A 112765-nucleotide genomic window follows, 5' to 3' on the forward strand; every position below is an offset into this window, starting at 1 on the left:
TCGCCGAGACCGCCGAGAGGCGTCACGCGAAGCGTGCCGGGTTCGAGGGTGGGCGGTTCGTACACGGTGGTGGGCATTGATCGCCTTCCTTAGAGCGGATGCCGCGGCATCCGCCTCACTGCCGGGTGATGTGCGCCCGGCGCGCTGTTGTCATCTCGTCGTGCCCGAGACCTTCGGCAGCGCGCCGCCGGCTGCGGCGTTGCGGTCCGGGCGGAAGTTGGAGAAGTCGACACCGGGAACCTCGCGCACGAGGGCGAGTTCGTCTTCGATGGCAGCGGCCTCCCATTCCTCGGGGCCGACCAGGGGCAGGCGCACGCGCGGGCTGGTGATGCGGCCGAGGCCGTGCAGGATGTACTTCGCCGACACCGTGCCCGGCACGTGCGTCATGACGGCGCGCACGAGCGGCTCGAGCTTCTTGTGCGCCGCGGTCGCGCGCGCGAGGTCTCCCGCGTTGACCGCGTCGACGATCTCGCGGTAGGGCTTTGCGGCGATGTTCGCGGTGACCCCGATGAGTCCCGTCGCGCCGATCGACAGATGCGGCAGCACGTTCGCGTCGTCGCCCGAGAAGTACATCAGGTCGGTCTGGTTGAGCACGCGGCTGACCTCGCTGAAGTCGCCCTTGGCGTCTTTCACCGCGAGGATGTTGGGGTGCTTGGCCAGGCGCAGGATCGTCTCGTACTTGATGGGCACGCCCGTGCGGCCGGGGATGTCGTAGAGGATGACCGGCAGATCGGTCGCGTCGGCGACGAGCCGGAAGTGCGTGAGGATTCCTGCCTGCGTCGGCTTGTTGTAGTACGGCGTCACGATCATGATCGCGTCGGCGCCGGCCTTCTGGCTCGCCTTGTAGAGCTCGATCGCGTGCGCGGTCTCGTTCGAGCCGCCGCCGGTGACGATCTTGGCGCGTCCCGCCGACACGTCTTTGCCGACCTCGACCAGCCGGATCTTCTCGGCGTCGGTGAGGGTCGAGGTCTCGCCGGTGGTGCCGGTCACCACGATGCCGTCGGCTCCGCCTCGGATCACGTCGTCGATGTGCTTCTCGACGGCGGGCCAGTCGACTTCGCCGTCGGCCGTCATCGGAGTGACGAGCGCGACGAGCACCTGACCGAAGGGGTTGCCCGTGTGCGTCATGTCTTTCAGGTTATCGGTTCGGGAGGGCCACGGACTCCGCCGTCAGCGTCCGCGCCGGGCGATGCGCGTGGCAAGGCCCGGAAGAAGTCGCGCGGCGGCGACCATGACCTCGTAGCGCAGGCTCGGGATCGACACCGCCCTGCCCCGCGCGCAGTCGCGCAGCGCCTGCCCGACGACCGTGGACGCGTCGAGCCACATGAAGGAGGGCACCCCCTCCTGGCCGGGCGGCAGGCCGAGCCGCGCGTGGAAGTTGGTGTGGGTGAAGCCCGGACACACGGCGGTGACCACGACACCGCGAGAACGATAGGCGCCGTTCGCCCAGCGGCTGAAGCTGACCACCCATGACTTCACCGCGCCGTACGTCGAGCGCGGGATGAACGCCGCGACCGAGGCGACGTTGACGATGCGGCCGTGCCCGCGCGCGAGCATTCCCTCCAGTGCCGCGTGGCTGAGCCGCATGGGCGCCTCGACGTGGACCGCGAGATGGCGCGCCTCGTCCTGGATGTCGTTGCGTTCGAAAGCCAGCGGCAGGCCGAAGCCCGCGTTGTTCACGAGCACCTCGACCGGCCGGTCGGGGTCGACGAGACGGTCGACGACCTTCGAGACGTGGCGCGGCTTCGCGAGGTCCGCGACGAGCACCTCGCAGTCCACGCGGTACACGGCGCCCAGCCGCGCCGCGAGCGCGTCGAGCGCCTCGCGGTCTCGTGCCACGAGCACGAGGTCGGCGCCGCGCGCGGCGAGCTGCCTGGCGAACTCCTCGCCGATGCCGGAGCTCGCCCCGGTGATGAGCGCTGTCGTCATCGTGGTGCGTGCGGGGTCACGGCGCGACGCGCCCGTTGGCGTTGAAGGCGGCGTGGGTGAGCGGCATGAGCCCCTTCCAGACCGACTCCATCTTCTCGGCGCACATCTCGATCTCGCGCTGCGGGAACGACGGGAAGTGCGTCCCCTCGACCTTCGTGCGCAGCGACAGGAAGTTCATCAGCGCACGCGCGTTCATCGTGACGTACATCGAGGAGTAGATGTTGAGCGGCAGTACGATGCGAGCCACCTCGCGCGCGACGCCCGCGGCGAGCATGCGCTGATACGCGGCGAAGGCGAAGGCCGAGGCATCCCTCGTCGCGACATCGACGAGCGCCGTCTGCTCGGGCGATCCCGGCAGGAACTCGTAGGCGCCGGGCTTGCCGACCTGCACGAGGTTGCGTTCGGGCGCCGGCACGTAGAAGACCGGGCGCAGCTCGCGGTAGCGCCCGGACTCCTCGTTGTACGAGGCGATGCGGTGCCGCATGAACTCGCGGAACACGAAGATCGGCGCCTGCACGTAGAACGTCATCGAGTTGTGCTCGAAGGGCGAGCCGTGCCGGTCGCGCATGAGGTAGTTGATGAGTCCGCGGTCGCGGGCGGATGCCTCGGTGCCGGCCGCGGCTGCGTCGAGGGTCTGCTCCCCCATCGTCGACACGCGGGCGGCGAACAGGACGTCGGAGTCCGCGGCGCTGGAGCGCACGATCTCGACGGTCACGTCGCTGCGGAACTCGATCTCGGGCTCGGGAATGGCGTCGGAGTCGGTCACGAGTGCCACGATAGCGGCGCCCGCCGACACGCGCGCGCCGTTCGAGCCGCGCTCGCGGCGTGTCACAGTTCGTCACGGCGGCGCCCTCCCAGCTTCGTGCGGTTAGCCTGGGACGCTGTGGATCTCGTCAGCGCTTTCATCGGCCTCATCGTCCTGCTCGCGGCGACGGTGGGCTTCGGCGTGTTCCTGCGCTGGCGGCAGAGCCGCCCGCAGCGCCACGTGGCCCACGAGATCGTCGAGCCGCACCGGCTCGGGGCCGACACGCTCGGCGCGTCGGCCACCCTGCTGCAGTTCAGCACCGAGATGTGCGCCCGCTGCCCGGGCGTGCACCGCATGCTCTCGTCGGTCGCCGACGCGCACGAGGGCGTGCGTCACCTCGACGTCGACCTGACCCATCGTCCCGACATCGCCAAGCACTTCCACGTGCTGCAGACGCCGACGACGCTGGTCCTCGACCGCAACGGCGCCGTGCAGACCCGCTTCGGCGGCGCCCCCAACCGCGAAGTGCTCGAACTCGAGCTCGCCCGCCTGGCAGGAGTAGCCGCTGATGTCTGACCGTTCCCCCGCATCGCCGCCCCGCGGCGGCATCGACCCCCGCGGGCCCCGCTTCGTCGCGGGCATCACGTCCGTGCTCCTCCTGATCGATGTCTTCCTCGGACTCACGGGGCTGTCGACGGCGCGGGTGTCGGACATCGATCCCGGCTTCGTGATCGGCGGCCCCTGGCTGATCACGCTCGCGACGCCCCTTGAGCGCTTCCTCGACCCGGCGTTCCTGCTGCTGCTGGTCATCGCGCTCCTGTTCGTGTGGAGTGTGGTCTCGCCGCGCACCGCTCCGTGGGGCGTGCTGTATCGCACGCTCGTGCAGCCGCGCCTGAAGCCGCCGACCGAGCTCGAAGACCCGCGCCCGCCGCGCTTCGCGCAGGGCGTCGGCCTCTTCGTCACGACGATCGGCCTCGTGCTGCATCTGGCGGGCGTCCCGTGGGGGCTCACCGTCGCCGCCGCGCTGGCGTTCGTCGCCGCTTTCCTCAACGCCGCGTTCGGGCTGTGCCTGGGCTGCCAGCTCTACCTGCTGCTGCAGCGTGTCGGTCTGGTGGGGCGCGAGCGCCCGCAGACGGCCTGACGAGGCATCCTCCTCGCACATTCCTCCGCGCGAAGGAATGTCAAGCCGTCGCGCGAGGTCGGCACCGATCGTTAGGCTGAGCGCATCGGCGTCCGAGTCACGGAGGCCGACGACAAGGAGGTTCCGATGACCGTCACGAGCGAAGCCAGCACAGCCTGGAAGGGAAGCCTCGTCGATGGCTCGGGAGCCGTCACGCTGGTGACGTCGGGCACCGGCACATTCGACGTCAACTGGAAGGCGCGCAGCGAGGGGTCGGGATCGGTCACCACGCCCGAAGAGCTCATCGCCGCCGCCCACTCGTCGTGTTTCAGCATGGCACTGTCGCACGAGCTCACCCAGAACGGCACGCCTCCCGAGTCGATCGACACCACCGCGTCGGTCACGTTCAAGCCGGGCACCGGCATCACCGGCAGCCACCTCAACGTCAACGCGGTCGTGCCGGGCATCGAGCCCGAGGACTTCGAGCGCATCGCGCAGGCGGCCAAGGCCGGATGCCCCGTCTCGCAGGCGCTCGCGGGCATCGAGATCACCCTTGAGGCGACGCTTGCCTGAACCCCGAGTGCCCCGGCGCGTCGTCATCGGCGGCGCGTCGGGACTGATCGGGCGGGCGCTGACAGACAGCCTGCGCGCCGACGGTGTGGCCGTCACCGAACTCGTGCGACGACCGCCCGAGCATGACGACGAGGTCGAGTGGCTCACGAGCGACACCCCCCTCGACCCCGAGGTGCTCGCCGGGGCCGACGCCGTGGTCGGGTTGAACGGCGCGAGCATCGGGCACTTCCCGTGGACGCCGGCGTACAAGCACACCCTGCTGTGGTCGCGGATCACGCCGACCCAGGCGCTCGCGCGCGCGGTGCGCGAGCAGGGGAAGGATGCTCCCGCCTTCGTCTCCGCCTCGGCGGTCGGCTACTACGGGTCGGCGCCGGGCGAACGCCTGACCGAGGCCGCGCCGCGGGGCGAGTCGTTCCTCGCCGACCTGTGCGGAGAGTGGGAGGGGGCCGCGTTCAGCGCGGGTCCGCACGCGCGTGTCGCGGTGCTGCGCACCGCGCCGGTCGTGCACGCCGAGGGCGTGCTCAAGCCCCTCATGCTCCTGACGCGGCTGGGGGCGAGCGGGCCGATCGGCCGGGGCACGCAGGCATGGCCGTGGATCTCCCTCCACGACCAGGTGCGCGCGATCCGCCACGTTCTGGCTGCCGACCTCGCCGGACCGGTGAACCTCGCAGGCCCGACGCGCGCCACCGCGAACGACCTCGGCTTCGCGCTCGCCGTGCGCATGAACCGGCCGTTCCTGCTGCGGGCTCCGGAGTGGGGCATCCGTCTCGTGCTCGGCAAGGACGCGACCGAGGCGATCCTCACGGCCGACATGCACGTCGTGCCCGAAGCGCTCGAGGAATCCGGGTTCGCGTTCGGTCACCGCACCGTCGAAGACGCCGTCGCAGCCGCCGTTCCCGCGGCCGGCTGACCGGGCGCCGAACGAGGGAATCTCGCGAGACGAGGACATCCTGACGCTCCGCGCCCTCGTTTCGAGAGATCGCCTCGTCTCACGACACGGTCAGCGCCCGTGCGCACCCTTGCGGCCTGACTTCTCCAGCGCGATCGCCCGACGGATCGCCGAGCGTGCGCGGCGCCGGTCGCCGGCGCCGTCATACGCGAGGCCGAGGCGATACCACGCAGCCCAGTCGTCGGGGTGCTCCTCGACGTCGGCGCGGTAGGCCGGGAACAGCGCGTCGCCGTCGGCACGCACGACGCTGCCGCTGGGGCGCACCGCGACCGACTCGGTGGGAAGGCCGCCTTCCTGCTCGAGGCGGCGGCCCAGCTGCTCGGCGCGGACGCCGAACCACAGCTCGCGCCCGAGCGCCCACACCGCGATGAGGGGCAGCACGATGAGCGCCACGCCCATCGCGACGCCGATCGGTTCGCCGCTGGCCACGAGCAGCACGGCGCGCTGGCCGACGAGCACGATGTACAGGGCCAGCGCCACCGCCATCACGACGACGCCGATGCGAGCGCTCATGCGCTGGTCGTGCGCGCGACCTGACCCGCCGCAGCCTCTTCGTCGGCGCCCGGGGCGTCGGCGGCCGGGGCGTCGGCGGCACCGGGGATCCGAAGGCCGAGGTCGATGAAGCTGTCGAGCCCGACCGTCACGCCGCGCGCGTCCCGCGCGGCGTGCAGGGCGATGCGGATGCCGGGGGCGTAGGCCAGCGCCGAGTCGACGGTGTCGTGGGTGATGGTCACCGACTCCCCCGGGCCCGACAAGATGACGTCCTGCTTCGCGACCACCCCGGGCCGGCGGAGCGAATGGACCGGCACGCTCGCGACCTGCTGCCCCCGCGCGCGCTGGTCGACGAAGGGCGACTCGACCGGACCGACCGTGGCCCGCGCGGCGGCGATCACCTCGGCGGTGCGCACGGCGGTGCCGCTCGGCGAGTCGATCTTGGTCTCACGGTGCGCCTCGATGATCTCGACCGACGGGAAGAACGGCGCCGCTGCGGCCGAGAGCGCCGTGGCGAGCACGGACCCGAGCGAGAAGTTCGGCACGAAGACGGCACCCGTGCCGGCCGCGGTCACGAGCGGCCGCACGAGCGCGATGCGCTCGGCGGACCAGCCGGACGTGCCCACGAGGATGTTCACCCCGCGCTCGACGGCTGAGCGCACGACATCGATCGACACCGCCGGGGTCGTGGCGTCCACGACGAGGTCGGCGGTGTCGAGTTCTGCCAGGTCGGAGCCCGACGACAGCACGGCGGAGACCTCGAACCCGTCCTCGGCATCGACGACCGCCCTGATGATGCGACCGAGCTTGCCGGTTCCGCCAACGATTGCCACGCGCGTCGTCATGAGACAAGCCTAGCCGCGGGCGCATCCGCCTCCGGGCGCCCGACCTAGGATCGAGGGATGGTGCAGATCCAGGCGACTCGCCCCGACGCGCCCGACGCGCACGCGCTGCTGCGGGACTACTTCGCGCTGCGCGCATCGATCTTCCCGGGCGGCGGCTACCGCACGGTGTTCCCCGACCCCGAGGCGTTCGAGGCACCCGCGGGCGTGTTCGTCGTGGTGCGCGACGACGACGGCACGGCGGTCGGATGCGGCGGCATCCGTCACCTTCCAGACGGCCCGGCGGGCGTTCGCTACGAGGTCAAGCACGTCTACCTCGCCGAGTCGACGCGCGGCCGCGGGTGGGGCCGGCTGCTGCTGGATGACCTGGAGCGCCGGGCCCGCGAGCTCGGCGCGGCAGAACTCGTGCTCGACACGCACCACACCCTCGAGGCCGCCGGCGGCCTGTACGCTTCGAGCGGCTACCGCTCCGTAGAGCCCTACAACGACAACCCCAACGCGACGCGCTGGTACGCGAAGAGTCTCACGGAGCGATGAGCGACGACCGCACCAGCGCGACGCGTCACCTGTACGACACCGTCGCCGGAACCTACGCCGAGGTCCTCCCGGACACGCGCGCCGAAGCGCCCCTCGATCTCGGCATCCTCGATCAGTTCATCGCGTCCCTGCCGGATTCCGATCTTCCCGTGCTCGACGCCGGATGCGGCACGGGAAGGATGCTCCGTCACCTGCTCGCGCGCGGCGTGTCCAGCCTCATCGGGGTCGACCTCTCGTCCGAGATGATCTCCTACGCCAGGGCGAGCACCCCCGGGGTCGCGATCGAGATCGCCGACCTGCGCGCGCTCCCTTTCGCGAATGCCTCGGTGCGGGCGATCCTCTGCTGGTACGCGATCATCCACAGCCCGCTCAGCGATGTCGCCATCATCGTGCGCGAAGCTGCTCGCGTCCTCGCGCCAGGCGGCCCGATCGTCCTCGGATTCCAGGCGGGCGTGGGCGAGCGCGTGGTCGAGGGAGCCTACGGACACGACGTGCCGCTGCGGGGCGTTCTGCACCAGACGGAGGCGATCGCTCAGCTCCTGGTGGAGGCCGGATTCGACGTGACCGCGACCGTCGACCGCGCGCCGATCGGAACAGAACGCAGCGCGCAGGGTTTCGTGCTGGCCCGTCGCCGCTGACGCGCGTCGCGCTGGCCAACGGAATCGCTGAGCGGAACCGCCGGTGTGCGCCAGGTCAGGCCGGATAGGACTCGGGCAATCCCGTGCGCAGCTCGACAGGCAGGTGCGCGAGGTCGTTGTGCGACACGAGGGTCCACGGACGGCCCTGCCGCTGGGCGATGATCGTCAGCCCGCAGTGTGCCTGGTTCAGCGTCATCCATCGCCAGTCGGGCGCCTGCAGCACCTCGCGCACGAACCACGCGATGACGAAGTTGTGGGTGATGAGCAGTTCATGCACCTCGCCGCGCTTGCGCACGAGGAACTCGCTGACCGCGTCGGACATCTGGGCGCTGCCGGCCTCGATCTCAGCCTCTGTGATCCCGCCGAAGAACGGCTCGAACGCGCCCGGGGTCTCGGGCGTCAGGCCGGTCGGCACGCAGTCGAACAGCAGGGCCGACGGCTGCGGGTCGACCGACGGCATGCGATCGGCGACCGCACGCGCGGTCTGCGCCGCGCGCTCGAGCGGCGAATGCCACACCGCGTCGAAATGCACGCCGGACAGCCGGTCGGCCAAGAGGGAGGCCTGCCTTCGGCCGCGCGGCGACAGGCGCCCGTCGGTCAGGCCGTGCTCGGCATCCTGATGCTCACCGTGACGCACCAGATAGATGTAGTGCGTCACGCCTGCTCACTTCTTCGGGAGGTTCTCGCGCTGGGGGGCACCAGTCCACCCTACGTCACCGCTCCGACACGACCGACCCGGTCGCCGCGTCGGCGCAGCCGCCCCCGCGCGCCCTACTCGGCCGCGCGCGCGATGTCGGCCAGGTGCGCGCGGCTCAGCCGCACGCCCACGCCCTGCATGAGCTCTTCGACGTGCTGCAGGGCGAACGCATTGACGATCGGAGCGGTCACCAGGCGCTGCGCCAGCAGCCACGCGACGGCGACCGCCGCGTCGGGCACCCCGAGCTCGGAGCCGACGCCGTCGAGCGCGCGCAGGGTGCGACTGCCGCGGCGGTTGAGGTTCGCCGCGAGCTGCGCCCCGCGGAACGAGAGCGCGCCGCGCGTGCGCGTGCGGTGGCGCCCCGCGAGAAACCCGTGCTCCAGCGCGTGCGAGGGCGTCACGGCGACCCCCTGGGCCCCTGCGACCAGGCGCAGGTCGGGATCGAACTCATGCCGGCGCAGCACGTTGAACGGCACGTCGAGCACCATGATGCGCGGGAACCCGGCCGAGGCGAAGATGCGCGCCTCGACGAGCTGCGCCGCGGTGTAGCCGATCGCGCCGATGGCGCGGGCCTTGCCCGTCTCGACGAGCCACTCGGCGGTGGCGAGCGTGTCTTCGAGCGCGGTCGCCGAGTCGGCGGTCGCGTCGAGATACAGCACGTCGATGCGGTCGGTGCGCAGGCGCGTGAGGGATGACTCGACCGCGCGCACCAGGTTGACCGGGCCGAGCCCGGGGTGGTCGGGGTTGCCGCCGACGCGCACGCAGAGCACGACGTCGTCGCGCACCCCGCGCGAGTGCAGCCACTGGCCGATGATGTGCTCGCTGCGCCCGCCGGCGAAGCTGTCGGCGGTGTGCACGGCGTTGCCGCCGCGTTCGACGAACTCGTCGAGGATCGCGTGGCTGGATTCGAGGTCGACGTTCCAGCCGAACTCCGCCCCGCCCAGGATGAGCGGAAAGATCTCGGTCCCGGTCTCGCCGAAGCGCACACGCACGGATGCGCCGACGCCGGGGCCCTGCACGGGGATGGGGGTCGACGGATGCGGCGCGAGCGCGCGGGCCGGGGCATCCGTCACCGGAGTCGGAAGTCTCGACTCGACATCGAAATAAGCCATGTGCCACCCCCTCACGAAGTCCCCGGAGGAACTCTTCGTGATCGCGGAACCCGCGCGCCCCCCGGCACGTAACTAGAGATTAGGCCAGCCCGCGGAATGCTCCGTCCACTGAGGCGACACAACGGTAAACATTCCATAACGCTTCCGTCACGGAACGGCGTGGGGCGCCTCGGGTGTCCCCCGTTCGGCGGACATCCGCGCAGAAGGGCGGATGCCCGCCGCTCCGCGAGGGGGCGACGGGCATCCGATCGTTCGAGCGATCCGCCGGATCGAGTGCCGCCGTAGGCGGCGTATCGAGATCCGCCGGATCGAGTGCCGCCGTAGGCGGCGTATCGAGATCCGCCGGATCGAGTGCCGCCGTAGGCGGCGTATCGAGATCCGCCGGATCGAGTGCCGCCGTAGGCGGCGTATCGAGATCAGCCCTCGGCGGGAGCCTCGGGGCCCTCGCTGGCGGCGGCGCGGCCCTCCTGGTCGGCTGCCTCTTCGAGCACCGGCTCGAGCGACAGCTTGCCGCGGTCGTCGATCTTGGTGATCTTGACCAGCAGCTTCTGACCGACCGAGAGGACGTCCTCGACGTTCTCGACGCGCTTGCCGCCGGCGAGCTTACGGACCTCGCTGACGTGAAGCAGGCCGTCCTTGCCGGGAAGCAGCGAGATGAACGCGCCGAAGGTCGCGATCTTGACGACCGTGCCCAGGAACTGCTCGCCGACCTCGGGGTTGGTGGGGTTGGCGATCGCATTCACCTGAGCGCGCGCGGCCTCGGCCGACGGGCCGTCGACGGCGCCGATGTAGACGGTGCCGTCCTCTTCGATAGAGATGTCGGCGCCGGTCTCGTCCTGGATCGCGTTGATCGTCTTGCCCTTGGGGCCGATCAGCTCGCCGATCTTGTCGACCGGGATCTGCACGCTGATCACGCGCGGAGCGGTCGGCGCCATCTCGTCCGGACCGTCGATCGCGGCGCTCAGCACGTTCAGGATCGTGATGCGAGCGTCGTGGGCCTGCTGCAGCGCGGCCGAGAGCACCGACGACGGGATGCCGTCGAGCTTCGTGTCGAGCTGGATCGCGGTGACGAACTCGCTCGTTCCGGCGACCTTGAAGTCCATGTCGCCGAGGGCGTCTTCAGCGCCGAGGATGTCGGTCAGCGCGGCGTAGCGCGTCTGGCCGTCGACCTCGTCGGACACAAGACCCATCGCGATGCCGGCGACGGGAGCGCGCAGCGGCACGCCCGCGTTCAGCAGCGACAGGGTCGAGGCGCACACCGAACCCATCGACGTCGAGCCGTTGGAGCCGAGAGCCTCGGACACCTGGCGGATCGCGTACGGGAACTCCTCACGGGCCGGCAGCACCGGCACGAGCGCGCGCTCGGCGAGGAAGCCGTGGCCGATCTCGCGGCGCTTGGGGCTGCCCACACGACCCGTCTCACCCGTCGAATACGGCGGGAAGTTGTAGTGGTGCATGTAGCGCTTGTGCGTGACGGGCGACAGCGAGTCGATCTGCTGCTCCATCTTGAGCATGTTGAGCGTGGTGACACCCAGGATCTGGGTCTCGCCGCGCTGGAAGATCGCCGAGCCGTGGACGCGCGGGATGACCTGTACCTCGGCGTCGAGCGGACGGATGTCGGCCAGGCCGCGGCCGTCGATGCGGACGCCCTCGGCGAGGATGCGACCGCGAACGATCTTCTTCGTCACCGACTTGTACGCGGCCGAGAACTCGCTCGCGGCCACCTGCGGCAGCTCGCCCGCCTCGATCGCGGCGGTCAGCTCGCCCTTGACGCGGTCCTTGACGGCGTCGTCGGCGTTCTGACGGTCGACCTTGTCAGCGATCTGGTAGACCCCGACCAGCTCGTCGTAGGAGCGCCCGGCGACGAAGTCGTAGGTCTCCTGCGAGTAGGGCAGGAAGACCGGGAACTCCTTGATCTCTTTGGCGGCCGTGTTCGCGACGACGTTCTGCGCCGCGACGAGCTCCTTGATGAAGGGCTTGGCGGCCTCGAGACCCTGCGCGACGACCTCTTCGGAGGGCTTCGTGGCGCCGCCCTTGATGAGGTTCCACGAGTGCTCGGTGGCCTCGGCCTCGACCATCATGATCGCGACCTCGCCGTCGGGCAGAACGCGCCCGGCGACCGTCAGGTCGAACACGGCCTCTTCGAGCACCTTCGTGTTGGGGAAGACGACCCACTGGTCGGCGTGCTCGCCGTGGCCCGGCACGAGCGCGAGCCGGACGCCCGCGATCGGACCCGAGAACGGCAGGCCGGAGATCTGCGTCGAGAGGGATGCCGCGTTGATCGCGAGCGCGTCGTAGAACTCGCCAGGCGCGATCGAGAGCACCGTGACGACGATCTGGACCTCGTTGCGCAGGCCCTCGACGAACGAGGGGCGCAGCGGACGGTCGATGAGACGGCAGACGAGGATCGCCTCGGTCGAGGGGCGGCCCTCGCGGCGGAAGAACGAGCCGGGGATCTTGCCGGCGGCGTACGAGCGCTCCTCGACGTCGACGGTCAGCGGGAAGAAGTCGAAGCCCTCGCGAGGCTGCTTGCTGGCGCTGGTGGCCGACAGGAGCATCGTCTCCTCGTCGAGGTAGGCCGCCACCGCTCCCTGCGCCTGCTGGGCGAGGCGTCCGGTCTCGAACCGGACGGTGCGGGTGCCGAAGCGGCCGTTGTCGAGAACGGCTTCGGCAAACGTGATTTCAGGACCTTCCAAGAGGTCTCTCCTTCTTTGTTTCAACTCGCGCGGCCGTATGCCGCGCGAGTGCGTGCGAAGGAGCAGGAACAGGCAGATCTCGACGCGCGGCAACCACCGCGGAACCGTCTGCGCTGGCCACCAGTAGAAGATCACGATCCGGAGGTCGAGTGCCGCCGCAGGCGACGCTCGGAGATCGGGTGCCGCCGCAGGCGACACCCGGAGGTCGAGTGCCGCCGCGGGCGGTGTATCGAGACCAGGATCGGAATCCACCACAGGGGACCAGCTCCTGCCGGCCTGCTCCGTGAACTCGTGTTGAGTTGGATGGATGCCACGAAGGCAACCTCACCGATCCTATCAGTGCGCCCTTCTTCCGCAGTCATCGGCGGTTTTCGCAACCGGGGCCGCCGGTCGCGCAGGTGGCGGGTCGCGTGGCGCACGCCTAGGGTGGGCGTATGAGCACCGACGAGAAGCCGGCCGGCGCGGCATCCGAAGACATGAAGCGCAAGTTCAAGGAAGCTCTCGACAAGAAGAACTCCCAGCATCGCGACGGCGAGTCGCACCAGAACGCCGACTCGGCGATCCATGGCACGCACGGCGCGATGACCAAGCGGGAATTCCGTCGCAAGAGCGGGTGACCCGAGGAGCGCGCGATGGTGTTCGATCCGACGTTCCACGAGATCTTCGAGCAGGTGGAAGGCGATGAGTGACGTGAGCGACTTCCGCGAGCCCATCCCCGATGACGAGCGCGAGGTGCCGATCGACGACGAGGACGAACTCGAGCTCCCGCCGCCGACGATCGACCCGCGCGAGTCCGTCGAGGTGGAGATCGACGACCTCGAGGTCGAGGAGCGCGAGGCTGCGATCGAGGCCGGAGAGATCGACGCGGACCGCTGAGCCGCCGCTCGCCCCGGTCTAGGAGCGCCCGACCGGCGCCCGCGTGCCGCCGCGGCCGATCACGACGTAGCCGTCGTGCTTGGGCGGCAGGCCGTCACCCGCGGTGCGGCCGCGCAGGCGCCGCCACACCCACGGCAGCGCGTCGCGGCGCAGCCACGAGCCGGTGACCACCTCGTCGTCGTCGGCGTGGAGGGCGGCATCCAGTCCCCCGAGCGTCTCGGCGTCGGGGACGCCCAGCGCGTCCGCGGCGCGATAGGCGAGGAACCGGTGCCCGCGCGAGCGCAGGTGCACCTTGTCGTGCGCCCACATGCCGGGGTCGCCGATCGCCGGAAGCGCCTCGACGTCGAACAGGATCGCGCCGGTCTCGCGCGCGATGCGGCGCAGCTCCGACGCGAACTGCGCGAACCGCCGCGCGAACAGGCGCACCACCCGGCGCCGCGGCAGGAACGGCGTCACCAGCAGCACGTCGATGCCGTGCGCGCGAAGCTCCCGCACGCTGCGCTCCAGCTCCGCGGCCAGGGCGATCGGCCGCGCACCCCACCCGACGAGGTCGTTGGCGCCGATCAGCACCGACACCAGGTCCGGGCGCAGCGCCAGCGCGACGGGGACCTGCTCGCCGACGAGATGGCCGACCTTGCGGCTGCGCACCGCGAGGTTCGCGTACCGCAGCGGTTCGCGGCCCTCGCGCGAGAGCGCGATCAGCTCGGCGAGCCGGTCCGCCCAGCCGCGGTAGAGGCCGGGCGCCATGCGCGACACGTCGCACAGGCCTTCGGTCAGCGAGTCCCCGAGGGCGACGTAGCGCGACCAGCGCGGGGCGGCAGGCGACGGCGCGGGCGGGGCGGAGGGCCGGGTGGCGGCGCGGGCGAGCAGCGCGTCGTCGATGGGGCGCAGCATCCGCGCCTCTTCGTAGTGCCCGACCAGCCGCCGGCCCACGGCGTCCCAGGTGCGCTCGCGCACCGAGTCGCGGGCGGCCTCGGCGAAGGCGCGGCGCTTGCCGTCGTCGCCGAGCAGGTCGGCGACTCGCCCGCGCAGATCGGCGAGGTCGCCCGGGCGGTAGAGCCAGCCGTCGATGCTCGAGCGCACGAGGTCGACGGGACCGCCCACGCCGGTCGCCACGACCGGCACGCCGCTGGCGAGGGCCTCTTGGATGGTCTGGCCGAACGTCTCGCTCTCGCCGGGGTGCACGAACACGTCGAAGCTCGCCAGCGCCGCAGCCAGAGCCGTGCCGGCGAGGTGGCCGGTGAACACCGCGTGCGGGAGGGCGCGCTCGAGCGCCTGGCGTTCGGGCCCGTCGCCGACGACCACCAACTGCGCGCCGGGAAGGTCCGTGATCACGCGCAGGTCGTCGACCTGCTTCTCGGGCGCGAGCCTTCCCACGTAGCCGACGATCGCCCGGCCGGCAGCGACCCGCGCGCGCCAATCGTCGTCGCGGCGGCCGGGGCTGAACAGCTCCGCGTCCACTCCGCGCCCCCACGTGCGGAGTCGGTCGACGCCGAGCCGCTCGAGCTGGCCCATCGAGGCGGACGAGGGCACGAGGGTCATCGTCGCGCGGCGGTGCAGGCGCGCGACATGGGCCGACACGGCGGCGCTCGCCCGCGGCATCCCGTACCGGTCGGCATACGCGATGAGGTCGGTCTGGTACACCGCTACGGCCGGCAGCTTCAGCACGTCGGCGGCCGCCAGCCCCTGCCACCCGAGCACGAACGGCGATGCGAGGTGCACGACGTCGGGCGCGAACTCGGCCAGGATCGCGGTGAGTCGTGCGGCACGCGCGAACACGACACGCACGTCCGGATACGCCGGCAGCGGCACCGAGCGCAGCAGCTCGGCGCGGCCGGCGAAGGGCCGGTCGGCCGGCAGCTCGCCGGCGCGCGGGGCGATCACGAGCGTCTCGTGGCCCTCTCGCGCGAGGTGGGCCAGGACATGGAGGACCGACCCCGTCACACCGTTCATGTGCGGGAGGAAGGACTCTGCCAGCACTGCGACTCTCACGCCTCCAGGGTGACAAGGGCGCGGGGGCCGGATGCCGCGAAACGGCCGCCGTCGACGAGAGTTCACCGTGTTCACGCCCCCGCGTCACCGGAGCGTCCAGCTCCCTGCCGCTCGTTCGCGCGCCGTTCACCCGGCACTGGTACCCACGGAGGCGTGGTCGAGGATGCGCTCAGCGAGCTTGCCGCCAGCCCGTGGGCGCTGCCGCTGCTGTTCGCGCTCGTGCTCGGCGACGCGTTCCTGGTCGTCGTGCCGGGCGAGGCCGCGGTGACGGCGTTGGCCGCGCTCGCCGTGGCGGAGGCGACGCCTCCGCTTGTGGCGGTGATCGTGGTCGCCGCGGTGGCGGCCGCGTGCGGGGACGCCTGCTGCTACCTCATCGGGCGCGTGGTGGGCCTCGAGCGCTGGAGGTGGATGCGCGGCCCGCGCGTGCGGCGTGCGCTCGAGTGGGCTCGCGCGCGCCTGGACCGCCGGGCGGCCGCGGTGCTGTTCACGGCGCGGTTCATCCCCTTCGCGCGGCTCGCGGTGAACCTTTCGGCGGGCGCGGCGCGCATCCCGGCGCCGCGCTATCTCGCGATCGCGACGCTCGCCGCGCTCGGGTGGGCGGTGTACCAGGCGCTCATCGGGGCGGTGGTCGCGGCGATCCTGCCGGGCGGGTCGTTGGCGGCGGTGCTCGTGTCGATCGTGGTCGCCGTCGGGCTGGGGCTGGGGCTGGACGCGCTCATCGGGCGAGGCCGCAAGCAGATTCGGGAGGGATGATCTGTCGCCGGACGCGGCATCAGTGTTACCTTGTAGCTCTACGTACCTAGAACAACAAGGTATTCGGAGGCGCCGTGAAGATCGGCAAAGACCTGGTCGCGGCCGTGGCGACGCCGCTCGTGCTGGGAATCCTCGCCGAGGGCGAGTCCTACGGCTACGCGATCCTGCAGCGCGTGAGCGAGCTGTCCGACGGCGAGCTCGAATGGAGCGACGGCATGCTGTACCCGCTGCTGCACCGCCTCGAGCGCCTCGGCTACGTCGAGGCGGCGTGGGGCGCCTCTCCCACCGGGCGGGCGCGCAAGCATTACCGGCTGAGCGCCGAGGGGCGCGCGGCCTTCGGCGAGCAGCGGCGGCAGTGGCAGGTCGTCAGCGGCGCGCTGCGACGCGTGTGGGACGACCGCGGCGGCGCCCCCGACCTCGCCTGGCAGGGCGCGTGACGATGAGCGACACCGACCCCACCGAGTCACGCGTCGCCCAGTGGCGCGCGTACGTCGCGCAGCGCGACACCATCGCACGCGACGTCGACGAACTCGAAGGGCACCTGCGCGACCAGCTCGAGGGACTGACCGCGTCCGGACTCTCGCCCGACGAGGCCTTCCTCATCGCCGTCAAGCGCCTGGGCGCGCTCGACGACCTGGCGCGCGAGTTCGCCCGCGAGCACTCCGAGCGGCTGTGGAAGCAGCTGGTGGCTCCGGATGCCGCCGCCGCGGCATCCCGCACGCGAGGCTTCTGGCTCGCGCTCGGCCTCGCCTTCGCCGCGGCGGCCGCCGTGCGCCTGGCGATGTCGCCGGCGCTTCAGGACGGCCAGTTCGCGTCCGTCAACGTGAGCGTGCTGGTGCTGCCCTTCCTCGCGGCGTACTTCCTCGTGCGTCGGCGCGCGAAGCTCTCGACCGTGCTGATCGTCGCGGTGCCGTTCGTCGCCGTCGCGGCCGTGCTCAACCTCTACCCCTTCGAGGCGGGGGGCATGACGCAGCCGCTCGCGGCGGTGCATGCGATCGTGGCGCTGTGGCTCGTGTCGGGCATCGCCTACCTCGACGGCGACTGGCGCCGCGCCCATGCACGCATGGACTTCGTGCGCTTCTCGGGCGAGTGGTTCGTGTACTACGTGCTGATCGCCCTCGGCGGCGGCCTGCTCGCCGCCGTCACGGTGGGCGTGTTCGGTGCGATCGGCATCGACGCGCTGCCGTTCATCAGCGAGTGGCTGCTGCCGTGCGGCGCCGCCGGGGCCGTCGTCATCGCGGCGTGGCTCGTCGAGACGAAGCAGAGCGTGATCGAGAACATCGCCCCCGTGCTGACCAGGGTGTTCACGCCGCTGTTCACGGCGCTGCTGCTCGCGCTCATCGCCGCGTTCGCGCTGCAGGGCGTGCTGGCAAGCGACGCCGGCTCGATCGTCGTGTTCGGCGCGCGAGACCTGCTCATCGTGTTCGATGTCGTGGTCGTGGTCGTGCTCGCGCTGCTGCTGTACTCGCTGTCGGCGCGCGATCCCGCCGCCCGCCCGTCGTGGTTCGAATGGCTGCAGCTCGTGATGCTCGCCAGCGCGCTCGCCGTCGACGTGCTGGTGCTCGTGTCGATGATCGGGCGGATCGCCGAGTACGGCGCCAGCGCGAACAAGCTGGCCTCGCTCGGGCTGAACCTCATCCTGCTGGTGAACCTCGCCGGCGCCGCGTGGCTGCAGACCCGCTTCGTGCTCGGCCGCACCGCGTTCGGCCGGCTGGAGCGGTGGCAGACCGCGTTCCTTCCGGCGTACCTGGGGTGGGCGGGGGTCGTGGTGGTCGTGTTCCCGCTCGTGTTCGCATACGCGTAGCAGTCGCGCGGGGGCCTGACCCGGCCGCTGCGGCTGCGCCACGATGGAGGAATGAGCGTCCCCGAACCGGCCCCCGCCGGATACGACCCCGCGTTCCTGGCGCTCGATGTCGCGCTCCCCCGGCCGACGACCTCGGACCGCGCGCACGAGCTGCCCTACCCGCGCTTCACCGTCGTCCTCGACCCCGCGCGGCGCCTTGCGCGCGTCACCGGCGTGAACATCGACGGCGCGGCCCTGCGCGATCTCTCCCGCGCCGGCGAGTGGCACCTCGACGACCGCATCTCGGACGATGACCAGGCAGGCCCTGCGGTGTACGCCCGCAACGACCTCGACCGCGGGCACCTCGTGCGCCGGCGCGACCCCGGCTGGGGCACCGTGCGCGAAGCGCGCGAGGCGATGGCCGCGACCTTTGCCTACCCCAACGCCGCGCCGCAGGCGAGCGCCTTCAACCAGTCGAAGGAGCTGTGGCTGGGTCTCGAGGACCACGTGCTCGGATACGCGGATGCCACGGCCCAGCGCGTCTCGGTCTTCACCGCGCCCGTGCTGCAGGCCGACGACCCGCCGTACCGGGGCATCCTGATCCCGCGCCGGTTCTGGAAGGTGGCTGCGTGGGCCGAAGCCACGGACGCCGGGGCGCGGCTGCGCGCGGCCGGGTTCGTGCTCGACCAGTCGGAGCTCGTCGACGTCAGCGAGGGAGCCTTCGCGCTCGCGCCGCTCGGCGGGTTCCGCACGTTCCAGGTGCCCGTGGGCGACGTCGAGGCGCTCGCCGAGGTCGACCTCGGCCCGCTCGTCGAGGCGGACGTGCTGCCGGATGCGACGCTGCGCGGAGAGGCCGCATGGCGGCCCCTCCGCACGCCGGACGACATCGTGCTGGGCTGACCGCACGCGACTGCTGCAGTCATGCGCGAGTGCTGCGCATCGATGTGGCGCACCTGCACAGAACGGGCGCAGTCGCGTGCGGCTGCCGCCTACTCCCCCGCGAGCCCGCCGAGCAGGTGACCGAAGGAGCGGCCCTCGCCGAGGTAGCTGGCGGGGTCGAACGGGTCGGTCGCGGCCTGGGCATCCCGCCGCGCGATCGCGCCGGCGAATTCGCGCGCCGCCTTCTCGATGCGCTCCGAGAGCGAGGCGACCTGGTCGCCCGAGCCGCCCCAGTCGGCCGACGCCGCGAAGACGCCGGTCGAGACCGGCTCGGCGTGCAGGTAGGCGAACAGCGGCCGGATCGCGTAGTCGATCGCGAGCGAGTGCCGGGCGGTGCCGGCGTTCGCGCCGATCAGGACGGGCTTACCGGTGAGGGCGTCGGGGTCGAGGATGTCGATGAACGACTTGAACAGCCCCGAGTAGCTCGTCGAGAAGATCGGCGTGACGGCGATCACCGCATCGGCCGAGACGACGGCGTTCACCATCGACTCGAGCGCGGGCGGCGCGAACCCGGTGAGCAGATTGTTCGTGATGTCGTGCGCGTAGTCGCGCAGCTCGAACACGTCGACCTCGACCTGGATGTCGCGCTCGGCCAGCTGCGCCGCCGTCGCGGCGGTCAGGCGGTCGGCGAGCATGCGGGTCGACGACGGGTTCGACAGGCCCGCCGAGACGACGGCGATGCGTCGTGCTCCGCGCGCCCCCTGATCGGAAAAGACGGTCATCTCAGGCGTCCTTCCTGGTCGCGGCGGTGCCGAAGGCCGCTCCGGCGGCCGCGACCTGCCGCGTCGCACCGGCGTCCTGGTACGGCGAGCCCGCGGTGAGGTTGTCGCCGCGGTTGGAGCCCGGCACCGCCTGGCGCGGCTCGGCGTCGCCGTAGGCGGCGGTCACGAGGTTCGCGTGGGTGGGGGCATCCGGAACGATCTCGGCGCGACCCTGCTGCAGCTCCTTGCGAAGCACCGGCACGACCTCGCCGCCCAGGATGTCGAGCTGCTCGAGCACGGTCTTGAGGGGCAGGCCCGCGTGGTCCATCAGGAACAGCTGGCGCTGGTAGTCGCCGAAGGTCTCGCGCATGGCGGCGTAGCGGTCGATCACCTGCTGCGGCGAGCCGACGGTGAGCGGGGTCATCTCGCTGAAGTCCTCGAGCGACGGGCCGTGGCCGTATACGGGGGCGTTGTCGAAGTACGGGCGGAAGGCCTTGACGGCATCCTGCGACTTGGCGGCCATGAACACCTGACCGCCCAGGCCCACGATCGCCTGCTCGGGCGTACCGTGGCCGTAGTGCGCGAAGCGCTGGCGGTACAGCTGGATGAGCCGCTGGTAGTGCTCCTTCGGCCAGAAGATGTTGTTCGCGAAGAAGCCGTCGCCGTAGTACGCGGCCTGCTCGGCGATCTCGGGCGTGCGGATCGACCCGTGCCACACGAACGGCGGCACGCCGTCGAGCGGGCGCGGGGTCGCGGTGAAGCCCTGCAGCGGGGTGCGGAACTGGCCCTCCCAGTCCACGACGTCCTCACGCCACAGGCGGTGCAGCAGGTTGTAGGCCTCGAGGGTGATGGGCAGCCCCTGGCGGATGTCCTTGCCGAACCACGGGTACACGGGGCCGGTGTTGCCGCGGCCGAGCATGAGGTCCATGCGGCCGCCCGACACGTGCTGCAGCATCGCGTAGTCTTCGGCGATCTTCACCGGGTCGTTCGTGGTGATGAGGGTCGTGGCGGTCGAGACGATGAGTCGCTCGGTCTGGCCTGCGATGTACGCGAGGGTCGTCGTGGGCGACGACGACCAGAACGGCGGGTTGTGGTGCTCGCCGAGGGCGAACACGTCGAGTCCGACCTCCTCGGCGTGCTTGGCGATCGTGACGGTCGCCTTGATGCGCTCGGCCTCGCTCGGGGTTTTGCCCGTCGTGGGGTCCTCGGTGATGTCGCTCACCGTGAAGATGCCGAACTGCATGCCCGGCCAGTTTGTGGTGTCGCTCACGATCGCTTCTCGCTTTCCGGATGCTGTGGCATCCGCTTCTATGCAAGTGAATGTATCTCGTGGAACGCGTACGCGCCCAGGATATTCCCGCATCGCTGCGGAGCGCGGGATCCGGGGCCGGGTCTACCGCGCGGAGGCGAACAGCGCGAGCATGTCGCGCACGAGCTGGTGCGGGGTCGTCTCGCACGGAGCGTGGCCGGTGGGATAGACCGCGACCCGCGCCCCGATGCGCTCGGCGTACTGCTGGTGCTGGGCGAGCGGCCACAGGTCGCTCTCGCCCACCGCGATGAGCTTCGGGATCGGTGCGGCGGCGACGGCGTCGACGAAATCGGGCGTGGCCATCATGAGAGCCACGACGTCGTCGATGCACGCGCGGGGGGTGGTCGCCATGCGCTCGCGCACGAACGCGATGCGCTGCGGGGGCGTGCGGTTGAGGTTGTAGCGGATGCCCCACAGGATGAGCCCCGCCGCGCGGCTGGGCGGCATGTCCGAGATCGGGCCTATGTGCTTGACCCCGCGAAACACCTGCCCGGCGGCGGGCGGCGCGGCCATCAGCGTCAGCGACGCGAACAGCTCGGGACGCTCGGCGAGCGCGAGCTCGGCGACGAGCCCCGCGAAGCTGTAGCCGAGCACGTGCGCGGGCACGTCGCCGTCCTCGAGGATCGCGATCAGGTCGGCGACGAACAGGGGGTAGTCGTAGTGCTCCCGCGGGGGATCGAGGTTCTGCGGGCCGGCGCCCACCGACTCGTAGTGCCCGGCGAGATCGTAGGACTCGACCCGGCACCCCGCCTCGGCGAACAGCGGGAACAGCCGGACGAAGTCCTCCTTCGACCCGGCGACCCCTGAGACGAGCACGACGCGCGGCGCGCGCGGGGCACCGAGCCGCACGCGGGCCAGTCCCCCGCTCGGTGCGGCGAACACGTCCCGCATCGTGCCCGGCGGAAAGACATGCCAGTCGATGTCTCGGATCTCCTGGTCCAGGCGCAGCGCCTCATCGATCGTGGTCATCGCAGGGCGACACTACCGCGCGGGAAGGCCCTCGAGCTCATCCGCACGCGGTGCGTACTCCACGCGGGCACCGTCGCCGTCGAAGACCTGCACCGGCCGGCGCGCGGACCAGCGCTCCCACCCGGGGTCGCCGTCGACGACGAACGACACCCAGGACCGGTGCATCACGTCGGCGAGCGCCTGCGGCGCATCGGCGCCGCCCATCGCGATCGCGTCCGGCGTGCCGAGCGCGTCGAAGACGAAACCGAGCTCCATCCCGTGCGCGGCGCCGAGCCCCTCGACGGGGCTGCGCCACCCGAACTCGTAGACGTAGGTGGGAGCATCCGCATCGGCGCGACTGTCCGCGAACCGCTGCGCGGGGCCGCGCAGCAGCATGTCGCCCACGATCTCGCCCAGCGTCTCGCCTGCCAGCGCATCCGGCCGGCGCCGCCGGTGCGCGCGGACCACCTTCGCCGGCACGCGGGCTGCCACGCGCGCGATCGACAGCGTCCAGCGACGCACGCGCGCGAGCGCCCCGGTCGGAACGAGCCACAGACGGTATTCCTCGGTCGTCGTGCCGATGAGGACCGGGATGCCGCGACCCGCGCCGGCCACGAGCGCGTCGAGCGGACTCACCGGAACCGCGTCGCCGCCGATCGCCAGGGCCACCGACGGGCCTCCGCCGAGCGGGCTGCCGCCCGCGGCGATCTCGGTCTGCTCGGCGACGAGGTCGGCCGGCGCCACGGCGCTGAAGCCTGCGCGCGTGGCGGGGATGCCCCGGCGCGACGCGATGAGGCGCGACATCCGCCCCGCCTTCTTCGGGTCCTGGGCGACCAGCGGCCCGCTCTGCAGGATCGCACGATCCAACAGCTCGGACGCCTGCGGAAGAGCAAGGAGCGCGGCGAGCGTGTTCGCCCCCGCGGAGTGACCCATCACGGTGACGCGCGCCGGGTCGCCGCCGAACGCGGCGATCTCGCGCCGCACCCAGCGCAGCGCCTCCTGCTGATCGAGCACGCCGAGGTTGTGCGGCACGTCGTCGAGCACGGCGAACCCCTCCTGGCCAAGGCGGTACTGGATCGACACGTACACGATCCCGTGCCGCGCGAAGGCGGTGCCGTCGTAGGCCGGGAGGGCTGCCGCGCCCCGCGTCAGCGCTCCCCCGTGCACGAAGACCAGCACCGGGAGCGCCGCGCCCGCGGAGCGGTCGGCGGGAGTCCACACGTTGACGGTGAGGATGTCGTCGCCGGGCACCGCAACGGTCGGGAGGAACCTCTCGAGGCCTCCGCGGTACGGCGACTGCGGCGCGGTCGGGCCGTACGCGGTGCCGTCGCGCTCCCCGTCCCACGATGCGGGCGGGGCCGGCGGCGCGAACCGACGCTCGCCCACGGGCGGCGCGGCGTACGGGATGCCGAGGAACCGGTCGATGCCGGCGGCGCTCGTGCCGCGCACGGCGCCGGTCGTGACGGACACCACGGGGAAAGCTGCCACTGCGGTCTCCTTCGAACGCGAAAGGCCCGCGGGGCGGGCATCGGGTGACCCCAGGATAGGGTGCCGCATCGTGTTGCTAGTCTCTTTCGATGGTGTCGGTGCGGACGTGGCTTGTCGTCGATGCGGTTCTCGACAACGTGATCTCGACGCAGCTCCAGTCCGGCGGAGGCGACGACGTCGTAAGACGAGCGCAGGCGCTCCGTGAACGCGGCTGGGACCTGGCTGCTGTGCACCCGCTGAGGGGTCAGGGCCCCGTCGGCTGGCCGCCGCTCGACGCTGTGTTCGGCATCGAGCTGGATGATGCGGACCTGGCGTTCGTGGGCGATCGGGTTGACGCTGCCGCCGTCGTGACCGGGCAGATCCTGGCGTCCGATCGACTTCCTCCGACGGTCCGGGCCGAGCAGGAGCAGAGTCTGACGGACCTCGAACGAGCCCGGACTGAGCTCTCGCACTCGCCGGAATCCTCTTCCTGACCGTTGCCCGCACCGTGAAGCACCACGGCCGATCTCTCGCCATGCGGCCCGGATGCGCACGTTCGGCTCGGCCGTGAGCGGGGCGCAGGCCGTGGCCCGTCGGTAACGTGGAACCCGCAATGACCGATCCATCGAGCGCGGCGGCGGCCGCGGCATCCGTCCCTCCCGGTGCTCTCGCGACCGGTTCGACGGCCCTGCCCCGCTCGAAGCGGCGCGTGCCGTTCTGGGACAACGCGCGGTTCGCGTGCATCGTGTTGGTCGTGCTCGGGCACGCGACGCAACGCCTCACGTACGACTCAGACCTCGCTCGGGCGCTGTACGTCGTGGTGTACGCGTTCCATATGCCGGCGTTCGCGATCATCTCGGGGTACTTCTCACGGTCGGAGTCGCCGACGCGCCGCCAGATGGGGCGCGTGATCACCGACATCATCGTGCCGTACGTGATCTTCGAGACGCTGTGGACCCTGACGAAGTGGCTCGTCGAGGGCCAGGCCGACCCCAACCCCACCGAGCCGTCGTGGACGCTGTGGTTCCTGCTCGCCCTCGGGATCTTCCGGCTCGTGCTGCCCTACCTCGCGCTGCTGCGCTGGCCGCTGGTGTGGACGGTCGTCGTCTCGATCGGCGCCGGCTACCTGCCGAACCTCGACTCGACGTTCTCGCTGGCGCGCACGCTGGGGCTGCTGCCGTTCTTCACGCTCGGCTGGTGGCTGCGCGAGCACGATGTCGTGGCGCGCCTGCGCCTGCTCGACCGGCGGCCGTGGTGGGTGTTCGCAGCCGCGCTCGGCGCGTTGGCCGCCGCCGGATGGGCCGCGTGGTTCTTCGTCGACGAAGGGCGCGAGATGCACCTCGGGTCGTGGCTGTTCTACGACGACAACTACTCCGACCTCGGCGGCACCGAGTGGTGGGCGGGCGGGGTGCGCCTGGCGCTGATGGCGGTGGCGATCGTGCTGGCGACCGCATTCTTCGTGCTCGTGCCGCGCCGCAACCGGTGGTGGACGCACTTCGGCCAGTACACGATGTACGTCTATCTGCTGCACTCTTTCGTGCTGTACCCGTTCCGCGAGTCCGGCGTCCTGCGAGATGCCGAGCCGACCTGGATCTGGCTGCCGGCGGTGATCGTCGCCTCAGTGCTGATCGCGCTCGGGCTCGCGACCAGGCCGGTGCGGTGGCTCTTGCGCCCGCTGGTCGAGCCCCGGCCGTCGTGGCTGTTCGCCGATCGCAGCCTCGCGCGCCGCGAGGGGTATCGCAGCGACCCGACCGGATCGCGGCGGCCGCGCGAAAACCCGCCCGCGCCGCGGCGGGCCGATCCACGGCAGAACGGCTGAGCTGCCGAACGGCGCTATCGCGGCGGCCGGGGCGAGGGGAACTGCGTGCGCAGGAACGCGTCGAACGCGCGATCGGGCAGCACCTTGCGCAGCCCCAGCGTGAGCCCCGCGGATGCCGCGACACGATAGCGCGTGCGCGGGCGGCCGGCCTCGATGGCGCGGCGCACCGCGTTCGCGACCTCCTGCGGCGAGCAGGCGAGGCGGCCCATCGGGCCGTCCTCCCACGTGAGGGTGACATCGGCGATGCGCTGGTTGTAGTCGGCCCAGACCGGGTCTGCCTCGGACGCGTCGCGTTTGGCGGCCGCCGCATGGCCGAGCTTCGTGCGCACCATCCCGGGCTGCATGAGCGAGATGCCGATGCCGAACGGGCGCTGCTCGTACCGGACGGCATCGGTGATCGCCTCGAGCGCGTGCTTCGAGGCCGCGTAGATCGCGAAGCCGGGCATCGCCCACCGGCCGTTCATCGAACCGACGTTCACGATCCTCCCCCACCGCTGGGCGCGCATGCCGGGAAGCACGAGCTGCGTCATGCGGATCGAGCCGAACAGGTTGGTCTCGAAGAGCGCTCGCATGCGCTCGAGCGGCACGGTCTCGACGGCCCCGAGCTCCTGAATGCCCGCGTTGTTCACGAGCACGCCCACCGCGCCCTGCTCGGCCGCCACCGTCTCGACCGCGGCGGTGGCGGATGCCTCGTCTGTCACGTCGAGCTGCAGCAGACGGCATCCGCTCTGCTCCAGGTCGGCGATCGACGCGAGCCGGCGGGCCGTGGCGTAGACGGTCATGCCACGCGCGGCGAGGGTCGACGCGATCTCGCGTCCGATCCCCGTCGAGCATCCGGTGACGAGCACAGCGCGCGAGACGGCCCCCATGAGACACGTTTAGCGTGTCGCGGGCGGCCAGCGCAATGGGCGATGACGGATGCCGCCGCCCCCGCCTGTCATCGCGGGGTTCACGCGAACAGCGTCGCCCCCACGAACGACCCCGGCTGCGCTCCGGGCGGGACCGCCCACACTCCCGAGCCGACGTGCCGGATGTACTCGTTCATCGCGTCGGTCGACAGCGCCCGCTGCACCCGGACGAACTGGTCGGGCGAGCGCTGGTACGACAGGAAGAACAGGCCCGCGTCCAGCCTGCCGAGCTCGTTGTTGCCGTCGACGAAGTTGTAGCCGCGCCGGAGCATCCGGGTGCCGTCGTTGCGCTCGGGGTGGGCCAGGTGCACGTGGCTCGTCACGGGGATGAGGGGCCGACCCGCCGCATCCGTCGCATCGAAGTCCGGCTCGGTGAACTCGTCGCCGCCCGACAGCGGCGCCCCCGCGCCCTTGTCGCGGCCGACGATGGCGTTCTGCTCCGAAAGGCGCACGCGGTCCCACGTCTCGATGAGCATCGCGATCTTGCGGGCGACCAGGTACGAGCCGCCCGCCATCCAGGCAGGCTCGTCGGATGCCACGACCCACACGTGCTCGTCGAGCGCCGCGGTGTCGGTGGCGAGGATGTTCGCCGTGCCGTCCTTGAAGCCGAACAGGTTCCGCGGGGTCGACTGCGCCGCGGTCGTGCGGGACGTGCGCCCGAAGCCGAGCTGCGACCAGCGGATGCGCGCGCGGCCGAACGCGATGCGGCTGAGATTGCGGATCGCGTGCACGGCGACCTGCGGGTCGTCGGCGCACGCCTGGATGAACAGATCGCCGCCGGATGCCGCAGGGTCCAGGGCGTCGCCGAGAAACGCGGGCAGGCGCTTCAGGCCCGCGGGGCGGCGCGCGGCGATGCCGTAGCGGTCGACGCCGTCCGACTCGAACAGCGTCGGACCGAACCCGAACGTGATGGTGAGGCCGCTCGCGGCGAGCCCCAGCGCCTCGCCCGTGTCGTCGGGCGGCGCCTCGGGCGCGCCGCCGACGGCGCCCGTCGCGCTCACGTCGAGGCCCTGCGTGATGCGCGACGCCGCGTACGACCAGTCCTGCAGGAGCGAGACGAGGTCGTCGCGGTCGGTGCGGGCCATCATGTCGAACGCGGCGAAGTGCAGGTGATCCTGCACGGGGGTGGTGATCCCCGCCTGGTGGGCGCCGAAGAAGTCGTAGACGGCTGCCGTGGCATCCGTCGCCTGCGCCCGCCCGATCGCGACTCCGGAAGCCGCGCCCGCACCCGCACCCACCGCGAGGCCCGCTGCGCCCGCGCCGATGGCGAGGCCGAGCAGGCCCCGGCGGCTGAGGCCGGGTGCCTCAGCCGCGGAGCCTGCGTGCGGATCGTGCGGGGTGTGCGTCATTACTCCAGAATGGTCGAAGTCAGCTGCGAGAGCGGCTCGGCGAGGGCGTTGATGAGGTCGGTCAGTTCACGCTTGTCGGCGTCGGTGAGCTGCGAGTAGTTCACGAAGCCCGACGACAGCGAGCCGAACTCCGACAGCGCCGCCTCGAGGTCGGCGTAGCCGGCGTCGATCTCGTCCACGAGCGCCGCGCCGTCGTCGCCGGTCGAGGACGCGAAGTCGCGCACGATCTCGAACGCGTTCTTGGAGCCCTCGACGTTGGCCTGGAAGTCCCACAGGTCGGTGCCTGACCACCAGTCCTCCTCACCGGTGATCTTGCCGGTGGCGACCTCGTCGAGCAGGCCGATCGCTCCGTTCGAGATGCCGGCGATGCCCTGCTCCTCGAGCGCGGTCTGGAACTCGTCCGAGTGCACGTAGTCGTTCAGCTCGGCGATGTCCGACACGAGCTGGTCTCCGAACGCGGCCCGCTCGGCGGGTGTCGACGGCGCCCAGTCCTGCCATGCGGGGGTCTCGCCGTCGGCGTTCAGCGCGTCCTGCGCGGGCGCCCAGAGGTCTTTCTCGATGCGGTGGAAGCCGGTCCAGTCCAGGCCCTCGGCGACCGCGTCGACCTCGCGGTAGTCGATGCGCGGGTCGAGGTCGCCGAGCGACTCGGCGACCGGCTCGATGCGCTCGTAGTAGGCGCGCACCTGCGGGAACTGCTCGCGCGCGGCCTCGTCCTGGCCGGACTCGTACGCCGCGACGAACTCGTCGGCGGCGGGAACGAGCTGCTCCACCTGGTCCTTCACGAACGCGGCGTACAGGTTGACGGCCTGCTGCTTCTGCTCGGCGTCCTCGCCGTCGATCGCGACGGCCTCGCCGGTGACCGCGAAGGCCGTCCGGCCGACGCCCTCGCCGATCATGCCCGGCTTGCACAGCGTGAAGTAGTCGCCGGGCTGCGCGACGACGGTGAGAGTGCGGGAGGCCCCGGGCGCGATGTTCTCGACCTCGCCGACGATCCGCAGCCCGTCGGAGGCGAGCAGGTAGAACTCGGTGACCTGTGCGCCCTCGTTCTTGACCTCGAACGCGAGGGTGCCGCTGGTGGCGGTCGCCGCCGACACGTCGCACGCCCCGTCGGTCGAGGTGACGGTGAGCGAGTCCGAGGCTGCGACGTCGCTCTTTGCGACGCAGCCCGAAAGTGCCAGTGCGGCCACGGATGCCGCGGCGAGAGCGCCCAGGGCGCGGTATGCGTTCACGATGCTCCTTGCTGTGGGATCGCGTCGGCGGACGCCGGCGCGGAGGATTCCTGAGGGATGGCCGATGCGCGCGGCCCGCCTGCGAGCTGCCCGCGCACGAAGAACGCGCCGACCACGACGACGTAGACGCTCCACGCGACGACTTGGAGCCACGACATCTGCGGCATGAAGCCGACCGTCGCCTGCAGCACTGCCGCGAGCGGTCCGCCCGGGGGCACCGACGCGCTCACGTCGAACGCCCACCCGAACGGGAAGGCGGCCCAGCCCACCGCGACGGCGCCGGTCACCGGATCGAGCGGCGCTGCCGCCGTGAACGGCCCCGGGAGGGCGGCGGCCTCCTGCAGGTCGTGGAACGCGTAGGCGAGCACGCCCGCCGCGACGATGATGAGGAAGGCTCCCGTCCACGCGAAGAACACCCGCAGGTTCAGCCGCAGCATGCCGCGGGCGAGCAGCCACCCGAGCACGATCGCCGCCATGATTCCGAGGAGCGCGCCCAGCAGCGCCGAAGGGGCGTCGCCGAAGGACTGCACCATCGACCACAGCAGCAGCGTCGTCTCGATGCCCTCGCGCGCCACCGAGACGAACCCGATGACGACGACGGCCCACAGCCCTCCCCGCGCCAGCGCGCGGGCGAGGTCGTGCTCGAGCGTGGCCTTGAGCGTGCGCGCGGTGCGCTGCATCCAGAAGATCATCCACGTCACCATCGCGACGGCGACGAGCGACAGCGTGCCGCCGATCAGCTCCTGTGCCTGGAACGTGAGCGTGTATGCGCCGAACGTGAGCACCGCGCCGATCGCGATCGCCAGCGCGGCCGCAAGGCCGACGCCGACCCACAGCCGCGGCAGCACGTCGCGGCGGCCGATGCGCGAGAGATAGGCCACGAGGATGCCGACGACGAGCGCGGCTTCGAGGCCCTCACGAAGGCCGATGAGGAAGGTTGCGAGCACTGGCGGGATTTCTGCGAAGGAAGCCTCGGCTGAGGCGAGCTAAGGTAAGGCGAACCTCACCTCCCCACAGGCTACCTGGGCGCGCCCGCGTCCTCAAATCGTGTGCCGGGTAACGGGGAGCAACAAAGATGACGGATGCCGCGGCATCCGCCTACCCTCGCCCCATGAGCGACCTCAACCTTCCGATCCTCGATCTCTCGCAGCTCGACGAGGGCCGCGAGGCCGCCGCGCGCTTCCGTGACGACCTGCGCGCCGCGACCCACGACGTCGGCTTCTTCTACCTCACCGGCACGGGCGTCACCGCCGAGCTCGAGGCGCGCCTGCACGGCGCGGCGCGCGACTTCTTCGCCCTCCCCGAGGCCGACAAGCTCGCGATCGAGAACGTCAACAGCCCGCACTTCCGCGGGTACACGCGGGTGGGCGGCGAGCGCACGCAGGGCAAGGTCGACTGGCGCGAGCAGATCGACATCGGGCCCGAGCGCGAGGCTGTCGATGATCCGGATGCCCCGGACTTCGCGCGCCTGATCGGCCCGAACCTGTGGCCCGAGGCCCAGCCCGAGCTGCGCGAGGTCGTGTCGGAGTGGCACGACCACCTCTCGGGCGTCGCCCGCAAGCTGCTGCGCGCGTGGGCGTTGTCGCTCGGTGCGCCCGAGAACTACTTCGACGAGCACTTCGGTGAGCCCTCGACGCTCATCAAGATCGTGCGCTACCCCGGCAAGGACGACCCGACACCGCAGCAGGGTGTAGGCGCCCACAAGGACTCGGGCGTGCTGACGCTGCTGTGGATCGAGCCCGGCAAGGGCGGACTGCAGGTGCAGCGCGACGGCCGGTGGGTGGATGCCCCGCCCGTGCCGGGCGCCTTCGTCGTCAACATCGGCGAACTGCTCGAGTACGCGACGCAGGGCTACCTCATCGCGACGAACCACCGCGTCATCTCGCCGCGCTACCCCGACGACCGCATCTCGGTGCCGTTCTTCTTCAACCCCGCCCTCGACAAGCGCCTGCCGCTCATCGAGCTTCCCGCCGAACTCGCCGCCGAGGCGCGCGGCGTCACGAAGGATCCCACGAACCCCATCCACGCGCTCTACGGCCAGAACGCCCTCAAGTCGCGTCTGCGCGCCCACCCCGACGTCGCCGAGCGCTGGCACGCCGACCTCGTGGCGGCGCGGGCCGAGGCGGCCGGATCGAGTGGTGGCGAGGCCGTGGTGTCGAGATCATCCGCCTGACCGGCCGCGGGAACGACGAAGGCCTCCCCACACCGTGGGGAGGCCTTCTCAAGAATGTTTCGCGCGATTGAACGCTGGTCGTTATCGACGCAGTCCGAGACGCTCGATCAGCTTGCGGTAACGCTCGATGTCGATGTCCTGGAGGTAGCCGAGCAGACGACGGCGCTGACCGACGAGCAGGAACAGCCCACGACGCGAGTGGTGGTCGTGCTTGTGCTCCTTGAGGTGCTCGGTGAGGTCCTTGATGCGCTGCGTCAGCATTGCGACCTGCACCTCGGGGGATCCGGTGTCACCGGGGTGCGTCGCGTACTCTTCGATGATCGCCTTCTTGACGTCTGCATCCAGTGCCATAGGTGATCCCCTTTCTCGTCGTTGCGCGGTGCCCGACGCCTGATGCGTGAGCTCTCTTTCTCCGCGGCCGATCTAACGGCAACCTGAAGAGTCTACCAGCGTCCCAGGCGACGACGGAATCACGCGGGCCGGGACTCCCAGTGGGCGGGCCCGGCCCCGGCCGCCCCACCCTCCCCCGGCGGTAGCCTCGGTCGGGTGAGATACACCGTGCGGGTCAAGCCCGGCAGCTCGAAGGGGCCGCTGGTCGAATCATCAGCCGACGGTCTCACCGTGTACGTGCGCGAGCGCGCCGTCGACGGCGCGGCCAACCAGGGCGTCGTGCGGGCGCTCGCCGCCCACTTCGGGGTCGCCCCGCGCGACGTCGCGATCATTTCGGGCCACGGCTCGCGCGTCAAGCGCGTCGAGGTGGACGAGTGAGCCGCGCGCGGCGCATGCCGCGCCTGCGCCGCGACCATTTCATCGACCTGCGCCCGCTCACCACGAGTCCCGCGTTCGCGCGGCTGTGGGTGGGCTCGACGCTCTCCGGCCTCGGCGGCCAGCTCACGATCGTCGCGGTCATGCTGCACGTCTACGAGCTGACGCACGACACGTTCGCCGTCTCGATGGTCGCCGTGACGGGCCTGGTGCCGATGGTCATCGCGGGCCTGTACGGCGGCATGCTGGCGGACGCGTTCGATCGGCGCAAGGTCGCGCTGATCTCGGCATCGGTCACCTTCGCCTCGACGCTGCTGCTCGCCGTCCTCGCGTGGGGGCAGCTCGAGACCGTGGCGTGGCTGTACGTGCTCAGCGTCGTCAACTCGGCGGCGAACTCGATCGTGATGGCCACGCGGCAGGCCATCACTCCGCGGCTGCTGTCGCGCGAGCTGCTGCCGGCGGCCGCCGCGCTGCAGGGCATCACCGTCGGCATCATGGTGATGGCCGGCCCCGCTCTGGCGGGCGTGCTCGTCGCGGTCGCCGGCTACGCATGGACCTACACGATCGACGTCGTGCTGATGCTGTCGCTGTTCCTGGGGCTCTGGACGCTGCCGAGCATCCGGCCCGAGGGCGAGATCGTCAGACCCGGCCTCGAGTCGCTCAAAGACGGCTGGCGGTTCCTGCGCGGGGCGAGCAACATCCGGCTGCAGTACATCCTCGACATCATCGCGATGACGTTCGGCAATCCGCTGGCGCTGTTCCCCGCGATCGGCGCGGTGCTCCTCGGCGGCGGACCGGTGACGACCGGCGTACTGACGGCGGCGGTCGCCGCGGGCGCGTTCGTGTCGAGCCTGTTCTCGGGCCCGATCGGGCGCGTCCGGCGCCAGGGCGTCGGCATCGAGCGCTCGATCCAGGTCTACGGCGCGGCGATCGTGCTGTTCGGGCTCGTGCTCGGCGCCGCCGCGCTCGGCTGGTTCGCGCCGGGAGTCGTCGATGCGGGGCATCCGAACGTCACCCTCATCGTGCTCGCGTGCGCCGCGCTCGCGATCTCGGGCGCCGCCGACAACGTGAGCGCCATCTACCGGTCGACCATGATGCAGGCCGCCGTGCACGACTCGGTGCGCGGGCGCCTGCAGGGCATCTTCACCGTCGTCGTCGCCGGAGGCCCGCGCATCGGCGCGCTCTACGCGGGCGCGCTCGCGTCGATCACGACGCTGTGGTTCCCGCCGCTTCTGGGCGGCTTCGTGATCGTGGGGCTCGTGGGCCTGCTCGTGCGCCGCAGCCCGCGCTTCCGCGAGTACGACGCGCAGCACCCGGTGCCGTGATCCGGCCGTAGCCGCACGGCCGACGTTCGGCGGATTTCGGCCGTCGTACTCCCCGACGGGCGAGAGCGTCGGATGCCGCGACTAGAGTCGGCGGGTGCCTGAAGCCCCCTCCACCCCGCGTGTCGCACTCCCCGCGCCCGCGCCGCGCGTCGCCTCGAACACCGCGATCGCCGTGCAGTTCACGCTCGCGGGCGTCGTGTGGGGGTCGAGCTTCCTCTTCATGAAGGTGGCGCTGACCGGTCTGGCGCCGGCGCAGGTGGTGTGGTCCCGGCTCGTGCTCGGCGCGCTCGCGCTCGGTCTGTTCGTCGCGATCCGCCGCGAGGCCCTCCCCCGCAGCCTGCGCGTGTGGGGTCATATGACGGTGCTCGCAGTGACCTTCTGCGTCGTGCCGTTCCTGCTGTTCTCGTGGGCGCAGCAGTACGTCACCAGCGGCCTGGCCAGCATCTACAACGCCACCACCCCGATCATGACCGCCATCATGGCCGCGCTCGTGCTCCGCGTCGAGAAGCTCGGGCTCGGCCAGATCGCGGGCATCGCGCTCGGCATCGTCGGGGTCGTCGTGATCATCGCGCCGTGGCAGGGCCTCGACCTGTCGCAGAGCCTGGTCGCACAGTTCGCGATCCTCGGCGCGACCGCCTGCTACGGCTTCAGCCTCGCCTACATGCGGCGGTTCGTGTCCGACACCGGCATGAGCGCGGTGATGTTCTCGTTCCTCAACATCGGCATCGCGGCGGCGATCATGCTGGTCGCCTCGCCCGCGCTGATCCTCACTCCGGTCGAGCTCGACCCGTGGATCGTGGCGTCGGTCGTGCTCCTGGGCTGCCTCGGCACCGGCGTCGCGTACATCTGGAACCAGAACGTCGTGCGCGCGTGGGGTCCGACGCGGGCCTCGACCATCACCTACCTCACGCCCGTCGTGGGCGTCGCGCTGGGCATCCTGATCCTCGGTGAGCACCTCACGTGGAACGAGCCGGTCGGCGCGCTCGTGGTGTTCCTCGGGATCCTGCTCGCGCAGAATCGCCTGCGGCGGCAGCGCGGCTGAAGCGGCGAAGAGCGGATGCCTCGGCCCCCGTGATCGGGTGGCCGAGGCATCCGCTCTTGTCGTGTCGCGCGATCAGTCCTGCTGGAGCGCGCCCTGCAGGTCGAGCGTGATCGTGACGTCCTTGCCGACCAGCACGCCGCCGGTCTCGAGCGCGGCGTTCCAGGTGAGGCCGAAGTCCTCGCGGTCGATGACGGTCTTCGCCGTCGCGCCCGCCTTGTAGTTGCCCCACGGGTCGGTGCCGAAGCCGCCGAACTCGACCTCGAACGTGGCGGGCTTGGTGATGCCCTTGATGGTGAGGTCACCGTCGACGAGGAAGTCCCCACCCTCGACGCGCACGCCCTTCGAGACGAAGTCGAGCGTCGGGTAGGTCTCGACGTCGAAGAAGTCCGCCGAGCGCAGGTGGTTGTCGCGGCCCTCGTCGTTGGTGTCGATCGAGGTGACGTCGACGGATGCCTCGACCTTCGCCTCGAGCGGGTTCTCGGGTGCGATGATCGTGGCGCTCTTGAGGCCGAAGCCGCCGCGCACCTTCGAGATCATCATGTGGCGGACGCTGAACGAGACCTCGCTGTGCGAGGGGTCCAGCACCCAGGTGCCGGCCTTGTACCCGGGAACGTCGATCGTGGTGTCGGTCATAGAGTGCTCCTTCGAAACGGTCGTCGCTCGTGCGACAAGCTCTCTTGCCTCAACGACCAGGCGGGGCAGATCTATTCCTGTGAATGCAGAAAAGGCGACGGCGCCTCACGGAAACCGCGACTTCATCGAGACCTCAGGCTCGATCGTCATCGGCTCGCCCGCAGGGGATTCCGGCAACCGCGCAACAGAAGGGGTGACGGATGCCGCGGCATCCGTCACCCCTTCTGAGGAGCGTCGCGTCAGCCGACGTCGACGAGGTCGATCACGAAGATGAGCGTCTTGCCGCCGAGGAAGTGCCCGCCGGCGGGGCCGTAGGCCAGGTGCGGCGGGATGACGAGCTCGCGGCGGCCGCCGGCCTTCATGCCCGGGATGCCGTCCTGCCAGCCCTGGATGAGGCCGCGGAGCGGAAACTGGATGCTCTCGCCGCGGTTCCACGACGAGTCGAACTCCTCGCCGGTGTCGTACTCGACGCCCACGTAGTGAACGGTGACGGTGTCACCGGGCCCTGCCTCGGCGCCCTCTCCGACGATGATGTCGCGGACCACGAGCTCTTCGGGCGCAGGGCCCTCTGGAGCATCGATGTCAGGCTTGGTGCGGTCGTCTGTCATGGTTCCATCCAACCCGAGTGGCGTGCGCGGGTCAACGCGGGGGCCGCACGAGGCCGGCCCGCCCGCAATCCTCCTATGAGTGGGAGACGGGTTGACAGCGGCTGGCGCCGTTGGGCACTCTGAAGTCAGATCAACTCAGCGCTCGGAAGACACGCAGGCATCGCCGCGGCTCCGAGCGCTGAGTCTTGAACGGCCGCGCTGCCGTTCACATCGCGAACAGCGCGGCACGGGCGGCCACTGTCCGTTCGAGCAGCGCACGCTCGTCTTCGGCGGCGTTCGGGTCGCGGCCGCTGATCGCGCGCTGGCGGGCGGCGGCGAGCGCCGTCGCATCGGCGATGAAGCCGCGCATGATGGGCCGCCGGTCGCCGCGCAGCGTCGCCGCCCACTCGAGCGCCTGCTTGCGCCCCCGGCCGGTCGCGAGCATGTCGACCTCCTGCACGGTGAACCATCCTGCGGCGGCGTACTCCCCCAGACGCGAGCGCGTGAGCCGCGCCTCCTCGCGGCGCAGGGCGATGATGCCCACGATGAACAGCACGAACAGCGGCACCTGCGCCGTGAAGTACAGCGCGAAGAAATCGAAGAAGACCGCCGAGCCGTTCCAGAACCCGTGCAGCACGATCGCGCCCGCCAGGCCGACAAGCCACAGTCCGATCGCGCGTGCGGTCGAGTACCCGAGGCGCGCGGCGAAGCCGAGCGCGAAGCCGGTCACGCTCGTGAACATCACGTGGGCGAAGGGCGACAGGATGCCGCGCAGAAAGAACGTCGTCGAAACGTCCAGCACGCCTCCCTCGATGAGGCTGACTGCGAAGTACTGGATGTTCTCGGTGAAGGCGAACCCCGCCCCGACGAGAGCGCCGTAGACGACCCCGTCGACCGGCCCGTCGAACGCGCGCCGAGCGCTCGCGAAGATGATGAGGACGCCGAGGCCCTTGCCGATCTCTTCGACGACCGGCGCTTGGATCACCGCGGTGAACGCCTCGGCGGCCGCCGAGTCGATCGCGCCGAGCACGGTCGACAGCGCGAGGTCCACGCCGAGCGCGATCGCGACCGCCGCGATCGCACCCCACGCGATCGCGAACACCACGAGGCCGACCGGCTCAGGCTCCCAGCGGTCGACGAGGCGGACGGCGAAGAACACCCCCACGAGCGGCACGAGCGCAAGGACCATGCCGATGATCGACGCCGCGGGGCCGATCGCGTTCAAGAAGTACGCGACCAGGCCGATGAGCACGAGCACCAGGACGCCCGAGATCCAGATCGGGGCGTTGCGTCCCTTGCGTGCGGCGGTGATCGGCACCGCGACGGGCGCCGCGACGGCGGCGGGGATCGCCGCCCCGAGCGCCACATGGGGCTGCGCGAGCGGCGACGGGAAATCAGGCGGTGTCAGCGACGGGCGAGGGCTGGTCGACATGCGCACAGCCTAAAGCCCCGGTGGAACGGGTCCCGCACAACAGGACGATGACGCGCATCCGGCCGTCCCGGTGCGATGGCCCCCGCGTAGGCTGGAACGATGCGCTTCGCCCACGTCCACCGGCCCGAGACCGGCTCCGCGCGGCTGGCCGTCATCGACGACGGCGCCGCCATCATCGTCGAAGACCTCTTCGACGATGCGCCCCGCTACCTCGAGGAGCTCATCGCGGGCGGCGACGAACTGCTCGATCGGGTGCGCGCGGCGTCCGCGACGGGCGGGCCGAGGCATCCGCTCGCCGATCTCTCGTTCGCGTCGGCGCTGCTCACCCCGCCGGTGATCCTCGCCATCGGCCTCAACTACGCCGCGCACTCGGGCGAGCTCGGGCTCAAGACCGACTCGACCCCGACGGTGTTCGTGCTGTGGCCGAACTCGCTGGCCGGTCACGAGGGCACCACGACCTGGCCGCGATCGCTCAGCGAGTCGATCGACTGGGAGGCCGAGCTCGGCGTCATCATCGGACGCCCGGCGAAGGATGTCTCACCTGAGGAGGCTCTCTCGCACGTGTGGGGCTACACCGTCGTCAACGACATCACCGCACGCGACATCCAGTACTCCGAGGCGCAGTGGTCGCGGTGCAAGTCCTTCGACGGGTTCACCCCGACCGGCCCGTTCGTGGTCACCGCCGACGAGATCCCCGACCCGCAGAGCCTGCACATCTGGACGATGGTCGACGGTCACACCATGCAGGACGCCACGACCGCGCAGATGGTGCGTCCTGTCGCGACACTCGTCTCGCATCTGTCGCGCTCGTCCACCCTGCTGCCCGGCACGCTCATCTCGACCGGCAGTCCCGGCGGCGCAGGCTACTCGCGCGACCCGCAGATCTTCCTGCGCGACCGCTCCACGGTCACGGTCGGCATCGACGGCATCGGCGAGCTCACGACGCACTGCCGCATCATGGACTGACAGATCGAGCGGGCCCGCTTTCGCGAGCCCGCTCGATCCATGACGGATGCCGCGATCAGGGGCAGCCCGAGAGGGTGACGGTCGTGCCGCCGATGTCGTGCACGCCGTTGCCGTATTCGCCGCACAGCCGCAGGAACTCGGTCGTGGCCGCCGGGATGACCACCGCGAACAGGATGATCAGCACGACGATCGCCACGACGATCGCGAGCGCGCTGATGATGATCGCGGCGATCGCCCAGCCGTTCTTGGCGCCGGCCTTGCGGCTCTGGACGAGTGCGACGATGCCGAGGATCAGCGGGACGATCGCGAGCCCGCTCAGCACGATCGACAGGACGAACGCGACGATGCCGAGCGTGCGGCCCGGGACGGGCGCGTTCGCCGGGGGGCCGACAGGCGCCGGCGGCGCGGCCGCGTACGGCGGAGGCGAGGTCGGGGCGCCGTCCTGCGGCGCGGCCGCGTAGGCGGGAGCCGGCGGGGCGGGAGCCGCGGCGGGCGGCTCGTACGCGGGGGTGGCAGGCTGGGCGGCGGGCGGCTCGTACGCAGGCGGTGTGGCCTGCGGCGGCGAGGCCGGGGGCTGCGCGTCGGCGGGATTCTGCGGGTCGGACATGGCTGCCTCTTTCAGCTCAGTGGTGTTCGAACGCTATCGGCACCGGCCGCTTCACGGCAATTTCACCCCGTCACACGACGTCGAGGTCGGCGGGGAGGTCTTGCGCTCCCGTTCCCGTCATGACGGGGATCGCCGCCGTGATCGCCTCGAGCCCCGACAGGCGTGCCGGCGAGAGCTGCTTGGCGACGTCTTCGCGCGACATCAGGCCCGCCTCGACCACGAGGTCGGCGACGTTGCGTCCGGTGAGCAGTGCGGTCTTGGCCAGCGCCGCGGCGGCCGCGTAGCCGATGAAGGGCGTCAGCGCCGTGACGACGCCGACCGATGCCCCCACCATCGCCCCGAGACGCTCGTGGTTCGCGGTGATCCCCTCGACGCAGTTGACCCGCAGCGTGTGCATGCCACGGCGCATCCACGTGATCGACTGGAAGATCGAGTGGGCGATCACAGGCTCGAAGGCGTTGAGCTGCAGCTGCCCGCCCTCCACGGCCATCGTCACGGTCAGGTCGGCGCCGGCGACGGCGAAGGCGACCTGATTGACCACCTCGGGGATGACCGGGTTGACCTTGCCCGGCATGATGCTCGAGCCCGCCTGCCGCGGCGGCAGGTTGATCTCGCCGAGCCCGGCCTGCGGGCCGGACGACAGCAGGCGCAGGTCGTTGCAGATCTTCGACAGCTTGATCGCGTTGCGCTTGAGCGACGCCGAGAACGACATGAACGCGCCGGTGTCGCTCGTGGACTCGACGAGGTCGGTCGCCGTCTCGAGGTCGAGCCCCGAGATCTCGCGCAGGTGGCGCAGCACCGCCGGCGCGTAGCCGGGGTGTGTCGTGATGCCCGTGCCGATCGCGGTCGCGCCCATGTTGATCTCGCACAGCAGGTAGGCGTTCTCCTTCAGCCTGCTGTAGTCCTCGCCGAGGGTCGTGGCGAACCCGTGGAACTCCTGGCCGAGCGTCATCGGCACGGCATCCTGCAGCTGCGTGCGGCCGACCTTGAGCACGTCGTGGAACTCGACCGACTTCGCGAGGAACGCCTGCCGCAGCAGATCGAGCTCCTCCAGCAGCGTCAGCAGGTCCAGCCCCAGGCCGACCTTGATCGCCGTCGGATAGACGTCGTTGGTCGACTGGCTGCGGTTGGTGTCGTCGATCGGCGACAGGAACGCGTAGTCGCCCTTCTCGCGACCGGCCAGCTCCAGCGCGATGTTGGTGATCACCTCGTTCGCGTTCATGTTCGTCGAGGTGCCTGCGCCGCCCTGGATGACGCCGACGACGAACTGGTCGTGGAACCGCCCCTCGATCACGAGCTGCGCCGCGCGATCGATCAGATCGGCCTTGTCGGGGTCGAGCACGCCGATGTCGCGGTTCGCGCGCGCCGAGGCCTGCTTGACCATCGCGAGCGCGTTCACCAGGTCGCGGTACACCGAGATGGGCCGGTGCGAGATCGCGAAGTTCTCCAGCGCACGCGCGGTGTGGATGCCCCAATACGCGTCGTTCGGGATCTGCAGCGACCCCAGGGAGTCGGTCTCGGTGCGGGTGCGGGTCGCCTCGTCCAGTGACATCGTGGGGTTCCTCGTGGGTCGTTCACAGCATTGGGATGCCCCCCACGCTACTCGGGCGCGGGACGGCGGCCCGCTATCCCACGCGTATAAGCCGCGGTTCCGGCTGTACTCAGCGGCGATGCCGGTCGGCGCGGTTGTGGCGTGGCTGCGGCGCGCCTCAGCGTTTTCGCGAGAAGGCCTCGAGGCGCTCCTCGGGCGTGAGCGGCGACATCCGCTCGACCCACTCCGCTGAGAAGAAGTCGCCCGTGGGCGCGTCGACCACCGGCACCACGGAGTGGGTGATCGTGTCGTCGTACACGTGCACGAGGTGGAACGACTGACCGGCGTCCATGCCGTTCACCGCGACGGCGGGGCGCGCGAGGTTCATCGTGTAGCAGGTGGCGGCCGCGACGCTCACCGGCACCCCCGCGAACGTGCCGCTCGTCGAGTAGTGCAGGTGCCCGGCGAGGATCGCGCGCACATCCGACCCGGCCACGATCTCGGCCAGGCGCCCCTGGTCGCGCAGCTCCAGGATGTCGAACAGCGGGATGTGGCTCGGCAGCGGCGGGTGGTGCAGGGCGAGGATCGTGCCCAGCGGCGCGGGTTCGGCCAGCACCTCGCGCAGCCACGTCAGCTGCCCGTCGTCGAGGTCGCCGTGGTGCCACCCGGGCACGCTCGAGTCGAGGGCGACGAGGCGCAGCCCGCCGAGGTCCCACACGCCCGTGACCGCCTCTTCGGTCGGCTCGAGGCCGAGCAGGTCGCGGCGCAGCGCCGGCCGCTCGTCGTGGTTGCCGGCCACCCACACGATCGGCGCGCCGAGGCGCTGCGCGACCGGCTCGACCGCTGCGGCGAGCGCGCGATACGCCTCGGGCTCACCGAGGTCGGTGAGGTCGCCGGTGAACACGATGGCGTCGGGGCGGATGCCGAGGCCCTCGACCTCCCGCAGGGTGCGCGAGAGGTTCGCAGCGGTGTCGTACCGGCCGCCGAGCGGCGGGTTCCCCGCGAGCAGGTGCGTGTCGCTGACGTGGACGATCGTGCGACATGCGGGCGGGTATTGGCCGAAGCGCACGGATGCCGCGGGCACAGAGGTCATGCGTCCAGGCTACGGCGCGACGACGGGCCGTCGCACTCTTCTAGCGGACGATGATCAGCAGCAGCCCGCCGAGCACGGCGAGCCCGCACAGCACGAACGACACGTACGCGCCGACGCGCGCAAGCAGCTTCTGCCCGTCGCTGAGCGGACTCTTCTTCGCGGCCTTGGCCGCGGCCTTCGCCGCGCGCTGAGCCTCCTTCGCCGAGATCACCGTGATCGCGTCGGTGAACTCGGCGGGGGTGACCACGGGCACCCGCCCCGCACGCACGAGAAGTCGCAGTCCGGTCGCGTACAGCCCGACCACGAGGATGGCCCCCGCGAGCGCGACGACGAACACCTGCACGAAGGCCAGCCAGTCGATGGTGACGTTCACTTCGTGCCCTTCTTCTCGCGGCGGGCCGCCGCATCCGCCGCCTGCTTCGCCTGCGCGCGCATGACCGCCCGCTGCCGGCGCGTGGGCGGCGGGTTGCGCTTGACCTTCACGGCGGCGCCGGAGTCGGCGACCTCGCTGATCGCGTTGGACGCGTCGACGTGGTCGCGGCGCGAGCGCACGAACACCGCCACGATGATCGCCACGGCGAGCACGGCGTCGATGAGGATTCCCCAGCCGCCCAGCCACACGATGATCAGGGCCGCGAGGGCGCCGACGGCGCCGGCGGCAGGGAGGGTGAGCAGCCATCCGACCGCGATGCGGCCGACGGTGCGCCATCGGACGCTCGAGCCGCGCCGCCCGAGCCCCGAGCCGATCACCGAGCCGGAGGCGACCTGGGTGGTCGACAGCGCGAAGCCGAAGGCGCTGGACGCGAGGATCGTGGCGGCCGTCGACGTCTCGGCCGAGAAGCCCTGCGCGGGCTTGACCTCGGTCAGCCCCCTGCCGAGCGTGCGGATGATCCGCCAGCCGCCCATGTAGGTGCCCAGGGCGATCGTGATGGCGCACGCGAAGATGACCCACATCTGCGGGTCGGCGTTCGCGGGGTCCTGCCATCCGGCCATGATCAGCGCGAGAGTGATGACGCCCATCGTCTTCTGGGCGTCGTTCGTGCCGTGTGCGAGAGCCACCAGCGACGACGTGAAGATCTGGCCGTACCGGAAGCCCGAGCGTCCGTCGGGCCTGTTGTCGTAGCGGCGGGTCACGGCGTACGCGAGCTTCGTCGCGGCGAACGCGATCAGCCCGGCGGTGAACGGCGCGATGAGAGCCGGCAGCACCACTTTGCTCAGCACCATGCCGAAGTCGATCGCCGCGACGCTGGCGCCGACGATCGTCGCGCCGATGAGTCCGCCGAACAGGGCGTGGGACGAGCTCGAGGGCAGGCCGAGCAGCCACGTGAGCATGTTCCAGGTGATCGCGCCGATGAGCCCCGCGAAGATGATCGGGAGCATCGTGGTCGCCGCGATCGAGTCCTCCTGGATGATCCCGTGCGAGATGGTCTTCGACACCTCGGTCGACAGGAACGCGCCGACGAGGTTCAGCCCGGCCGCCAGCATGACGGCGACCTTCGGCTTGAGCGCCCCCGTCGCGATGGGTGTCGCCATGGCGTTGGCGGTGTCGTGAAAGCCGTTCGTGAAGTCGAAGAACAGCGCCAGTCCGATGACGAGCGCGACAAGAAGGACTGCGGTCTCCACCGTTCGCTTTCCAGGTAAGGGGTGTGCTGTGCCGACGTGATCGGCGTGACGAACGAAGAGTTCACCGTGGGTTCATTAACCGGCAACCGGCCCGACAGAATCTTTTCACCGGCGTGTCACCATTTCAACTCGAAGCGCGTCATCGAGGCACCGTCCCGGACGACAGTCAGCGGATCCACAGGCAGGGAGGTTCCCGCGTCGCGGGCGGATGCCTCCGCTAGCGTGGGACCGTGACCGCCAACGATCCGCCCGCACCGCCCCTCGCCCCCGTCGCGCAACGCCGTCCGACCGTCCGCAGCTTCCACGGAGACGACGTCGAGGACCCGTACGAGTGGCTCCGCGCGAAGGACGATCCCGAGGTCATCGCCCACCTCGAGGCCGAGAACGCCTACACGAAGTCCCGCACCGCCCACCTCGAGGCGCTGCGCGACCGCATCTTCGACGAGATCAAGGGTCGCACGCTCGAAACCGACCTGTCGGTGCCGGCCCGCCGTGGGCAGTGGTGGTACTACGGCCGCACGATCGAGGGCAAGCAGTACGGCATCCAGTGCCGCGCCCCGCTCGCCTCGCCCGACGACTGGACCCCGCCCTCGCTCTCGCCCGACACCGAGGTGCCCGGCGAACAGGTGCTGCTCGACGGAAACCTCGAGGCCGAGGGCCACGACTTCTTCTCGCTCGGCAGCTTCGAGGTCACCAACGACGGCACGAAGATGCTCTACGGCGTCGACGTCACCGGCGACGAGCGGTACACGATCCGCGTGCGCGACCTCGTGACCGCAGAGCAGCTGCCCGACGTGATCGAGGGCACGTTCGCCGGGGCGACCTTCTCGCCCGACGGGCGCTTCATCGTCTATACGACCGTCGACGACGCGTGGCGCCCCGACACGGTGTGGCTGCACGAACTCGGCACGCCCGTCGAGACCGACGCGAAGCTGTTCCACGAGCCCGACGAGCGGTACTGGGTCGGGGCCGGCTTCACCCGCAGCGACCGCTACCTCGTGATCGGGCTGGGCTCGTCCATCACCAGCGAGGAGTGGCTCGTGGATGCCGACGACCTCCGCAGCGAGCCGCGCGTGGTGTGGCCGCGGGTCGAAGGCGTCGAGTACGACTCCGAGCACGCCGTGGTGGACGGCCAGGACGTGCTGTACGTGCTCCACAACGACGGGGCCCTGGACTTCGAGCTCGTGCGGGTCGCGGCATCCGACCCGTCGGGCCCTCGCGAGGTGGTCATTGCCCACCGTGCCGGGGAGCGCCTGCTCGGCGCCTCGACGTTCCGGGACTGGGGCGTGGTCGCATACCGCCGCGACGGCATCGCACGGATCGCGCTGCTGGACTACGCCACCCACGCCGTGCGCGAGATCGGCTTCGACGAGCCGCTGTACTCGGTCGGCACCGGCGGGAACCCGGAGTGGGCGCCGCCGCTGCTGCGCCTGGGCTACGGCTCGTTCGTGACGCCCGGCACGGTGTTGGACTACGAGATCGCGACCGGTGAGCTGCACCTGCGCAAGCGCCAGCCGGTGCTGGGCGGCTACGAGCCCTCGGACTACGCGCAGGCGCGCGTGTGGGCCACCGCCGCGGACGGCACGCAGGTGCCGATCTCGCTCGTGTGGAATCGGTCGTTCGGCGACGCCGGCGAGTCGCCGAGGCCGCTGCACCTGTACGGGTACGGCTCGTACGAGCACTCGATCGAGCCGGCGTTCTCGGTCCCGCGCCTGTCCGAGCTCGACCGCGGCGTGATCTTCGCGGTCGCGCACGTGCGCGGCGGCGGAGAGATGGGCCGCCGGTGGTACGAGGACGGCAAGCTCCTGGCCAAGCGCAACACCTTCACCGACTTCGTGGACTGCGCCCGTCACCTCGTCGAGGCCGAGTACACGACGCCGTCGCAGCTGGTGGCCGAGGGCGGCTCGGCCGGGGGCCTGTTGATGGGCGCGGTGGCCAACCTCGCGCCGGAGCTGTTCGCCGGCATCGTCGCCGACGTGCCGTTCGTCGATGCGCTCACGACGATCCTCGACCCGTCGCTGCCGCTCACCGTCATCGAGTGGGACGAGTGGGGCGACCCCCTGCACGACCCGATCGTCTACGGCTACATGAAGTCGTACACGCCGTACGAGAACGTGCGACCGGATGCCTCGTACCCGCGCATCCTCGCCGTCACCTCGCTCAACGACACCCGTGTGCTGTACGTCGAGCCCGCCAAATGGGTCGCGCGCCTGCGCGAGCACGGCGTCGACGCACTGCTGAAGTGCGAGATGGTCGCCGGCCACGGCGGCGTCAGCGGCCGCTACAACGCGTGGCGGGAGCGCGCGTTCGAGCTGGCCTGGCTGCTCGACGTGCTCGGCGCCGCCGACGGCGCGTGAGCGGGAGCATCCGCGCACCCCTGAGCCTCGATCGGTAAGCCCTTCAGCGGCCCGGAGGAGTCGGCGTGGCTGAGGCGCCCTGACGGGGGCGGGCGCGTCAGCCGAAGAGCGCCGAGGCCTCGTCGTAGCGGTAGAGCGGGACGGTGTTGAGCTCGCCGAGCGCCTCTTCGAACGAGACGCGCACGATGTCGGTGCCCTTGAGCGACACCATCTGACCCCACGCGCCCTCGACGATCGCGTCGGCGGCGGCCAGGCCGAGGCGCGTTGCGAGCACCCGGTCGAAGGCCGACGGCGATCCGCCGCGCTGGATGTGGCCGAGCACGGTCGCGCGGGTCTCGATGCCGGTGATGCGCTCGATCTCGGGCGCGAGCACCTCGCCGATGCCCCCCAGCCGCGGACGGTTGAAGGCGTCGAGCCCCTTGTCGCTATACGCCTCGTCCATGCCGGTGAGGGTGAAGCCCTCAGAGACGACGACCAGCGGCGCACGGCCGCGGTCGTGGGCCTTCGACACGAGCGCGGTGATCGCGTCGATCGACATCGGCACCTCGGGGATGCAGATGGCGTGCGCGCCGGCCGCCATTCCGGCGTGCAGCGCGATCCAGCCGACGTGGCGACCCATCACCTCGGCCACCATGCAGCGCTGGTGCGAGTCGCCCGTCGTGCGCAGGCGGTCCATCGCGTCGGTGGCGATGTTGACCGCGGTGTCGAAGCCGAAGGAGTAGTCGGTGGCGCGCAGGTCGTTGTCGATCGTCTTCGGCACGCCGAGCACGTTGATGCCGTCGTTGGCGAGGCGATTGGCGGCGGCGAGCGTGCCCTCGCCTCCGATCGCGATGATGCCGTCGATGCGGTGGCCGTAGAGGGTCTTGGCGATGTTCTCGGCGCCGCCGCGCGGACCCTCGTACGGATTCGTGCGCGAGGTGCCGAGAATCGTGCCGCCGACCTTCGACAGACCCTTCACCTCGTGGCGCGTGAGCGGGAAGAAATCCCCGTCGACCACGCCGCGCCAGCCGTCGCGGATGCCGACGAACTCGAGATCGTACGTGGTCGTGCCCTTGAGCACGACTCCGCGGATGACCGCGTTGAGCCCCGGGCAGTCGCCGCCGCTTGTGAGAATGCCGATCTTCATGCTGGTGTCCTCGCTGTCGAAGGTGACTTCGGCGACATCGCCAGTCCGACACTAGCGCCGCAGACACTGCCCCTGCCACACGGCGCGGGACACGCGCGCACGCGGCTGCTACTCGGCCCCGAGCGCCTGGCGGAGCAGGTGCATGAGCGCCGACAGCTGCACCGAGTCGCTCGACTGCGGATCGACCGCGACGCCGTCCAGAGCGCGCTGCGCGAGCCCCTGCTTGGAGTCGATGAGCTCGGCGATCTTGGTGTCGATCGTGTGCGCGGCGATGATCCGCCATGCCGTCACGGGCTCGTCCTGGCCGATGCGGTGTACGCGGTCGATCGCCTGCGTCTGCTCGGCGGCCGTCCACGACAGCTCAGCGAGCACGACGTTCGACGACGCCTGCATGTTCACCCCGACGCCAGCCGCGGTGAGCGAGCATACGGCGATGCCCACCTCGGGGTCGTTGTTGAACGCGTCGATCGCCTGCTGGCGGGCGGGCGTCGACTGGTCGCCGCGCAGCGACACGGTGCGAAGCCCCGCGGCGGCGAAGTGCGCCTCGGCCTGGTCCATGACGTCGATGTGCTTGGCGAAGAAGACGACCTTGCCCACCGAGCGCTGCAGCTGCACGGCGTAGTCGGCGGCGAGCTGCGCCTTGGCCTGGCCGATCTTGCGCACCATCGTGAACACGTTCTCGGCGCCGGTGCCGGCCGCCTTCGACTCGTCGAGCTCGTTCTGCGCGACCATGCGGACCACATCGTCGTCCACCTCGCCCGGCGCGAGCACGCGATGCGCGCGCGCTTCGACGATGCGGCGGTACCGCGCCGCGAGACGCTCACCGAGCTCGCGCTCGGCCTGGCGGATCGAGCGGCCGAACTCGTCGTCGAGTTCGACGGGAAGATCGGCGATGAGCTTGTCGGGAAGGTCGGCTGCGACATCCGTCTTCAGGCGCCGCACGATCCCCATCGAGATGACCGCTTCGCGCGCCTCGGGGTAGAACGCCTTGTCGGCGGGGGTGAGCCCGGTCGCGTCGAGCTTCTCCATCAGCTCGCCGGCCGGCTTCTCGCCGCTCGGCATCGTCCAGCCGAGGAACCGCCAGATCGCGTCGAAGTCCTCCACGTCGTTGATGAGCGGAGTGCCCGTGAGCGCGAGCAGCAGGGGGTCGCGAACCTGCTCGCGGATGCGGGCGGCAAGAGCCAGCACGTTCTGCGAGCGCTGCGAGGTGAGGTTCTTGATGAAGTGCGCCTCGTCGACGACCATGCCTTTGAGGCCGAGGGTCGACAGCCACGACAGGTGGCGGTCGAGGATCTCGTAGTTGACGATGAACACGTCGGCGAATGCGTCGATGTTCTCGCCGTCGCCGTGGATCACGGTCGCGCGGCGCTGCGGCGTCCACCGCTCGACCTCGCGCGCCCAGTTCATCTTCACGACGTTGGGCACGACCACCAGCAGCGGGTAGGCCTCGGCGACCGATGCCGCCAGCACCGACTCCGCGGTCTTGCCCAGACCCGGCTCGTCGGCGAGCAGGAACGTGCGGTGCCCGTGGCGGACGGCCTCGAGGAAGCGCGACTGGTGCGGCATGACCTCGAGCCCCTTGGGCGAGAGGCGGTCGAACTCGGGGACCGCGGGCAGGTCCATCGACGCCGACCTGCCGCCCGCTCCCGTCTCGAACGCCTTGTACAGCGGGCCCATGAGCTCCCAGCCGTCCAGGCGCCGGCGCGGCGTCTGCTTCGGCACGCGCAGGGCGAGGTCGGGCGCCAGGAACGGGTTCGCCTCGCGGCGCGACTCGACCTGCGGCGGAACCACCTGGCGCTCGGCGAGGGCCGTCGGCACGACGGGGGTCGCGACCTGGACGGTGTCGGTGATGACGAGCTCTTCATCGGGCAGCTCGGCGCCTGACTCGAGCAGCCAGTCGCGACGCATGCGCCGGGCCACGGGCGATGCCGCCTGGTCGGCCTCGAGCAGCTGGATGAGCGAGGTGTCGCGGGCGGCGGTCTTGGCGAGGATCGTGGCGACGCCGTCGAGGCGCTTGAGCAGCTCGGCGCGCGCGGCATCCGTCACGCTCGTGTCGGCCTTCACCCGCGCGCGCTCCTCGCGGACCAGGAACGCGATGACCTGGAACTTCACGCGGTTGGTGGGCCCGAGCTTGCCGCGCTGGGCCTTGGCCTCGACCTCGCGCACCTTGCGGGCGAGGATCGGAATGATCGGCGCTTCGTCGTCGCGGCGGGCGGACGAGGACCGGCGGCGTCGAGAAGACGCGGTCTGGGCGGGTGCCGTGGTCGGCATGCTCCTCCTGAGCGTAGGTGCCCGGGATGGCCGGGCTGACCGTGAAGATCGGTCACTGCTGCGTTCCCCCGCGGTCGGCGGGCGCCGTCGCGGACGCGGGACCAGATGCCTCGACCGCCGGCCACAGGCACTCGCTTCAGCGAGCTGTGGCGTCGACGTGCGGGTCTCCGCCACCATTCTAGCGGAATCGCCCCGTCTTGCGCTTCAGCCCCACATCGTCGCGACGACGTCTTCGGTGTAGCCGTCCGGCGCGAAGTTGATCGTGCGCGTCGAGACCCACACGCCCTCGCGCAGCACCTGCGTCTCGGTCTGGACGACTTCGACGTCGTCGAGGCTGATCGAGCGCTGCTCGATGCGGCACACGGTTGCGCCGAGCTCGGCGGCGCATCCGAACGCCGCGTTGCGGAAGCCCGACTCGAGTGCCGCCGTCTGGTCGGCGCTCACCGCCGTCACGTTCGTGGCCAGTCCGATGCCGCCCGGCTGGCCCCACGTGCATCGCAGCGTCGGGATGCCGGACTCGAGGATCTCGAGTGCATCCACGTTCTGCGTCGAGAGCATCGTGACCCCCGGGTCGTTCAACGGCGGATTCTCGGCCTGGAGCGATGAGAGCATCGACGCCGAATAGATCTGCTCGCACTCGGTCGGCAGCACGAACCCGGCCACGGGCTCATCCGTGGCGGCGGGCGTCGCCGCCGGCGTCGCCGGCGGCGGGGGGGCCGTGGTCGGAGAGGCCGACCGGATCGGATCGGGTTCTGGCTCGGGCTGACACGACGCCAGCGCGAGTGCGCCGGTCGCCGCGATCGCGACGACCGCGACGCGAAACAGTGTCGTGCGGGGATTCCTTGATGCCACGAGCGCTCCCGAGGGTAGGTGCCCCGAGACTACCCGTGACCGGCCGCCGCCTGCTGCCACTGCCGCAGCGTGCCGGGATCGTCGGTGACGATGCCGTCGACGCCGAGCGCCGTCACGGCATCCCACTGGGAGTCCTTGTTGAGCGTGTAGACGACGACGCGCATGCCGGCCGCGTGCAGTTCGTCGACAACGTCCGGCCGGTCGAGCACGGCACGCCGGTCGACGACGATGCCGCGGGCGCCGGCCTCGCCGACGGCCCGCACGACGTCGTCCGGCAGCCGCTTCAGGATGATGAGGCTCGGGATGACCTCCGACGCGGCCTGCGCGAGGGCGAGGCTGCGCGCGTCGAAGCTCGCCAGCACCACGCGTTGCCCGAGGCCGCGCGCGTCGATCTCTGCGACGACGGATGCCGCGGCCGGGGCATCCCATTCCCCCTTGAGCTCGACGACCGCGCGGTGACCGGACGCGTCGAGCAGGTCGAGGAACTCGACCAGGGTGGGAATCCGCGTGCCCGCGAAGCGGGAGTCGAACCACGCGCCCGCGTCGAGAGCGCGCACCTCGGCGAGGGTGAGGTCTGCGATGCGGCCGTGACCGTCGGTGGTGCGGTCGACGGTCGCGTCGTGCAGCAGCACGGGCACGCGGTCAGCGGTGAGGGCGACGTCGACCTCGACGTAGTCGTACCCCGCGGCGAGCGCGGCCGAGATCGCGGGAAGGGTGTTCTCGGGCGCCGTCGCTCCCCCGCCGCGGTGGCTGGCGATGAATGCCGCGCCGCCGGGTGCGCGCGACTGGCCGAGCAGCTCTGCGGAGCTGACGTGCGCGGGGGTCGCGCCGAGGAAGGCGACCACCAGGCTCAGGGCTGCCAGCACGCACATCACGATCAGTGCGGGCAGTCCGTCGCGCGCGGGAGTCTGGGCGGTTGTCGGGTCGTCGGGCATCGGGCGCGTCCTTCGGGTGCTGCACTGCGTCACCATCGACGCGTGCAGACACTATAGCCCGATCGTTACCGTTTTGTTATCGCAAGTTCAGGTCGTTCGGATTCCACGCCCTGGACGCGCCCGGCGGCCCCCGCCCGCGACCCGGGGAAGTAGGGTGGCGCCATGGCCGGGCCCCGGACGATGACGCGCGATCAGCGCCTCGTGCTGTGGATCGCGGTGCTCGCGTCGTTCGTGTCGTTCCTCGACGGCACGGTCGTGACCGTCGCGCTCCCTGCGATCCAGCGCGAGCTGGGCGGCGGGCTCACGACGCAGCAGTGGATCGTCGACGCGTACCTCGTGACGCTGGGCGCGCTCATCCTCGTCGCCGGCTCGCTCAGCGACGTGTTCGGCCGCATCCGCGTGATCCTTGCCGGACTGATCGGCTTCGGCGTCACGTCGGTCGCGATCGCGATCGCACCCACCGCGGAGTTGCTCATCGTCGCGCGCGCACTCCAGGGCGTCGCGGGCGCGCTTCTCGTGCCGAGCTCGCTCGCGCTCATCACCGCGACGTTCCGCGGCCCTGCGCAAAGTCGCGCGATCGGCATCTGGACCGCGGCCACCACCTCGGCGATGGTCGCCGGACCGGTCCTCGGCGGACTCTCGGTCGACTTCCTGTCGTGGCGGCTGGTGTTCCTCATCAACGTCGTGCCGATCGGCGTCACGCTGTGGCTGCTCGCGATCCTCAAGCATCACGACGTGCGACCAGAGGCAGCGACCGTCGACTGGCTCGGGGCGATGCTGTGCACGGTCGGGCTGGGCGGGATCGTCTTCGCGCTCATCGAGCAGCCCAACCTCGGATGGGCATCGCCGGTGATCTGGGCGCCGATGAGCATCGGCATCCTGTCGTTCGCAGGGTTCCTCGTGCGGCAGGCGGTCGCACGCGACCCGATGATGCCGCTCGGGCTGTTCCGCGTGCGCAACTTCTGGACGGGCAACCTCGCCACGGCGTTCATCTACGGTGCGCTCGCGCTCAACGGCTTCGTGGTGGGGGTGTATCTGCAGCAGGGGGCGGGCCTGCCGGCGACCCTCGCGGGTCTGGCGACGCTGCCGATCACGGTGCTCATGATCATCTTCAGCTCACGCGTCGGCACGCTCGCGGGACGCTGGGGACCCCGCCTGTTCATGACCCTCGGGCCGCTCCTGATGGCCGTGGGGGCGGTGCTGCTGCTCACCGTGTCGCCCGACTTCTCGTACTGGACGCAGGTGCTGCCGAGCGTCATCGTGTTCGGACTCGGCCTCACCCTCACCGTCGCTCCGCTCACCTCGGCGATCCTCGGCGCGATCGACCCCGCGCACTCGGGCATCGCATCGGCGATCAACAACGCCGTCTCGCGCGTCGCGGGACTCATCGTCATCGCGATGCTCGCCGCGATCGTGGGCGGGTCGCTCGACCTCGACGGCTTCCACCGCGCCGCGATCGTCACGGCCGCGATGCTGGCCACGGGCGGGCTCGTCTCGTACGCCGGCATCCGCAATCCTCCGAAACAGCCGACGGATGCCGCCGGGTCGCCCGAGGCTGCGACGCCCGGCGCGGTCGGCTCGAGCGACCGCACCGATTCAGCCGGCGGCTGACCGCACGGCCAGGACCGCGTCCCACAGGGTGTCGGCCACCTCGCGCTTGGACCCCTGCGGCTCGGCGACCACCTCGCCGCGCGCATCGATGACAGTCAGCGCGTTGGCTTCGCTCTCGAAGCCCTTCGCCCAGCCGACTTCGTTGACCGCCAGCAGATCGACGCCTTTGCGCGCGCGCTTGCGGCGACCGCGCTCGACGAGTTCGTCGCGGCCCTGGGCGGTCTCGGCGGCGAAGCCCACGATCGTGTGACCGGGCTGCCCGCGCGCCACGAGACCGGCGAGCACGTCCTCGGTCTGCACCAGCTCCAGAGTGAGCCCGCCGTCGCCGCCCTCCTTGGAGAGCTTGCGCTCGGCGACCTCGGCGACTCGGTAGTCGGCGACGGCGGCGGCCATGACGATGACGTCCGCTTCGGCTGCCTCGCCGTACACCGCGTCGGCGAGCTCTGCCGCAGTCCCGACGCGCACGATGCGAACCCCCCGATGAGCGCAGGCTTCGGCCAGCACGGCCCCATCCACGTGGGCCGCCACCAGCACCACGTCGGCCCCGCGATCGGCCGCCGCGAGCGCCACCGCGATCCCCTGCCTGCCGCTGGAGCGGTTGCCGATGAACCGCACCGGATCGATCGGCTCGCGGGTTCCTCCGGCGCTCACCAGCACTCGCAGTCCCGCGAGGTCGCCGGGCGCGGGCTCGACCACCGCGAGCGCCGCGGCGTGGATCGCGTCGGGCTCCGACATGCGTCCCGGGCCGCTGTCGCCACCGGTGAGCGGGCCGTCGTCCGGGCCGACGACGCGCACGCCGCGCGCCCGCAGCACGTCCATGTTGTGCTGCGTCGCGGGGTGCCGCCACATCTCGGTGTGCATGGCCGGGGCCACGACGACCGGCGCCGTGGTGGCAAGTAGGGTGGTACCGAGAAGATCGCCCGCGAGCCCGGCGGCCATCTTCGCCAGCGTGTTCGCCGTGGCGGGCGCGACGACGACGAGATCGGCCTTCTGACCCAGGGCGACGTGCCGCACCTTCGCGACGTCGTCGTGCACCGAGGTCGTCACGGGGTTGCGACTGATCGCCTCCCACGTGGGCAGGCCCACGAACCGCAGCGCGTCCTCGGTGGGCACCACATGCACGTCATGACCGTCCTGCACGAACAGCCGGACGAGCTGCACCGCCTTGTAGGCGGCGATCCCGCCCGAGACACCCACGACAACGAACATCCCCCGATCCTCCCACGGACCGACCCGCGCGAAGAGAGCCCCCATGTGCACCGTCATCCTCCACGTTCCCGAGGCCCCCGGCGCCCCGGTGCAGGTGCTCGCGATCCGCGACGAGGACCCGCACCGCACGTGGCTGCCGCTCGGGCGGTCGTGGCCCGACACGCATCCCGATGTCGTGGGCGTGCGCGACGCGCGAGCGGGCGGAGCGTGGCTCGCCGCCGACGAAGCGACCCGACGGCTCGCGGTGCTGCTCAACCGCGCCGACGTGACCACGCGCCCGCAGTCCGAGATCCTCTCGCGTGGCGGGGTCGTACTCGACTCGGCCGAGGGCACCTCGCCGGCCGCAGACCCGCGCACCCACGGATTCAACCTCGTCGAGGTGACCCCGATGTCCGCGCGCGTCATCACGTGGGACGGCGAGGCCCTGCGCACCACCGACCTCGGCCCCGGCACGCACATGATCGCGCACGACGACGTCGACGATCCGCGCACCGCGCGCATCGCGCGCTGGCTCCCCGAGTTCCAGGCCGTGCCGCTGCCGGCAGGGGGCCAATGGTGGATGCCGTGGCTCGAGGTGCTCGCGCGGTCGACGTCGCTGGCCGCCGACGACGACCGCACGATCATCCGCGACAACCGTCCGTTCGGCTACCCGACGCTGTCGCTGCTGGTGTGCGCGGCATCCGTCTCACCCGGCGGAGTCGACCTGCACTACGCAGAACTCGACGAACCCGGAGTGTGGAACCCGCTCACGCTGGCCTGACCCGGCGCGCCGGCTACTCGGTGATCCGCCGAAAATCGGGCACTGCCGCGCGAGAGTCTGGCACCTCGGCGGATCCCCGAAGACCGGCATCCGCGTCAGGCCATCGACTTGGGATGCCACACGGTCTTCGTCTCGGTGAACTGCGTGATGCGCGCCAGGCTCGGGGCCGCGGCATCCGGGCCCTCTTCAGGAGACGTGACGCGCGTGAGCGTCTGCGCCGCCGCGATCTGCAGGTCCACCCACTCGAGGTCGCCCGCGCCGGTGAGGTCGAGCCCGTGCACGTCGGGGTGGGATGCCAGCCACGGCGCGATCTCGGCGGGCGAGCCGGTCAGCACGTTGACGACCCCGCCGGGCACATCGCTGGTCGCGAGCACCTCGGCGAGCGAGATCGCCGACAGCGGGAAGCGCTGGGATGCCACGACCACGACCGTGTTGCCCGCCACCAGCGCGGGCGCCACGGTCGAGACGAGTCCGAGCAGCGCCGAGTCCTGCGGGGCGACGACGCCGACGACACCCGTGGGCTCGGGCACCGAGATGTTGAAGTACGGCCCCGCCACCGGATTGCCGTTGCCGGCGACCTGGCCGAACTTGTCGCACCACCCGGCGTACCAGACCCAGCGGTCGATCGCCTCGTCGACCTCGGCGCCGGCCACGGCCGCCGAGACTCCGGTCTGCTGCACGATCTCGTCGACGAACTGGGCGCGGCGCCCCTCGAGGATCTCCGCGACGCGGTAGAGCACCTGGCCGCGGTTGTAGGCGGTCGCGCCGGACCACGGCTTCACCGCGGCGAGGGCCGCCTCGACGGCATCCCTGGCGTCCTTGCGCGAGGCGAGCGCGGCGTTGGCGAGAAAGTCCCCGCGAGCCGACACCACCTCGTAGGTGCGGCCGGACTCGCTGCGCGGGAACTTTCCGCCCAGATACAGCTTGTAGGTCTTCGGCACGGTCAGGCGCTTGCTCACGCTGCCCCCTTCAGGTACGCGGCGAGGCCATGGCGCCCGCCCTCACGGCCGTAGCCGGACTCTTTGTAGCCGCCGAACGGCGAGGCCGGGTCGAACCGGTTGAACGTGTTCGCCCACACGACGCCCGCGCGCAGCCGGTCGGCGACCGCGAGGATGCGCGAGCCCTTCTCGGTCCAGATGCCGGCCGACAGCCCGTACGGGGTGTTGTTCGCCTTCGCGATCGCCTCGTCGGGCGTGCGGAAGGTCAGCACCGAGAGCACCGGGCCGAAGATCTCGTCGCGGGCGATCCGATGCGAGGACTGCACGTTCGTGAAGATCGTGGGCGCGAACCAGAACCCCTTGTCGGGGATGACGCAGTCCGCCGTCCAGCGCTCGGCTCCCTCTTCGTCGCCGATGCGGCTGAGCTCGCGCACGCGGTTCAGCTGCTCGAGCGAGTTGATCGCCCCGATGTCGGTGTTCTTGTCGAGCGGGTCGCCGAGGCGCAGCGTCGACAGACGCGCCTTCAGCCGCTCGACGACCTCGTCGTGGATCGACTCCTGCACGACCAGGCGGCTGCCCGCGCAGCACACCTGACCCTGGTTGAAGAAGATCCCGGTGACGATGCCGTCGATGGCCTGCTCGATCGGGGCATCCTCGAAGATGATGTTCGCGGCTTTGCCGCCGAGCTCGAGCGTCACCTTCTTGCCGGTGCCGGCGACCGTGCGCGCGATCTCGCGTCCGACGGCCGTCGAGCCGGTGAAGGCCACCTTGTCGACACCCGGATGCCGCACCACGGCCGCTCCGGTCGCGCCGGCGCCGGTCACGATGTTGACGACACCCGGCGGGAGGTCCGCCTGCTGCAGGATCTCGGCGAACAGAAGAGCGGTGAGCGGCGTGGTCTCGGCGGGCTTGAGCACGACGGTGTTGCCCGCCGCGAGCGCCGGGGCGATCTTCCACGCGAGCATGAGCAGCGGGAAGTTCCACGGGATCACCTGCCCCGCGACGCCGAGTGCGCGCGGGTTCGGACCGAGGCCGGCGTAGTCCAGCTTGTCGGCCCAGCCGGCGTAGTAGAAGAACCACGCGGCCACCAGCGGGATGTCCACGTCGCGGCTCTCTTTGATGGGCTTGCCGTTGTCGAGACTCTCGGCTACGGCCAGTTCGCGCGCGCGCTCCTGCACGAGCCGGGCGATGCGGAAGAGGTACTTGCCGCGGTCGCGCCCGCTCAGCTTCGACCACGTCTTGTCGAACGCGCGACGCGCGGCGACGACCGCGGCATCCACGTCCTCATCGCTGGCGGTCGAGACGGTCGCCAGGTGCGACTCGTCGGCGGGCGAGATCGTCTCGAACGTGCCGCCCGTTCCGGCACGGAACTCGCCGTCGATGAACAGCCCGTACTCGGGCTTGAGCGAGAGGATCGCGCGCGACTCGGGGGCCGGTGCGTACTCGAGAAAACTCATGTGTGTCGTCCCTGGTCAGTCGATCGTCACGTAGTCGGAGCCGGTGTAGTGCCCAGAGCTGAGCTTCTGGCGCTGGCGCAGCACGTCGTTGAGCAGGCTCGACGCGCCGAAGCGGAACAGGTGCGGCTGCAGCCACTCCTCGCCGGCGATCTCGGCGACCGTCACGAGGTACTTGATCGCGTCCTTCGCGGTGCGGATGCCGCCGGCGGGCTTCACGCCGATCTTCTCGCCGGTCGAGCGATGCCAGTCGCGCACCACCTCGAGCATGAGCAGCGTCGTCGGCAGGGTCGCCGCCGGCTGCACCTTGCCGGTCGACGTCTTGATGAAGTCGCCGCCGGCGAGGATCGCCAGCCACGAGGCGCGCTTGATGTTGTCGTACGTCTTGAGCTCCCCCGTCTCGAGGATCACCTTCAGCGACGCGAACGAGCCGTCCTGGCGGCGGCAGGCCTGCTTGACCTGCGCGATCTGGTCGAACACCACGCCGTAGCGCCCCGAGAGGAACGCGCCGCGGTCGATCACCATGTCGATCTCGTCGGCGCCCGCGGCGACCGCTTCGGCGGTATCGGCGAGCTTGATCGCCAGCGACGCGCGTCCGCTGGGGAATGCGGTGGCCACCGCCGCCACCGATACCCCGCCGTCGTCAGGGTCGCCGTGCGCGCCGCCGAGCGCCTCGACCGCGTAGGGCACCATGTCGCCGTACACGCACACGGCCGCCACGCGCGGGCACGTCGGGTCCGAGGCATCCGGATTCAGGGCCTTCGCGACGAGCGAGCGCACCTTGCCCGGCGTGTCGGCGCCCTCGAGGGTCGTGAGGTCGATCAGTCCGATGACCCTGTCGAGAGCCCATGCCTTCGACGTGGTCTTGATCGACCGCGTGCCGAGGTCGGCCGCCCGCTGCTCGAGCCCCACGGCGTCCACGCCGGGAAGCCCGTGCAGGTAGCGGCGCAGCGTCGTGTCGTCGGGCTCGCCGCCCAGCAGTTCGACGGCGCGCTCCGGCAGCGTCTGGAGTTCGGTGCGACTCATGGTCTCCTGTTCCTTCCGACGGGGGTGCCGTCAGGGTCTGGCCCGTGCGCCCGACTGCCCGCCCGCATGCCGCACGAGCACCAGGACGCCGATCCCGACGACGAGCGCGAAGGCGATCGTCAGCGCGGTGAACGCGAACCAGTTCTCGTCGAGCAGGAGGACGATGCCCGCCGCGATCACCGCGATCGCGGCGGCGGCGATCTTCGAGCCGAACTTCAATCCTACTCCGGGGCTGAGCTGCCCCGCCTGCGAGTCACCCCGCGCGAGGATCAGATCTGCGAACGCGTCCAGCGTCGCCAGCAGCGATGCGGAGTAGGCCACGGCGCATCCCAGTGCGCCCCAGAGGTTGACGCTCGGCTGCGGCGCTGCCGCGGCGAGCACGATGTCGACGAGGTTCACGACCCTGATCGTAGGGTGCCGCGCCGCGCCGGTCTACGCGTCGGCAGCGGTGCGCGGCGACTCGTCGGCGAGGGCGCTCTCGGGTATCGCCGGCGGCAGCACGGGTGCGACGAGCTCGTCGACCGTCATGCCGCGGCGATCCGCTTCGGCGACCAGGCGCGCGGCGAGCTCGCGCGGCATCCGTCTCGCGTCCGCTCCCCGTGCGTCGGGCAGCAGCAGCGACAGCACAGGGACCACGATCGCGCCCAGGGCCGCGAGGATCGCGATCACGCCGAACGTGCGCCAGAACGCCTCGCCGTCGATCGTCTCGGACCACCAGATGAGGTACACGAGCATGCTGAGCGTGGCCGCGATGAGCGCGATCGTGACGCTGAGGCCCACCCGCACCGTGGGTCGGCGACGATCGGCCAGCAGCAGCAGGAGAGACGCGAGCGAGAAGGCGGCCGATGCCGTCACCGCGGTCCACATCCCACGGCTGAAGGCGTCCCACCAGTCACCGTACCCGCCGCGGTACCAGATCAGCCAGATCACGAGCAGCGCGGCGATCACCGAGACCACGGCGCCCACGAATCCGAAGACCTGCAGGCGGCGTCCGACCAGCGCGACACAGCACAGCACAGCGACGCTGAAGGCGCCGACGACGGCCGTGGTCGCCAGCACGCGGGCGGCGATCTCATCGAGCGGCGCGCCGAGGAGCACGGCTATGCCGCCGAGGGCGGCCAGGCCGAACGAGGCGATGATGACGCCGACGATCACCCGGCGCGCGATCGATACGACGGGGGTGCTCACGCCAACGAGTCTCGCACACGCTCGACATCGTCGGCCATCTTGCGCACGAGCGCCTCGACACCGTCGAACGCGACCATTCCGCGAATGCGGCGGGCGAACTGCACCTCGACGCGGTGACCGTACAGGTCGAGGTCGGTCTCGTCGAGCACGTAGGCCTCGACCTGCCGCACGGGCACATCGTCGAAGGTCGGGTTGGTGCCCACACTGATCGCCGCCGGGAAGCGGATGCCGGGCCGGAGTCCGTCGGCGGAGTCCTCATCGACGAGCCACCCGGCGTACACGCCGTCGGCCGGCACGAACCCCTCGAGATCGCTGCTGAGGTTCGCCGTCGGGAAGCCCAGCTCGCGACCGCGCTTGGCGCCGTGGACGACCTCGCCCCACACCGCCGGGGCCCGCCCGAGCAGCTTCGCAGCCGCCGCGACGCCGCCCTCGGCGAGAAGCTCGCGGATCCACGTCGACGAGACGCGGCGGCCGCCCTCGATCGCACGGACATCGTCGACCACGTCGACTGAGAACCCGAGCTCGCCGCCGAGCTCGCGCAGCACGTCGGGGGTGCCTGCTCCCCCGCTGCCGAAGCGGAAGTCGTCGCCCACGAGCACGGTGCGCGCGCCGAGCGCGCCGACGAGAATGCGCTCGACGAACTCGCGCGGCGAGAGGTCGGCCAGCTCGCGGTCGAAGGTGAGCATCAGGGTCGCGTCCACGCCGGTCTCGGCGAGCAGGCGCACCTTCTGCGTCGCGCCGATGAGGTCTGGCGGGCACACCTCGGGCCGCAGCAGCGAGAGCGGGTTGCGGTCGAAGGTCACGGCGACCACGCGCGCGTCGCCGGTCGCGGCATCCACCCGCGCCCTCTCGATCACGGCCCGGTGGCCGGCGTGCACACCGTCGAACTTGCCGATGGCCACCACCGACGGCCCGAAGCCGCCGGGCACCTCGTCGGGGCCGCGGAAGACGATCATGAGGCGGTGAGGTCGGCGTGGGCGACGGAAGCCTGCGCCCCCGGCCTGTGCGTGATGAGCCACCACAGGCCGAAGAACGGCAGCACGAGCGGCACGAACAGGTAGCCCATGCCGAACCAAGACCACACCGTGGGGTGGGCGAACAGCTCGGGCACGACGAAGCTCAGGGTGCCGATGACGAGCACGCCCGCGAGCTCGAAGCAGATCGCCACCCACGCGACGATGTACCACGCGCGCGAGCGCGAGAAGATCAGCGCGAGCGTGGCGAGGATGTAGACCACGGCGGACAGCGCCGACAGCGTGTACGCGAGCGGGGCCTCGTCGAACCTCTCGACGATCTGCACGAACGAGCGACCGGTCGCGGCGAGCGCCATGATCGCGTACACGATCACGAGGACCCGGCCGATGCCGGTCATGCGGGGGCGGGTGGGCGACGACATGACCTGTCAATCCTAGGCCTGGTCGACCGCGGCGCCGACCGCGGGCCGGGATGCGCGTTCTGAGGGGACCGGGGATTCTGAGGGCGAATTCGCGTCCATCCCCCTCACCACATCGGATCCCCTCAGAATCCGCGGGCCCTCACGCCACCTGGATCGTCCAGATCGCGTGCATGCGCCACACCATGACGGCCACCGCCAGTGCGGCGATCCCCATGATGACCGTGCTCCAGCGGCTGCGCTCCACCAGCGCCCACCCGACCCCCGCGATCGGTAGCAGCGCCGCCGACACGAGGTACACCCAGAACTCCAGCGCACTGCCGGTCGGCGGGTTGCCCGCGAGGGGCGCGACGATCGCGATCACGATCTGAGCGATCAGCAGCACCTCGATCAGCGCCAGCGCGCCGACGGTGAGGTCGCTGGGGCGGCGGCCGGCCAGTCCCAGCACCACGCACAGCACTCCGGCGGCGCACGCGAGCACCACCTGCACGATCGTGAACCACAGAATCACGCGGATGCCTCCTCGGGCATGTTCATGGCGCTCTTGACGTCGGCTCCCCGGCGCTCGACGATGCCCACGAGCCTCCCGTCGGGGTCGATCGCGGCGGTCGGGCTCGCCTCCAGGCGGGTCGCGGCGCCGGTCAGCCGCTTGCCGTGGCGCAGGTCCGTCGCCTCCTGGGCCGTGACATCGAAGCGACCGAGCACGGCGGTCGCGGCGGCGGCCGGGTGAAGCGGCGCCGCCTCGGCGATCGACTCGAGGGCCGCGGCATCCGTCACCGCGAACGGGCCGATGCGTGTGCGCCGCAGCGCCGTCAGGTGCCCGCCGACCCCGAGCGCCGCACCCAGGTCGCGCGCGAGAGCGCGGATGTAGGTGCCGCTCGAGCAGTCGACCACCACGTCGAGGTCGACCACGCCCGTGCCGTCGCCGGTCGCGGCGCGGCGCTCGGCAAGCACCTCGAACCGTGAGACCTCGACCTCGCGGGCCTTCAGCTGCACGTCCTGGCCCGCGCGCGCGAGGTCGTACGCGCGTCGGCCGCCGACCTTGATGGCCGACACGGTGCTCGGCACCTGCGAGATGCGGCCGGTGAGCGGGGCGATCGCCGCGGTGATCCCGGAGGTCGTGAGGTGCGAGGCATCCGTCACCCGCGTGATCTCGCCGTCGGCGTCGTCGCTGTCGGTTGCGGCGCCCAGGCGGATCGTCGCCTCGTACGTCTTGTCGAGTCCGACGATGAAGGTCAGCAGCCGCGTGGCGCCCTCGACGCCGAGGATCAGCAGGCCCGTGGCCATGGGGTCGAGCGTGCCGGCGTGGCCGATCTTGCGCGTGCCGAGCGCACGGCGCGCGCGGGCGACCACGTCGTGGCTCGTGATGCCGCCGGGCTTGTCGACGAGCAGGATCCCGGGCCGCGCCATCAGCAGAAGTCCGCGAACACGCGGCGCGGGTGCTCGAGATCGGTGTTGTCGACGATGGCGGATGCCTCGACCCGAGGGTCCGCGTCGCGAAGGTACAGCTGCTGACCCTCGTAGTACCGCGCGTTCGAGGGTGCGTGCGGGTCGGGATCGCAGCCCCGCGCGGCCATGCGGGCGTAGGCGACGTCCCACGGGACGTCGAGCCAGAGCGACCAGTTCCACAGGCCCCGCAGCTCTGGTCGGTGCAGGAAGACGCCGTCCACGACGAGCACCGCATCGCGCGGTGCCGTCACCCACTCCGACGGTGCGGGCGCGTCGCGCTGCACATCGAACGCGGAGAGCTGGAAGCCCGTCGACGCGCCCGTCTGCGCGCGGAACGGGTCGATGAGCACCCGGCGGAACGTCGCATAGTCGAACGAGTCGCGATAGAAACCCTCGGGGCTCGTGCGCCCGCGCGCGTAGCGCTCGGCGCGAGGCCGGTGGAAGTCGTCGATCGACGCATGGAAGGCCGCCGTGCCGTCATCGGCGAACACCTGCGCGAGTCCCTCGGCGAAGGTCGTCTTGCCCGCGCCGTCCAGTCCGTCCACCGCGACGATGACGCGTCCGGCGCGATTGTGCTGCCGGACTTCGTCGCGCAGCTGCCTCCAGACGGCGGTGACGGGGGTGATCGGCAGGCGCATGCTCCCAGCCTACGGTGGCCGCGGGCCGCAGCATCCGTGGAGTCCGTCATGAGGAGATCCGGGATGCTGAGGAGGGCATCGGCACCTCGCTCCTCAGATTCCCGGATGCCCTCATTTCGCAAGGTGCAATCCCTGGGCGACAGCGCGCATGATCAGGTCCTGCACCTCGTGCCATCGGTCCACGACTTGGGCGTAGCCCACCCGCACCACGTGGTAGCCCATCAGCGCGAGCGCGGCATCGTGCCGGTTGTCCTCGTCCCGCTGCGCGCCGACATGGGTGCCTCCGTCGATCTGAAGCACCAGTCGCGCGCCGATCAGGAAGTCGACGCGATGCCCGTCGATCCACACCTGGGGCACGATCGGCAGCCGCATCCACTTCAGCCGTGGCGCGACGAACGACTCGAGCCCGGAGTCCGACCACGGCGTCGCCGCCGCGCATACCGCTCGCGCCGCGGGACCGAGCCGAAGCCGCCGCATCGCCTCATGGCTGACGAGCCGCTTGCGCATGGCAGACTCCCACACCGCGAGCGCCTGTTCGTGCGGACGGCAGCCGGCGATGAGCACGAGGACGTTCTCGATCGGGTCGAACAGAGCATCAGGATGCCTCGGCACGGCCGGCACCGACCAGTGGACGTGCTCGCGCGTCGTGCGCACACCGCCCGCGTGCGCGGGAGCCGCGACGTGCGTGACGCCGTCGTCGAGCACCCAGAGTCCGAGGCGGCGGGCCTGAGAGACGCAGGTGACCACCACGCCGGCCCGTGCCGCGTCGGTGAGGAGCGGGTCGGCGCCCGGATGGGCGACCCATCCCTTGCGCACGCGCACGAGCGCGCCCTCCGCCACCGCCCGCGCGATGTGGTGGTCCGAGAATCCGTCCGCGCGCAATGCGCGCGTGCGATGGACGCCGACGCCCGCGCGCACCCGTGCCTGCAACCGAGCAACCGAGTCCATCCGGCCATGCTCGAGCACGGCATCCGCTCTTGCTGCCCGTCCACGGACATCTGTGGATGGCCGGCACCGACGCTGACCTGGGGAGGAGCCGTCCGCGCGGACCGATCCGAGGAGATCCGGCGTTCCGAGGAGGGATCGGCACGAATCCCTCCTCGGTTCGCCGAAAACCCTCGGTTCCCGCGTCCCCGCCTAGGCTGAAGCGCATGCCCGCCCTCGATGCGCTCATCGCGTGGTACCGCGACAACGCGCGCGACCTGCCGTGGCGACGGCCCGGGTTCGGCGCGTGGGGCGTGCTGGTGAGCGAGTTCATGCTGCAGCAGACCCCCGTGAACCGGGTGATCCCGCATCTGCAGACCTGGCTGGAGCGCTGGCCGACTCCGTCGGCGCTGGCGGCGGATGCCCCGGCCGACGCCGTGCGACAGTGGGCGAACCTCGGGTACCCGCGGCGCGCGCTGTGGCTGCACCGCGCGGCGGTGCAGATCCGCGACCGGCACGACGGATCAGTCCCGCGCGAGGTGGAGGCGCTGCTTGCCCTCACCGGGATCGGGGACTACACCGCGCGGGCCGTGGCCGTCTTCGCCTACGGCGACCGGCATCCCGTGGTCGACACCAACACGCGGCGCGTGATCGCCCGCGCGATCGAGGGCAGATCGCAGCCCGGGCCGCCGAGTCGCCGCGACCTCGAAGCGATGTCGGCGCTCCTGCCGGACGGCGCCGCCGAGGCCGCGATCGTCAACGCCGCCGCCATGGAACTCGGCGCGACCGTCTGCACGGCGCGGACCCCGCGCTGCGGGGAATGCCCCATCGCGCACACGTGCGCGTGGCGGCTGGCGGACTACCCCGACACCGGCGACCGGCGGCGCCGGCAGGCGCGTTACGAGGGCAGCGACCGGCAGGCGCGGGGTGCGGTGCTCAGGGCGCTGCGGGATGCCCCGACCCACGAGGTGCCGCAGGACCGCGTGATCCCGCACTGGCCGGACGCGCGCCAGCGCGATCGCGCAATCGACTCGCTCATCGCGGACGGCCTGGCCGAGGCCTGGGCAGGGATGCTTCGGCTCCCGACGTGAGGCGGGATTCCCGCGCTATGGGAATTCAGCGCCCGTCGAAGTGCGATCGGCGTACCTTCACGACCATGAAAAGCCTCGTCGTCTACGAATCGATGTTCGGCAACACCCACGACATCGCCGAAGCGATCGCGATCGGCCTCGCCGACACCGGGGACGTCGACATCCTCGACGTCTCCAACGCTCCGACAGACCTCGCCGGAGTGGACCTGCTCGTCGTCGGCGGGCCGACCCACGCGTTCTCGATGTCGCGCGAGAACTCGCGTTCCGAGGCCGTGAGCAAGGGCGCGACGGATGCCTCGACCACCGGCATCCGCGAATGGCTCGACGCCCTCCCGGCGCAGGGCCCGCACCCGCCCTTGGCGACGTTCGACACGCACGCGAAGCAGCGGTGGATCCCCGGCTCGGCGGCGAAGGCCGCCGCAAAGGAGGCGAAGCATCACGGTCTGCGCGCGGTCGCGAGCGAGAGCTTCTACGTCGAGGGGACCGAGGGTCCGCTCGCCGAGGGAGAACTCGAGCGCGCCACCGCGTGGGGTCGCTCGCTCACCGAGGCCTGACGGCCCCGGATCGGCGCCCTACTCGGCGTCTTCGAGTTCCCGCGGCTTGACGTACGGGTCCTCATCGCCGGCGTAGGACGCACCCTCGGCGATGCCGGAGACCCTCGCGTCGCGCTCGCGCGCCTCGCGCAGGAGGTCCTCGATGTGCCCGGCGTTCTCGGGGATCGCGTCGGGGATGAACTCGAGCGTGGGCGTCAGCCGCACGCCGAGCTTGCGCCCGACGTCGCTGCGCAGCATGCCGGTCGCGGCGCGCAGCGCCTCGCCGGAGTCACGCCGCTCCTGCTCGGTCCCGAGCACGGTGTAGAACACCGAGGCGTGCTGCAGGTCTCCCGTCACACGCACGTCGGTGATCGTGACGAATCCGAGGCGCGGGTCGCGCAGGCCCTTCTCGAGTCGCTCTGCAATGAGCACACGGATGCGGTCGGCCAGTCGTGCCTGACGTTCGTTCGACATTTCTCTTCTCTACCCTCTGCCTAGGTGCGGGGGTTCCGGCCGCGGATGTCTCGATGCGAGCATCGGGGTGCCCGCGAAGGGCTCCGCTCTGCCAACAGCGAGACATCCACGACCGGAGCCGACCTCAGCCCCTGGGCTTCTCCACCATCTCGGTGGTCTCGATCTCGTCGCCCACCTGGATGTCGTTGTACTTGCCGAGGCCGATACCGCACTCGAAGTCCGTGCGGACCTCGGTGACGTCGTCCTTGAAACGGCGCAGCGACTCGATCGCCAGGCCGTCGGCGATGACCACGCCGTCGCGGATGACGCGCGCCTTGGCGTTGCGCGTGATCGTGCCCGAGCGGACGATGACACCGGCGATGTTGCCGAACTTCGAGGAGCGGAACACCTCGCGGATCTCGGCCACTCCCGACCGGACCTCTTCGTACTCCGGCTTGAGCAGGCCCTTGAGCGACTGCTCGACGTCGTCGATCGCGTTGTAGATGACCGAGTAGAACCGCACGTCCACACCCTCGCGGGAGGCGCGCTCGCGCGCCTTCGTGTCGGGGCGGACGTTGAAGCCGATGACGATGGCGTTGTCGATCGTCGCCAGGTTGATGTCGGACTCGGTGATCGCACCCACACCGCGGTGGATGATGCGCAGCTGGACCGAATCGTCGACCTCGATCTTCAGCAGCGACTCCTCGAGCGCCTCGACAGCACCCGACACGTCGCCCTTGATGATGAGGTTGAGCGATTCGACCTTGCCCTCTTCGAGAGCGCGCGTGAAGTCCTCGAGCGAGATGCGCTTGCGGGCCTTCGCGAGCTGGGCGTTGCGCTCGGCCGCTTCGCGCTTCTCGGCGATCTGGCGGGCCGTGCGGTCCTCTTCGGTCACGATGAACGTGTCGCCCGCGCGGGGCACGGAGTTCAGACCCTGCACCTGGACCGGACGCGACGGGTATGCCTCGTCGACCGCATCGCCGTTCTCGTCGATCATGGCGCGGACGCGCCCGTAGGCCGTTCCCGCGACGATCGCGTCGCCGACGCGGAGGGTTCCGGACTGGATCAGCACCGTGGCGACCGAGCCGCGACCCTTGTCGAGCTTCGCCTCGATCGCGACGCCGCGGGCGTCCTTGTTCGGGTTGGCCGTGAGGTCCAGGCCCGCGTCGGCGGTGAGCAGCACCGCGTCGAGGAGCTCCTGGATGCCGGTGTTCTGGCGTGCCGAGACATCCACGAACATCACGTCGCCGCCGTACTCCTCGGCGACCAGTCCGTATTCGGTGAGCTGCTGGCGCACCTTCGCCGGGTTCGCCTCGGGCTTGTCGACCTTGTTGACCGCCACCACGATCGGCACGTTCGCCGCCTGGGCGTGGTTGAGGGCCTCGACCGTCTGCGGCATGATGCCGTCGTCCGCGGCGACCACGAGGATCGCGATGTCGGTGACCTGCGCACCACGGGCACGCATAGCGGTGAACGCCTCGTGACCGGGGGTGTCGATGAAGGTGATGGCGCGCTCGATGCCCTCGTGCTCGGTCCACACCTGGTACGCACCGATGTGCTGCGTGATGCCGCCGGCCTCGCCCGCGACCACGTTGGTCTGACGGATGGCGTCGAGAAGTCGCGTCTTTCCGTGGTCGACGTGACCCATGACGGTCACCACCGGAGGCCGGATCTCGAGGTCTTCCTCGCTCTCGGCCTCGAGCTCGGCCTCGAGGTCGAGACCGAAGCCCTCGAGGAGCTCCTTGTCTTCGTCCTCGGGCGAGACCATCTGGATCTTGTAGCCGAGCTCGGCGCCGAGGACCTCGAACGTGGCCTCGTCCAGCGACTCGGTCGCAGTGGCCATCTCGCCCAGGTTGAACAGGATGGTCACGAGCGTGCCGGGCTGCACGGTGTAGCCGCGCAGCGCCTCGAGCTTGTCGGCGAAGTCGGCGATGGAGGCACCGCGACGCAGGCGGATGATCTCGCCGTTGCCCTTCGAGACGTTGACGCCGCCGACGACCGGCGCCGACCGCATCTCGAACTCCTGCCGCTTCGCCCGACGCGACTTGCGCTGCTTGGACTTGCCGCCGCCCTTTCCGAAGGCACCCGCGGTGCCACCGCCGGGACCGCGACCACGACCGCCGGGGCCACCGCCGCCGGGACGGGCTGCGAAGCCGCCCGCGGGCGCTCCGGGGCCCCCGGGACGCTGGAAACCGCCGCCGCCGGGACGACCGGGGCCGCCCGCGCGCTGCTGGAACGGCGCGCCGGGACGACCGCCGCCAGGACGACCTGCGCCACCGGGGCGCGGGGCGCCCGGACGCGGGGCGCCGGGACGCGGCGCCTGCGGACGCGGGATGTTGCCGGGCGACGGCCGCTGACCCATGCCCTGCGCCGACGCGAACGGGTTGTTGCCAGGACGCGGTCCGGACGGGCGCTGGCCCATGCCCTGCGCCGACGCGAACGGGTTGTTGCCAGGACGCGGCGTGCCGCCCGGACGCGGGGGCTGCGGGGTGGGGCCGCCGGGCTTGGCGGCGCCGGGGGCGTCCGGGGCGGCGGGCGCCGGGGACTTCGCCTCGGCGGCCGGAGCCGCGGGCGCAGCCGGCGCGGGCGCCGGGGCGGCCTTGGGCGCGGACGGGGCTGCCTTGGGCGCTGCCGGACCGGGCTTGGCCGCGGGGGCGCCCGGCTTCGCCGGAGCCGCGGGGGTGGCTGCCGGGCGCGCGGGACCGGGGCGACCGGCGGGTCGCGCGGATGCCGCGGGGGCAGCGGCCTCAGCCGGCTTGGCGCCGCTGTCGGCCTCGAGCGCCGCGCGCAGCTTGCGCGCCACGGGAGGTTCGATGGTGGACGAGGGGCTCTTGACGAACTCGCCGAGCTCTTTCAGCTTCGCGAGGGCGACTTTGCTGTCGACGCCGAGCTCGGAAGCGATCTCGTGCACACGGGGTTTGGCGTTTGCCACAATTCTCCTGTCTGGGGCCCACCCGGACAGGGCAGACCACTAGTCGCGGACGGGTCTCATTTCGAGCCGTTCACTTTGTTTCCATAGCCGTTCAGCCGTTTCTCGATGGTCTGCGTGTCAAGCGGGCCTGACACACGCAATGCCCGAACGAACGCGCGGCGCCGGATCGCGGCATCCACGCATTCCTGCGCCTCATGCACCCACGCACCCCGGCCCGGCAAGACCGCACGCTCGTCGGGGACAAGGACGGAATCTATGGAAACAACCCTGAGCAGGGCCGTTCGAGGGGCACGTGCGCGGCAGCCGACGCACGTTCGTACGGCAATCATTCTATACCCCGGCGCTGAGCAGTGCTCGCGCGTCAGGCATCCTCCAGGATGCTGTCCGGCTGGATGTCGATCTTGGCGCCGGTGAGCTTGGCCGCCAGGCGCGCGTTCTGCCCCTCTTTGCCGATCGCGAGCGAGAGCTGGTAGTCGGGCACGAGGGCGCGCACGGCCTTCGCGGACGGGTCGAGCACGAAGCTCGAGGTCACCTTCGCCGGCGACAGCGCGTTGGCGACGAACTTCGCCAACTCGGGGTCGTAGTCGACGATGTCGATCTTCTCGCCGCCGAGCTCTTCGGTGACCGCGCGCACGCGGCGGCCGAGCTCGCCGATGCAGGCGCCCTTGGCGTTGATGGACGGGTCGTTGGCCTTCACCGCGATCTTCGAGCGGTGACCGGCCTCGCGAGCCAGCGACACGATCTCGACCAGGCCGTTGGCGATCTCGGGCACCTCGAGCGCGAACAGCTTGCGCACGAGCCCGGGGTGGGTGCGCGAGACGGTGATCTGCGGGCCCTTCGTGCCCTTCGCGACGCTCGTGACGTACACGCGCAGGCGCGCGCCGTGCGCGTAGTCCTCGCCGGGGACCTGCTCCTCGGGGGGCAGGATCGCCTCGACCGAGCCGAGATCGACGTGCACCATGCGAGGGTTGGGACCTTGCTGCACGATGCCGGCGACGATGTCGCCCTCCTTGCCGCGGAACTCGCCCAGCACCGCGTCGTCGGCGATGTCGCGCAGACGCTGGCTGATGACCTGCTTCGCGGCGAACGCGGCGATGCGGCCGAAGTCGTCGGGGGTCGTCTCCTCCTCGCCGATCACGGCGCCCTCTTCATCGAGCACGGGGACGAAGATCGCGACGTGGCCCGTCTTGCGATCCAGCTCCGCGCGCGCGCCGTCAGGCAGTTCGCCCGACGGCGAGGTGTGCTTGGCGTACGCGGTCAGGATCGCCTGCTCGATGATGCGCACGAGCTCATCGAAGGGGATCTCCTTCTCGCGCTCGATCGTCCTCAGCAGTGCAAGATCGATGTCCACAGATGACCTCCCTATTCAGCTCTCGCCGCGCCTCCACGCGCACGGCATCCAGACAACGTTACCCGATGCGCCGCCCCCGAGTGCTGGGAGGATGCCGCGACGCACGCCGGCCGCCCGTCGAGCCTTCCCGGCCGTCCGACGAGGACCCTCCTGAACACCACCACCGGCGTGTCGCTCGCCGGCGGCGGGCTGGGCGTGCGGCTCGGAGCGGAACTGCTCCGAGCCGCACGCGAGGTCAGGGGCGCAGGCGCGCGACCGCTTCGGCGGCGGGAACGACCTCGCGCTCACCCGTGCGGCGATCCCACAGCTCGACCTGGCCGTCGGCGGCGCCGCGGCCCACGATGAGGATCTTCGGGACTCCGACAAGCTCGGCGTCACCGAACTTCACGCCCGGCGAGACCTTCGGCCGGTCGTCGTAGAGCACGTCCAGGCCCGCGGCCTCGAGGTCTGCCGACACAGACTCGGCGAGGTCGAAGGCGACCGCGTCCTTGCCCGTGGCCACCACGTGCACGTCGAACGGCGCGACCGCCGACGGCCAGACGAGCCCCTTGTCGTCGTTGTTCAGCTCGGCGATGATCGCGAGGATGCGCGTCACCCCGATGCCGTACGAGCCCATCGTGACGGTGACCAGCTTGCCGTTCTCGTCGAGGACCTTCAGGCCCAGCGCCTCGGCGTACTTGCGGCCGAGCTGGAAGACATGCCCGATCTCCATGCCGCGCGCCAGCGACACGGGGCCCGAGCCGTCGGGGGCGGGGTCGCCCTCACGCACGCTCGCGACCTCGACGAACCCGTCGGCGGTGAAGTCGCGGCCGGCGACGAGGGTGTGCACGTGCTTCTGGTCGATGTTGGCGCCTGTCACCCACGCGGTGCCGTCCACGACGCGAGGGTCGAGGAAGTACCGGATGCCGGTGGCCGACTGCTCACCGAGGATCGCGCCGGTCTCGGACCACGGCCCGATGTAGCCCTTCACCAGCAGCGGATTGCGCTCGAAGTCCTCGGGTGTGGCCGCCTCGACCTCGGCCGGGGCGAAGGCGACCTCGACGCGCTTGTCGTCGACGTCGCGGTCGCCCGGAACGCCGACGACCACGAGTTCGCGCGATCCGTCGAGATGCGTGAGGGCCAGCACGACGTTCTTGAGGGTGTGAGCGGCGGTCCACTCCGTGACGCCGGCGGTGGCGGCGCCCGCGATGCCCGCGGCCGGCGCGTCCAGGTGCGCGTTCGTGTGCGCGACCAGCGTCTCGATCGTCGGCGTGTCGGGCGAGTCGAAGATCACGGGGGCGCCGATGCCGTCGAAGGGGATCGGCTCGGGCGCGACCGTCGTGAACGCCTCGACGTTGGCGGCGTAGCCGCCCGCCGACCGCACGAAGGTGTCTTCACCGACCGCCGTCGGGTGCAGGAACTCCTCGGAGCGCGAGCCGCCCATGGCGCCGGCATCCGCCTGCACGATCACGTACTCGAGACCCAGCCGCTGGAAGATGCGCTCATACGCGTCGCGCTGGGCCATGTAGCTCGCGTCGAGACCTGCGTCGGACGCGTCGAACGAGTACGCGTCCTTCATCGTGAACTCGCGGCCGCGCAGCAGGCCCGCGCGGGGGCGCGCCTCGTCGCGGTACTTGTCCTGGATCTGGTAGATCGTCAGCGGAAGGTCCTTGTACGACGAGTACAGGTCCTTCACGAGCAGCGTGAAGGCCTCTTCGTGCGTGGGGGCGAGCAGGTAGTCGGCGTCCTTGCGGTCCTTGAGCCGGAAGATGCCGTCGCCGTACTCCTCCCAGCGACCGGTCGCCTCGTAGGGCTCGCGCGGCATGAGCGCCGGGAAGTGCACCTCCTGGGCGCCTGCGGCCGACATCTCTTCGCGGATGATCGCCTCGAGGCGGCTCTTCACCCGCAGGCCCAGCGGCAGCCACGCGAAGATGCCTGGCGCCTGGCGGCGGATGTATCCGGCCCGGACCAGCAGCCGATGCGAGGCGACCTCGGCGTCGGCGGGGTCCTCGCGCAGCGTGCGGAGGAAGAAGTTCGACAGACGTGTGACCACGAGCGTCAAGCTTAGTCAGGGCGGATGCCGCCCCCTGCGTCTCCTCCCCCGGGTCGGCGAGGACGGCCCACAAGGCGCACGCGGCGACGAGCACGAGGTCGACGCCGACCAGGGGCGGCCGGGGCATCCGTCACGAGCTCTGCCGGGACCGCCGCCCGATGTGCATCACCTCGCGCACGACGAGCCCCGCGACGAGCGCCCAGAAGGCCGCGCTCACCCCGGCGATCGCGACGCCGGAGGCGGCGACGAGGAACGTGACGACGGCGGGAGGGCGCTCCCCCGGGTCGTCGATCGCCTGCTGCACCGCCGAGCCGAAGGCGCCCAACAGCGCGATGCCTGCCACTGCCGGGATGACAGCCTCGGGCGCCACGACGACGAGTGCGACCAGCGCGGCCGACAGTCCCCCGAGCACGATCCCCGTCACGCCGTTGGACACGCTCGCGACCCACCGCCGCTTCGGATCGGGATCGGCGTCGGGCGCGGCGGCCAGCGCCGCGCTGATCGCGGCGAGGTTGATCGCGTGCCCTCCGGCGGTCGCGCCGAGCGCCGTGCCGACGCCGGTGACGAGCATGGCGGGACGCCACGGGACCGAGTAGCCGAAGCTGCGCATGATCGCGACGCCGGGCACGTTCTGCGACGCCATCGTGACGAGGAACAACGGCAGCGCGAGCCCCACGACCGCGCCGGCCGTGAGCGTCGGCATCGTGAACTCGAGCCGCGGGACGAGCAGGGCCGGGTCGGGCGAGGCGCCGCTGGTCGCCACGTGCACGCCGACGACGACCGATGCCGCCACGAACGCGAGCGGGACGGCCCACCGCGGCGCGAATCGGGTGAACACGAGCCAGGTCGCGATCACCGGCACGACCCCCCACGGGTTCACGACGATGCCGGTCACGGGCGCGAGGCACAGCGGCAGCAGGACGCCCGCGAGCATCGCCTGCGCGATCGACGGCGGGATGCGGGCGATGAGGCGTCCGAGATACGGCCACAGCGCCGTCAGCAGGATCAGCCCCGCCGTGACGAGGAACGCGCCCACGGCGGCGGGCCAGCCTCCCTCGACGGCGCCCGTCGCGGCGAGCACCGCCGCGCCGGGAGTCGACCACGCGATGGTGATCGGCATACGCAAGCGCCACGCCAGCACGATCGATGCGACGCCCATCGTCAGGCACAGCACGAGCAGGCCGCTGGCCGCCTGCGCGTGCGACGCCCCGACCGCGTCGAGGCCGGTCAGCACGACGGCGAACGAACTCGTGACGCCGACGAGCGCCGTGACGATCCCGGCGACGATCGGGCGTGAGAGCGGGGCCCGGGGCGCGGGGTCGGCGGCATTGGTCATGGGACTCACGACGCTAGCGGATCGGCCGCGCCGGGTGAGGTCAGGCGGTGACGACCTGCGCGGTGCCGACGGGGGCGCCGGGGCCCATCTCGTCGGCGAGGCGGTTGGCCTCTTCGATGAGGGTCGCCACGATCTCGGACTCGGGCACGGTCTTGATGACCTGGCCCTTCACGAAGATCTGCCCCTTGCCGTTGCCGGATGCCACGCCGAGGTCGGCCTCGCGGGCCTCGCCCGGGCCGTTGACGACGCATCCCATCACGGCGACCCGCAGCGGGACGGTCATGTCTTTGAGGCCCTCGGTGACATTGTCGGCGAGCGTGTAGACGTCGACCTGCGCGCGCCCGCACGACGGGCACGACACGATCTCGAGCTTGCGCTCGCGCAGGTTCAGCGACTGCAGGATCTGGTGGCCGACCTTGACCTCTTCGGCGGGCGGCGCCGACAGCGAGACGCGGATCGTGTCGCCGATCCCCTCGCCAAGGAGGATGCCGAAGGCCGTGGCCGACTTGATCGTGCCCTGGAACGCGGGGCCCGCCTCGGTCACGCCGAGGTGCAGCGGCCAGTCGCCGCGCTCGGCGAGCAGGCGATAGGCCTTCACCATGACGACCGGGTCGTTGTGCTTGACCGAGATCTTGAAGTCGTGGAAGTCGTGCTCCTCGAACAGCGACGCCTCCCACACGGCGCTCTCGCACAGCGCCTCGGGTGTCGCCTTGCCGTACTTCTCGAGCAGGCGCTTGTCGAGCGAGCCGGCGTTCACGCCGATGCGCAGCGACACCCCCGCGGCCTTCGCGGCGGCTGCGATCTCGCCCACCTTGTCGTCGAACTGGCGGATGTTGCCCGGGTTCACGCGCACCGCGGCACAGCCGGCGTCGATCGCCTGGAACACGTACTTCGGCTGGAAGTGGATGTCGGCGATCACCGGGATCTGGCTCTTGGCCGCGATGATGTGCAGCACGTCGGCGTCATCCTGCGACGGCACCGCGACGCGCACGATCTCGCAACCCGAGGCGGTGAGCTCGGCGATCTGCTGAAGGGTCGCGTTGATGTTCGTGGTCGGCGTCGTGCACATGGACTGCACGCTCACCGGCGCGTCGCCGCCGACGAGCACCTTGCCGACCTTGATCTGACGACTCTTGCGGCGGGGGGCGAGGACTTCCGGCACGCGAGGCATCCCGAGATTGACTGCTGGCACCCGTCAAGCCTACGCCGGACGACCGAGCCGGGACTGGCCGCAGACCGCGCGGAGGCGCGTCCCGCGCGTGTGGGCGCCTCGTCGCGGGTCGCCCCGACCCGCCGGGGTCGTGCGTGACCCGGTCCAGCCCGGTGGCAGCCGCCTCGACCCGGCTCGCTCACCCGCCTCCCGCGTTGCGCGGCGGCACTCCGAACCACAGCTCGTCGAACGCGCTGCCGTCGAAGAACGCGAGGCCATCGACGATGCGTCCGTCTCGCATCCGAAGAATCCACGCGTAGGTGTTCTCGTACGGCGTGCCGGCGACGGTCGTCCCGGCGCCGTCCCACACCACCACGACCGTGCCTGCGTCCTCCAGCACCGACCGGATGCGCACCGGCCGGAACGGGTGATCGGCGGGGAATCGCCACGCGAAGGGCTCGAGCACTCCGGCGACGAAGTCCGCGGCGCTCGCGTAGCGGCCTGACACCGCCGAGCGACCGGCGATCTCCCACGTCATATCCTCGGCGAAGAGGCGAGAGACGTGCCCCTCTCCGTTCGCCCACTCCTCGAAGGCGTCCTCGACGACCCGTCTATCGCCCACGGGATCCCCCTTGTGCCCCTCCGCGGCCCGGGCGGCACCGCGGGCGAACGTCCGCTCCCACGCCCATGCACCCCTCCGATCCGCCGAGGGCTGGCCCCGGCATCCCGCGATCAGTATCGTGCAAGGCAACCGGTCGGCGCGAGGGCAGGGGGACGGATGCCGCAGACGCTCGTGCTCACCGGGGCCACCAGCGGGATCGGGCTCGAGACGGCCCGACGGCTGGCCGCGCGGGCCGACGTGCTCATCCTGCAGGGTCCGGAGCCGCCCGCCACGGCCGAGCCGGTCCGCATATCGGTCGAGGGCGCGGGACGCGCGTCGGTCGTGTACGTGCCGGCCGACTTCACGCGCCTGGCCGAGGTCGTCGCCGCGGCATCGGCGGTGCGCGCAGCGGCGGGCGGACCCGTCCACGCTCTGATCAACGATGCGGGAGTGCCCGGCGCGGCCCGGCGCGTGGTGACCGCCGACGGCCACGAGCGCACGCTCCAGGTGAACTTCCTGGCGCTTGTGCTGCTGACCGAACTGCTCGCGCCGTCGATGGGGCCTGGCGCGCGGATCGTGAACCTCGCCTCGGCGACGCACGAGTCGGCGACCCTCGACCTCGACGACATCGAACTCGAGCACGGCTACTCACCGGTCGGCGCGTACGCCCGCTCGAAGCTCGCGATCGTCCAGTACACGCTGTGGCGCGCGCGGCACCGCCGCGACGGCCCCACCGCGGTGAGCCTGCAGCCAGGGGTGGTGAACACCGCCCTGCTGGGCGCGATGTTCGGCCGAATCGGCACCGGCGTGGACGTCGGCGCGCGCAGCGTCCTCGCCGCGCTCGACGCCCCCGCCCGCGGCGGCGAGTACTTCGACCAGGGGCGGCTCGCGCAGCCCAGCGCCGAGGCGCGCAACGCGGTGCGGGGCGACGAACTCATGGCGTGGACGCTGGGCGCGCTGGAGGACTTCCTCGCGGCGCGCTGAGCGGATGCCGCGTCCGGCGCGTGTGGTAGGTTCGGCACATGCTCGCGAACCCGACGTGGTGGCCCGCCTCCTAGGCGGTGCGTCGAGCGACGACAGACCGCCTCCGGGCGGTCTTCTTCTTCGTGAGGGGTCGCCCTCCGACGAAAGACGACAAATGTCCGGGATCGCACCCTCCGCCCTGCGCGAACTGCCCGAGCGCGGCATCCCCTTCGCCCTCATCGCGCGCGATGCGCAGACGGTCGAACTGCTCGTCGGCGACGTCGTCGACGTCGACCTGCTGGCCGACATCCCGCTGAAAGATGCCGCGGGCTCGCCCCGCGAGGTGCTCGCGCTCGTGCCGTACCGGCAGGTGCGCGAGCGCGGGTTCGAGTGCCATGACGACGGCGCGCCGCTGCGCTGCCTCGTCGTCACCGAGCATTCGGCGCTCCCCCGCGCCGAGGTGCTCGCGCAGCTTCCGTCCGCCCCGATCCCGTTGGCCGAGGCGGGCTTCGACATCGCCGACGAGGAATACGCCGACATCGTGCGCCGCGTCATCGCCGACGAGATCGGACGCGGCGAGGGCGCGAACTTCGTGATCCGGCGCGATTTCACCGCGCGGGTCGCCTCCGACCCGGTGGTCGCGGCCCTGACCTGGTTCCGGGCCCTGCTCGAGCACGAGCGCGGCGCGTACTGGACGTTCGCCATCGTCACCGAAGGGCACATCGCGGTCGGTGCGAGCCCTGAGGCGCACGTCAGCGCGACGGGCGGGGTGGTCACGATGAACCCCATCTCGGGCACGTTCCGCCATCCCGCGGGCGGCGCCACCGTCGAGACGCTGAGCGCGTTCCTGGAGTCGACCAAAGAAACCGAAGAGCTGTTCATGGTCGTCGACGAAGAGCTCAAGATGATGAGCGCGGTGTGCTCCGACGGCGGACGCATCACCGGCCCGCACCTCAAGGAGATGTCGCGGCTCACGCACACCGAGTATGTGCTGCGCGGCTCGAGCCGCCTCGACCCGCGCGACATCCTGCGCGAGACGATGTTCGCCCCGACCGTCACCGGCTCGCCGATGCAGAACGCATGCACCGTCATCAGCCGCAACGAGCGCACCCCGCGCGGGTACTACTCGGGGGTGGCCGCCCTGTTCACCCCGCGCGCCGAGGCGGCGGACGGCGAGCCCACGCACGATCTCGACGCGCCGATCCTCATCCGCACCGCCTATCTCGAAGACGGACGCCTGCGGGTGCCCGTCGGAGCGACCCTCGTGCGCCACTCCGACCCGTACGGCGAGGTGAGCGAGACCCACGGCAAGGCCGCGGGCGTGCTCGGCGCGATCGGCGCGGTGCCGCGCGACGCGGCCGCCGTCGCGCCCTCGGCCGACGCGATCGACGAGGATGCGCCCGCGCCCGCCCCGCGCCGGCTCGCCGACGATCCGGGCGTCGCCGCGCTGCTGAACTCCCGCAACGCACGGCTCGCCTCGTTCTGGCTGAACCCGCAGGATGCCGCCCCCGGCGGCCCGTTCGCCGGCCGGCGCGCGCTCGTCGTCGACGCCGAGGACCGCTTCACGACCATGCTCGCCCACCAGCTTCGCCACCTCGGCCTCGAGGTGCGCATCGCGGCGTGGAACGAGGTCTCCGACGCCGACCTCGACGACGCAGAGCTGCTCGTGTCCGGCCCCGGCCCCGGCGACCCGCGCGACCCGGCCTCGCCCCGCATGCGACGCATGCGCGAGGTCGTGCGCCGCCGCCGCGCGGCCGGTGCGCCGCTTCTGGCGGTGTGCCTCAGCCACCAGATCCTCGCCGACTCGCTCGGCATCGACCTGGCGCCGCTGGAACGCCCGCACCAGGGGCTGCAGCACACCGTCGACGTGTTCGGGGAGCCTGCATCCATCGGCTTCTACAACACCTTCACCGCGCGCGTCGCGCCGGGCACGACCCGCGCCGGCGAGGCGGAGGTGTCGGCCGATGCCGCGTCGGGCGACGTGTACGCACTCCGCGGCCCCGCGTTCGCGTCGGTGCAGGGCCACCTCGAGTCGATCCTGTCGCGCGACGGCATGGCGACGCTGGAGCGGCTCGTCGCGCACGCGCTGTCGCCGGTCACCGCCTGAGCGAGGGCTGCAGGTCGTCGCTTCATCTCGAAGCGGATCCCGCCGTCTCATCCGTCGATGGCCGGCCGCGGCACCTGACAGCGAACAGGCAAGGCCCGGATCGGCAGCCGGCGCGCGGATTCCCCGACGGGCGCGTCAGCCCAGGAGCGAGATCGGGTTGACGAGGTCCGAGATGATGAGCACGGCGCCCATCGCGATGAGGGCGACCACCACCACGAACGTCACGGGCACGAGCTTGGTCGCGTCGACGGGCTTGGGCGACGGGCGGTCGGTCAGCTTCGCCCACACGCGCTTGGTGCCGTCCCACAGCGCGACCGCGACGTGGCCGCCGTCCAGCGGCAGCAGCGGGATGAGGTTGAAGACGAACAGCGCCACGTTGAGCGAGGCGAGCAGGCCCAAAAGCCCCGAGATGCGGTTGAGCACGGGCTGGTCGGATGCTGCGACCTCACCGGCGAGCACCCCGGCGCCGACCACGCTGAGGGGTCCGTTCGGGTCGCGCTCCTGACCGGTGACGGTCGCCACCGCGGTGTCCCACACCATGGCGGGCAGTTTCCACACGATCCCGGCGACCGCGCCGACCTGGGCGAAGGTCGCCTCCGCGCCCGACCAGATCGGCTGAGGAACGTAGGCGAGCTGCGCGCGCATCCCGGCGTAGCCGACCTCGGTCATGACGGGGTCGCCCTCGGCGTCGGTGACGACCTGGCCCGCGGCATCCGTCTCGGGAACGCTGACCGCCGTCGGGGTGAGCCGCAGCGTGACCTCATCGCCGTCGCGCTCGACCACGACGGGGATCGTCTGGCCCGCCGACTCGCGCACGATGGCGGACGACTCGGCGAACGTGTCGACCGGCTGCCCGGCGACCGACACCAGCACGTCGCCCGGCTGCAGGCCCGCCTGGGCCGCGGGGGCGGCGGGGTCGGACGCCTCGCACGCGGTGCGCTGCTCGCCCGACGGGATCACGCACTCGCTGACGCTGTCGATCGTGGTGGTCGCGGCCTGCACGCCGATGCCGCTCAGCAGGATCGTGAACAGCACGATCGCGAGCACCAGGTTCATGAACGGCCCGCCGAGCATCACGACGACGCGCTTCCACACCGGCAGGCGATAGAACACCCGCGGGTCGTCGTCGGTCTCGAGGGTCAGGTCGTTGGCGGCGCGCGCGTCCTGCACCATCGTCGCGAAGAACCCGCCGCCGGCGCGGCCCGCACGACCCGCCGAGCCGTCGGCCTTCGCGGGTGAAGGCGGATACATGCCGGCCATCGAGATGTAGCCGCCCAGCGGGATCGCCTTGACGCCGTACTCGGTCTCGCCCCGGCGACGCGACCACAGCGTCGGTCCGAAGCCGATCATGTACTGGCCGACGCGCACGCCGAACTTCTTCGCGGGCAGCATGTGCCCGAGCTCGTGCAGCGCGATCGAGACCGCCAGGCCCACGACGAGCAGCACGATCCCGATGATGAAGGCGACGACGGTCACCAGGACAACTTAGCGCCGCGTCCTTTGAACCACCTCCGAGACCGCACAGGTCCAGACACTGCCCGGCGACCGGTTACCTTGGTGACCGGAGGAGCCATGAACGCACGCCAGCAGCGCGCCCTGCGCGGAGTCGCCGCGTCGTTCGTGGCGACCGTCGTGGCAGCCACGGCTCACACCCTGGGCGGCGGCGGTGCCGGCTCCCCCGTGCTCCTCGCGGCCGTCGCGCTGCTCGCGGCACCGCCTGCGGTGGCTCTGGTCGGCAGGCGCCTGTCGACCCCGCGCCTCGCGCTCGTGGTGGTGGCAAGCCAAGCGCTCTTCCACGTGGCGTTCGCGCTGACCTGCGCGGCCGACCCCTCGCGCGCAACGGGCGGGCACCAGCACGTGCCGGCCCTCGCGCCCGTCTCAGGCTCCGGGCCCGCGGCGCTCCTGCCCGATTCCCCGATGCTCGCCGCCCATGCCCTCGCCGCGGCCCTGACCCTGGCGGTGCTGGCAAAGGGCGAAAGGATGCTCCGCACCATCGCCCGCGGCATCCGCAGCCTCGTCACGACCCGCGTCGCGGCCCTCCCCGCCGCACCCGCCGCGCTGCCGCGTCTCGCATCCGCACCCGCGGGACCGGCCCCGCGGCCGGTGCTCGCCCCCGGAAGCCCGCTCCGGGGACCCCCGCTCTTCTCGCACGCCTACTGACCGCGCCGGAGCCGGATGCTCCCGCGCGGTGCGCGGCGACGACTCCGTCGACCGCGCCGCCGTTCGCGGCATCCGCTGTGCGATCGAGAGAGAAGCATGACCACCCACACCCCCGCGCGCCGTCGCGCCCGCACCATCGCCCTGTCCGCCGTCGGCGCCGCCGTCGGAATCGCCCTGGCCGTCGCCGCGCCGCTCGCGGCCTCTGCGCACGTCACCGTCACCACCGATTCCGCCACGGCGGGCGGCTACGGGGTGCTGACCTTCGCGTTCTCGCACGGATGCGACGGCTCTCCGACGACCGCCCTGAAGATCGACATCCCCGAGGGCATCACCTCGGTCGCCCCGACGATCATGCCCGGGTGGCAGGTCGACATCGTGCGCGACGGCGACCAGCACGACGGCCTCGTGAGGCAGGTGACCTACACCGCCGAAGCGCCCGTCGACAGCGGCTACCGCGTCGCCTTCGACCTGAGCGTCGGCTACGGCGAAGAAACCGCCGGACAGACGCTCGCGTTCCCGGTGACGCAGGTGTGCGTCGCGGGGCAGACCGACTGGGCCGAGATCGCCGAGGAGGGTGTCGACCCGCACTCGCTCGACGCCCCCGCGCCGGTCGTGACGGTCCTGGCGCCGGGCGCCGAGGGCGAGTCCGGTCACGACGGTCACGCCACCGGCACGGGCCAGGCCGATGCCGCCGCCGACCCGCTCCCCGTCGCGCTCGGCGCCACCGGCCTCGGCCTGGGCCTGGCGGCGCTGGTCGTCGCGATCGTGGCGCTGCGGCGCACCCGCTCCCGCGCGTAGCGCGATCCCCTTCGCGGACCCTCCGCGCGATCCCCTTCGCGGACCCTCCGCGGGAGGTCCTCCCGCGGAGGGTCTGCGAAGATGGAGGTGACATGCCGATCGAACCTTCCGCCGCGCCCGCCGGCAACCTTCCCCCTGTCCTGCGGCCGGAGCATCCGCCCGCTCGCCCGCTCCAGGATCTCGCTGCGCGCTTCGCCCGCGAGGTGCGCGGCGACCTGGCGGGGGTGACGCTCACCGGCATCACGCTGGCGACGGCCGACCTTCGCCCCGGCGAGGCGTTCGTCGCGATCCAGGGCGCCAATCGCCACGGCGCCGAGTTCGCGCGGGCCGCGGCCGACAAGGGCGCGGTCGCGATCGTGACGGATGCCGCGGGCGCAGAGCTGGCCGCCGGGGCGGGCGTTCCCGTGCTCGTGGTGGATCACCCGCGGGCGCTGCTGGGCGACCTGTCCGCGTGGGTGTACGGCACCGGGCCGGACGACGACCTCCCGCTGCTTTTCGGCACGACCGGAACGAACGGCAAGACGAGCGTGTCGCACCTGCTCGAGGGCATCCTCGGGCAGCTCGGCGTCGTGACGGGCCTGTCCTCGACCGCCGAGCGGCACATCGCCGGGCAGGTCATCGTGTCGCGGCTGACCACGCCCGAGGCATCCGAGTTCCACGCCCTGCTCGCCCTCATGCGCGAGCGCGGCGTCGAGGCGGTCGCCGTCGAGGTGAGCGCCCAGGCGCTCAGCCGCCACCGCGTCGACGGCATGGTGTTCGACGTCGCCGGCTTCACCAACCTCAGCCACGACCACCTCGACGACTACGCCGACATGCGCGAGTACTTCGAGGCGAAGCTGCCGCTGCTGCGCCCCGACCGCTCGCGGCGCGCGGTGATCTCGCTGGACTCGACGCCCGGCGCCGAGGTCGTGGAGCGCTGCGAGGTGCCGTTCGTGACAGTCGGCACGCCCGAGATCGCAGCCGACCCTGCGGTCGCGGCGGGAGCGGACTGGGTGGTCGAGATCCTCGACGAGCGCCAGACGGGCACCGAGTTCCGCCTCACCGCGCGCGATGGACGCACACTCACCTCGATCGTGCCGACGATCGGCCGTCATATGGCCTCGAACGCGGGCCTTGCGATCGCGATGATCCTCGAGGCCGGCTACGCGTGGGACGACCTCGTCGCGGCCCTGGAGCGCGACGGGCGCATCGAGGCGTACCTCCCCGGTCGCACCGAGCGCGTCTCAGGCGAGCGGGGACCGGCGGTCTACGTCGACTTCGGCCACTCCCCCGACGCGTTCGAGAAGACGCTCGCGGCCGTGCGCCGGGTGACACCGGGCAAGGTCCTGATGCTCTTCGGCGCCGACGGCGACCGCGACGCCACCAAGCGGCATGACATGGGCCGCACGGCCGTCGAAGGAAGCGACATCCTGGTCATCACCGATCACCACCCGCGCTTCGAGAATCCGGACTCGATCCGGGCGACCCTCATCGAGGGCGCGCGGCGCGCCAGGCCGGATGCCGAGATCCACGAGTACTCGCCGCCCGAGCGCGCGATCGCCGAGGCCGTGCGGCTCGTCGGCGACGGGGACGCGATCCTGTGGGCCGGCCCCGGGCATCAGGACTACCGCGACATCCGGGGCGTGCGCACGCCGTACTCCGCGCGCGAGCTCGCGCGGCGCGCGCTGAAGGCTGAGGGGTGGCCCGTGCCCGAGCCGCACTGGGCTGTGCCGTACCCTCCCGAGAGCTGACCGCCAGTCGCCGAAACTGTGGTCTGACCACAAACGCCTCCCCCAAGACCGGGAGTTCTTTGGCGACGGCGTGCACGTTCCCCGCACCCGCCGAGCCCGCGGCGTTACCATGAGGGAGCGGCACGCCGGGGGGATGCCTGCAAGGTGTTCTCCGACGTGACCGACTCCATCCACGGAGGAACAAGCACCCATGAGCACCGCCATCCCCACCTCATTCCCCACGCGCGACGACGCCGACCGTCCCCCGGCCGCGTGGGAGGGCTTCACCCCTGGTGTCTGGCAGGACGGCATCGACGTCCGCGACTTCATCCAGCGCAACTACACCCCGTACACGGGCGACGCCGGATTCCTCGCCGGACCGACCGAGCGCACCCTGCGCGTCTGGAACACGCTCACCGACATGTTCCCCGCCGAGCGCGAGAAGGGCGTCTACGACGTCGACGCCCACACCCCCGCCGCCATCACCTCGCACGCCCCCGGCTTCATCTCCGAGGACGACCACGTCATCGTGGGACTGCAGACGGATGCCCCGCTCAAGCGCGCCATCATGCCCTACGGCGGCTGGCGCATGGTCGAGGGCTCGCTCGCCGCCTACGGGTACGAGGTCGACCCCGAGCTGCGGAAGATCTTCACCGACTATCGCAAGACGCACAACGCCGGCGTCTTCGACGTGTACCCGCCCGCCGTCCGCGCCGCGCGCAGCTCGCACATCATCACCGGTCTTCCCGACGCGTACGGCCGCGGCCGCATCATCGGCGACTACCGCCGGGTCGCGCTGTACGGCGTGGACGCGCTGATCGCGGCGAAGAAGGTCGACAAGCTCGACCTCGACACGCGACCCTTCACCGACGAGATCGCGCGCGAGCGCGAAGAGCACGCCGAGCAGCTGCGGGCCCTGGCCGAGCTGAAGAAGATGGCGGCGTCCTACGGCTGCGACATCGCACGCCCCGCCACGACGGCGCGCGAGGCTGTGCAGTGGCTGTACTTCGCCTACCTCGCCGCCGTGAAGGAGCAGAACGGCGCGGCGATGTCGCTCGGACGCACCTCAACCTTCTTGGACGTGTACCTCGAGCGAGACCTCGCCGCCGGCATCCTGACCGAATCGACCGCGCAGGAGATCATCGACGACTTCGTGATCAAGCTGCGGATCGTCAGGTTCCTGCGCACCCCCGAGTACGACGCGCTCTTCTCGGGCGACCCGACGTGGGTCACCGAGTCGATCGGCGGCATGGGCGAAGACGGCCGGCCGCTCGTGACGAGGACCTCATTCCGCTACCTGCAGACCCTCTACAACCTGGGTCCTGCGCCCGAGCCGAACATGACGGTGTTCTGGAGTCCCGATCTGCCGAAGGGCTTCAAGGACTTCTGCGCGCGCGTGTCGATCGACACCTCCGCGGTGCAGTACGAGTCCGACGAGCTCATCCGCACGTCGTGGGGCGACGACGCGGCGATCGCGTGCTGCGTGTCGCCCATGCGCGTGGGCAAGCAGATGCAGTTCTTCGGCGCGCGCGTGAACCTCGCCAAGACGCTGCTGTACGCCATCAACGGCGGCCGCGACGAGATCTCGGGCAAGCAGGTCGCACCCGCGAGCACGCCGGTGGAAGGCGACGTGCTCGACTTCGACGACGTGATGACCCGCTTCGACGCCATGCTGGACTGGCTCGCCGCGACCTACATCGAGGCGCTGAACTGCATCCACTGGTCGCACGACAAGTACGCCTACGAACGTCTCGAGATGGCGCTGCACGACAAGCAGATCCTCCGCACGATGGCCTGCGGCATCGCGGGGCTGTCGGTCGCGGCCGACTCGCTGTCGGCGATCCGGTTCGCGAAGGTCGGCGTGATCCGCGACGAGCGCGGACTGGTCGTCGACTACGTGACCGAGGGCGAGTTCCCCGCGTACGGCAACGACGACGACCGGGTCGATGCGATCGCCGTCGACCTCGTCGAGCGCTTCATGGCGAAGCTGCGCACCCACCCCACCTATCGCAACGCCGTCCCCACGCAGTCGGTGCTCACGATCACGTCCAACGTCGTGTACGGCAAGGCGACCGGCAACACGCCCGACGGGCGCCGTGCGGGCCAGCCGTTCGCGCCGGGCGCCAACCCGATGAACGGACGCGACACGCACGGGATGCTGGCATCCGGCCTGTCTGTCGCGAAGCTGCCGTACAGCCAGTCGCAAGACGGCATCTCGCTCACCAACACGGTCGTGCCCACGGGGCTCGGCCACGACGAGGACGAGCGGATCGCGAACCTGTCGGGCCTGCTGGACGCCTATATCGGCGCGCACGGCTACCACATGAACGTCAACGTGCTGCGGCGCGAGACGCTTGAGGACGCCATGGAGCACCCGGAGAAGTACCCGCAGCTCACGATCCGCGTGTCCGGCTACGCGGTGAACTTCGTGCGCCTCACGCGTGAGCAGCAGCTCGACGTGCTGTCGCGGACGTTCCACGGCGCGGTCTGAAATGGCTGCGACGCTTCTCGGGATTCCGGCGATCCCGTCGTCCGACACGCACCTGGAGGCACCCGAGTCCCGCGGTCCGTCCCGGCGCGAGGGAGCCGGCACGGACGGCCTCGCCGTCGCCGACCTCGACCGCACGAGCCGCCTCAGGGCGATGCACACCGGAGAGCTCGGCTCGGTGCACTCGTGGGAGCTGGTGACGGCCGTCGACGGCCCCGGCACGCGCATGACGGTGTTCCTGAGCGGATGCCCCCTCCAGTGCCTCTACTGCCACAATCCCGACACGATGCAGATGCGAAACGGCGAGCCGGTTCTCGCCGAAGAGGTGCTGCACCGCGTGCGGCGCTACCAGGGCGTCTTCCGCGCGACCCGCGGGGGCATCACGCTGTCGGGCGGCGAGGTGCTCATGCAGCCGGCCTTCGCGGCGCGCATCCTGCGCGGAGCCAAGGAGATGGGCGTCCACACGTGCCTCGACACGTCGGGCTACCTCGGCGCGAACGCCACCGAGCAGCTGCTCGACGACACCGACCTGATCCTGCTCGACGTGAAGTCGGGCGACCCCGACACCTACCGCGCGGTCACCGGTCGCGAGTTGGAGCCGACCCTCGCGTTCGGCCGGCGCATCGCCGAGCGCGGGCTCACCGGGCACGCGCCCGAAATGTGGATCCGGTTCGTGCTGGTGCCCGGCTACACCGACGACCCCGCGAACGTCGACCTCGTCGCCGACTACGTGCGCTCGCTGAACGACCTCCGCCCGAACGCCGTGACCCGCGTCGAGGTGCTGCCCTTCCACCAGATGGGGCGTGACAAGTGGTCCGCGACCGGCCGGGAATACCTTCTCGGTGACGTCCAGCCCCCCACGCCCGCGCTCGTCGAGCGCGTGCGGGAGCAGTTCCGCGCGCGCGGCCTCACGACGTACTGACCCCGGTTCGGGGTGGGGACCAGGAGCGTCAGGCGCCGGATGCCGCGATCGCGCGATCGGCGGCATCCCTCGCCCAGCGCTCGGCCTCGGCGAGCGACTCGCGCGTGAGCGCCGCGGGCGCCTCGTGGGCCTCCACCACGCGCTCGACGGTGTCGACAATCCCGAGAAAGCCGATGCGCCCGTCGTGGAACGCGTCGACCGCCTGCTCGTTGGCCGCGTTGAACACGGCGGGGTAGGTGCCGCCCGCGCGGCCGACGCGCTTGGCCAGTCGCACCGCCGGGAACGCGCCGGCGTCGAGGGGCTCGAACGTCCACGATGTCGCGACCGTCCAGTCCAGCGGCCGGCCGACACCCCCCACGCGGTTCGGCCAGTCCAGTCCCAGCGAGATCGGCAGGCGCATGTCGGGCGGCGACGCCTGGGCGATCGTCGAGCCGTCGATGAACTCCACCATCGAGTGCACGATCGACTGCGGATGCACCACCACGTCGATGTCCTCGTACGGCACATCGAACAGCAGATGCGCCTCGATGACCTCGAGTCCCTTGTTGACGAGGGTGGCGGAGTTCGTCGTGACGACGCGCCCCATGTCCCAGGTCGGGTGCGCCAGCGCCTGCGCGGGCGTGACACGCTCGAGCTGGTCCCGCGAACGCCCGCGGAAGGGCCCGCCCGACGCGGTGAGCACGAGCCGGCGCACCTCGGCGCGCTCCCCCGCGCGCAGCGCCTGTGCGATCGCGGAGTGCTCCGAGTCGACGGGCACGATCTGGCCGGGCGCCGCGACCGCCTTCACCAGGTCGCCGCCGACGATCAGCGACTCCTTGTTCGCGAGCGCGAGCGTGCGTCCGCACTCGAGCGCGGCGAGCGTGGGGCCCAGGCCGACCGATCCGGTGATGCCGTTGAGGACGACATCGGCCTCGACATCGCGTACGAGCTGCTCGGCTGAGGCCGCCCCGAACGCGACATCGTCGACGTCGAACTCGTCGGCCTGCGCCTGCGCGAGCTCGCGGTTCGAGCCCGCGGCGAGGCCCACGACCTCGAACCGGCGCGGGTTGGCTCGGATGACGTCGAGCGCCTGCGTCCCGATCGAGCCAGTGGAACCGAGGAGGATGACGCGGCGCATCCGCCCAGCGTACCCAGTCGCTATCCGGCGGCCGGCTGCGCGGCGAGGATGTCGACGACGAACACGAGCGTCTGACCCGTGAGGTCGGCGTCATTGATCTCGCCCTCGCCGTATGCGACCGCCGGCGGAAGCACGGCGATCACCTGCGAACCGACCGTCTCGCCGGCCACCGCGTCGCTGAAGCCCTGCACGACGCCGCTGCCGACGGTGAAGGACCAGGGCTGCTTGCCCCAGCTCTGGTCGAAGACCTCGCCGCTGTTCCACGAGACGCCGTGGTACTGCACCAGCACCGAGTCGCCGGACTGCACGACGGGCCCGTCGCCCTTCTTCAGCGTGGCCTTCTTGAACTCGGTGGGCATGTCACCGTCGGGGAGCGTCACGGTCGGCGCGCCGTCCTCGGCGAGCTCTACGGTGGGCATGCCGTCGACCGGATCCTCAGCCTGGCCCGTCGCGTTGTCGGGCACGACCGCCAGGAAGTCGAAGATGTACACCTCGGCCGTGTTGGACTGGGTGGCCGGGAACGCCGCGACCACGCGCGTGCCCGGGGTGGCGCATCCGAGGATCTGGCCGATGGGGTTGTCGGGCGAGATCTGGCTCGGAAGGACCGGTGCGTCGGCGTAGCCGACCGACCCGAGCTGCTCGCCGGTCTCGGCGTTGAAGGCCGTCAGCGCGTACGACACGAGCTGGCCGGACTCGACCGGGTCGCCCGACCCCTTCGCGATGACGGTCGACTGAAGCTCGTCGACCTCGAGCGGGATGTCGAAGGTCGCCGTCGAGGCGGTGCCCGGCTCGCCCTCGACGGTGACGGCGTCGGATGCCGCGCCCGGCGCGACACCGGCGGCGCACAGATCGGCCACGTCGGGACTCGGCGACGACCCCGCGTCGGGCGCGGCGCCTGTGGCGCAGCCAGCGAGGAGTACGGCCGACAGTGCGGCAGCGGACAGGGCGGCAAGCGGGCGAACGCGCACGGGAAGACCTCGAAGGCTGGGGAACGGAACGAGGACCATCCTGCCGTACTTTTGCTTTGTCCACCCTGGGAGCTGCCCGCCGTGGCCCCATGCCGGCGTGGGCATGGAACGCGCAGTACCCTCGATGGGTGATGTTCGAGCAGACCCCACGCGTGCCTGCCACCCCCGCTGCCGCCGCCGAGGCCCCCGACGAGCCCGTGAAGCGCATGGGATTCACCTACGCCTTCGGGCGTCGGGTGATCGCCCCACTCGGCCGCATCATCTACCGGCCGCGCGTCGAGGGCGCCGCGAACGTGCCCAAGACCGGTCCCATCATCTTCGCGAGCAACCATCTGTCGTTCATCGACTCCGTCGCCATCCCGGTCGCCGCGCCTCGGCCGGTGCACTTCCTGGCGAAGGCGAGCTATTTCGAAGGCACCGGCTTCTCAGGCTGGCTGTCGCGCGAGTTCTTCACGGCGATCGGCGCCGTCCCGGTGCAGCGCGGCGCGGGGCAGGCCGCGCTCGACGCGCTGGACCAGCAGCGCCGGCTCCTCGTCGCGGGCAACGCCGTGGCGCTGTACCCCGAGGGAACCCGCTCGCTCGACGGCCGCCTCTACAAAGGCCGCACGGGGGTGGCGTTCCTCGCGCTCGAGACTGGCGCGCTGGTCGTGCCGGTCGGGCTCAGCGGCACCGACCGCGTGATGCCCGTCGGAGCGAAGTTCCCCTCGCTCAGGGAGCGCGTCACCGTGCGCTTCGGCGCGCCGCTCGACCTGGCGCACCACGGCCCCGCCTCGTCGGGTCGCGCCCGGCGCCTCGCGACCGACGAGATCATGACCGCGATCCATGCGCTGTCCGGCCAGGAACTCGCGAACGCGTACAACGAGGTGCCCGCGTCGAACCCCATCGAGCGTATGAAGCAGGTGCTCCCGCACGAGCGTCGCTGACGCCGATCACCCCGCGGGCTGCGCCGCCGCAGCGACCTCGATCGTCGCCTCGTGCCGCACCGGGAAGCTCACCGAGTTCGCGATGAAGCACCAACCGTGGGCGACATCGTGCGCGCGCTGCGCGGCCTCGATCATCGACGCATCGGCGACGACCACCCGCGGGCGCAGCACCACCTCGCGGAACGAGCCGCCCCCACGCCCGTCTTCGACCATCACGCCGGACGCGTCATCGTCGTACGAGACGACCACCACCCCCGCGGTGACGCACGCGTGCAGGTACGACAGCAGGTGGCACTGGCTGAGGGCCGCCAGCAGCAGGTCCTCGGGGTTCCACCGGGCCGGATCGCCGCGGAACGGCTTGTCGCTCGAGGCGAGCAGGTCGGGCTTGCCGTCCACCTCGATCACGGCGCTGCGGTCGTAATCCCGGTAGCCCGACGTCCCGGTGCCGCGGTCGCCGGTCCAGGTGGTGCGCAACGCATAGTGGTGCTCGCCGATCATGGAGACAGTCTGCCAGCGGCATCCGACATCACGACCTGCGTCGCAAGCGCCCACCCGACCCGGCGATAGGCTGGCTGGGTGCCGCAGACCTTCTCCGCCGCCGATGCCGTCGAGCTCGCGGTCATCGAGCGCAGCGGATTCGTCGAGTCGCGGCACGTCGGGTCGGCGATCGTCATCGACGCCGACGGGCAGATCGCCACGCAGTTGGGCGACACCTCGACGCCGATCCTGCCGCGCTCGAGCCTGAAGCCCCTGCAGGCGCTGGCGTGCCTCACCGCGGGTGCGCCGCTCGAGGGGGTGCAGCTGGGGCTCGCGACTGCGAGCCACTCGGGCACCGACCGGCACGCGTCGGCGGTGCGTGACATCCTCGATGCCGCGGGCCTGGACGAGCACGCACTGGCCTGCCCCGCGGCGTGGCCGCTCGACAGCGGCACACGCGACGACCTCATCCGCGCGGGCGAGAAGCCGTCGCCCGTCCGCATGAACTGCTCGGGCAAGCACGCCGCGATGCTGCTGGCGTGCGTCGTGAACGGCTGGGATCCCGCGTCGTACCTCGAGTTCGAGCATCCGCTGCAGGTGCACATCCGCGAGGTGACCGAGCGGCTGATCGGGCAGAAGATCACCTCGACCGCCGTGGACGGCTGCGGCGCGCCCGTGCACGCGATGAGCCTCATGGGCCTGGCTCGCGCGATCCACCGGATCGGCGGCGCGTCCGAGCGCTCGCCGTTCGCCCTGCACCGGCAAGCCGCGACCCTCGTGCGCGCCGTGCGCGAAAACCCCTGGACGATCGCGGGGCCCGGGCGAGACGATACCGTCATGATCGAGCGGCTCGGCGTCTTCGCCAAGGTCGGCGCCGAAGGCGTGATGGTGATGTCCGCCCCGAACGGCACGACCGTGGCCCTGAAGATCCTCGACGGGAGCACGCGCGCGGCCGCACTGGTGGCTGTGCGCCTCCTGGAGCGCGCCGGCGCGCTCGCGGCATCCGAAGTGGACGATGCCGTCACCGCACTCCCCCTGGCTGTCACCGGCGGGGGCCGTGATGTCGGAGTCATCCGCTCCGCGTTCTGAAGACGCCCCCAGGAGGGGCGGAGAGGATCACCATGAGGATCAGCGTCCCCACCGAGGTCAAGAACGGCGAGTTCCGCGTGGCATTGACGCCGTCGGGCGTGCACGATCTGGTCGCCGCCGGCCATGAGGTCGTGGTGCAGCGCGGCGCCGGCGAGGGGTCGTCGATGCCCGACGCCGAGTACGCCGACGCGGGTGCGACGCTGCTCGACGACGCCGCGGACGTGTGGGCGCAGGGCGAGTTCGTGCTCAAGGTGAAGGAGCCCGTCGCCAGCGAGTACCGGCATCTGCGCGACGACCTCGTGCTGTTCACGTATCTGCACCTCGCCGCCGACGCGCCCCTCACCGCACGGCTCGTCGAGGCCGGCACCGCGGCGATCGCATACGAGACGGTCCAGCTGCCGGGCGGGGGCCTGCCGCTTCTCGCGCCGATGAGCGAGGTCGCCGGGCGCCTGGCCCCCGCGGTGGGCGCCACGACGCTGATGCGCTCCTCCGGCGGGCTGGGGCTGCTGATGTCGGGCGTCCCCGGCACGCGCCCGGCGTCGGTTACGATCGTCGGCGGCGGCGTCGCGGGCGCCAACGCGGCGGTCATCGCGGTGGGCATGGGCGCCGACGTGACCGTGTTCGACACCAACGTGCAGCGCCTGCGGTACCTCGACGACCACTTCCAGGGGCGCATCAAGACGGCGGCGTCGAACCCGCTGGATCTCGATCGCGCGATCGTGTCGTCGGATCTGGTCATCGGCTCGGTGCTCATCCCCGGCGCGAAGGCGCCCAAGCTCGTCACCAACGACATGGTGCGACGGATGCGGCCGGGCAGCGTGCTGGTCGACATCGCGGTCGACCAGGGCGGATGCTTCGAAGACACGCGTCCGACGACGCACGCCGACCCGACCTACACCGTGCACGGCTCGGTGTTCTACTGCGTCGCCAACATGCCAGGCGCCGTGCCGAACACCTCGACCTCGGCGCTGACGAACGCGACCCTGCCCTACATTCGCCAGATCGCCCGCCTCGGCTGGAAGGACGCGCTGCGGGTGGACGCCGCGCTCGCGGCGGGACTCAACACGGCCGGCGGCGGCATCGTGAACCCCGGAGTCGCCGCCGCGCACGCGCGCGAACTGGTCCCGCTCGCCGACGCGCTCGGGTGAGCCGCGCGCCGCGCGAAGGGGTCACCGACATGGACGAGCACGTCGACACGATCGTGGTCGGCGCCGGGGTCGCCGGCCTCACCGCCGCGCGCCTGCTCTCGCGCGCCGGGCAGCGCGTCGTGGTGCTCGAAGCCCGCGAGCGCATCGGCGGACGCGTGTGGACCGACCGCGCCGGCGGGGTGGCGACGGACCTGGGGGCATCCTGGATCCACGGCATCACCGACAGCGCGGTGTACGCGGCGGCGCAGGCGTTCGGCATGCGCACCGTCGAGTTCACAGTGGGCGGCTACCAGCCCGACAGCCGGCCGATCGCCTATTACGATCCGGCCGGCGTGCGATTGACGGATGCCGCGGCCCGCCGCTTCACGGACGACATCCACGCCGTCGACACGACGCTGCGGGGTGTCATCGCGGGGTCGGCGCCGTACGACTCGTACCGTGATGTCACCGAGGTCGCCCTCGCCGCCCAGGGTTGGGACGCGCAACGCACCCAGCGCGTGCGGGAGTATCTCGAGCATCGCTCGGAGGAGCAGTACGGGGCTGCGATCGAGGATCTCGCCGCGCACGGACTCGACGACGATGTCGTCGAGGGCGACGAGGTCGTCTTCCCCGACGGCTACGACCGGCTTCCCGCGCGTCTCGCGGAGGGGCTGGACGTGCGCCTCGGGCACGTCGTGACGGGCGTGCGGTGGTCGGCGGACGGCGTGAGGGTCACGGCCGACCGCGGCGCGATGACGGCCAGAGCCGGCGTGGTCACCGTGCCCGTCGGCGTCCTTCGATCACCCGACTTCGTCGTCGACCCGCCGCTGCCGGAGCCGGTGTCGGGGGCGCTCAGCCGGCTGACGATGAACGCCTTCGAGAAGATCTTCCTGCGCTTCCCGGCGAAGTTCTGGGACGACGGGGTCTACGCGATCCGGCAGCAGGGCCCCGAGGGCCGCTGGTGGCACTCGTGGTACGACCTCACACCGCTGCACGGCGTGCCGACGCTGCTCACGTTCGCCGCCGGAGAGGCCGCGACGGGGCTCGGCGACCGGGATCGGGATCGCGTCGTCGCGTCGGTGCTCGCGCAGCTGCGGCGGCTGTACGGCCAGCGCGTGCCGCAGCCCGTCGACGTGCACATCACCGCGTGGCAGGACGACCCCTTCGCGCGCGGATCGTACGCCTACATGGTGCCAGGTGCGACGACCGCCGACCACGACGACCTGGCGACCCCGGTCGGCGGGGTGCTGCATCTCGCGGGCGAGGCGACGTGGACCGACGACCCGGCGACGGTCACCGCCGCACTGCACTCCGGCCACCGCGCCGCCGAGCGTGTGCTGGGGCGCAGCACCCCGATCGACCGGTTGTGGGCCGGCTGAGCGGTCTCAGACGAGGCCGCCGTCGATCGAGCGCATGAAGTCGCCCGTCTCTTCGGGCACGAGCACCGGCGTGTCGCGGTTGAGGCTCTCGCCGCGGAAGAACGGCTTCGATCGCGGGAACGCGAACCACACGAACATCAGCACGACGCCGAGTGCGAGCGCGCCGACGCCGAGCACGAACGTGCCGCCGATGCCCAGCAGCACCGTGTAGCCGTAGTCGACGTCGTACATGTCGATAGCCGACTGGATGAACGCGTAGGTCAGCATGAGGGCGCCGAGCAGGGGCAGCAGGAACTTGTACACGAAGTTGCGGCCCGATGTGAACAGCTCATGCCGGAAGTACCACACGCACGCGTAGCCGGTGATCGCGTAGTAGAACGCGATCGCAAGCCCCAGCGACAGGATCGAGTCCTGCAGGATGTTGTCGCTGATGAGGGTCATACCGATGTAGTAGACGGATGCGACGACACCCATCACCAGCGTCGAGAACGACGGCGTCTTGTACTGGGGGTGCACGTCCTTGAACCGGGCGGGCAGGGCGCGGTAGACGGCCATCGAGAGGGTTCCCCGCGCCGTCGGCAGGATCGTGGTCTGCGTGGACGAGACGGCCGAGATCAGCACGGCCACGACGAGCACCCAGCCGACCGGCCCGAGCAGGCCGTCTTTGATGGCCAGGAAGAAGTCGTCCGCGTTCGCCTCGTTGCCAAGGCCCGTGCCGGTGTCACCGAGGCCCGCATACATCATCGCGGCGACGGTCACCGAGACGTAGGTGACAAGCAGCAGCACGCAGGTGAGGAGTGCCGCGCGACCGGGGATGCGCTTGGGGTCTTTGGTCTCCTCGTTCAGCGCGAGGCACGTATCCCAGCCCCAGTAGATGAACAGCGCCAGCAGCACCGCCTCGGTGAACCCGTGCCAGTCGGTGAAGCCGAGGGGGTTGAACCAGGCCCAGTCGAACGGGGTCGGGTTCGGCGCGGTGCCGGCGAAGAACTGCCACAGCGCCGCGACGACGAAGATCGCCAGAGCCAGGTACTGGATGCCGAGCAGGATGTTCTGGATGCGCTCGCCGATCTCGACGCCGCGCCACGACACCCAGGTCATGAGGGCGATGAACACGACGCCCGTCGCGGTGACCAGCGGCACGTTGTCGGAGAGCAGCGCGTCTTCGGGGTTGCCGACGATGCCGTCCCAAAGCGCCCAGAAGTAGATGCCGCCGATCTGCGCGAGGTTGGCGAGCACGACCATGCCCGCCACCGCGACGCCCCATCCGCCCAGCCACCCGACCCACGGGCCGAACGCCTTCGTGCCCCACGTGAAGGTCGTGCCGCAGTCGGGGACCTCGTTGTTGAGCTCGCGATATGCGAAGGCGATGAACAGCATCGGGATGAACGCGATGACGAACGCGATCGGCGCCTGGGCGCCCACCGCCAGCACGACGAACCCGAGTGTCGCGACGAGTGAGTAGACCGGCGCGGTGGAGGCGAGACCGATGACGGTCGAGCCCCAGAGTCCCAGTGTGCCGGCTGCGAGTCCCTTGCCTTCGGGCAGTTCAAGGTGAATCGGCGACGTAGCCATACGGTGACGTTAGGGCCCGGGGTGGCGCCGGTCAAGTCGCGACACGCGCGCCGGGGGCAGGCAGCGCCACGCGGACCGCGGCGTCGCCCGCGCGGCACACCCACGCTCTGGCCCGGCCGGGCGCGCAGTACGGCGGCAAGCGCCGGTCGCCGGTCACAGCACGGAACTCGACGGCGCATCCGGCGTCCACGACCAGATCGTGGTCGGCCCTCACCTCGGACAGCACACGCCAGTGCCGCTGCCACTGCTCGGGGTCGCCGACGATGACCCGCGCGCCCGCCGAGGCGCCGGGATCGGCGACGTAGTCGTCGATCCCGGCGACCGCCGCACCAGTGCCCGCCCATGCCTCGAGCACCGCACGCGAAGCCGCCGACGCCCGCGCGACGAACCCCGTGAGCGCGGCCGTCGGCAGGAAGACCGGCGCGACGGATGCCTCCTCCCCGCGAGCCGCCGGTGCCGCGTCGGCCAGCGCGACCTGCACCGCCCGACCGTCGAGCCGGCCGCGCCCGGGCGCGGCGCCCGGCGCATGGTGAGCAGCATCGCCGCCCGCCGCGACGTGGTCCTGGCGCGTCGGCATCGCGAGGATCAGACGCCTCGGCAGCATGTCGCACAGGCGCGCGGCGGCGCCGGTGAGCCGCTGCGCGGAGACCGCGAACAGGATGCCGTCGTCCCCCGCCCGTCGCATTGCGAGGTCGAGACGCTCGACGAGCTCCCTGCCGTAGTCGTGCGGGACTGCGGCGGCGACGAGGTCGACATCGTCGATGACGACCACGCTGCCGGGTGGGGGCGGCGCCTCAGAGAGGCCGGTGACGGCATCCCACGCCCGCTCCGGATCGGACGGGACGTGCAGCACCTCCCCCGCCGCCTGCGCCGCGATGGTGCGCAGCGCAGTCGTCCTTCCCGACCCCGGCCCGCCGACCACCAGCAGGCCGCGGTCGCCGACGCGAATGCCGACCGGCCGCTGACGCTGGCGCTCGGGCTCGTCGGCGAGGCCGAGGACAAGCACCTCGCCCGTGAGTGGAGCATCGACGTGGCGGCGCAGGTCCGCGAGCTCAACGCGGCCGGGCAGGTCGGGAAGCCACGGACGGCGGGGGCGGGGTCCGCGCGCGCACGCGGCGATCTCGTTCGCGTCGGCGGCCGTCGACAGCGCGATGCGTGCCGGGCCCGGCGCGGCATCGCCCGCGCGCCGGACCACGGCGACACCGCGGCCGTCGACCCCGCCGGGAAGCAGCGCGGCGTCATCGGTGCCCACGACCGCGCGACTGTCCGCCGCATCCGCCACCCTCAGGCTCACCCGCAGCGGGCAGTTCGCCAGCAGCCCGTCGCGCACCACGCCCGCCACCCGCTGCGTGCCGAGGATCAGGTGCAGCCCGAGGGCGCGGCCGCGCGCGGCGACGTCGGTGAAGACGCTGCGCAGTTCGGGGTGATCGCCCAGGAGGGCGGCGAACTCGTCGACGACGACCACCAGCCGCGGCAGCCGCACGCGGGGGTCTGCGACGTCCCGCGCGCCGGCGCGAGCGAGCTCACCCTCTCGCCAGCGGATCTCGGCGCGGAGGCTCTCGATCGCGCGGCGCGCTCCGGCGCCGTCGAGATCGGTGATCACCCCCGTCACGTGCGGCACGTCGGCGAGCGCGTCGAAGGCGGTACCGCCCTTGAAGTCCGCGAGCAGGAAGCTCACCTCGTCGGTCGCGTGGATCGCGCACAGCGCCAGGATCCAGGTGACGAGCAGCTCGCTCTTTCCCGCACCCGTCATACCGGCGACGATCGCGTGCGGGCCGTCGGAGACGAGGTCCACGACGACCGGCGAGCGTCCGTCGGTGCCGATCACGGCCGGAAGGGCGCCGCGGCGGGCGGGCGGGGCCTGCGACAGCACGTCGGACAGCGCCACCACCTGCGCGCCCGCGTGGCGTGCGGACGCGCCGAGCGTGCGCTCGGCGCGGTCTGCGAGCGAGTGGGCGATCGCGCGGGCCTGCGCGTCGCTGATCCCCTCGACGGCCACCTCGCTCACCGTGCCGGCATCGTCGAGCCGCGCCCGATCGAGGGCGTCGACGGTGAGGGCGGCGGCGCACCTCGGCGGAGACGGATGCCCCGGCTCCACGCGCGCGATCACGACGTCGACCGACGCCGGGACGGGGTCACCCGGCTCGAGCACCGCGAGCGTGAAACCTGCCCGGGCCCCGCGATGGGGCATGGCATCCGCCCACTCCGGAGCAGAGATCAGCCGTAGCTCGCCGGGAGGATGAGCCAGGCACAGCTGCACCGCGAGGGCGCGCACCACCGCGGCGGCGAGCACCGGCGGCCCCGAGACGGCGATCCCCGAACCCATCGGCACTGCGACGGGAGCCGCTTCGAGCACCGCCGCACGCGCGCGCAGCCGGTCGGCGGCGGAGTCCCCCTCGCCGCCGGTCACTCGCACGGCGGACTCCCCTGCGCCCGTGCCCACGGTGAGCGTGGCGGCGCGCTCGGGCACCGCCCGCCAGATGCCGGCATCCTGCCGCAGAAACACCGCGACGTCGGGCTGCGCGCTCCAGCGCCGTGCCCGTTCGGCCGCATGTCGGGCTTCGACAGCCCGCCCGACCCGGGCGCGGGCAGCAGCGGCGTCGGTTTCGGCCCTTCGGCGATCGCGCCGCGCTGCGCGGCGCTGGTCGAGCATCGTGGCGACGGCGACCACCGGCACGAGGGCCGCCAGCCACAGCGACAGCATCGACCCCGTCACCGCCCAGATGCCCACCGCCCCGACCATCGGCACGACCGAGGCGAGCAGCGGGATGCCGGATCGGGCAGGAGCGGTCCATGCCGCCGGGAGGACGAGGGCCGAATCGCCCGTCGGGGCATCCGTCGACAGCGCCTCGCGCGGACCTGGCGCAGACTGCGGAATGAGTCGAGGAAGGAAGAGTCGGGACGCAGGCATGCCGACAGTCAATCGGGCGGGCCGGGAGCCGACCGCGCGCGCGGCCGGATCTGCGGAGAACTCCCGCTACCGCGAGGGTGGGGAGGAGGAGTCGCGCGGCTCGTCGTCGGTCACGCCGCGACGAGCGTCGTCATCGTCATCAGCGTCATCGTCGCCGTCGTCGTCATCATCGTCGCCGTCATCGTCATCGTCGTCATCGTCGTCATCATCGTCGTCAGCGTCTTCGTCGTCGTCGTCGTCGTCGAGATCGTCGTCGTCGTCGAGATCGTCGTCGCCCACCGTCGCCCACTCGGCGGTGTCGACCGGCTCCCCACCCGCGACCTCGGGAACGGCGGGCCGCCCGACGTCCAGCACGATGATCGTGATGTTGTCGCGACCGCCGTTCTCCAGGGCTGCGTCGAGCATCGACAGCACCGCATCGGCCGGGTCGGAGTTCTCATCGAGGAAGTGCCGGATGCCGTAGTCCGTGAGCTCCTTGGTGAGTCCGTCCGAGCAGACGACGAACCGGTCGCCGCGCACGATTTCGACGCGCACGTAGTCGGGCGTCACGCTCTCGCTGGGCCCCACCGCGCGGGTGATGACGTTGCCGTAGGGGTGGTTCTCGGCCTCTTCGGGGCTCAGCCGGCCGGCCGCGACGAGCTCCTGCACCACCGAGTGGTCCGTCGTGAGCTGGGCGATCATCCCGTCTCGCACGAGGTACACGCGCGAGTCGCCGATGTTGAGCGTCACCCAGTGCGGCGAGGCCCCACTCACGTCGAGGAACACGCCCGTGACGGTCGTTCCCGTCGCCTCATCCGTCGCGCCGGGATGCGAGGCGATGTCCTTCACCGCGCGCGAGAGCGACTTCTCGATACGGGTCGACGTCACCGCGCCCGACTCTGCGAGTTCGGCGAGGCGCTCGATCGTGGTCGTGCTCGCGATCTCGCCGCCGACGTGCCCCCCCATGCCGTCTGCGACGACGAACAGCGGGAACTGCGCGAGCACGGCATCCTGATTGCTGTCGCGTCGACGGCCCTTGTGCGTGACCGCGGCCCACGAGAGCTCCAGCTCGCGGCCTGCCACCTCGATCGTGGTGGAGCGGGTGATGACTTCGGGCACTGACTCGCCCTCCCTCGCGGGGAATCCGTCACCGCGCGAGGGCGCGGCGTGGTCACATCCTAGTGGAATCGCCCTTTCCCGCCCCCTCGATGGGGATCGACACGGCGGGATCCGTGTGAGCGGGCACGTTCTGAATGACCGGGCGCGCGGCCGCAGCGGGGTTGGAGAGCGATGGCCCGGCCTGGCCGTCATCGTCGATCGCGCCCTCGAACTGGGCGTTGTAGAGGCGCCAGTACGCGCCCCGCCGCGCCAGCAGCTCGTCATGCGAGCCCTGCTCGACGATCGCCCCGCTCTCCATCACGAGGATGAGGTCGGCGTCTCGGATGGTCGAGAGCCGGTGGGCGATGACGAAGGCGGTGCGGTCCTCGCGCAGTCGCGACATCGCGCGCTGGATCAGCAGCTCGGTGCGGGTGTCGACCGAGCTGGTGGCCTCGTCCAGGATCAGGATGCGGGGGTCGGCGAGGAACGCGCGCGCGATGGTGACGAGCTGGCGCTCGCCGACGCTCAGGTTCGTCGCCTCGTCGTCGAGCATCGTGTCGTAGCCGTCCGGCAGGGCGTGCACGAACCGGTCGACGTAGGCGGCCGTCGCAGCTTCGACGATCTCCTCCTCTGAGGCATCCGGCCTGCCGTAGGCGATGTTCTCGCGGATCGTGCCCGCGAACAGCCACGTGTCCTGCAGCACCATGCCGGTGCGCGAGCGCAGATCGTCGCGTGTCATGCGCTGCGTGTCGAGTCCGTTCAGAGCGACCCGGCCGGAGTCGACGTCGTAGAAGCGCATGATGAGGTTCACGAGCGTGGTCTTGCCCGCCCCGGTCGGGCCCACGATCGCCACGGTGCTGCCGGGGTGGGCCTCGAGCGACAGCCCCTCGATGAGCGGCTTGTCGGCGACGTAGCGGAACGACACGTCGTCGAACGCCAGATCGCCCGCGTCTGCCGGCACCGTCTCAGCCGGGTCGGCATCGGCGGACTGCTCGGGCTCGTCGAGGAGCTCGAAGACCCGCTCGGCGCTGGCGACACCGGACTGCAGGAGGTTGGCCATGGACCCGAGCTGGCTCAGCGGCTGCGTGAACTGGCGCGAATACTGGATGAACGCCTGCACATCGCCGATCGACATCAGCCCGGCGGCGACCTGCAGGCCGCCGACGACGGCGATCGCGACGTAGACGAGGTTGCCGATGAACATCATCGCCGGCATGATCACGCCCGAGAGGAACTGCGCGCCGAAGCTCGCGCGATACACCTCGGCGTTCTCGGTGTCGAAGTCGGACTCGACCTCTCGCTGGCGCCCGAACACCTTCACGATCGCGTGACCCGAGAAGGTCTCTTCGACCCTCGCGTTCAGCACGCCCGTCGCCTTCCACTGCGCGACGAACAGCTTCTGCGAGCGCCGTGCGATCACCACCGTGATCACGATCGTGAGCGGAATGGTGACCAGCGCGATGACGGCGAGCAGGGGCGAGATGAGGAACATCATCACCAGCACGCCGATGACCGTCAGCAGCGACACGACCACCTGCGACAGCGTCTGCTGCATCGTCTGGCCGATGTTGTCGACGTCGTTGGTGACACGGCTCAGCAGCTCGCCGCGCTGCACGCGGTCGAAGTACGACAGCGGCAGCCGGTGGATCTTCTCCTCCACCTGCACGCGCAGCCCGTGCATCGCACGCTGGACCACCCCGTTTAGGATGCGCGCCTGCAGCCATCCGAACAGGGCTGCGCCGATGTAGATCGCGAGCACGACGGCGACGATCCAGCCGAGCCGCTCGAAGTCGATGCCCGCGCCGGGGACGAAGTCCATCGCCGAGAGCATGTCGGCCTGCTGCTGCTGGCCGTTGGCGATGAGCCCGTCGATGACCTGCTGCTTCGTGGCGCCCGCGGGCACCTGGAGCGAGATGAAGCCCGCGAAGATGATGTTGGTGCCCTCGCCGAGCACCTTGGGGCCGGTCACCGACAGAGCGACGCTCAGCACGCCGAGCACCAGCACCAGCACCAGGGCACCCATGTCGGCACGGAGCGTTCCGAGCAGGCGCTTGGCGCTCGGCCCGAAGTTCTGCGCTTTCTGCGCGGGTGCGCCCATGCCGGGCCGGCCCGGACCACCCATCGGCCCGCGGGCCACGGGCTGCTGTCGCGACTGCTGCGCGGTGCTCATGCCGCCTCCTCCACGGCGAGCTGGGACTCGACGATCTCGCGATAGGTCTCGCACGTCTCGACCAGCTCGTCGTGCGTGCCGAGGCCGACCATCCGCCCGTGGTCGAGCACCACGATCTGGTGCGCGCCGCGGATGGTCGAGACCCGCTGCGCGACCACGAGCTTCGCGGCACGCGGCAGGTGTGTGTCCAGCGCGTGCCGCAGCAGCGCGTCGGTGTGCAGGTCGAGAGCCGAGAACGAGTCGTCGAAGATGAAGACATCCGGCTGTTTGACCAGTGCCCGCGCGATCGCGAGCCGCTGGCGCTGACCGCCGGACACGTTCGTGCCGCCCTGGGCGATCGGCGCGTCGAGCCCGCCCGGCATCGCCTCGACGAAGCTCTTCGCCTGGGCCAGATCCAGCGCGCGCCAGAGGTCGTCGTCGGATGCCTCCTCATCGCCGTACCGCAGGTTCGAGGCGACCGTGCCCGAGAACAGGAACGCCTTCTGCTGCACGAGACCGATCCGGCGCCACAGGTCGTCGGGGTCGTACTCGCGCACGTCGACGCCGTCGACCCGCACCGCACCCGCAGTGACGTCGAACAGCCGCGGCACGAGACTCACCAGGGTCGTCTTGCCCGAGCCGGTGGAGCCGATGACGGCGGTGGTCGTGCCCGGTTCGAGCGTGAAGGTGATCTCGCGCAGCACGTCGTCGGCCGCACCGGGGTACGCGAAGCCCACCGCGTCGAACTCGACGCGGCCGACCCCCTCGGGCGCGGACGCGGCAAGGGCGGGCGCCTTCACCGAAGGGTCGGCGTCGAGCACCTCGCCGATGCGGTTCGCGCAGACGGCGGCACGAGGGATCATCACGAACATGAACGTCGCCATCATGACGCCCATGAGGATCTGCATCATGTAGTTCAGGAACGCGAAGAGCGTGCCGATCTCGACGCCGTTGTCCTGCACCTGGAACGCGCCGAACCAGATCACCGCGGCGCTGGAGAGGTTCATCACCAGCATGACCGCCGGGAACATCATCGCCATCAGGTTTCCGGCGCGCAGCGCCGTGGCCATGACGTCGGCGCTGCCCTTGGTGAACCGCGCGCGCTCCTCGTTCTCGCGCACGAACGCCCGCACCACGCGGATGCCCGTCAGCTGCTCCCGCATGATCTGGTTGATGCGGTCGATCTTCGCCTGCATCTGGGTGAAGGCCGGCACCATGCGCACCACGATGAGCGCGACGATCACCAGCAGCACGGGCACCGACACCGCCATGAGCCACGACAGCCCGGCATCCTGCCTGATCGCCATCACGACCCCGCCGATCGCGAGGATCGGCGCCGAGACCATCAGGGTCGCCGACACCTGCACCAGCATCTGCACCTGCTGCACATCGTTCGTGTTGCGCGTGATCAGCGAGGGGGCGCCGAACTGCCCGACTTCGCGCTGCGAGAACGCGACGACCCGCTGGAAGAGGTCGCCGCGCAGGTCGCGCCCCATTCCCATCGCCAGGCGCGAGCCGAAGTACACGGCGATGATCGAGCAGACCACCTGACCGAGCGATACCAGCAGCATCACGCCGCCGGTCTGCCAGATGTACGGGATGTCGCCCTGCACGACGCCGTTGTCGATGATGTCGGCGTTGAGCGTCGGCAGCATGAGCGAAGCGACGGCCTGGGCGAGCTGGAAGACGACGACGGCCGCGATCAGGGGCCAGGCCGGCCGCAGGTACCGTACGAGGAGGCTCCAGAGCACGTGCGTCCTTTCCCGCGCGGCGCCGCGTTGCGGGCCGCGCACGAGATCCGACGCTACGCCTTGCCGCCGACACGAGTCCAACCGACGCCGTACGCCGTGGGCGAACCGCCCGGCGCAGGCCCAAGCGCCTTCGGGATCAGGCCGGCTCGGGCGGCGGGAAGATCGCGTCGATCTCGTCGAGCTCGGCCGCCGTCGGCGTCCACGCGGTCGCCGCGGCCGCGTTCGCCCGCACCTGCTCGGGGGTCGTCGCCCCGGCGATCACGCTCGACAGCGAGGGCCTCGACAGGAGCCACCCGAACGTGGCCTCCAGCATCGTGATGCCGCGCTGGTCGCAGAACGCCTGGAACGCCTCGAGCTGGTCCCACGGGGCGTTCTCGTAGATGTGCGGGCGCTGCCGCATGATGCGGGTGTCGGCGGGCGCGGCCTCCCGCGTGAACTTGCCTGTCAGCAGGCCGTTGTGCAGCGGAAAGTACGGGAAGAACCCGAGTCCGTAGCGCTCCACCGCCCGCAGCACGTTGCGCTGCGCTCCGCGCGCCAGCAGGCTGTACTGGTTCTGCGCCGACACGAACGGCACGCCGTGGCGCATCAGCGCGGTGAAGTGCGCCTCGGCGATCTGCCAGCCCGAGAGGTTCGAGTGCCCGATGTAGCGCACCTTGCCCTCGCGCACGAGGTCGCCGAGCGCGTCGAGCGTCTCTTCGATGGGCGTGGCGTCGTCGGGCGTGTGCAGCTGGTACAGGTCGATCCAGTCGGTCTGCAGACGCGAGAGGGATGCCTCGACCGACCGCCGCACGTAGCTGCGGGACGCCTTGGACCCCTGGAAGCCCTCGGGGTTGGGCATCCCGCTGTGCCCGAACTTGGTGGCCAGCACAACCCGATCGCGACGCCCCCGGAGAGCCTCGCCCATGAGCTCTTCGCTCATGCCGGGGTATCCGCCGTACATGTCGGCGGTGTCGAGGAACGTCACCCCCGAGTCGATCGCCGCATCGAGCACGTCGCGGGTTCCCTCGAGCGTCTCGGTGCGCGTGCCGGGACGGCCGAAGTTGTTGCAGCCGATTCCCACGACGGAGACGAGAAGGCCGGATGCCCCGACCCGGCGAAGCGGAACATGAAGAGTCATCCCCCCACGCTACTTCGCCCCGGAACGACGAGGGGCCCCGCCGAAGCGGGGCCCCTCGTGCGAGATCAGGGTTTGGGCTCGTCGGGTGCGGCCGGCGGCTCGGCCGCAGGCGGCTCGGGAGCGGCCGGCGGCGCAGGCGGCGCAGCGGGCGGCGCGGCCGGGGGCTGCGGAGCGACCGGCGGCACGGGCGCTGCGGCCGGAGGCTGATAGCCGGCGGGCGGCGGAGGCTGGTAACCGGCGGGCGCCGGAGGCTGATAGCCGGCGGGCGGCGGGTACGCGCCCGGCGTCGACACCGGGTTCGGCGGGTAGCCGCCTGCGGGCGCCTGGCTGGGGATGCCCTTCCACACCGTGCTGTCGGCCAGGAAGTTGCCCGCCCACGGCGATGCCGGCACGGTGGTGTTCCAGCGCGACTTGTCGAAGGCGTTGATGCCGTACCAGACGATGCTCAGGAAGAAGTAGAGGATCAGCCAGACGGCTTCCTTCTGGAGTTTCAGACCCACGCGCCACGCTGCCAGGAGCGTGTACAGGAAGATGGCGATGTAGATCAGCGCGTTGAGGAACGGGACCCACCCCAGCACGATCCCGCCGCCCCACAGCACCAGCAGCCACCACGGGTTCAGATCGCCGAGCTTGACGAAGATCAGCGTGTTGTACACGGGCACCCACGCACGCCACTTGCCCTCGACACCCGCCTTCTCGAAGATCTTCATCAAGAACCACGCCCAGACGACGTAGCCGACGACGGCGAAGAGCAGACCGACGACGAATACCGCGGCGTACGCGGCCCAGACTGCGCCATCGTATGGATAAGTGTCCATTGTGGGTTCCTTCCGATGCGGGTATCAGGAACTGCAAAGCGGTCGCACAGAGCACCGCGTTGCTCATGCTAGTGGCGCACCCCCACCCACTGCCATGGGCGACACGCGGACTCGCGCAGGCAGCGCCGCGCCCCGCTTGCCCGCGTGGGCTCCGCACGACGGCGTCCCACATCGATACTGTGAGCGCGCGAGCATCCGCATCGCGCTGCCACCCCGACGAAGGGACCGCCGATGACCGACGCGACTCCCCCTCCCCCTCCCCCGCTGCCGGACCTGCCCGCCGACGAGGCCGCAGCATCTGCGCCGAGACGTCGCGTTGCCGCCGATGACGTCGACGACACGGGAGTGCCCGCCGTCGACGGCGATGTCGCCGACGTCGGCAAGGGCTTCTTCCGGGCGCTGTTCGACCTGTCGTTTCGCACGTTCATCACGCGACGCCTCGCGAGCGTGTTCTACATCGCGGGTCTCATCGTCATCGGCGTCGGCGCGGTGCTGTACCTCGTGAGCGGAATCTTGAGCGGCATCGGAGCGGTCTGGTTCAACCCGGGCGCGGCGATCAGCCTCATCGTCGCGACCGTCGTGCTCGTCCCGCTCATCACGTTCCTCGCCGTGATCGCGCTGCGCTTGGTGATCGAGGCGGTGGTCGCCCTCATCGCGATCGCCGAGAACACCGAGCGCACCGCGGCGCACACCGAGCGCTGACGGCGAGCGGATGCCGCGACCCGCGCGTCAGGCGTACAGTTCGATCTCACCCGGCGCGCCGTCGCGCAGGCGCACGCCCGAGGCTTCCGCCCATCGCAGAAGTGCCGCGCGCGACGCGATGCGGGGCCGCTCGTCGGCGAGTCGGCGCACCAGCGCGCCTTTCGCGTGCTTGTTGAAGTGGTTGAGGGCGCGCACGGCGCCATCTGAACCCTCGGTCACGACCCGCACGTAGGCCGACGGCACGCCTGCGGGCACCGGCCCGAGGGCCGCGTACGCCTCAGAGCGCAGATCGAGCACGAAGGGCGGCGCGGCCTGCGCGAACGCGTCGGCCACCGCATCCGCCCACACCCGCTTGAGCGAGGCCACGCCGGGCAGCGACGCGGCGGCGGCGAGCCGGTAGGCCGGGATCCGATCCAGTGCGCCGACCGGCCCGAACGGCGCCGAGTGGATCATGACATGCGCGCCGAGCCATCGCCTGGCGGCTGCATCGAGGGATGCCGCGTCCAGCGCGTCGAACAGCACTCCGGTGTAGCGATCGATCGCGGCCATCGTCGGCGCGGTGCGCAGCGCAGCGTTCACGCCGATCTCGCCGTGCTGCGTCGGTCCGAGCTTCAGGACGCGCGCCGCCGCCTCTTCATCGCCCGAGAGCGCCACGAGGGCGTCGACGACAGCCGTGCGCTGCGCGGCCAGCGCCGGCAACGCGAGCCCCTCCAGATCGAGCGGCGCTCGCGAGCCACCGGAGCGCTTGGTCTCAGAGGGTGGGAGAAGGATCAGCATCTTTTCGACGCGGCTGTCTGAGCAGGGCGGTCTGTGCCCGTATCGAGACAGGTCTCAGACGGCGCATGCAGCACCAGCACAGGTCATCCCCTCATCTGCTCGGGTGGAACGGGAAAGGGCAGAGACCCACGGCGTAAAAGCCGGAGTCTCTGCCCCCGAAGCCAGGTCAGGCGACGAGCGCGGCGTGCCCTGCGACGATCGTCAGGTCGTCGCTCTCGATCGAGACGAAGCCGTCCTGAGCGTTCGCGATGACCTTGGTGCCGTCGGTCTGGGTGATGCGCACCTGGCCCTCGGCCAGGATCGCGAGCACCGGCTCGTGACCGGTCATGAAGCCGATCTCGCCGAGCACGGTCTTGGCGACGACGAGCGACGCCTCACCCGACCAGATCTCGGCGTCCGCGGACACCAGGCTCACGTTGAGCGGCATGTCAGCCGTTCTCCTTCTGGATCTGCGCCCAGCGCGCCTCGACGTCGGAGATGCCGCCGACGTTGAAGAACGCCTGCTCGGCGACGTGGTCGAAGTCGCCGCGGACGATCGCGTCGAACGACTCGATGGTCTCCTTGATCGGGACTGTGGAGCCCTCGACACCGGTGAACTTCTTCGCCATGTAGGTGTTCTGCGAGAGGAACTGCTGGATGCGGCGCGCACGCGACACGACGACCTTGTCCTCTTCGGAGAGCTCGTCGACACCGAGGATCGCGATGATCTCCTGGAGCTCCTTGTTCTTCTGAAGGATCTGCTTCACGGCGGTGGCCACGCGGTAGTGGTCGGCGCCGATGTAGCGCGGGTCCAGGATGCGGCTCGTCGAGGTCAGCGGGTCGACGGCCGGGTACAGACCCTTCGACGCGATCTCGCGCGAGAGCTCGGTCGTGGCGTCGAGGTGCGCGAACGTCGTCGCCGGAGCCGGGTCGGTGTAGTCGTCGGCGGGCACGTAGATCGCCTGCAGCGAGGTGATCGAGTGGCCGCGCGTCGAGGTGATGCGCTCCTGAAGCACGCCCATCTCGTCGGCGAGGTTGGGCTGGTAGCCCACCGCCGAGGGCATGCGGCCCAGAAGCGTCGACACCTCGGAGCCGGCCTGCGTGAAGCGGAAGATGTTGTCGATGAACAGGAGCACGTCCTGCTTCTGCACGTCGCGGAAGTACTCCGCCATCGTCAGGGCCGACAGGGCCACGCGCAGACGCGTCCCCGGCGGCTCGTCCATCTGGCCGAAGACGAGCGCGGTCTTGTCGAAGACGCCCGCCTCTTCCATCTCGTGGATGAGGTCGTTGCCCTCACGCGTGCGCTCGCCGACACCGGCGAACACCGACACACCGCCGTGGTCCTGCGCGACGCGCTGGATCATCTCCTGGATGAGGACCGTCTTGCCGACGCCCGCACCGCCGAAGAGGCCGATCTTGCCGCCGAGCACGTACGGGGTGAGCAGGTCGATGACCTTGATGCCCGTCTCGAACATCTGGGTCTTCGACTCGAGCTGGTCGAAGTTCGGAGCCTTGCGGTGGATGCCCCAGCGCTCGGTGATCTCGATCTTCTCGCCCGGCTCGGCGTTGAGCACCTCGCCGATGACGTTGAAGACCTTGCCCTTGGTGACATCGCCGACGGGGACCGAGATCGGGCCTCCGGTGTCTCGCACCGCCTGGCCGCGGACCATGCCGTCGGTGGGCTTGAGCGAGATCGCGCGGACGAGGTCGTCACCGAGGTGCTGGGCGACCTCGAGGGTGATCTCGGTGGTCACGCCCTCGACGGTGACGTCGGTCTTCAGCGCGTTGTAGATGTCGGGGATCGAGTCGTGCGGGAACTCGATGTCGACGACCGGGCCGGTGACGCGAGCGACGCGACCGACGACCACGGTGTCCGTCTTCTCCGTGTTCTCCACGGTGCTGGCGGTGGTAGTCATTGTCTTCTCTTTCGTAGGTCTAGCTGCCCGACGCCAGAGCGTCGGCGCCGCCGACGATCTCGGCGATCTGCTGCGTGATCTCGGCCTGGCGCGCGTTGTTGCGCAGGCGGGTGTAGTCGGTGATGAGCTTGTCGGCGTTGTCGCTGGCCGACTTCATCGCCTTCTGCGTCGCGGCATGCTTCGCGGCCGACGACTGCAGGAGCGCGTTGAAGACGCGGCTCTGGATGTACACCGGCAGGAGCGCGTCGAGCACGACGCCGGCATCCGGCTCGAACTCGTACAGCGGGTACACCGGAGCGGAAGCGGACTCCTCGGCCTCGACGACCTCGAGCGGCAGCAGGCGCACGCGCTCGGGAGTCTGCGTCATCATGCTGACGAAGCGGTTGTAGACGAGGTGGATCTCATCGACGCCGCCCTCGTCGCCGCCGCGGTCGTACCAGTCCAGAAGCGTCGCCGCGATCTCTTCGGCCGTGTGGAAGTGCGGCGTGTCGGTGTCGCCCACCCACTCCGCAGCGCTCGGCATGCGGCGGAACTGGAAGTAGCCGACGGCCTTGCGACCGACGAGGAAGTACACCGGCTCCTTGCCCTGCTGACGCAGCAGCTCACCCAACTCCAGTCCCTCGCGGAGGATCTGGGAGTTGAATGCGCCGGCGAGCCCGCGGTCCGAGGCGAAGATCACCACGGCGGAGCGCCGGATGGTCTCGCGTTCGTTCGTCAGCGGGTGGTCGACGTTCGAGTGGGTCGCGACGGCCGACACCGCTCGCGTCACGGCTCGCGCGAACGGAGACGACGAGCGAACGCGCGCCATCGCCTTCTGAATGCGCGAAGCCGCGATGAGCTCCATCGCCTTCGTGATCTTCTTGGTCGTCTGAGCAGAGTTGATCTTCTGCTTGTAGACCCGCAGTTGTGCGCCCATGATCCTCTACCGGTGCCGCCTCAGTGGCGCCCCTTGACGATCTGCTCCTGGTTCACATCCTCGAGCGCCGCAGCGGCGACCTCTTCATGACCGGGCTTCGCGATCGCCTGGCCCTTGCCCGACTGGAACTCGAGGATGAACTCATCCGTCTTCTTCGCGAGCTCAGCGGCGGTGTCGTCGTCGAGCACGTTCGTCTCACGCAGCGTGTCGAGGATCGACGTGTTGCGGCGCAGGTAGTCCAGAAGCTCGCGCTCGAACGCCAGCACGTCCTCGACCTCGATCGAGTCGAGCTTGCCGTTGGTGCCGGCCCAGATCGAGACGACCTGCTCTTCGACCGGGTACGGCGAGTACTGCGGCTGCTTGAGCAGCTCGGTCAGGCGCGCGCCGCGGGCGAGCTGACGACGCGATGCCGCATCCAGGTCGCTCGCGAACATCGCGAACGCCTCGAGCGAGCGGTACTGGGCGAGCTCGAGCTTGAGCGTGCCGGAGACCTTCTTGATCGACTTGACCTGGGCGTCGCCGCCGACGCGGGACACCGAGATGCCGACGTCGACCGCCGGGCGCTGGTTCGCGTTGAACAGGTCGGACTGAAGGAAGATCTGGCCATCGGTGATCGAGATCACGTTGGTCGGGATGTAGGCCGACACGTCGTTGGCCTTCGTCTCGATGATCGGCAGACCCGTCATCGAGCCTGCACCCAGTTCGTCGGACAGCTTCGCGCAGCGCTCGAGCAGACGCGAGTGCAGGTAGAAGACGTCACCGGGGTAGGCCTCGCGCCCCGGCGGGCGGCGCAGCAGCAGCGACACAGCGCGGTAGGCCTCGGCCTGCTTCGACAGGTCGTCGAAGATGATCAGGACGTGCTTGCCCTCGTACATCCAGTGCTGGCCGATGGCCGAGCCGGTGTAGGGGGCGAGGTACTTGAAGCCCGCGGGGTCGGAGGCCGGAGCGGCGACGATCGTGGTGTACTCCATGGCGCCGGCGTCTTCGAGCGCGCCCTTCACCGAGGCGATGGTCGAGCCCTTCTGGCCGATGGCGACATAGATGCAGCGCACCTGCTTGTTCGTGTCGCCCGAGTCCCAGTTGGCCTTCTGGTTGATGATCGTGTCGATCGCGATGGCCGTCTTGCCGGTCTGGCGGTCGCCGATGATGAGCTGACGCTGACCCCTGCCGACGGGGATCATGGCGTCGATCGCCTTGATGCCGGTCTGCATCGGCTCGTGCACGCTCTTGCGCTGCATGACGCCCGGCGCCTGCAGCTCGAGGGCGCGACGGCCGGTGGTCGCGATGTCGCCGAGTCCGTCGATCGGGTTGCCGAGCGGGTCGACCACGCGGCCGAGGTAGCCGTCGCCGACCGCGACGGAGAGGACCTCGCCGGTGCGCGTGACCTGCTGGCCGGCCTCGACGCCGGAGAAGTCGCCCAGCACGACGACACCGATCTCGTGCTCGTCGAGGTTGAGGGCCAGGCCCTCGGTGCCGTCGGCGAAGCGAACGAGCTCGTTCGCCATGACGCCGGGGAGACCCTCGACGTGCGCGATGCCGTCAGCGGTGTCGATGACCGTGCCGACCTCGGTAGCCGCGGCGCCGCTGGGCTCGTAGGCGGCTGCGAAGTCCTTCAGCGCGTCACGAATGACGTCGGGGCTGATGGAGATGTCTGCCATTGTGATCCTTAGTGTTGAGGGGCCGCGGCCCCGAAGCCTCCGCCCGGGAGAGGCGGGAAGTCTGTGCTAGCCGGCGAGCCGGTGACGAAGGTCGGCCAGTCGCGACGACACGCTCGCGTCGATCACGTCGTCCGCGATCGCTACGCGCAGTCCGCCGACGACCGAGGGGTCGAGGACGAAGTTCAGCACGACCTTGGTGCCGTAGCGCTGGGTGAGCACCGCCGCGAGGCGGTCGAGCTGCGCGGTGCCCAGAGGTGCGGCGGCGTACACCGTCGCCACGGCCGTTCCCCGCTGATCGGCGGCGAGGCCGATCGCGCGGGAGAGCACCTGGCGCACGCGCCGCTCGCCCGGGCGCTGGATGACAGACGCCGCCACCAGCGTCGCCGCGGCGCTCGCGCGCCCGCCGAGCAGGCGCTGGACGAGCGCGGCCTTGCCGGAGTCGTCGCCCAGGCGTGAGCCGAGTGCGAGCTCGAGGTCGGGACTGCCCGCGACCGTGCGGGAGAACTGGAACAGCTCGCCCTCGATGTCGGCGTCGGGCTGCGCCCGCACCGCTGCGCGGATCGCGACCTCTTCGATGCCGTCGACCAGGTCGGCCGGCTTCGACCAGCGCTGCTCGGCCGCGGTGGTCAGCAGCCGCAGGGCGACCGGTCCGAGGACGGCGCCGAAGACGTCGGCGATGACCTTGAGCCGGGCTTCGGCGGATGCCGCGGAGTCGGCGAGCGCGCCGCTCAGCTGCGGCGAGTCGCCCACGGCGCGCGCAGCGGCGAACAGCTCGCCGGCCACGTCGAGGTCGACACCCGACGCGGCGTCGAGCGCCGCCGTCGTGGCCGCGAGGGCCTGAGTGGTCGCGCTCCCCATTACGCCTTCCCTGCCGTCTCGGACGCCTCGAGCTCGGCGAGGAAGCGGTCCACGACCGCCTGCGCCTTCGCGTCGTCGGACAGCGTCTCGCCGATCACGCCGCCGGCGAGGTCGAGGGCGATGCCGCCCACCTCGCTGCGCAGCGACACGAACGCCGCCTGGCGCTCGGCCTCGATCTGCGCGTGCGCGGACGAAGTCAGGCGCGCTGCCTCGCTGGTCGCGGCATCCCGCGCCTCGGCGACGATCTTCTTGCCGTCCTCGCGAGCCGCATCGCGGATCTCACCGGCCTCTTTGCGCGCGTCGGCGAGCTGGGCGGTGTACTCCTCGAGCGCGGCCTCGGCCTTGCGCTGGGCCTCGTCGGCCTTGGCGATGTTGCCTTCGATCGCGGCGCTGCGCTCATCGAGCAGCTTCTTCATCTTGGGAAGGGCGACCTTCCAGAAGACGATGAGGATGACGATGAAGCAGACCGACGACCAGATGATGTCGTACCACGCGGGGATAAGCGGGTTGTTGACCTCCGCCCCCTCCTCCGCGGCGTACGCGACAAGAGCGTTCAGCATCCTGCCTCCTTCTCGATGAAGATGCGGCTACGGGAAGGGGATGAAGCCCACGGCGATGCCGACGAAGGCGAGCGCCTCGGTGAAGGCGATACCGATCCACATGAGCACCTGCAGGCGGCCGGCGAGCTCGGGCTGGCGCGCCACGCCCTCGATCGTCTTGCCGACGACGATGCCCACGCCGATGGCGGGACCGATGGCAGCGAGGCCGTAGCCGACGGCGGCGAGGTGACCGTTGACCTCGGCGAGAACCGTAGTTGCGTCCACGGGGGTGTTTCCTTTCGGTTGTGGGCGGCTTTCGGGCCGTCCCGTTTCAGTGCTCTTCGGCGACCGCGAGCTGGATGTAGACCGCGGTGAGGATCGCGAAGACGTAGGCCTGCAGAACGGCGACGAGGATCTCGAACACTGTGAAGGCGAAGCCGAAGGCAAGGGTGCCTGCGCCGAGGGTCGCCCACCAGCTGCCCGCAGTGAACAGGAAGAACTGCGTGGCCGAGAAGCACAGGACCAACAGCAGGTGGCCGACCACCATGTTCATGAGGAGTCGCAGCGTGAGCGTCACCGGACGGATGATGAACGTCGAGATGAGTTCGATGGGCGTGACGATGATGTAGACCGGCCACGGCACGCCGGCCGGGAAGAGCGCGTTCTTGAAGAAATTCGTCGGGCTCTTCTTGATGCCCGCGTAGATGAACGTGACGTAGCTCACGATCGCGAGGGTCAGCGGCACCGCGATGATGCTGGTGCCCGCGATGTTCAGGAACGGGATGATGCCCGTGATGTTCATGAACAGGATCATGAAGAACATCGTGGTGAGGATCGGCAGGAACCGATCGCCGTCCTTACGGCCGAGCAGATCGTGCGCGATATTGACGCGCACGAAGTCGAGTCCCATCTCAACCAGGCTCTGGAAACGACCGGGCACGACGCGCATGCGACGCGTGCCCAGCCAGAAGACCACGATCACTGCGATCGTCGCCAGGATCTGGATGAGGTGGATGCGGTTCACCGGGATCACGCCGAAGAGGTCGAACAGCGTGTCGGGGAAGAACTCGTCGATCGAAGGGCCGTGGAATCCACCCCCGTCCTCAGCGGACATGGGGGCGATCAGGGTCGCAATGTAAGTAGACAGCGCTGGCTCCAGCTTCGGGGCACCGAACGGAGTCGGTACGACGATTGGGTTGGTGAGCGGCATTCCGCAAGAGCTCGCAGAAGCGAGTGCGCGGGCGCCAGATCAGCCTATCAAACTCCCGTGCTGCCCGACGACGCCGAAGGGCCGTCGGAATCGCCGGGTGCGGCATCGGTCTCGTCGACAGTCTCGGGCAACGAGATGTCGCTCACGTGCGGGATGCGCATGCGCAGAAGCACGACCACATCGATCGCGAGAGAGGCCAGCACGCTCGCCACGAGCGCCACGAAGAACACCACGGGCTCGATCCACGGCTGGCCGCGCAGCACGAGCAGCAGAACGATGAAGACGACCAACTTGAGGATCCAGCCGCCGAGCACGATGCCGAAGAACACCGGCACGTACAGTTCGTCGCCGAACCAGCGGTTGGCGATCAGGATGCTGGCCGCCGTGATGCCGAGGAAGACCGCGGCCACCAGCACTCCGGCGAGCGCGCTCCACAGGCCGGTCGTGCCGGCGACGAGGAATCCGATCACCGCCGCGAGCACGAGGAGGATGCCGGTGACGATCCCCGACCACACGAGGGTCGTGCGCAGAATGGGCGTGCTGCTGACAGGGCTGGGGGTCATCGGGCGTCCTCCAGGACGGGAAGGGGCGCCGGCGTCGGCCGGCGCGTGGGAATGAGCGTGACGACCAGGCAGGCCGCGACGCCCACCAGTCCGAACAGCACGCCGAAGAGGTAGCCGCCCGGCCAGTCCTCCTGCGTGCCGATGTACATCAGCAGCACCGCCAGACCCACGATCGAGGTCCACGCGTAGAAGATGAGCGTCGCGTCGCGGTCGGTGTGACCCATGTCGAGCATGC

Annotated in this window: 108 protein-coding genes and 1 pseudogene (2 of these 109 only partly in view); 36 read left to right on the forward strand and 73 right to left on the reverse strand. The window is 70.9% G+C overall.

Going from position 1 to position 112765, the window contains the following annotated elements; all coding sequences use genetic code 11:
* From AB1K54_RS04570 to thyX, 4 genes are all read right to left on the reverse strand, one after another.
* Positions 1-77, reverse strand: the beginning of a protein-coding gene (locus AB1K54_RS04570; protein ID WP_371201534.1) for a ribonuclease J. It extends 1600 nt beyond the left edge of the window; the window shows 77 of its 1677 coding nt (coding positions 1-77); the start codon lies at positions 75-77; its stop codon lies beyond the left edge, outside the window.
* Positions 78-150: 73 nt separating this feature from the next.
* Positions 151-1128, reverse strand: coding sequence for a 4-hydroxy-tetrahydrodipicolinate synthase (gene dapA / locus AB1K54_RS04575; protein ID WP_371201535.1), 978 nt, complete (start codon positions 1126-1128; stop codon positions 151-153).
* 42 nt (positions 1129-1170) lie between these two features.
* Positions 1171-1929: an SDR family NAD(P)-dependent oxidoreductase gene (locus AB1K54_RS04580; protein WP_371201536.1), complete on the reverse strand. Its 759-nt coding sequence runs from the start codon at positions 1927-1929 to the stop codon at positions 1171-1173.
* Between the two features lie 16 nt (positions 1930-1945).
* On the reverse strand, positions 1946-2695 hold the full coding sequence (gene thyX, locus AB1K54_RS04585) for an FAD-dependent thymidylate synthase (RefSeq protein ID WP_371201537.1): 750 nt from the start codon (positions 2693-2695) through the stop codon (positions 1946-1948).
* A 117-nt stretch (positions 2696-2812) separates the two neighbouring features.
* On the opposite strand from thyX, the gene AB1K54_RS04590 reads away from it, so the two are divergent.
* From AB1K54_RS04590 to AB1K54_RS04605, 4 genes are all read left to right on the forward strand, one after another.
* Positions 2813-3250, forward strand: a complete 438-nt coding sequence (locus tag AB1K54_RS04590) for a TlpA family protein disulfide reductase (RefSeq protein ID WP_371201538.1) — start codon at positions 2813-2815, stop codon at positions 3248-3250.
* On the forward strand, positions 3243-3815 hold the full coding sequence (locus tag AB1K54_RS04595; protein WP_371201539.1) for a DUF4395 domain-containing protein: 573 nt from the start codon (positions 3243-3245) through the stop codon (positions 3813-3815). Before AB1K54_RS04590 ends, AB1K54_RS04595 begins: the two co-directional genes overlap by 8 nt.
* A gap of 126 nt (positions 3816-3941) precedes the next feature.
* Positions 3942-4367, forward strand: a complete 426-nt coding sequence (locus tag AB1K54_RS04600; RefSeq protein WP_371201540.1) for an OsmC family peroxiredoxin — start codon at positions 3942-3944, stop codon at positions 4365-4367.
* Positions 4360-5277, forward strand: coding sequence for a TIGR01777 family oxidoreductase (locus AB1K54_RS04605; RefSeq protein WP_371201541.1), 918 nt, complete (start codon positions 4360-4362; stop codon positions 5275-5277). The genes AB1K54_RS04600 and AB1K54_RS04605 overlap by 8 nt, the downstream gene beginning before the upstream one ends.
* 90 nt (positions 5278-5367) lie before the next feature.
* Here the strand turns inward: AB1K54_RS04605 and AB1K54_RS04610 are convergent, their stop codons facing one another.
* Positions 5368-5829 carry a hypothetical protein gene (locus AB1K54_RS04610; protein ID WP_371201542.1) on the reverse strand — a complete coding sequence of 154 codons (462 nt, stop codon included), beginning with the start codon at positions 5827-5829 and terminating at the stop codon, positions 5368-5370.
* Positions 5826-6653, reverse strand: a complete 828-nt coding sequence (gene dapB, locus AB1K54_RS04615) for a 4-hydroxy-tetrahydrodipicolinate reductase (RefSeq protein ID WP_371201543.1) — start codon at positions 6651-6653, stop codon at positions 5826-5828. The genes AB1K54_RS04610 and dapB overlap by 4 nt, the downstream gene beginning before the upstream one ends.
* Positions 6654-6710: 57 nt before the next feature.
* Between dapB and AB1K54_RS04620 the strand changes: the two genes are divergently transcribed.
* Together AB1K54_RS04620 and AB1K54_RS04625 are read left to right on the forward strand one after the other, a co-directional pair.
* Entirely contained in the window at positions 6711-7187 is a 477-nt protein-coding gene (locus AB1K54_RS04620) for a GNAT family N-acetyltransferase (protein WP_371201544.1), read from the forward strand.
* Positions 7184-7825, forward strand: coding sequence for a class I SAM-dependent methyltransferase (locus AB1K54_RS04625; RefSeq protein ID WP_371201545.1), 642 nt, complete (start codon positions 7184-7186; stop codon positions 7823-7825). The genes AB1K54_RS04620 and AB1K54_RS04625 overlap by 4 nt, the downstream gene beginning before the upstream one ends.
* 55 nt (positions 7826-7880) lie before the next feature.
* Here AB1K54_RS04625 and AB1K54_RS04630 read toward each other — a convergent pair whose 3' ends face one another.
* From AB1K54_RS04630 to AB1K54_RS04640, 3 genes are all read right to left on the reverse strand, one after another.
* Positions 7881-8483: a histidine phosphatase family protein gene (locus tag AB1K54_RS04630; protein ID WP_371201546.1), complete on the reverse strand. Its 603-nt coding sequence runs from the start codon at positions 8481-8483 to the stop codon at positions 7881-7883.
* A 113-nt stretch (positions 8484-8596) separates the two neighbouring features.
* Positions 8597-9634 (reverse strand): aldo/keto reductase, encoded by a 1038-nt coding sequence (locus AB1K54_RS04635; RefSeq protein ID WP_371201548.1) that lies wholly within the window; start codon positions 9632-9634, stop codon positions 8597-8599.
* Between the two features lie 416 nt (positions 9635-10050).
* Complete coding sequence (locus AB1K54_RS04640) at positions 10051-12330, reverse strand: polyribonucleotide nucleotidyltransferase (RefSeq protein WP_371201549.1); 2280 nt, start codon at positions 12328-12330, stop codon at positions 10051-10053.
* A 434-nt stretch (positions 12331-12764) separates the two neighbouring features.
* Between AB1K54_RS04640 and AB1K54_RS04645 the strand changes: the two genes are divergently transcribed.
* A complete protein-coding gene (locus AB1K54_RS04645) occupies positions 12765-12947 on the forward strand; it encodes a DUF5302 domain-containing protein (protein WP_371201550.1) in 183 nt (60 codons plus the stop codon).
* Positions 12948-13011: 64 nt separating this feature from the next.
* A complete protein-coding gene (locus tag AB1K54_RS04650) occupies positions 13012-13206 on the forward strand; it encodes a hypothetical protein (RefSeq protein ID WP_371201551.1) in 195 nt (64 codons plus the stop codon).
* Positions 13207-13224: 18 nt separating this feature from the next.
* On the opposite strand, the gene AB1K54_RS04655 is transcribed toward AB1K54_RS04650, so the two are convergent.
* Positions 13225-15198: a glycosyltransferase gene (locus AB1K54_RS04655; protein WP_371201552.1), complete on the reverse strand. Its 1974-nt coding sequence runs from the start codon at positions 15196-15198 to the stop codon at positions 13225-13227.
* A 153-nt stretch (positions 15199-15351) separates the two neighbouring features.
* On the opposite strand from AB1K54_RS04655, the gene AB1K54_RS04660 reads away from it, so the two are divergent.
* From AB1K54_RS04660 to AB1K54_RS04675, 4 genes are all read left to right on the forward strand, one after another.
* Positions 15352-15951, forward strand: coding sequence for a DedA family protein (locus tag AB1K54_RS04660; RefSeq protein ID WP_371201553.1), 600 nt, complete (start codon positions 15352-15354; stop codon positions 15949-15951).
* A 74-nt stretch (positions 15952-16025) separates the two neighbouring features.
* Entirely contained in the window at positions 16026-16388 is a 363-nt protein-coding gene (locus tag AB1K54_RS04665) for a PadR family transcriptional regulator (protein ID WP_371201554.1), read from the forward strand.
* Between the two features lie 2 nt (positions 16389-16390).
* Positions 16391-17755, forward strand: coding sequence for a permease prefix domain 1-containing protein (locus tag AB1K54_RS04670; RefSeq protein ID WP_371201555.1), 1365 nt, complete (start codon positions 16391-16393; stop codon positions 17753-17755).
* A 51-nt stretch (positions 17756-17806) separates the two neighbouring features.
* The gene (locus AB1K54_RS04675; RefSeq protein ID WP_371201556.1) at positions 17807-18634 is read left to right on the forward strand and encodes a DNA/RNA non-specific endonuclease; all 828 of its coding nucleotides are present in this window, start codon (positions 17807-17809) and stop codon (positions 18632-18634) included.
* 89 nt (positions 18635-18723) lie between these two features.
* On the opposite strand, the gene AB1K54_RS04680 is transcribed toward AB1K54_RS04675, so the two are convergent.
* From AB1K54_RS04680 to AB1K54_RS04695, 4 genes are all read right to left on the reverse strand, one after another.
* Positions 18724-19395, reverse strand: coding sequence for an FMN reductase (locus tag AB1K54_RS04680; RefSeq protein ID WP_371201557.1), 672 nt, complete (start codon positions 19393-19395; stop codon positions 18724-18726).
* A gap of 1 nt (position 19396) precedes the next feature.
* On the reverse strand, positions 19397-20617 hold the full coding sequence (locus AB1K54_RS04685) for an LLM class flavin-dependent oxidoreductase (RefSeq protein WP_371201787.1): 1221 nt from the start codon (positions 20615-20617) through the stop codon (positions 19397-19399).
* Between the two features lie 150 nt (positions 20618-20767).
* Entirely contained in the window at positions 20768-21652 is an 885-nt protein-coding gene (locus tag AB1K54_RS04690) for an alpha/beta fold hydrolase (protein WP_371201558.1), read from the reverse strand.
* 12 nt (positions 21653-21664) lie between these two features.
* Positions 21665-23119, reverse strand: coding sequence for a carboxylesterase/lipase family protein (locus AB1K54_RS04695; protein WP_371201559.1), 1455 nt, complete (start codon positions 23117-23119; stop codon positions 21665-21667).
* Positions 23120-23208: 89 nt separating this feature from the next.
* Here AB1K54_RS04695 and AB1K54_RS04700 point away from each other — a divergent pair, with 89 nt between their 5' ends.
* Positions 23209-23592 carry a hypothetical protein gene (locus AB1K54_RS04700; RefSeq protein ID WP_371201560.1) on the forward strand — a complete coding sequence of 128 codons (384 nt, stop codon included), beginning with the start codon at positions 23209-23211 and terminating at the stop codon, positions 23590-23592.
* A 119-nt stretch (positions 23593-23711) separates the two neighbouring features.
* A complete protein-coding gene (locus AB1K54_RS04705; protein ID WP_371201561.1) occupies positions 23712-24917 on the forward strand; it encodes an acyltransferase family protein in 1206 nt (401 codons plus the stop codon).
* A gap of 14 nt (positions 24918-24931) precedes the next feature.
* Here AB1K54_RS04705 and AB1K54_RS04710 read toward each other — a convergent pair whose 3' ends face one another.
* From AB1K54_RS04710 to efeU, 4 genes are all read right to left on the reverse strand, one after another.
* Entirely contained in the window at positions 24932-25786 is an 855-nt protein-coding gene (locus AB1K54_RS04710; protein ID WP_371201562.1) for an SDR family NAD(P)-dependent oxidoreductase, read from the reverse strand.
* Between the two features lie 80 nt (positions 25787-25866).
* Positions 25867-27174: an iron uptake transporter deferrochelatase/peroxidase subunit gene (gene efeB, locus AB1K54_RS04715; protein WP_371201563.1), complete on the reverse strand. Its 1308-nt coding sequence runs from the start codon at positions 27172-27174 to the stop codon at positions 25867-25869.
* Positions 27174-28403, reverse strand: a complete 1230-nt coding sequence (gene efeO, locus AB1K54_RS04720) for an iron uptake system protein EfeO (protein ID WP_371201564.1) — start codon at positions 28401-28403, stop codon at positions 27174-27176. Before efeO ends, efeB begins: the two co-directional genes overlap by 1 nt.
* Positions 28400-29350, reverse strand: a complete 951-nt coding sequence (gene efeU / locus AB1K54_RS04725; RefSeq protein ID WP_371201565.1) for an iron uptake transporter permease EfeU — start codon at positions 29348-29350, stop codon at positions 28400-28402. Before efeU ends, efeO begins: the two co-directional genes overlap by 4 nt.
* 164 nt (positions 29351-29514) lie before the next feature.
* On the opposite strand from efeU, the gene AB1K54_RS04730 reads away from it, so the two are divergent.
* On the forward strand, positions 29515-30576 hold the full coding sequence (locus AB1K54_RS04730; protein WP_371201566.1) for an isopenicillin N synthase family dioxygenase: 1062 nt from the start codon (positions 29515-29517) through the stop codon (positions 30574-30576).
* 81 nt (positions 30577-30657) lie between these two features.
* On the opposite strand, the gene rpsO is transcribed toward AB1K54_RS04730, so the two are convergent.
* Positions 30658-30927: a 30S ribosomal protein S15 gene (gene rpsO / locus AB1K54_RS04735; protein ID WP_371201567.1), complete on the reverse strand. Its 270-nt coding sequence runs from the start codon at positions 30925-30927 to the stop codon at positions 30658-30660.
* A gap of 195 nt (positions 30928-31122) precedes the next feature.
* Between rpsO and AB1K54_RS04740 the strand changes: the two genes are divergently transcribed.
* The 3 genes from AB1K54_RS04740 to AB1K54_RS04750 all read left to right on the forward strand — a co-directional run bounded on the left by AB1K54_RS04740 (position 31123) and on the right by AB1K54_RS04750 (position 33708).
* Positions 31123-31344: a DUF167 domain-containing protein gene (locus tag AB1K54_RS04740; RefSeq protein ID WP_371201568.1), complete on the forward strand. Its 222-nt coding sequence runs from the start codon at positions 31123-31125 to the stop codon at positions 31342-31344.
* Positions 31345-31358: 14 nt separating this feature from the next.
* On the forward strand, positions 31359-32666 hold the full coding sequence (locus tag AB1K54_RS04745) for an MFS transporter (protein ID WP_371201788.1): 1308 nt from the start codon (positions 31359-31361) through the stop codon (positions 32664-32666).
* A 94-nt stretch (positions 32667-32760) separates the two neighbouring features.
* On the forward strand, positions 32761-33708 hold the full coding sequence (locus tag AB1K54_RS04750) for a DMT family transporter (RefSeq protein WP_371201569.1): 948 nt from the start codon (positions 32761-32763) through the stop codon (positions 33706-33708).
* Between the two features lie 72 nt (positions 33709-33780).
* Here the strand turns inward: AB1K54_RS04750 and AB1K54_RS04755 are convergent, their stop codons facing one another.
* From AB1K54_RS04755 to AB1K54_RS04765, 3 genes are all read right to left on the reverse strand, one after another.
* Positions 33781-34341: a YceI family protein gene (locus tag AB1K54_RS04755; protein WP_371201570.1), complete on the reverse strand. Its 561-nt coding sequence runs from the start codon at positions 34339-34341 to the stop codon at positions 33781-33783.
* Positions 34342-34580: 239 nt separating this feature from the next.
* Positions 34581-34949 (reverse strand): FKBP-type peptidyl-prolyl cis-trans isomerase, encoded by a 369-nt coding sequence (locus AB1K54_RS04760; protein WP_371201571.1) that lies wholly within the window; start codon positions 34947-34949, stop codon positions 34581-34583.
* Positions 34950-35154: 205 nt separating this feature from the next.
* Positions 35155-36360, reverse strand: coding sequence for a PrsW family intramembrane metalloprotease (locus AB1K54_RS04765; protein ID WP_371201572.1), 1206 nt, complete (start codon positions 36358-36360; stop codon positions 35155-35157).
* A gap of 99 nt (positions 36361-36459) precedes the next feature.
* On the opposite strand from AB1K54_RS04765, the gene AB1K54_RS04770 reads away from it, so the two are divergent.
* Entirely contained in the window at positions 36460-37326 is an 867-nt protein-coding gene (locus AB1K54_RS04770; RefSeq protein ID WP_371201573.1) for a fumarylacetoacetate hydrolase family protein, read from the forward strand.
* A gap of 55 nt (positions 37327-37381) precedes the next feature.
* Here AB1K54_RS04770 and AB1K54_RS04775 read toward each other — a convergent pair whose 3' ends face one another.
* The 5 genes from AB1K54_RS04775 to AB1K54_RS04795 form a co-directional block, all read right to left on the reverse strand.
* Complete coding sequence (locus AB1K54_RS04775; RefSeq protein WP_371201574.1) at positions 37382-37933, reverse strand: DUF4190 domain-containing protein; 552 nt, start codon at positions 37931-37933, stop codon at positions 37382-37384.
* 70 nt (positions 37934-38003) lie between these two features.
* Positions 38004-39485 (reverse strand): aspartate ammonia-lyase, encoded by a 1482-nt coding sequence (locus AB1K54_RS04780; protein ID WP_371201575.1) that lies wholly within the window; start codon positions 39483-39485, stop codon positions 38004-38006.
* Between the two features lie 157 nt (positions 39486-39642).
* A complete protein-coding gene (locus AB1K54_RS04785; protein WP_371201576.1) occupies positions 39643-40557 on the reverse strand; it encodes a phosphodiesterase in 915 nt (304 codons plus the stop codon).
* Positions 40558-40597: 40 nt separating this feature from the next.
* Complete coding sequence (locus AB1K54_RS04790) at positions 40598-40930, reverse strand: peptidase (protein WP_371201577.1); 333 nt, start codon at positions 40928-40930, stop codon at positions 40598-40600.
* Positions 40927-42180, reverse strand: coding sequence for an anion permease (locus tag AB1K54_RS04795; RefSeq protein ID WP_371201578.1), 1254 nt, complete (start codon positions 42178-42180; stop codon positions 40927-40929). Before AB1K54_RS04795 ends, AB1K54_RS04790 begins: the two co-directional genes overlap by 4 nt.
* Before the next feature lie 230 nt (positions 42181-42410).
* Between AB1K54_RS04795 and AB1K54_RS04800 the strand changes: the two genes are divergently transcribed.
* A complete protein-coding gene (locus AB1K54_RS04800; protein WP_371201579.1) occupies positions 42411-44537 on the forward strand; it encodes a S9 family peptidase in 2127 nt (708 codons plus the stop codon).
* A gap of 97 nt (positions 44538-44634) precedes the next feature.
* Here AB1K54_RS04800 and AB1K54_RS04805 read toward each other — a convergent pair whose 3' ends face one another.
* The 4 genes from AB1K54_RS04805 to AB1K54_RS04820 form a co-directional block, all read right to left on the reverse strand.
* Complete coding sequence (locus tag AB1K54_RS04805; protein ID WP_371201580.1) at positions 44635-45663, reverse strand: ATP-dependent 6-phosphofructokinase; 1029 nt, start codon at positions 45661-45663, stop codon at positions 44635-44637.
* Between the two features lie 108 nt (positions 45664-45771).
* Positions 45772-47934 (reverse strand): DEAD/DEAH box helicase, encoded by a 2163-nt coding sequence (locus AB1K54_RS04810; protein WP_371201581.1) that lies wholly within the window; start codon positions 47932-47934, stop codon positions 45772-45774.
* Positions 47935-48138: 204 nt separating this feature from the next.
* Complete coding sequence (locus AB1K54_RS04815; RefSeq protein WP_371201582.1) at positions 48139-48786, reverse strand: hypothetical protein; 648 nt, start codon at positions 48784-48786, stop codon at positions 48139-48141.
* A gap of 29 nt (positions 48787-48815) precedes the next feature.
* On the reverse strand, positions 48816-49721 hold the full coding sequence (locus AB1K54_RS04820; RefSeq protein ID WP_371201583.1) for a glycerophosphodiester phosphodiesterase: 906 nt from the start codon (positions 49719-49721) through the stop codon (positions 48816-48818).
* Between the two features lie 162 nt (positions 49722-49883).
* On the opposite strand from AB1K54_RS04820, the gene AB1K54_RS04825 reads away from it, so the two are divergent.
* The gene (locus tag AB1K54_RS04825) at positions 49884-51332 is read left to right on the forward strand and encodes an MFS transporter (RefSeq protein ID WP_371201584.1); all 1449 of its coding nucleotides are present in this window, start codon (positions 49884-49886) and stop codon (positions 51330-51332) included.
* On the opposite strand, the gene coaBC is transcribed toward AB1K54_RS04825, so the two are convergent.
* Complete coding sequence (coaBC, locus tag AB1K54_RS04830; protein ID WP_371201585.1) at positions 51318-52541, reverse strand: bifunctional phosphopantothenoylcysteine decarboxylase/phosphopantothenate--cysteine ligase CoaBC; 1224 nt, start codon at positions 52539-52541, stop codon at positions 51318-51320. The two genes, AB1K54_RS04825 and coaBC, sit on opposite strands and share 15 nt — an antisense overlap.
* 43 nt (positions 52542-52584) lie before the next feature.
* Here coaBC and AB1K54_RS04835 point away from each other — a divergent pair, with 43 nt between their 5' ends.
* Positions 52585-53301, forward strand: a complete 717-nt coding sequence (locus AB1K54_RS04835) for an NRDE family protein (protein ID WP_371201586.1) — start codon at positions 52585-52587, stop codon at positions 53299-53301.
* Positions 53302-53396: 95 nt separating this feature from the next.
* Here AB1K54_RS04835 and AB1K54_RS04840 read toward each other — a convergent pair whose 3' ends face one another.
* From AB1K54_RS04840 to AB1K54_RS04890, 11 genes are all read right to left on the reverse strand, one after another.
* Positions 53397-54260 carry an aldehyde dehydrogenase gene (locus AB1K54_RS04840; protein WP_371201587.1) on the reverse strand — a complete coding sequence of 288 codons (864 nt, stop codon included), beginning with the start codon at positions 54258-54260 and terminating at the stop codon, positions 53397-53399.
* Complete coding sequence (locus AB1K54_RS04845) at positions 54257-55696, reverse strand: aldehyde dehydrogenase family protein (protein WP_371201588.1); 1440 nt, start codon at positions 55694-55696, stop codon at positions 54257-54259. Before AB1K54_RS04845 ends, AB1K54_RS04840 begins: the two co-directional genes overlap by 4 nt.
* A 15-nt stretch (positions 55697-55711) precedes the next feature.
* Positions 55712-56719 carry a deoxyribose-phosphate aldolase gene (deoC, locus tag AB1K54_RS04850; protein ID WP_371201589.1) on the reverse strand — a complete coding sequence of 336 codons (1008 nt, stop codon included), beginning with the start codon at positions 56717-56719 and terminating at the stop codon, positions 55712-55714.
* Between the two features lie 30 nt (positions 56720-56749).
* Positions 56750-57118, reverse strand: coding sequence for a hypothetical protein (locus AB1K54_RS04855; RefSeq protein WP_371201590.1), 369 nt, complete (start codon positions 57116-57118; stop codon positions 56750-56752).
* 33 nt (positions 57119-57151) lie between these two features.
* Positions 57152-57907, reverse strand: coding sequence for a hypothetical protein (locus AB1K54_RS04860; protein WP_371201591.1), 756 nt, complete (start codon positions 57905-57907; stop codon positions 57152-57154).
* The gene (locus AB1K54_RS04865; protein ID WP_371201592.1) at positions 57904-58863 is read right to left on the reverse strand and encodes a bifunctional riboflavin kinase/FAD synthetase; all 960 of its coding nucleotides are present in this window, start codon (positions 58861-58863) and stop codon (positions 57904-57906) included. The genes AB1K54_RS04860 and AB1K54_RS04865 overlap by 4 nt, the downstream gene beginning before the upstream one ends.
* Positions 58860-59303, reverse strand: a complete 444-nt coding sequence (locus AB1K54_RS04870; protein WP_371201593.1) for a hypothetical protein — start codon at positions 59301-59303, stop codon at positions 58860-58862. Before AB1K54_RS04870 ends, AB1K54_RS04865 begins: the two co-directional genes overlap by 4 nt.
* Positions 59304-59442: 139 nt before the next feature.
* A complete protein-coding gene (locus AB1K54_RS04875; RefSeq protein ID WP_371201594.1) occupies positions 59443-59811 on the reverse strand; it encodes a hypothetical protein in 369 nt (122 codons plus the stop codon).
* Positions 59808-60710, reverse strand: a complete 903-nt coding sequence (gene truB / locus AB1K54_RS04880) for a tRNA pseudouridine(55) synthase TruB (protein WP_371201595.1) — start codon at positions 60708-60710, stop codon at positions 59808-59810. The genes AB1K54_RS04875 and truB overlap by 4 nt, the downstream gene beginning before the upstream one ends.
* Positions 60710-61387: a uridine kinase gene (locus AB1K54_RS04885; protein ID WP_371201596.1), complete on the reverse strand. Its 678-nt coding sequence runs from the start codon at positions 61385-61387 to the stop codon at positions 60710-60712. The genes truB and AB1K54_RS04885 overlap by 1 nt, the downstream gene beginning before the upstream one ends.
* A 111-nt stretch (positions 61388-61498) precedes the next feature.
* Positions 61499-62335: an endonuclease domain-containing protein gene (locus tag AB1K54_RS04890; RefSeq protein ID WP_371201597.1), complete on the reverse strand. Its 837-nt coding sequence runs from the start codon at positions 62333-62335 to the stop codon at positions 61499-61501.
* Positions 62336-62538: 203 nt separating this feature from the next.
* Here AB1K54_RS04890 and AB1K54_RS04895 point away from each other — a divergent pair, with 203 nt between their 5' ends.
* Positions 62539-63402, forward strand: a complete 864-nt coding sequence (locus AB1K54_RS04895) for an A/G-specific adenine glycosylase (RefSeq protein WP_371201598.1) — start codon at positions 62539-62541, stop codon at positions 63400-63402.
* A gap of 65 nt (positions 63403-63467) precedes the next feature.
* The gene (locus AB1K54_RS04900; RefSeq protein ID WP_371201599.1) at positions 63468-63956 is read left to right on the forward strand and encodes a flavodoxin family protein; all 489 of its coding nucleotides are present in this window, start codon (positions 63468-63470) and stop codon (positions 63954-63956) included.
* An 18-nt stretch (positions 63957-63974) separates the two neighbouring features.
* Here AB1K54_RS04900 and rbfA read toward each other — a convergent pair whose 3' ends face one another.
* From rbfA to AB1K54_RS04940, 8 genes are all read right to left on the reverse strand, one after another.
* Positions 63975-64409, reverse strand: coding sequence for a 30S ribosome-binding factor RbfA (rbfA, locus tag AB1K54_RS04905; RefSeq protein WP_371201600.1), 435 nt, complete (start codon positions 64407-64409; stop codon positions 63975-63977).
* A gap of 124 nt (positions 64410-64533) precedes the next feature.
* A complete protein-coding gene (gene infB, locus AB1K54_RS04910; RefSeq protein WP_371201789.1) occupies positions 64534-67299 on the reverse strand; it encodes a translation initiation factor IF-2 in 2766 nt (921 codons plus the stop codon).
* A 77-nt stretch (positions 67300-67376) separates the two neighbouring features.
* Positions 67377-67649 (reverse strand): YlxR family protein, encoded by a 273-nt coding sequence (locus AB1K54_RS04915; protein WP_371201601.1) that lies wholly within the window; start codon positions 67647-67649, stop codon positions 67377-67379.
* 32 nt (positions 67650-67681) lie between these two features.
* Positions 67682-68671, reverse strand: a complete 990-nt coding sequence (gene nusA, locus AB1K54_RS04920; RefSeq protein WP_371201602.1) for a transcription termination factor NusA — start codon at positions 68669-68671, stop codon at positions 67682-67684.
* A gap of 235 nt (positions 68672-68906) precedes the next feature.
* Positions 68907-70703 carry a proline--tRNA ligase gene (locus tag AB1K54_RS04925; protein ID WP_371201604.1) on the reverse strand — a complete coding sequence of 599 codons (1797 nt, stop codon included), beginning with the start codon at positions 70701-70703 and terminating at the stop codon, positions 68907-68909.
* Between the two features lie 130 nt (positions 70704-70833).
* On the reverse strand, positions 70834-72039 hold the full coding sequence (locus AB1K54_RS04930) for a benzoate/H(+) symporter BenE family transporter (protein WP_371201605.1): 1206 nt from the start codon (positions 72037-72039) through the stop codon (positions 70834-70836).
* Positions 72040-72079: 40 nt separating this feature from the next.
* Positions 72080-73210, reverse strand: a complete 1131-nt coding sequence (gene ispG, locus AB1K54_RS04935; RefSeq protein ID WP_371201790.1) for a flavodoxin-dependent (E)-4-hydroxy-3-methylbut-2-enyl-diphosphate synthase — start codon at positions 73208-73210, stop codon at positions 72080-72082.
* 178 nt (positions 73211-73388) lie between these two features.
* Entirely contained in the window at positions 73389-73811 is a 423-nt protein-coding gene (locus AB1K54_RS04940; RefSeq protein ID WP_371201606.1) for a nuclear transport factor 2 family protein, read from the reverse strand.
* A gap of 156 nt (positions 73812-73967) precedes the next feature.
* Here AB1K54_RS04940 and AB1K54_RS04945 point away from each other — a divergent pair, with 156 nt between their 5' ends.
* A complete protein-coding gene (locus tag AB1K54_RS04945; protein ID WP_371201607.1) occupies positions 73968-74774 on the forward strand; it encodes an SDR family NAD(P)-dependent oxidoreductase in 807 nt (268 codons plus the stop codon).
* A 154-nt stretch (positions 74775-74928) separates the two neighbouring features.
* Positions 74929-76860 (forward strand): chorismate-binding protein, encoded by a 1932-nt coding sequence (locus AB1K54_RS04950; protein ID WP_371201608.1) that lies wholly within the window; start codon positions 74929-74931, stop codon positions 76858-76860.
* A 135-nt stretch (positions 76861-76995) separates the two neighbouring features.
* Here the strand turns inward: AB1K54_RS04950 and AB1K54_RS04955 are convergent, their stop codons facing one another.
* Positions 76996-78336: an RIP metalloprotease gene (locus AB1K54_RS04955; RefSeq protein ID WP_371201609.1), complete on the reverse strand. Its 1341-nt coding sequence runs from the start codon at positions 78334-78336 to the stop codon at positions 76996-76998.
* Between the two features lie 96 nt (positions 78337-78432).
* Between AB1K54_RS04955 and AB1K54_RS04960 the strand changes: the two genes are divergently transcribed.
* From AB1K54_RS04960 to pflA, 5 genes are all read left to right on the forward strand, one after another.
* Positions 78433-79020 carry a hypothetical protein gene (locus AB1K54_RS04960; protein ID WP_371201610.1) on the forward strand — a complete coding sequence of 196 codons (588 nt, stop codon included), beginning with the start codon at positions 78433-78435 and terminating at the stop codon, positions 79018-79020.
* A gap of 96 nt (positions 79021-79116) precedes the next feature.
* Positions 79117-79818, forward strand: coding sequence for a YcnI family protein (locus tag AB1K54_RS04965; RefSeq protein ID WP_371201612.1), 702 nt, complete (start codon positions 79117-79119; stop codon positions 79816-79818).
* A 92-nt stretch (positions 79819-79910) separates the two neighbouring features.
* Positions 79911-81548 (forward strand): Mur ligase family protein, encoded by a 1638-nt coding sequence (locus tag AB1K54_RS04970; protein ID WP_371201613.1) that lies wholly within the window; start codon positions 79911-79913, stop codon positions 81546-81548.
* A gap of 190 nt (positions 81549-81738) precedes the next feature.
* On the forward strand, positions 81739-84018 hold the full coding sequence (pflB, locus tag AB1K54_RS04975; protein ID WP_371201614.1) for a formate C-acetyltransferase: 2280 nt from the start codon (positions 81739-81741) through the stop codon (positions 84016-84018).
* A 1-nt stretch (position 84019) separates the two neighbouring features.
* Entirely contained in the window at positions 84020-84937 is a 918-nt protein-coding gene (pflA, locus tag AB1K54_RS04980) for a pyruvate formate-lyase-activating protein (RefSeq protein WP_371201615.1), read from the forward strand.
* Positions 84938-84965: 28 nt separating this feature from the next.
* Here pflA and dxr read toward each other — a convergent pair whose 3' ends face one another.
* Both dxr and AB1K54_RS04990 read right to left on the reverse strand, forming a co-directional pair.
* The gene (dxr, locus tag AB1K54_RS04985) at positions 84966-86054 is read right to left on the reverse strand and encodes a 1-deoxy-D-xylulose-5-phosphate reductoisomerase (protein ID WP_371201616.1); all 1089 of its coding nucleotides are present in this window, start codon (positions 86052-86054) and stop codon (positions 84966-84968) included.
* A gap of 20 nt (positions 86055-86074) precedes the next feature.
* Positions 86075-87061 (reverse strand): FKBP-type peptidyl-prolyl cis-trans isomerase, encoded by a 987-nt coding sequence (locus AB1K54_RS04990; RefSeq protein WP_371201617.1) that lies wholly within the window; start codon positions 87059-87061, stop codon positions 86075-86077.
* 167 nt (positions 87062-87228) lie between these two features.
* Here AB1K54_RS04990 and AB1K54_RS04995 point away from each other — a divergent pair, with 167 nt between their 5' ends.
* Positions 87229-87945 (forward strand): lysophospholipid acyltransferase family protein, encoded by a 717-nt coding sequence (locus AB1K54_RS04995; protein ID WP_371201791.1) that lies wholly within the window; start codon positions 87229-87231, stop codon positions 87943-87945.
* 6 nt (positions 87946-87951) lie between these two features.
* On the opposite strand, the gene AB1K54_RS05000 is transcribed toward AB1K54_RS04995, so the two are convergent.
* Positions 87952-88443 carry an OsmC family protein gene (locus tag AB1K54_RS05000; protein ID WP_371201618.1) on the reverse strand — a complete coding sequence of 164 codons (492 nt, stop codon included), beginning with the start codon at positions 88441-88443 and terminating at the stop codon, positions 87952-87954.
* Between the two features lie 78 nt (positions 88444-88521).
* Between AB1K54_RS05000 and AB1K54_RS05005 the strand changes: the two genes are divergently transcribed.
* From AB1K54_RS05005 to AB1K54_RS05015, 3 genes are read left to right on the forward strand one after another with little or no spacing between them, the layout of a single operon-like run.
* Complete coding sequence (locus AB1K54_RS05005; RefSeq protein WP_371201619.1) at positions 88522-89511, forward strand: asparaginase; 990 nt, start codon at positions 88522-88524, stop codon at positions 89509-89511.
* 32 nt (positions 89512-89543) lie between these two features.
* The gene (gene ald, locus AB1K54_RS05010) at positions 89544-90659 is read left to right on the forward strand and encodes an alanine dehydrogenase (protein WP_371201620.1); all 1116 of its coding nucleotides are present in this window, start codon (positions 89544-89546) and stop codon (positions 90657-90659) included.
* A 29-nt stretch (positions 90660-90688) separates the two neighbouring features.
* Positions 90689-92017, forward strand: a complete 1329-nt coding sequence (locus AB1K54_RS05015) for a flavin monoamine oxidase family protein (RefSeq protein WP_371201621.1) — start codon at positions 90689-90691, stop codon at positions 92015-92017.
* Between the two features lie 6 nt (positions 92018-92023).
* Here AB1K54_RS05015 and AB1K54_RS05020 read toward each other — a convergent pair whose 3' ends face one another.
* The 7 genes and pseudogenes from AB1K54_RS05020 to AB1K54_RS05050 form a co-directional block, all read right to left on the reverse strand.
* Positions 92024-93589: an APC family permease gene (locus AB1K54_RS05020; protein WP_371201622.1), complete on the reverse strand. Its 1566-nt coding sequence runs from the start codon at positions 93587-93589 to the stop codon at positions 92024-92026.
* Positions 93590-93620: 31 nt separating this feature from the next.
* On the reverse strand, positions 93621-96500 hold the full coding sequence (locus AB1K54_RS05025) for an FtsK/SpoIIIE domain-containing protein (protein WP_371201623.1): 2880 nt from the start codon (positions 96498-96500) through the stop codon (positions 93621-93623).
* A gap of 336 nt (positions 96501-96836) precedes the next feature.
* Positions 96837-97598, reverse strand: a pseudogene (locus AB1K54_RS05030) (PP2C family serine/threonine-protein phosphatase); the annotation flags it as partial.
* A 52-nt stretch (positions 97599-97650) separates the two neighbouring features.
* Entirely contained in the window at positions 97651-99747 is a 2097-nt protein-coding gene (locus tag AB1K54_RS05035; protein ID WP_371201624.1) for an ABC transporter ATP-binding protein, read from the reverse strand.
* Positions 99744-101477, reverse strand: coding sequence for an ABC transporter ATP-binding protein (locus AB1K54_RS05040; RefSeq protein ID WP_371201625.1), 1734 nt, complete (start codon positions 101475-101477; stop codon positions 99744-99746). The genes AB1K54_RS05035 and AB1K54_RS05040 overlap by 4 nt, the downstream gene beginning before the upstream one ends.
* A gap of 136 nt (positions 101478-101613) precedes the next feature.
* Entirely contained in the window at positions 101614-102594 is a 981-nt protein-coding gene (locus AB1K54_RS05045) for an aldo/keto reductase (protein ID WP_371201626.1), read from the reverse strand.
* A 65-nt stretch (positions 102595-102659) separates the two neighbouring features.
* Positions 102660-103412 (reverse strand): large exoprotein, encoded by a 753-nt coding sequence (locus AB1K54_RS05050; protein ID WP_371201627.1) that lies wholly within the window; start codon positions 103410-103412, stop codon positions 102660-102662.
* 231 nt (positions 103413-103643) lie between these two features.
* Between AB1K54_RS05050 and AB1K54_RS05055 the strand changes: the two genes are divergently transcribed.
* Positions 103644-104114 carry a DUF4282 domain-containing protein gene (locus tag AB1K54_RS05055; protein ID WP_371201628.1) on the forward strand — a complete coding sequence of 157 codons (471 nt, stop codon included), beginning with the start codon at positions 103644-103646 and terminating at the stop codon, positions 104112-104114.
* A 27-nt stretch (positions 104115-104141) separates the two neighbouring features.
* Here the strand turns inward: AB1K54_RS05055 and AB1K54_RS05060 are convergent, their stop codons facing one another.
* The 11 genes from AB1K54_RS05060 to AB1K54_RS05110 all read right to left on the reverse strand — a co-directional run.
* Positions 104142-104891, reverse strand: coding sequence for a YaaA family protein (locus tag AB1K54_RS05060; protein WP_371201629.1), 750 nt, complete (start codon positions 104889-104891; stop codon positions 104142-104144).
* 166 nt (positions 104892-105057) lie between these two features.
* Positions 105058-105318: a F0F1 ATP synthase subunit epsilon gene (locus AB1K54_RS05065; protein WP_371201630.1), complete on the reverse strand. Its 261-nt coding sequence runs from the start codon at positions 105316-105318 to the stop codon at positions 105058-105060.
* Position 105319: 1 nt separating this feature from the next.
* Positions 105320-106786, reverse strand: coding sequence for a F0F1 ATP synthase subunit beta (atpD, locus tag AB1K54_RS05070; RefSeq protein WP_371201631.1), 1467 nt, complete (start codon positions 106784-106786; stop codon positions 105320-105322).
* Between the two features lie 19 nt (positions 106787-106805).
* Positions 106806-107702, reverse strand: coding sequence for a F0F1 ATP synthase subunit gamma (locus tag AB1K54_RS05075; RefSeq protein ID WP_371201632.1), 897 nt, complete (start codon positions 107700-107702; stop codon positions 106806-106808).
* A 20-nt stretch (positions 107703-107722) separates the two neighbouring features.
* Positions 107723-109360 (reverse strand): F0F1 ATP synthase subunit alpha, encoded by a 1638-nt coding sequence (gene atpA, locus AB1K54_RS05080; protein ID WP_371201634.1) that lies wholly within the window; start codon positions 109358-109360, stop codon positions 107723-107725.
* A 66-nt stretch (positions 109361-109426) separates the two neighbouring features.
* Positions 109427-110218: a F0F1 ATP synthase subunit delta gene (locus tag AB1K54_RS05085; protein WP_371201635.1), complete on the reverse strand. Its 792-nt coding sequence runs from the start codon at positions 110216-110218 to the stop codon at positions 109427-109429.
* Positions 110218-110778 (reverse strand): F0F1 ATP synthase subunit B, encoded by a 561-nt coding sequence (locus tag AB1K54_RS05090; RefSeq protein ID WP_371201637.1) that lies wholly within the window; start codon positions 110776-110778, stop codon positions 110218-110220. The genes AB1K54_RS05085 and AB1K54_RS05090 overlap by 1 nt, the downstream gene beginning before the upstream one ends.
* Positions 110779-110805: 27 nt before the next feature.
* A complete protein-coding gene (atpE, locus tag AB1K54_RS05095; RefSeq protein WP_332837199.1) occupies positions 110806-111042 on the reverse strand; it encodes an ATP synthase F0 subunit C in 237 nt (78 codons plus the stop codon).
* A 46-nt stretch (positions 111043-111088) separates the two neighbouring features.
* Positions 111089-111871, reverse strand: coding sequence for a F0F1 ATP synthase subunit A (atpB, locus tag AB1K54_RS05100; protein WP_371201638.1), 783 nt, complete (start codon positions 111869-111871; stop codon positions 111089-111091).
* Between the two features lie 143 nt (positions 111872-112014).
* Positions 112015-112530, reverse strand: a complete 516-nt coding sequence (locus AB1K54_RS05105; RefSeq protein WP_371201639.1) for a hypothetical protein — start codon at positions 112528-112530, stop codon at positions 112015-112017.
* Positions 112527-112765 carry the 3' portion of an MraY family glycosyltransferase gene (locus tag AB1K54_RS05110; protein WP_371201641.1) on the reverse strand. It continues 922 nt past the right edge of the window, so 239 of the gene's 1161 nt are visible here — the last part of the coding sequence; its start codon lies beyond the right edge, outside the window; the stop codon is at positions 112527-112529. Before AB1K54_RS05110 ends, AB1K54_RS05105 begins: the two co-directional genes overlap by 4 nt.

The sequence above is a fragment of the Microbacterium sp. BWT-B31 genome (genome assembly GCF_041379855.1).
Lineage (GTDB): Bacteria > Actinomycetota > Actinomycetes > Actinomycetales > Microbacteriaceae > Microbacterium.

Bases quoted from the DNA above. Each gene is read 5' to 3' on its own strand.
- dapA (WP_371201535.1), bottom strand. From the start codon at position 1,128: ATGACGCACACGGGCAACCCCTTCGGTCAGGTGCTCGTCGCGCTCGTC.
- AB1K54_RS04650 (WP_371201551.1), top strand. From the start codon at position 13,012: ATGAGTGACGTGAGCGACTTCCGCGAGCCCATCCCCGATGACGAGCGC.
- AB1K54_RS04730 (WP_371201566.1), top strand. From the start codon at position 29,515: ATGAGCGACCTCAACCTTCCGATCCTCGATCTCTCGCAGCTCGACGAG.
- AB1K54_RS04885 (WP_371201596.1), bottom strand. From the start codon at position 61,387: ATGCGCCTGCCGATCACCCCCGTCACCGCCGTCTGGAGGCAGCTGCGC.
- deoC (WP_371201589.1), bottom strand. From the start codon at position 56,719: ATGAGTCGCACCGAACTCCAGACGCTGCCGGAGCGCGCCGTCGAACTG.
- ald (WP_371201620.1), top strand. From the start codon at position 89,544: ATGAGGATCAGCGTCCCCACCGAGGTCAAGAACGGCGAGTTCCGCGTG.
- dxr (WP_371201616.1), bottom strand. From the start codon at position 86,054: ATGCGCCGCGTCATCCTCCTCGGTTCCACTGGCTCGATCGGGACGCAG.
- AB1K54_RS04710 (WP_371201562.1), bottom strand. From the start codon at position 25,786: ATGGGGGCCGTCTCGCGCGCTGTGCTCGTCACCGGATGCTCGACGGGG.
- AB1K54_RS04680 (WP_371201557.1), bottom strand. From the start codon at position 19,395: ATGACCGTCTTTTCCGATCAGGGGGCGCGCGGAGCACGACGCATCGCC.
- AB1K54_RS05035 (WP_371201624.1), bottom strand. From the start codon at position 99,747: ATGAGCACCGCGCAGCAGTCGCGACAGCAGCCCGTGGCCCGCGGGCCG.
- AB1K54_RS04635 (WP_371201548.1), bottom strand. From the start codon at position 9,634: ATGGCTTATTTCGATGTCGAGTCGAGACTTCCGACTCCGGTGACGGAT.
- rpsO (WP_371201567.1), bottom strand. From the start codon at position 30,927: ATGGCACTGGATGCAGACGTCAAGAAGGCGATCATCGAAGAGTACGCG.
- AB1K54_RS04890 (WP_371201597.1), bottom strand. From the start codon at position 62,335: ATGGACTCGGTTGCTCGGTTGCAGGCACGGGTGCGCGCGGGCGTCGGC.
- AB1K54_RS05015 (WP_371201621.1), top strand. From the start codon at position 90,689: ATGGACGAGCACGTCGACACGATCGTGGTCGGCGCCGGGGTCGCCGGC.
- AB1K54_RS04900 (WP_371201599.1), top strand. From the start codon at position 63,468: ATGAAAAGCCTCGTCGTCTACGAATCGATGTTCGGCAACACCCACGAC.
- AB1K54_RS05060 (WP_371201629.1), bottom strand. From the start codon at position 104,891: ATGCTGATCCTTCTCCCACCCTCTGAGACCAAGCGCTCCGGTGGCTCG.
- AB1K54_RS04645 (WP_371201550.1), top strand. From the start codon at position 12,765: ATGAGCACCGACGAGAAGCCGGCCGGCGCGGCATCCGAAGACATGAAG.
- AB1K54_RS04950 (WP_371201608.1), top strand. From the start codon at position 74,929: ATGTCCGGGATCGCACCCTCCGCCCTGCGCGAACTGCCCGAGCGCGGC.
- AB1K54_RS04865 (WP_371201592.1), bottom strand. From the start codon at position 58,863: ATGATCGTCTTCCGCGGCCCCGACGAGGTGCCCGGCGGCTTCGGGCCG.
- AB1K54_RS04870 (WP_371201593.1), bottom strand. From the start codon at position 59,303: ATGTCGTCGCCCACCCGCCCCCGCATGACCGGCATCGGCCGGGTCCTC.
- AB1K54_RS04810 (WP_371201581.1), bottom strand. From the start codon at position 47,934: ATGCCGACCACGGCACCCGCCCAGACCGCGTCTTCTCGACGCCGCCGG.
- AB1K54_RS04780 (WP_371201575.1), bottom strand. From the start codon at position 39,485: ATGTCACTGGACGAGGCGACCCGCACCCGCACCGAGACCGACTCCCTG.
- AB1K54_RS04845 (WP_371201588.1), bottom strand. From the start codon at position 55,696: ATGAGTTTTCTCGAGTACGCACCGGCCCCCGAGTCGCGCGCGATCCTC.
- AB1K54_RS04600 (WP_371201540.1), top strand. From the start codon at position 3,942: ATGACCGTCACGAGCGAAGCCAGCACAGCCTGGAAGGGAAGCCTCGTC.
- AB1K54_RS04820 (WP_371201583.1), bottom strand. From the start codon at position 49,721: ATGCCCGACGACCCGACAACCGCCCAGACTCCCGCGCGCGACGGACTG.
- AB1K54_RS05050 (WP_371201627.1), bottom strand. From the start codon at position 103,412: ATGGACACTTATCCATACGATGGCGCAGTCTGGGCCGCGTACGCCGCG.
- AB1K54_RS05055 (WP_371201628.1), top strand. From the start codon at position 103,644: ATGACCGACGCGACTCCCCCTCCCCCTCCCCCGCTGCCGGACCTGCCC.
- AB1K54_RS04770 (WP_371201573.1), top strand. From the start codon at position 36,460: ATGCGCTTCGCCCACGTCCACCGGCCCGAGACCGGCTCCGCGCGGCTG.
- AB1K54_RS05075 (WP_371201632.1), bottom strand. From the start codon at position 107,702: ATGGGCGCACAACTGCGGGTCTACAAGCAGAAGATCAACTCTGCTCAG.
- AB1K54_RS04970 (WP_371201613.1), top strand. From the start codon at position 79,911: ATGCCGATCGAACCTTCCGCCGCGCCCGCCGGCAACCTTCCCCCTGTC.
- truB (WP_371201595.1), bottom strand. From the start codon at position 60,710: ATGGCGCGGCCCGGGATCCTGCTCGTCGACAAGCCCGGCGGCATCACG.
- AB1K54_RS05105 (WP_371201639.1), bottom strand. From the start codon at position 112,530: ATGACCCCCAGCCCTGTCAGCAGCACGCCCATTCTGCGCACGACCCTC.
- AB1K54_RS04805 (WP_371201580.1), bottom strand. From the start codon at position 45,663: ATGAAGATCGGCATTCTCACAAGCGGCGGCGACTGCCCGGGGCTCAAC.
- AB1K54_RS04930 (WP_371201605.1), bottom strand. From the start codon at position 72,039: ATGACCAATGCCGCCGACCCCGCGCCCCGGGCCCCGCTCTCACGCCCG.
- AB1K54_RS04835 (WP_371201586.1), top strand. From the start codon at position 52,585: ATGTGCACCGTCATCCTCCACGTTCCCGAGGCCCCCGGCGCCCCGGTG.
- AB1K54_RS04785 (WP_371201576.1), bottom strand. From the start codon at position 40,557: ATGACCTCTGTGCCCGCGGCATCCGTGCGCTTCGGCCAATACCCGCCC.
- AB1K54_RS05025 (WP_371201623.1), bottom strand. From the start codon at position 96,500: ATGCCTGCGTCCCGACTCTTCCTTCCTCGACTCATTCCGCAGTCTGCG.
- AB1K54_RS05000 (WP_371201618.1), bottom strand. From the start codon at position 88,443: ATGATCGGCGAGCACCACTATGCGTTGCGCACCACCTGGACCGGCGAC.
- AB1K54_RS04700 (WP_371201560.1), top strand. From the start codon at position 23,209: ATGGTGTCGGTGCGGACGTGGCTTGTCGTCGATGCGGTTCTCGACAAC.
- atpA (WP_371201634.1), bottom strand. From the start codon at position 109,360: ATGGCAGACATCTCCATCAGCCCCGACGTCATTCGTGACGCGCTGAAG.
- AB1K54_RS04610 (WP_371201542.1), bottom strand. From the start codon at position 5,829: ATGAGCGCTCGCATCGGCGTCGTCGTGATGGCGGTGGCGCTGGCCCTG.
- AB1K54_RS05085 (WP_371201635.1), bottom strand. From the start codon at position 110,218: ATGGGGAGCGCGACCACTCAGGCCCTCGCGGCCACGACGGCGGCGCTC.
- AB1K54_RS04775 (WP_371201574.1), bottom strand. From the start codon at position 37,933: ATGTCCGACCCGCAGAATCCCGCCGACGCGCAGCCCCCGGCCTCGCCG.
- AB1K54_RS05065 (WP_371201630.1), bottom strand. From the start codon at position 105,318: ATGCCGCTCAACGTGAGCCTGGTGTCCGCGGACGCCGAGATCTGGTCG.
- AB1K54_RS04620 (WP_371201544.1), top strand. From the start codon at position 6,711: ATGGTGCAGATCCAGGCGACTCGCCCCGACGCGCCCGACGCGCACGCG.
- AB1K54_RS04745 (WP_371201788.1), top strand. From the start codon at position 31,359: ATGCCGCGCCTGCGCCGCGACCATTTCATCGACCTGCGCCCGCTCACC.
- AB1K54_RS04945 (WP_371201607.1), top strand. From the start codon at position 73,968: ATGCCGCAGACGCTCGTGCTCACCGGGGCCACCAGCGGGATCGGGCTC.
- AB1K54_RS05090 (WP_371201637.1), bottom strand. From the start codon at position 110,778: ATGCTGAACGCTCTTGTCGCGTACGCCGCGGAGGAGGGGGCGGAGGTC.
- AB1K54_RS04685 (WP_371201787.1), bottom strand. From the start codon at position 20,617: ATGCAGTTCGGCATCTTCACGGTGAGCGACATCACCGAGGACCCCACG.
- atpB (WP_371201638.1), bottom strand. From the start codon at position 111,871: ATGTCCGCTGAGGACGGGGGTGGATTCCACGGCCCTTCGATCGACGAG.
- ispG (WP_371201790.1), bottom strand. From the start codon at position 73,210: ATGCCTCGCGTGCCGGAAGTCCTCGCCCCCCGCCGCAAGAGTCGTCAG.
- AB1K54_RS04690 (WP_371201558.1), bottom strand. From the start codon at position 21,652: ATGACCACGATCGATGAGGCGCTGCGCCTGGACCAGGAGATCCGAGAC.
- pflB (WP_371201614.1), top strand. From the start codon at position 81,739: ATGAGCACCGCCATCCCCACCTCATTCCCCACGCGCGACGACGCCGAC.
- coaBC (WP_371201585.1), bottom strand. From the start codon at position 52,541: ATGTTCGTTGTCGTGGGTGTCTCGGGCGGGATCGCCGCCTACAAGGCG.
- AB1K54_RS04895 (WP_371201598.1), top strand. From the start codon at position 62,539: ATGCCCGCCCTCGATGCGCTCATCGCGTGGTACCGCGACAACGCGCGC.
- AB1K54_RS04675 (WP_371201556.1), top strand. From the start codon at position 17,807: ATGAGCGTCCCCGAACCGGCCCCCGCCGGATACGACCCCGCGTTCCTG.
- efeB (WP_371201563.1), bottom strand. From the start codon at position 27,174: ATGACGCACACCCCGCACGATCCGCACGCAGGCTCCGCGGCTGAGGCA.
- AB1K54_RS04825 (WP_371201584.1), top strand. From the start codon at position 49,884: ATGGCCGGGCCCCGGACGATGACGCGCGATCAGCGCCTCGTGCTGTGG.
- AB1K54_RS04670 (WP_371201555.1), top strand. From the start codon at position 16,391: ATGAGCGACACCGACCCCACCGAGTCACGCGTCGCCCAGTGGCGCGCG.
- AB1K54_RS04580 (WP_371201536.1), bottom strand. From the start codon at position 1,929: ATGACGACAGCGCTCATCACCGGGGCGAGCTCCGGCATCGGCGAGGAG.
- atpD (WP_371201631.1), bottom strand. From the start codon at position 106,786: ATGACTACCACCGCCAGCACCGTGGAGAACACGGAGAAGACGGACACC.
- AB1K54_RS04755 (WP_371201570.1), bottom strand. From the start codon at position 34,341: ATGACCGACACCACGATCGACGTTCCCGGGTACAAGGCCGGCACCTGG.
- AB1K54_RS05020 (WP_371201622.1), bottom strand. From the start codon at position 93,589: ATGGCTACGTCGCCGATTCACCTTGAACTGCCCGAAGGCAAGGGACTC.
- AB1K54_RS04990 (WP_371201617.1), bottom strand. From the start codon at position 87,061: ATGGTCCTCGTTCCGTTCCCCAGCCTTCGAGGTCTTCCCGTGCGCGTT.
- AB1K54_RS04595 (WP_371201539.1), top strand. From the start codon at position 3,243: ATGTCTGACCGTTCCCCCGCATCGCCGCCCCGCGGCGGCATCGACCCC.
- AB1K54_RS04960 (WP_371201610.1), top strand. From the start codon at position 78,433: ATGAACGCACGCCAGCAGCGCGCCCTGCGCGGAGTCGCCGCGTCGTTC.
- AB1K54_RS04705 (WP_371201561.1), top strand. From the start codon at position 23,712: ATGACCGATCCATCGAGCGCGGCGGCGGCCGCGGCATCCGTCCCTCCC.
- AB1K54_RS04625 (WP_371201545.1), top strand. From the start codon at position 7,184: ATGAGCGACGACCGCACCAGCGCGACGCGTCACCTGTACGACACCGTC.
- AB1K54_RS04995 (WP_371201791.1), top strand. From the start codon at position 87,229: ATGGGATTCACCTACGCCTTCGGGCGTCGGGTGATCGCCCCACTCGGC.
- rbfA (WP_371201600.1), bottom strand. From the start codon at position 64,409: ATGTCGAACGAACGTCAGGCACGACTGGCCGACCGCATCCGTGTGCTC.
- AB1K54_RS04760 (WP_371201571.1), bottom strand. From the start codon at position 34,949: ATGACAGACGACCGCACCAAGCCTGACATCGATGCTCCAGAGGGCCCT.
- dapB (WP_371201543.1), bottom strand. From the start codon at position 6,653: ATGACGACGCGCGTGGCAATCGTTGGCGGAACCGGCAAGCTCGGTCGC.
- AB1K54_RS04915 (WP_371201601.1), bottom strand. From the start codon at position 67,649: ATGATTGCCGTACGAACGTGCGTCGGCTGCCGCGCACGTGCCCCTCGA.
- AB1K54_RS04965 (WP_371201612.1), top strand. From the start codon at position 79,117: ATGACCACCCACACCCCCGCGCGCCGTCGCGCCCGCACCATCGCCCTG.
- pflA (WP_371201615.1), top strand. From the start codon at position 84,020: ATGGCTGCGACGCTTCTCGGGATTCCGGCGATCCCGTCGTCCGACACG.
- AB1K54_RS05045 (WP_371201626.1), bottom strand. From the start codon at position 102,594: ATGACTCTTCATGTTCCGCTTCGCCGGGTCGGGGCATCCGGCCTTCTC.
- AB1K54_RS04765 (WP_371201572.1), bottom strand. From the start codon at position 36,360: ATGTCGACCAGCCCTCGCCCGTCGCTGACACCGCCTGATTTCCCGTCG.